The sequence below is a fragment of the Pseudomonas sp. B707 genome (assembly GCF_022496685.1).
GTDB classification, from domain to species: domain Bacteria; phylum Pseudomonadota; class Gammaproteobacteria; order Pseudomonadales; family Pseudomonadaceae; genus Aquipseudomonas; species Aquipseudomonas paraglycinae.
The window spans coordinates 1-111,751 of sequence record NZ_WTVE01000032.1 but is presented as its reverse complement, the minus strand read 5'-3'; the positions used below and the strand labels follow the sequence as shown (position 1 = coordinate 111,751).

Below are 111,751 nucleotides of genomic sequence, written 5' to 3'. Positions count from 1 at the left end.
GGGTGCGAACGCGCAGAATGTATTGCTGACGCGCAGTCACCGAGATCGCCCGGCGCGCATCCAGCAGGTTGAAGGTGTGCGAGGCCTTCAGAACCATTTCGTAGCTTGGCAACGGCAGCGGCTGGTCGAGTTCGATCAGGCGCTTGGCTTCGCTTTCATAGAAATCGAACAGTTCGAACAGCTTGTCGACGTTGGCGTGTTCGAAGTTGTAGGTGGACTGCTCCACTTCGTTCTGGTGGAACACGTCGCCGTAGGTCACTTTGCCGAACGGACCGTCAGCCCAGACCAGGTCGTAGACCGAGTCCACGCCCTGCAGGTACATGGCCAGACGCTCCAGACCGTAGGTGATCTCGCCGGTCACCGGGTAGCACTCGATGCCGCCCGCCTGCTGGAAGTAAGTGAACTGGGTCACTTCCATACCGTTCAGCCAGACTTCCCAGCCCAGACCCCAGGCGCCGAGGGTCGGCGATTCCCAGTTGTCTTCGACGAAGCGGATGTCGTGGACCAGCGGGTCCAGGCCGACATGCTTGAGGGAGCCCAGGTACAGCTCCTGGAAGTTGTCCGGGTTCGGCTTCAGGACGACCTGGAACTGGTAGTAGTGCTGCAGACGGTTCGGGTTTTCGCCGTAACGGCCGTCAGTCGGACGGCGGCTTGGCTGCACGTAGGCGGCGTTCCAGGTTTCCGGGCCGATGGCGCGTAGGAATGTCGCGGTGTGGAAAGTGCCGGCGCCTACTTCCATATCGTAGGGCTGAAGTACCACACAACCTTGCTCGGCCCAGTATTGCTGGAGCGCGAGGATCAAGTCTTGGAAGGTACGCACGGCTGGCGTAGGCTGGCTCACGAAATTCACCTGTTTCTTGGGCTGCGATTTAAAGAGCGGGAGTATACCCGATTCAGTCGCACCTCCACCCCTGGAGCCTTATGCCACGCTGCTTTTGGTGCAACGAAGATCCGCTGTACATGGCTTACCACGATCAGGAGTGGGGCACGCCGCTACGCGATGCGCAGGGTTTGTTCGAGTTGCTTTTGCTCGAAGGGTTCCAGGCCGGGCTTTCGTGGATCACCGTGCTGCGCAAGCGCGAGCGGTATCGCGAGGTGTTGTTCGGCTTCGACGTACAGCGCGTGGCGCAGATGAGCGACGCGGAAATCGATCAATTGATGCTCGATCCGGGGATCATCCGCAACCGCCTCAAGCTCAACGCCGCCCGACGCAACGCCCAGGCCTGGCTGGCGCTGGAAGATCCGGTGGCCTTCCTCTGGTCGTTTGTGGATAACCGCCCGGTGATCAATCATTTCAAGGATCGCAGCGAAGTCCCGGCGATCACCCCGCAGGCCGTGGCCATGAGCAAAGGCCTGAAAAAGGCCGGTTTCACCTTTGTCGGTCCGACCATCTGCTACGCGCTGATGCAGGCCTCGGGCATGGTCATGGATCACACCCAAGACTGCGACCGCTACGCGCAGCTCGTCAACGCCGGTTAGAATGGCCGCCTCGCGCACAGCACAAGATCAGGAGTGACCTGTGGAAAAGTTTAAAGGCGCCATGCTGGTTGGCGCTCTGCGGCTGTTTGCCCTGCTTCCGTGGCGGGCCGTGCAGGCCGTGGGTTCGGCGATCGGCTGGATCATGTGGAAAACCCCCAACCGTTCCCGCGATGTGGTGCGGATCAACCTCGCCAAATGTTTTCCACAGATGGACCCGGCCGAACGCGAGCGTCTGGTCGGCCAGACCCTGAAAGACATCGGCAAGTCCCTGACCGAAAGCGCCTGCGCCTGGATCTGGCCGGCCCAGCGCTCCATCGATCTGGTGCGCGAAGTCGAAGGCCTCGAAGTGCTGAAAGAAGCGCTGGCCTCGGGCAAGGGCGTGGTCGGCATCACCAGCCACCTGGGCAACTGGGAAGTGCTCAACCACTTCTATTGCAGCCAGTGCAAACCGATCATTTTCTACCGGCCGCCGAAGCTCAAGGCGGTGGATGAATTGCTGCGTAAACAACGCGTGCAACTGGGCAACAAAGTCGCCGCGTCGACCAAGGAAGGCATCCTCAGTGTCATCAAGGAAGTGCGCAAGGGTGGTCAGGTGGGGATTCCCGCAGACCCGGAACCGGCCGAATCCGCCGGGATCTTCGTGCCGTTCTTCGCCACCCAGGCCCTGACCAGCAAGTTCGTGCCGAACATGCTGGCCGGTGGCAAAGCGGTTGGGGTGTTCCTGCATGCCCTGCGGTTGCCGGACGGTTCCGGCTATAAGGTGATCCTCGAAGCGGCGCCGGAAGCCATGTACAGCACCGACACTGAAACCTCCTGCGCGGCGATGAGTAAAGTCGTCGAGCGTTATGTGGCGGCTTATCCGAGCCAGTACATGTGGAGCATGAAACGCTTCAAAAAGCGTCCGCCGGGCGAGGCGCGCTGGTACTGATCGGCAATGTGCGTTTGTGGATAACCTGACCAAACGGGTTATCCACAGCCGTCACGGCTTCTGCCGTTCGAGCTTCTTCAGAAACACCGTCATTTCCTTCTCGGCCTGCTTGTCGCCATGGGCCCGGGCCGCTTCCAGCCCCTGCTCCCACGCATGACGCGCAGCCGCCATGTCACCCAGCGCCACTTGCGCTTTGCCCAACAATTTCCACGCCGCCGAGTATTTCGGATCGAAGCCGACGCAACGCTGGAAATGCTCGGCCGCTTTCGCATTCTCCCCCAGATCCAGATAACCCTTGCCTAGGCCGAAGCGCAGCAGCGAGTTATCCACACCCTTGGCGAGCATTTTTTCCAGGGATTCGATCATCGGTCTCGCCTCTTGGTCGGTCAGAAGAAACTCAGTCCTACGTGGAACAGCTTCTCCACATCGCGAATATGCTTTTTATCCACAAGGAACAGGATCACATGGTCGCCCGCTGCGATCACCGTATCGTCATGAGCGATGATCACTTCTTCATCGCGGATGATCGCGCCGATGGTGGTTCCTGGCGGCAGCGCGATGTTTTCGATGGCCTTGCCGATGACCTTGCTCGACTTCGAATCGCCATGGGCCACCGCTTCGATGGCCTCTGCCGCGCCCCGACGCAATGAGTGCACGCTGACGATATCGCCGCGCCGCACGTGGGCCAGCAAGGTGCCGATAGTCGCCAGTTGCGGGCTGATGGCGATGTCGATGTCACCGCCCTGGATCAGGTCGACGTAGGCCGGGTTGTTGATGATCGTCATCACCTTCTTCGCGCCCAGGCGCTTGGCCAGCAGCGAGGACATGATGTTGGCTTCGTCATCGTTGGTCAGCGCGAGGAAGATGTCCGCGTCGGCGATGTTCTCTTCCAGCAGCAAGTCGCGATCCGACGCGCTGCCCTGCAGCACCACGGTACTGTCGAGGGTGTCGGAGAGATAGCGACAGCGCGCCGGGTTCATCTCGATGATCTTCACCTGGTAGCGGCTTTCGATGGCCTCGGCCAGGCGCTCGCCGATCTGCCCGCCGCCGGCGATGACGATGCGCTTGTAGCTTTCATCGAGCCGGCGCATTTCGCTCATCACTGCGCGAATGTTCGCACGGGCGGCGATGAAGAAGACTTCGTCGTCGGCCTCGATCACCGTGTCGCCTTGGGGAAGGATCGGTCGGTCGCGGCGGAAAATCGCAGCCACTCGGGTTTCCACATTCGGCATGTGTTCGCGCAACTGGCGCAGTTGCTGACCCACCAGTGGTCCGCCGTAGTAGGCGCGCACCGCGACGAGTTGTGCCTGGCCCTCGGCGAAATCGATCACCTGCAAGGCGCCGGGATGCTGGATCAGACGCTTGATGTAGTTGGTGACGACCTGCTCGGGACTGATCAGCACGTCGACCGGAATCGCCTCGTTCTGGAACAGTTGCTCCTCGCGGGTCAGGTACGACGCTTCGCGCACCCGGGCAATCTTGGTCGGGGTGTGGAACAGGGTGTGAGCGACCTGGCAGGCGACCATGTTGGTCTCGTCGCTGTTGGTCACCGCGACTAGCATGTCGGCGTCGTCGGCACCGGCCTGACGCAGAATGTTCGGCAACGAGCCACGGCCCTGTACTGTGCGGATGTCGAGGCGATCGCCAAGATCGCGCAGACGGTCGCCGTCAGTGTCGACCACCGTGATGTCGTTGGCCTCGCTGGCCAGATGTTCAGCCAGCGAACCGCCGACCTGTCCCGCACCGAGGATGATGATTTTCATCCAGTCACTCCATTGAATCCGTTTAGCCGCGCGCGGCAGCGATCTTGATCAGCTTGGCGTAGTAGAACCCGTCATGCCCGCCCTGCTGGGCCAGCAATTGGCGACCATGGGGCTGCTTGATCCCGGCGGCGGTGGCCAGATCCAGCTCCCGGGCACCCGGTGTGCGCTCAAGGAACGCGGCGATCACTTCGGTGTTCTCGGTCGGCAAGGTCGAGCAGGTGGCGTAGAGCAGAATGCCGCCCACTTCGAGGGTTTTCCACATCGCGTCGAGCAACTCGCCTTGCAGTTGCGCGAGGGCGGCGATGTCGTCGGCCTGACGGGTCAGCTTGATGTCCGGGTGACGGCGGATTACTCCGGTGGCCGAGCATGGCGCGTCGAGCAGGATGCGCTGGAACGGTTTGCCGTCCCACCAGGCTGCGGTGTCGCGACCGTCAGCGGCGATCAGTTCGGCGTTCAGACCGAGGCGTTCGAGGTTTTCCTTCACTCGCACCAGACGCTTGGCTTCCAGATCCACCGCCACCACGCCGGCCAGTGCCGGTTCGGCTTCGAGGATGTGGCACGTCTTGCCGCCCGGTGCACAGCAGGCGTCCAGCACTCGCTGGCCCGGCGCGAGGTCGAGCAGGTCGGCGGCCAGCTGCGCGGCCTCGTCCTGCACGCTGATCCAGCCTTCGGCGAAGCCAGGCAGGCTGCGCACGTCGGCAGCGGCCTCCAGCACGATGCCGTCGCGGCTGAAGGTGCACGGCTGCGCGGCGATACCCGCTTCAGTCAGCAGACCCAGGTACGCGTCACGGCTGTGATGACGGCGGTTGACCCGCAGGATCATCGGCGGATGCGCGTTGTTGGCCTCGCAAATTGCTTCCCATTGCTCAGGCCAGAAGGCCTTCAGGGATTTTTGTAGCCAGCGCGGGTGGGCGGTGCGCACCACCGGATCGCGCTCCAGTTCGGCGAAGATCGCCTCATGTTCGCGCTGGGCATTGCGCAGCACGGCGTTGAGCAAGCCTTTGGCCCACGGCTTTTTCAGCTTGTCGGCGCAACCGACAGTTTCGCCGATCGCGGCGTGCGGCGGGACGCGGGTGTAGAGCAGTTGATAGAGACCGACCAGCAACAAAGCCTCGACATCGGCGTCCGCTGCCTTGAACGGCTTCTGCAGCAGTTTTTCCGCCAGCGCCGACAAGCGTGGCTGCCAACGGGCGGTGCCGAACGCCAGGTCCTGGGTGAAACCGCGATCGCGGTCCTCGACCTTGTCCAGTTGCGTCGGCAGGGAGCTGTTGAGCGAAGCCTTGCCGCTGAGGACAGCAGCGAGTGCCTTGGCGGCGGCCAGACGCGGGTTCATTGCGCGTCCACCGCTGTACCCAGCACGGTGCCGGTGGCGAATTTCTCACGACGGCTGTTGAACAGATCGCTGAAGTTCAGCGCCTTGCCGCCGGGCAATTGCAGGCGGGTCAGACACAGCGCCTGTTCGCCACAGGCGACTAGCAGACCGTCCTTGCTGGCGCCGAGAATCGTGCCCGGTGCGCCTTTGCCTTCGGCCAGGGTCGCCGCCAGCACTTTCAGCGCTTCGCCGTTGAGCGTGCTGTGGGTGATCGGCCATGGATTGAAGGCGCGGACCAGACGCTCCAGCTCAACGGCCGGGCGGCTCCAGTCGATGCGCGCTTCGTCCTTGTTCAGTTTGTGCGCGTAGGTGGCGAGCTCGTCGTTCTGCACTTCGCCTTTCAGGGTGCCAGCGGCCAGACCGGAAATCGCTTGTACGACGGCTGGCGGGCCCATCTCGGCGAGGCGGTCGTGAAGGCTGCCGCCAGTGTCTTCGGCGCTGATCGGGGTCACGACTTTGAGCAGCATCGGCCCGGTATCGAGGCCGGCTTCCATGCGCATCACGGTCACGCCGCTCTCGGCATCGCCCGCTTCCACGGCGCGCTGGATCGGCGCCGCACCGCGCCAGCGTGGCAGCAGCGAGGCGTGACTGTTGATGCAGCCCAGACGCGGAATATCCAGCACCGCTTGCGGCAGGATCAGGCCGTAGGCCACCACCACCATCAAATCCGGTTTCAGCGCAGCGAGCTCGGCCTGAGCGTCAGCGTTGCGCAGGGTCGGCGGCTGCAACACCTGGATATTGTTTTCCAGGGCGAGCTGTTTGACCGGGCTCGGCATCAGTTTTTGCCCACGACCGGCCGGGCGATCCGGTTGGGTGTAGACCGCAACGATCTCGTAAGGGCTGTCCAGCAGGGCCTTGAGGTGTTCGGCGGCGAATTCCGGGGTGCCGGCAAAAACGATGCGCAGTGGCTCAGTCATGGGGGAGTCTCATAAAAAGAAAAAGGCTTGCCGCAGCAAGCCTTTGGAGAGGGGCATCAAGCGTTCTGGCGGTGCTGCTTTTCCAGTTTCTTCTTGATCCGGTCGCGTTTGAGCGTGGACAGGTAATCGACGAACAACTTGCCGTTGAGGTGGTCGCATTCGTGCTGGATGCACACCGCGAGCAGGCCTTCGGCGATCAGTTCGTAAGGCTTGCCGTCGCGGTCCAGAGCCTTGATCTTGACCTTCTGCGGGCGGTCGACGTTTTCGTAGAAACCCGGCACCGAGAGGCAGCCTTCCTGGTATTGCTCCATTTCTTCGGTCAGCGATTCGAACTCGGGGTTGATGAACACCCGCGGTTCTGTGCGGTCTTCGGAAAGGTCCATCACGACGATACGTTTGTGCACGTTGACCTGGGTCGCGGCAAGGCCGATGCCCGGCGCTTCATACATTGTTTCAAACATGTCATCGACCAGCTGACGCACTTCGTCGTCCACTACAGCCACAGGTTTGGCGATAGTGCGCAGACGCGGGTCCGGAAATTCGAGGATGTTCAAAATGGCCATAAGCTTGATTGCTGCACGTGTGAGGTAAAGTCGGGCGATGGCCTGGCGGGTCCGAAGATGCAGGCTACCGTTGTGAAACGTAGCTCCTTGATTTTCAGCATAGAGCAGGGAGCGAGCCACGGGGGCTCTGGCGTTTCACGCGAACGCACATAATAAAGGGATTCACCGCATGAGGAAATCACTACTCGCCCTGCTGTTTCTGGCCTCGGCCAGCGCCGCGCACGGGCAGGTGCAACTCAAGGAAGGTTTTCCACAGCAATACACGGTGGTTTCGGGGGATACGCTCTGGGACATCTCCGGTAAATATTTGCGCGAACCCTGGCAGTGGCCACAGCTGTGGCGGGCCAATCCGCAGATCGAAAACCCCAACCTGATCTATCCCGGCGACACGCTGACGCTCAGTTACGTCAACGGCCAGCCGCGCCTGACCGTCAATCGCGGCGAGTCACGCGGCACCATCAAGCTGTCGCCGCGCATCCGCACCAGTCCGGTGGCCGAGGCGATTCCGAGCATTCCGCTCAAATCCATCAACAGCTTTCTGCTGAGCAACCGCATCGTCGACAACGTCGAGGACTTCGACAAGGCGCCGTACATCGTCGCCGGCGATGCCGAACGGGTGCTCAGCGGCACCGGTGACCGGATCTTCGCCCGTGGCCATTTCGACCCGAACCAGCCGGTCTACGGCATCTTCCGCCAGGGCAAGGTCTACACCGATCCGCAGAGCAAGGAGTTTCTGGGGATCAACGCCGACGACATCGGCGGCGGTGAGATTGTCGCCACCGAAGGTGACGTCGCCACCCTCGCCCTGCAACGCACGACTCAGGAAGTGCGCCTGGGCGACCGCTTGTTCAGCGGCGAAGAGCGTTCGATCAACTCGACCTTCATGCCCAGCGCTCCCACCACCGACATCAACGGCCTGATCATCGATGTGCCGCGCGGCGTCACACAGATCGGCGCGATGGACGTGGTGACTCTGAACAAGGGCAAACGCGACGGCCTGGCCGAGGGCAACGTGCTTGTGGTGATGAAAACCGGGGAAACCGTGCGTGACCGAATCACTGGCCAGCCACTGAAAATTCCCGATGAACGCGCCGGATTGCTGATGGTGTTCCGCACCTACGACAAACTCAGTTACGGCCTCGTGCTGAACGCATCGCGCTCGCTCGCGGTGCTGGACAAGGTGCGAAATCCTTAGCTGGCTTCACAAGTTACCAACAGAGTTATCCACAGCTTGTTCCGAAAGGTTCGGGCCTTATAACGATCAAGGATGATCCATGATGATGCCTGTCTCTCCATCGGTTTCCCCGGCGGAACTGGAAGCGCGCCTGCGCCTGCACCGCTTGCCGGAAATCGGTCCCAAGCGTTTCACCAAACTGCTCGAAGCCTTCGGCTGCGCCTCGAAGGCAATCAGCGCTCCCGCCAGCGCCTGGCGATCTCTGGGTTTGCCAGCGGCCTGCGCCGAGGCCAGACGCTGCCCTGAAGTTCGCGACGGCGCCAGCCACGCATTGCGCTGGCTAGAGCGTCCGGATCAACATTTGTTGATGTGGGATCACCCGGATTACCCGGCCTTGTTGGGGCAGATTCCCGATCCACCGCCTCTGCTGTTTGTCGCTGGCGACCCACGGATTCTGGAAAAACCGCAACTGGCGATGGTCGGCAGTCGCCGCGCTTCCCGCCCGGGCATGGACACTGCTGCTGCATTTTCCCGCAGCCTCGCGGGGGCCGGATTCGTCATCACCAGCGGCCTGGCGCTGGGCATCGATGCGGCGGCGCATCAAGCCGCTGTCGACGTCGGCGGGCAAACCGTCGGGGTGCTCGGTACCGGTTTGGAAAACTTTTATCCACAGCGCAACCGACGGCTGGCGGACGCGATGATTGCGTCTGGCAGTGCGGTGCTTTCGGAGTTTCCTCTGGACACCGGGCCGACGGCGAGCAACTTCCCCAGGCGCAACCGGATCATCAGCGGTTTGTCCCTTGGCGTGCTGGTTGTCGAGGCCAGCGTTGCGAGCGGTTCGTTGATCACTGCGCGGCTGGCGGCAGAACAGGGTCGCGAGGTTTACGCCATTCCGGGTTCGATCCATCACCCCGGCGCCCGGGGCTGTCATCAACTGATCCGTGACGGCGCCGTACTGGTGGAAACCATAGAGCACATTCTCGAAGCGCTGCGCGGCTGGCAGCACCTGCCGGTATCCACAGCTGCAGCGAATCCGGAGAACCCGTTGTTGAGCCTGCTGCTCGCGGCGCCGCACACCAGCGAGGGGCTGGCCGACAGCAGTGGCTGGGCGCTGCCCAAAGTGCTGGCGGCGCTGACCGAACTGGAGATGGATGGCCGCGCGGTGTGCGAAAACGGCCGCTGGTTTGCGCGCGTAAGCTAGGTTTTACATTGAAGATCGGTAAACTGCGCGAAACCTGTTTGCGGAGAGTTTTTCATGGTCAACAGTTGGCGTGTGCAACAAGCCGCACGAGAGATTCGCGCCGGGGCGGTGATTGCCTATCCAACCGAAGCCGTCTGGGGGCTGGGGTGCGATCCTTGGAATGAAGAAGCGGTGGATCGCCTGCTGGCGATCAAGAACCGTTCGGTGGACAAGGGCTTGATCCTGGTCGCCGACAATATTCGTCAGTTCGATTTTCTGTTCGAGGATTTCCCCCAGGACTGGATCGACCGCATGGCCAGCACCTGGCCGGGCCCGAACACCTGGCTGGTGCCGCATCAGAACCTGTTGCCGGAGTGGGTGACCGGGGTGCATGACACCGTGGCGCTGCGGGTCAGCGATCATCCGCAGGTGCGGGATCTGTGCTCGCTGGTCGGGCCGTTGATTTCGACGTCGGCCAATCCACAGGGGCGACCGGCGGCGAAGAGTCGCTTGCGGGTCGAGCAATATTTCCGAGGTCAGGTCGATCTGGTGCTCGGCGGAGCACTTGGCGGTCGCAAGAACCCGAGCCTGATTCGGGATCTGGCCACCGGCAATATCGTGCGCCCGGCCTGATACCGCCCTTGGTTAATTTCGTGAGTACTCCTCGGCTTTTATGGCGCGGAGTACTACGCGTGCCTGCGATTTTTCCTTCATTTAGCTGAAGTTATAGCCCCGCGTTTTGTTTGAATTTTTCCTTTCTACGTCAGATGAATCTTTAAGTATTCAATTGTTGTAATTTTTCCGACGTTATTCTCAGAAGCCACACAGTGGCGATTTTTCTAAAACCATTCATTATTTCAATGCGCTCAGAAAACTTCGAAAAGTTAACGGCTGCGGAGAGGAAATGGATATCAGGGATTCGCAATTAACGGATTATCTGCAGGAGATTCAGACGACCTTTAAAAGGCGTCATGAAAACTATCGCATCGTTATTCTTGAAGCAGGATCAGACACACGAGAGTTTGAACGATTTGTTTCCCGTCATTTTCGATTGCGATTGCAACACTACATGTTGACACCCAGAGCCAGGTCACTTGAAACACGCCTGGCGATTATTTCGCGCAGTACCCACTTTCTGTTGTATCAGCACGACAGGCCCACGGCCGTATTGAGAGTGACCCCTGCGCCGTTCGAATGGGCCTCACTGGCGCAGCAGCAACTGTCTCCCGCCACGACGCTGTCGCGCCATGTCGAGTTCAGTCGCTTGATCAGTCACTCGCAAACTCAGTTCCCCATGTCGATCAACGGTCTGCTGGCCGCTGCCACGGAATGGGCGGTCACGCGGGGTTATGAGGGCGTTACCGCGCTGTGCCGATCACCGCAGCGGCGACTGTTCCAGCGCTTCGGCCTGACGCCCATCACCACCGACGCCCTTCGCATCGAACAGCGCCAACGCGGCGATTACTGGCTGCTCTCGGCTCAATGGCAGCAAATCCTCACAGCACTTCAACAGTCCGCCCACCTGCTCGCCAACCCATTGGAGACCCCCGTTGATGAATACGCCTCTCAGTTTTGAACAACAATTAAGCCTGCTCGATGAGCGAATCGAAAAATCATGGGCCGATATTCTGGAAAGTTCGCGGCTGGTGAATGCCATTCGCGAAGGTAGCGTTTCAAAAGCCTTGTATGCGATCTACATGATCCAGACTTTTCACTACACGGCGCACAATGCGCGAAATCAAGGACTGGTGGGTGTTAGACATGCGGATAATCCGGTGTATGCCAAGTTCTGCTTTGAACATGCGGCACAGGAAGTCGGTCATGAAAAAATGGCTCTGCATGATCTCATGAGTCTAGGTTTGAAGAATGAAATTTTCGATATTCCGCCAGCACTTCCGGCCACCGATGTGCTGATCGCTTATTTATATTGGATTTCCTTTACCGGTAACCCGTTACAACGGCTTGGTTATAGTTATTGGGCAGAAAATGCCTATCAGTTCATCACTCCGCTCATTAATAGCCTGAGTGAAACGCTGGCGCTCAAACCCGCGCAACTGACTTTCTTCATTGCGCATTCCGACATTGATATCGAGCACTTCAATGAAATCAAACTCATGCTGCAGCGCACCTGCAAGCGTCAGGAAGACTGGGATGCGATTAGCACTGTCATGGAAACCAGTCTGCGTCTGACCGGCAACATGCTCGAGGCGGTTTATGAGCAGTTCGAGGCCTGGCAAAACGGGCTGGCGCCCCGTTATGACTTCCTCCATGCGCTGGACAACCAATGACAGCCTCACACCCATGTTCAGATCAGAAGGCTGGGGGCAGACATGGCTGATTATTTCGACCGGCTCAACTACACGCTCGGCGATGAGGACACCGCGCTTGAGTACGCGATCCTGCCCAGACATGCCGGGCACGTGCTGGGTATCGCCGGATGCGGCGGCCGGCTCTTGCCGTTATTGGCCGCCGCCCCGGCACGCATGACCTGTACCGATATCAGCGCGCCGCAACTGGCGTTTACCCGATTGCGTTTTGCCCTGCTGGAACAGACTGATCACGAGTCGTTCATGGCGTTCATGGGCTATCGAATGGAAAGTATGAGGGCGCGACGCCGCTCCATCTTCCAGCAACTGGTTTTACCGCCGGCGGATCGTCGCTGGCTGTCCGTGTTTTTTCAGTCCCGACGTTGGGAAGCGCCGATCTACATGGGCGCATTCGAGCAGACCCTGAAGCGCTTGGCGAAGATCACCGGACTGTTCATCGGCAAGGCCGGCCGGGGCATTTTTCAGTTCAGCCAGCTCGAGGAGCAAACGGAGTATTACCGAAACCGCTTTCCCCTCAAGCGCTGGAAAGCCGTGATCGCTTTGCTGGGAAACGCAGCAGTCCTCAATTCGCTGCTGTACAAGGGCGCGTTTCCACCCAACAACCTGGGGATCAGTTCCCGCGCGGCGTATCTGGAAATTTTCCATACGTTGTTCACCACTCAGGTGGTCCGCGAGAGCTTTTTCCTGCAAATGCTGTTCTTCGGTGAGCTGCGTTATCCACAAGGCTTTCCGCTGGAGTGCGATCCGCAGATTTTCCAGCGGGCCCGCGAGGGGCTTCAGCAGTGCGAGTTACGCGTGGTGCAGACCGACATCCTTGACTGTGTTGCCGGGGAAACAGCCATCGATTTCGTATCGCTGTCGGACGTGCCTTCCTTTATGCCCGAAGCGGCCGGCAAGAACGTTTTGCAGCGCCTGGCACCGGCCCTGTCGGAAAATGCACAGGTGGTCATGCGCGGGCATTTGCATGTGGTGCGACCCGATTGGGCAGGTTTCTGCGATATCACCCAGCAGTACCAGGCAGACATTGCGCGAGAAAAAACCCAGCTCTGGCATGTCCAGATCTATCGCCGCACACCCTCTTTGCAGGTATCCCGATGAACACTTTTCAACCGACCGTCAATTGGGTCAAAAACCGTGTCCGGCAAGCGCGTGACGATCAGCAACAGCTATTCGATGCCGGGCTCAATGGTCTGAAACTGGCTAAACGTGAAGGCAAAGAGATCGAGCTCGACAGCGGTGAACGGCTGACCGAGTTTCTCTCGTGTTCTTATCTGGGGCTGGAGTGTGATCCTCGCTTGATTCAGGAGGCGATGCACTCCGTCGAGTCCTTCGGCGTGCAGTTCGCCGCCGCACGAACCCGGGCGCTGTTGCCACCCATGCGTGAGCTGGATGAACTGCTGAACCGGATATTTCAGGGGCATTCGGTCACCTTCAACTCGGTGGGCAGTGCGCACCTTGGCTGTCTGCCGCTGCTCGGCTCCGGCGAGATGCCCTCATATTCCATGCGTCGTGGCCCCTGCTGGATTGTCGACCGTTCCGCTCATGCTTCGATGCAAGTGCTGCAAGGCATTCTCTGGCAATTCGGGCCGATACAGCGCCGCGATTGCAGCGATGTAGAGCAGGTGGAGGAAGCGTGCTCAACGGCGGTCGCGGCGGGTAATACGCCCATTATCCTGACCGACAGCATTGGCTCGATGCGCGGTGTTTACCCGATCAACCGGCTGCTGCAACTGGCGGAGCGTTTCGACGGTTATCTCTATGCGGATGACGCCCACGGCACCTCGATCCATGGCGTGGCTGGAGGTGGTTACGCACTGGACGCGGCGGATGAACGACAACGCGGCCGGCTGATCCTGGTGTCGTCGCTGTCGAAGGCGTTCGGTGCAACCGGTGGGGCAATCACTGTGCGCACCGAAGCGGATGCCGAAATGATCCGGCGTCATGCGTCGACCTACACGTTTGGCGGACCATTGTCAGTTGGCGGGGTGGGCGCGGCAGTTGCTTCGGGGAAAATTCATTTGTCGCCGGAATTGGGTCAGTTGCAGGTGGCGCTGTGGAGAAATATCGCCACGATCGACCGTTTGCTGGGGCCAGTGCTGGGTAATCATCACGTCGCATCCCCCATTCGTTTCGTCCGCGTCGGTGCCGAGAAAGATGCGATCAGCCTGGCGCAGCATTTGCGCCGGCAGGGTATGGCGGTCACCACCGCGCTGTTTCCGGTGGTGGCCAAGGGCGAGGCGATTCTGCGTCTGGCCATCAGCGCGAGTCACAGTCAGCGCCAGCTGGAATGTCTGGCGAACGCCGTCCGTAGCGGATTCGATGAGCTGGGTATTCGTCAGGGAGGGCGCGGCCATGAGCAATGAACTCGTCACGGATGTATCGGCCGAGGCTCTGACACACAAATTGGCTTACGCACGCTCACTGCCATGGTTTCGTGCGCTGTATCCGAGAATCCTGGAAGTACAGGGATTGGCCGATCTGCATCGACTGCCGGTTCTGGCGGTGGAAGACGAGTCCGGCGGCGGGCTGTTTTCCGCGCTCGGTGAAGCTTCATATCGAGCACTGGGTGGCGGGCTGATCCTGACCTCGGGAGGCAGCACCGGCAATCGCAAACAGATCACCCATTCCTGGGCGTTCAACGCTGCAATCGTACCCTTGGGGGCACGGATGTTCGGCGAGACGGACGAACGCCCTGAGGTGGTCATCAACTGCCTGACGGCCGGGGAAATGCAGGGCGCCTTTCAATACGCGTCGGCCATCGTCCAGCACATTGGCGCACGCCTGCTGCCTGCCGGTTCACAGATGGGCGTGCAGCGCGTTGCCGAGCTGATTCAGGCACACAAGGTGGATACGTTGATATGCACACCCTCCTTCGCCGCCGCGTTGTTCAATCATGAAACAGTCGGCGCTGTGCAATTGTGCAGCCTGAAGTGGCTTTACTACATTGGAGAATCCTGCAGTAAAACGCTGCAGGACCAGTTGGCCCGGGATTGGCCGACGTTGAAGATCCGCTCGCTGGGTTACAGCTCGACTGAGACCGGTCCCATCGGTTTTCAGTGTGCCCATCTGGACCACGGTTCTTATCATCTGCATGCCGATGCCATGTTGCTCGAAGTGGTTGATCCGCTGACCCTGCAAGCTGTGGCTGAAGAAGAAACCGGTGAGTTTTTACTGACGCCGCTGCTGCCCGATCATGTGCCGTTGCTGCGCTACCGGATCGGGGATCGTGGGCGAATCCTGCGCACAGTGACGAAGTGTGCCTGTGGCAGTCCCATGCCGGTGCTGGCGCTTGAGGGGCGGGTCGAGACATCGATCAAACTGGGTGGCGCGCTCATCACCCAGTCACAGGTATTGCACGTACTCCGGCAGCTTTTGCCGCAGTTGCAGGCCACCGATGTCCAGGTGCAGATTGATCGACGGCCCGAGGGGGCACGCATGCGTCTGGTCCTCGCCGAAGACTCACTGACAGCCGACACACGAAGCGTCATTGAAGATGCGTTGCAGGTTGAAGGACAAGCCAGCGCACTGCTCAGGTTGCCCGGTGTGCTGGGGCTGGAGGTGAAGCGTCTTGCTCGTCAGGAGTTCGAAACCACCCTGGCCGGCAAGACGCCGTTTTTTGTGACGTCTGAACAGACCCCGGCACCGTCATGAAGATGGGACGAGGTCATCGGTGGTCAGGGCAGCAGGACAGTCGAGCCCGTGGTGCGCCGCGCCGACAGTTCGGTCTGGGCTTTGGCCGCGTCAGCCAGCGGATAACGCTGGCTGATATCCACTTTCAGCTTGCCGCTGGTGATCATCCCGAACAGCTCGTCGGCCATGCGCTGCAGGTTTTCGGCGTTGTTGGCGTAGGTCGCCAGAGTTGGCCGGGTGACGTACAGCGAGCCTTTCGCCGCCAGAATCCCCAGATTCACGCCGTCAACCGCGCCCGACGCATTGCCGAAGCTCACCAGCAGGCCACGGGGCGCCACGCTGTCCAGCGAAGCCGGCCAGGTGTCCTTGCCGACGCCGTCGTAGACCACCGGGACTTTTTTCCCGTCGGTCAATTCCAACACGCGCTGGGCGACGTTTTCGTGGCTGTAGTCGATGGTTTCCCAGGCGCCATGGGCCTTGGCGAGATCGGCTTTGGCTTTCGAGCTGACGGTGCCGATCAGCTTCACGCCCAGGGCTCTGGCCCATTGGCAGGCGAGTAAACCGACGCCCCCGGCCGCTGCGTGGAACAGAATGGTTTCACCACCCTTGAGTTCGTAGGTCTGGCGCAGCAGGTACTGCACGGTCAGGCCCTTGAGCATCACGCCGGCGGCGGTTTCGAAGCTGATGGCGTCCGGCAGGTGCACCAGATTCGCTTCCGGCAAGACGTGGACGTCGCTGTACGCGCCCAACGGGCCGCTGCCGTACGCCACACGGTCACCGACCTTGAACCGGGTGACCTCGCTGCCCACGGCCTCGACGATACCGGCGCCTTCCGCACCCACACCCGACGGCAAGGTCGGTGGCGAGTAAAGACCGCTGCGGTAGTAGGTGTCGATGAAGTTCAGGCCGATGGCCTTGTTGCTCACGCGAACCTGCTGCGGACCGGGTTCGGCGGGTTGATAGTCAACGTACTCGAGCACTTCGGGGCCGCCGTGGGCGCGGAACTGGATTCGCTTGGCCATCTGCCTACTCCTTGGGTCATTTGGGAAGGTCCCTATCGAACGCTCATGCTTGATCTTCGTCAACTGCGGCGTGCCGGTTTGCGATGGTATGCTACGCGCCCATTTGCGCGGGGCGCCGCGCAGTTCCGCCCGATCCAAGGTGAAGCCATGACGACCCGCACCGATGCCGTAAAGGCCTATCTGCTCGACCTGCAAGACCGCATCTGCGCCGCGCTGGAAATTGAAGACGGCGGCACGCGCTTCGTCGAAGACGCCTGGACCCGTCCGGCCGGCGGTGGCGGTCGGACCCGGGTGATCGAGAACGGCACGGTGATCGAAAAGGGCGGCGTCAACTTTTCCCACGTCTTCGGCAGTGGCCTGCCACCGTCTGCCAGCGCCCATCGGCCGGAACTGGCCGGGCGTGGTTTCGAAGCCCTTGGCGTGTCGCTGGTGATCCATCCGCACAACCCGCATGTGCCGACGTCCCACGCCAACGTACGTTTTTTCATCGCCGAGAAGGAAGGTGAAGAACCGGTCTGGTGGTTCGGCGGTGGCTTCGACCTGACCCCGTACTACGGCAACGAAGAAGACTGCATCCACTGGCACCGCGTCGCCGAACAGGCCTGCGCGCCGTTCGGCCCGGACGTCTACCCGCGCTACAAGGCCTGGTGCGACACCTACTTCCACATCAAGCATCGCCACGAGCCGCGCGGCATCGGTGGCCTGTTCTTCGATGACCTGAACGAGTGGGACTTCGACACCAGTTTCGCCTTCATGCGCGCCATCGGCGATGCGTACATCGACGCTTATCTGCCGATCGTGCAGCGACGCAAGAACGATGCGTTCACCGCCAAGCAGCGCGAGTTCCAGGAATTCCGTCGCGGCCGTTATGTCGAGTTCAACCTGGTTTACGACCGTGGCACCCTGTTCGGCCTGCAATCGGGCGGGCGCACCGAGTCGATCCTGATGTCGCTGCCGCCGCAAGTGCGCTGGGCCTACGACTGGAAAGCCGAGCCGGGCAGCGAAGAAGCGCGCCTGACCGAGTACTTCCTGCAAGATCGCGACTGGCTGGCCCAGGCCTGAGGATTTCCGATGGATCGTTACGTCGTTTTCGGTAACCCGATCGGCCACAGCAAGTCGCCGATGATTCACAAACTGTTCGCCGAACAAACCGGGCAAAGCCTCGACTACAGCACCCTGCTGGCGCCGCTCGACGATTTTTCCGGCTGCGCAACGGCGTTTTTCCAGGAAGGTCGCGGCGCCAACGTGACCGTACCGTTCAAGGAAGATGCTTATCGCCTGGCCAACAGCCTGACCGCCCGCGCCGAACGCGCGGGTGCGGTGAACACCCTGAGCAAACTGGCCGACGGCAGCCTGCTCGGCGATAACACCGACGGCGCCGGTCTGGTGCGGGATCTGACGGTCAACGCCGGGTTCAGCCTCACCGGCAAACGCATTCTGCTGCTCGGCGCCGGTGGCGCAGTGCGCGGTGCGCTGGAGCCGTTGCTGGCGGAGAAACCGGCCTCGGTGATCATCGCCAACCGCACGGTGGACAAGGCCGAGCTGCTGGCCGAACTGTTCTGTGATTTGGGACCGGTGTCGGCCAGTGGTTACGACTGGTTGCGCGAGCCGGTGGACGTGATCATCAACGCCACCTCCGCCAGCCTCACCGGCGACGTGCCGCCGATTGCCCCAAGCCTGATCGAGCCCGGCAAGACGCTGTGCTACGACATGATGTACGGCAAGGAACCGACCGCGTTCTGCCGCTGGGCCAGCGAGCATGGCGCAGGCGTGGTGATGGACGGCTTGGGCATGCTGGCCGAACAGGCTGCCGAAGCGTTCTTCCTGTGGCGCGGTGTGCGTCCGGACACTGCGCCGGTTCTGGCGGAATTGCGTCGGCAGTTGGCGCTGTAAGGCGCCCTCAGTCCTCGAACCGGATCGGGCATTTCTCCGGCCCTTCGAGTTTGCGCAACTCCTCCACCACCTGCGGTCGCGCCTGACGCAAGGTCAGGCTGCGATCCTGGCGCAGAAGCCGCCGGGCTTCCTGATGGAGCATTTCCACGCCTGAATAGTCGATGAAGTTGATCTGCTGCGCCTCGATCACCACCCGCGCGCCATGCATCCGTTGCAGGCGTACTTGCAGGTAGTGGCTCGCGCCGAAAAAGATTGACCCGCCGACCCGCAACACATCGTCTTCACCATCGCGCCAATGCTGTACCCTCGGCTGCGAAGTGCGCTTGAGGTAGAAAAACAACGAGGCCAGCACGCCGGCATAGATCGCCGTCTGCAATTCCAGCAGCAACGTGGCGACGCAGGTCAGGCTCATCACCACAAATTCCGCCCGGCTGACCCGCAGCAACGCGCGAATGCCGCGATGATCCACCAGTCCCCAGGCGATCAGCAGAATGCTGCCGGCCATGGCCGGAATCGGAATGTGCGCGATCAGCCCGGCACCGAAGATCGCGAACAACGCCACCCACAACGCCGAAAACACCCCGGCCAGCGGCGAGCAGGCCCCGGCCTCATAACTCAGCCCGGAACGGGTGAACGAGCCGGCGGACAACGATCCCGAAAAGAACGCCCCGACAATGTTCGAAAGACCCTGGGCGCGGACTTCCTGGTTGGCGTCGAGCAGCTGTTGCGAGCGTGCGGAAATTGAACGGGCAATCGACAGGCTGGTGACCAGCCCGAGCATGCCCACCGCCACGGCGCTGGGCAGCAGGCGCAGGATCAGGTCCATATCCAGCGGCAATCCACTGAACGGCGGCAAGCGCCCGACAAACGCGCTGACCAGTTGAACATGGCCGAACATCGCCGGCCACAGCCACACCACCAGACTGCCGAGGACCAAGGTCATCAACAGCGTCGGCCAGCGCGGCAGCCATTGTTTGAGCAACGCACCGACCACCACCGTCGCCACACCAAGAACCAGCGACGGTTGATCCACCGCCCCGAGATGGCGCAGCAGATCCATCAGGCTGGCCAGCGCCGTGGCCTTGGCCGGCAGATCCAGCCCCAGCAGGTTCGGCAATTGACCGATGGCAATCACCACCGCAGCGCCTAGGGTGAAACCCAGCACTACGGAATGGGAGACGAAATTCACCAGCGCGCCGAAGCGCAACAGGCCGAGCAGCCACTGGAAAATCCCGGCAAGGAAGGTCAGCAGCAGGATCAGGGTGATGTAGTCCTGTGACGCAGGCACGGCCAACGGACTGACACTGGCGAACAGCACAATCGAAATCGCTGCCGTCGGCCCGCAGATCAGATGCCACGACGAGCCCCACAGGCAGGCGATCAACACCGGGACGATGGCGGCATAGAGCCCGTATTCCGGTGGGAGACCGGCGATCAAGGCGTAGGCAATCGACTGGGGCAACGCGAGAATCGCCCCGCTGAGGCCGACGACCAGGTCCCGCCCGACACTGGCGCGAGTCTGCCGAGGCAGCCAGGTCAGGAAGGGGAAAAGTGAGCGACGGCTGGGGAGGGCCATGGATCCTCTCGGTTTTTGGGAATGGTGCAAGGGTAACAGGGTGGTTTCGGATGTCGTTGTGTGTCAGTTGAATCCTTCCCCCTCACCCTAGCCCTCTCCCGGAGGGAGAGGGGACTGACCGAGGAGGATGGTCCATCTACGCTGACCTGAAAAATCAGAGTCGTGCTCTGGATTTGAAAAGCTTGAAGATCGGCTCCCTTTCCTCCCTCGCCCCCTTGGGGGAGAGGGCTGGGGTGAGGGGGAAAAGATCTTGAGCGAACACCAATCGTCAGCACACCGCAATCAAAGCTTGGCTTTTACGGCCGGCAAAGCATCCTTCCCATCCACCGTCTTCACCCCATCAAGCCACTTGTCCAACACCGCCGGATTCGCCTTGATCCACGCCTTCACCGCCTCCGCATTGCTGACCTTCTTGTTCACCACCTCGGCCATGATGCTGTTCTCCATCTCCTGAGTGAACGAAAGATTGGTCAGCAATTTACCCACATTCGGACAGGCCTCGGCGTAGCCCTTGCGGGTCAGGGTGTAGACGCTGCCCGTGTCGCCAAAGTACTTCTCGCCACCCTTGAGGTAATGCATTTTCAGCTGCACGTTCATCGGGTGCGGAGTCCAGCCGAGGAAGGTGACGAACTTCTGCTTCTTCACCGCCCGCGAGACTTCGGCCAGCATCGCCTGTTCGCTGGACTCGATCAGCTTCCACTGGCCCAGGTCGAAGTCGTTCTTCTTGATGATCTCCTGCAGCGAGATATTCGCCGGCGCACCGGAGCCAATGCCGTAGATCTTCTTCTCGAATTTATCGGCGTACTTATTCAGGTCGGCAAAGTTATGCACACCCGCATCCCACACGTAATCCGGCACGGCCAGGGTGAATTCGGTGCCGTCGAGATTCTTCGCCAGTTGGGTGACGTCACCGGTGGCCACGAACTTGTCGTAGAAGCCCTGCTGCGCCGGCATCCAGTTGCCGAGGAACACGTCAACCTGGCCATCCTTCAAGCCGCCAAAGGTGATCGGCACCGCGAGGGTGTCGACCTTGGCCTTGTAGCCCATGCCATCCAGCAGAAACCCGGTGATGGCGTTGGTCGCGGCGATGTCGCTCCAGCCGGGGTCGGCCATTTTCACCGTGTCGCAGCTCTCGGCGAACGCGGATGCGCTGCCCAGTGCCAGCAGACTGACCGTCACGACTGTGGATAACTTGACCATGGACTTCCCCTTAACGTTATTGGTTTTGGCAGGGTTGTGGATAACGGGCCTTGCGCTCCAGGTCATCGAGGTCGATGTGGTTGCGCATGTATTGCTGACTGGCGTCCACCAGCGGCTGGTGATCCCAGCTCTTCAGTTTGCCGATCGTCAGCGCCTCGGCGACGAAACGCCGGCGGCGCTGGCTTTCGAGGACGTCGCGGTGGATGGCCGGGATGTCCCACTTGGCCCGCGCTTCGGCGAGAAAATCGTCGAACAGTTGGCAATGTTGTGGCGATTGGCTGAGTTCTTCCTGCTCGCGTGGATCGTTATCCACGTCGAAGAGTAGGCAAGGGTCGGTTTCGCTGTAGATAAATTTGTAGGCGCCACGCCGGATCATCATCAGCGGGCTGACAGTGCCTTCGGCCATGTATTCGCCGAACACTTCGTCGTGACCGCCCTGCCCGTTCAGGTGCGGAACCAACGAGCGGCCGTCCAGCGGCAGGTTCGGCTCCAGGCTGCCGCCGGCCAGTTCGACGAAGGTCGGCAACAGGTCGGCGGTGGAGACGGCAGCGCTGACACGGCCCGATTTGAACTGACCAGGTGCACTTATCAACAGGGGCACCCGCGCGGCCATTTCATACCAGTGCATTTTGTACCAGAGGCCCTTCTCTCCCAGCATGTCGCCATGGTCACCGGAGAACACGATGACTGTGTCGTCCATCAGTCCACAATCTTCGAGGGTTTGCAGGAGTTTGCCGACGTTGGCGTCGATATAGCTGCAAGCACCGAAGTAGGCACGGCGCGCGTCGCGAATTTTATCCACAGGCAGTGGCTTGTCCCACAGGTCGTAGACCTTGAGCAAACGCTGGGAGTGCGGATCGAGTGAATGCTGATCCGGCGTCGTCGGAAGCGGGATATCCGCATCGTCGTACAAATCCCAGAACGCCTTGGGAATCGTGTACGGATCGTGAGGGTGAGTCATCGACACGGTCAGGCAGAACGGCTGGTTGCCGTCCTCGCGAATATGGTCGAACAGGTATTGCTGAGCCTTGAACACCACCTCTTCATCGAAATCGAGTTGGTTGGTGCGCACGCACGGTCCGGCCTGCAACACCGAAGACATGTTGTGATACCAGCTCGGCCGCACGTCGGGCTCGTCCCAATTCACCGCCCAGCCGTAGTCGGCTGGATAGATGTCGCTGGTCAGGCGCTCTTCGTAACCGTGCAGTTGATCGGGGCCGCAGAAATGCATCTTGCCCGACAGCGCGGTGCGATAACCGAGGCGGCGCAGGTAATGCGCGTAAGTGGGAATGTCGGCGGGGAAATCGGCGGCGTTGTCGTAGGCGCCGATCTTGCTCGGCAACTGGCCGCTGACCAGGGTGAAGCGCGAAGGCGCGCACAGCGGGCTGTTGCAGTAGGCGGCATCGAACACCACGCCTTGTTCGGCGAGGCGGCTGAGATTCGGCAGTTTGATCGGCGATGGGCCGTAGAACGGCAACATTGGCGCGGCCATTTGATCGGCCATGATGAAAAGAATGTTCTTGCGCTTCATGTGATCGCGGCATTCCATAGTGAATATTTATGCGACATTGCTGCGATCGAGCATGGATTCCCCGCAATATCCGGTAAAGCCCGCGCCGGACAATGACTAGGATAAGCACAGCTTATGTATGAAGCCCTCGGTGTTTTGTCGCTGGACCTGTTGCGCGCCTTCGAGGCGGCGGCCCGTCATCGCAGTTTTACCGCTGCGGCGGTTGAGCTCGGCACGACGCAACCGGCGATCAGTCAGCAGATCAAACGGCTGGAGGAACAGCTCGGAACGCGACTGTTCGATCGCATCTACCGGGGCATCGAACTGACCGAGGTCGGCTCGATCCTGTTCGAGCAGGTTACCCTCGGTTTGCAGAATATCGACGCAGGATTGAGCGCGATCAGCACGCAACAGCAACATGAAGTGCTGCAGGTCGCCACCGATTTCGCTTTCGCCGCGTATTGGCTGATGCCGCGCCTGCACCGCTTTCATGAAGCTTATCCACAGGTGGACGTGAGCCTGGTCACCAGCGAACGCAATCACAACATGCTGCGTCCGGATATCGACGTTGCCGTTCTGTTCGGCGACGGTCGCTTCAAACAGGGCGAAAGTCACTGGTTGTTCAGCGAAGAAGTGTTTCCGGTGTGCAGCCCGCAACTGCTCAAGGATCGCCCCCTGCCCTTGCCGGCCCAGGCATTGATGGAGTTTCCGCTGCTGCACCTGCGCGGGGAAAACAGCAGTAACTGGTTCGATTGGAGCGGTCTCTTCCGCGCACTGAACATCAGCACGCCGCCAGCCCCGGGCCAGCTGCGCTTCGACAATTACACCTTGTTGATTCAAGCCGCGATTGGCGGTCAGGGTGTGGCGATCGGCTGGCGGCACCTTGTGGATAACTTGCTTACCCAGGGTCTGCTGTGCCGGCCGATCGCCGAAACCACCCTGTCGCGCCTCGGTTATTACGTGGTGCTGCCGCAGCGCAAACGCCGGGGCGCGTTGATCCAGACGTTCGTGGATTGGCTGATGGCTGAACAGGCGAGCAGCGCCGAATCCCTGGCCGGGCTGGCGCTGCCGTCGATTGCGGTGTAACGGATCAAGAGGCGGCGACAAAATCCACGTGCTGGCGCAGATGCAAATTCAGCCGCAGCTCATCGGCAATGCCCACCGCCACCCGGTTCAGGCGCTCCAGCGGTTCGGCCAGACCCGGTTCGAGCGTGCGGCCGACCTGATTGAAATGCTCGATCGTCAGCCCGGCGACGCTGCGCGGTGCGTTTACCAGCGTCCAGTGCAGCGGGCTGCTTTGCAGGGCTTCGCGCACTTCTTCGGCGGCGTGGCGTTGCAATGGGTCTGCGTTTTCCGGGTCGTCCAGGGCTTCGAATTCGCCGATGACAAACAGCCGCGAGACGTTCGCCGCCTGCAGTCCGTCGATCAGCGCATCCACCGCCAGCACCTGTTCCACCGGCCCCAGCACCACGGATTTCTCGACATGATCGCTGCTCAGCGGCAAGCCCGGCGCATTCAGCAGGCAGATCACTACCGAGCTGCCGGCGACACTCTGGTTGACCCGCTCGGCATCGAGCAGATCGCCGCTTTTGGTGCGCAGCCCCGGCCGTGGCGCGAGCGCCGTCAGATCGTCGAGGATCGCGATGACTTCGTGCTGGCGACGCAGCAGTTCAGCCATCAACGCACTGCCCAGGCTACTCATGGCACCATAGAGCACCACTTTCACCGCCGGGGTTTCGGCATTTTTCATGGCTGAGGTCCCTTTTGTTTTCCCTTGTATGGCGTGTGACATACGGGCAACGCCGAGGGTTCGAACCGATTCAGAGGGTTTGCGATGCAGACGATCAAGGGTTATCACGCCCACGTTTATTACGACGCCAGCACGATCGAACAGGCGCGGGCGCTGTGTGAGCAGGCCGCGCAATTGTTCCCACTGAAGATGGGCCGCGTGCATGAACGTCCGGTCGGCCCGCACCCGGACTGGAGCTGCCAGCTGGCCTTCGGCCCGGAGTTGATCGGCGATGTGCTGCCGTGGCTGGCGCTCAATCGCAAGGGTTTGGTGGTGTTCCTGCACCCGGACACCGGCGATGACTTGCTCGATCACACCGAACACGCGATCTGGATGGGCGCGATGCGGCCGCTGGATCTGTCTGTTTTTTAATCAGATGGTTTCTTCGGGCTCGCCCGGCAAATGCTCGTCCAGGTGCAGCCACGGCAACTGGCTGTCGGTCCAGATATGCCGCTCGGCGGCGGCCTGCTCCGGGTGATCCAGTGTGGCAATCGTCAGATCGATGCTCTCGGGACTGAGCAACGTTACCAGCGCCAGTTGTGCGCCGCAGTTCGGACAGAAGAACCGGGCGCAACTGGTCGATGAGTCATAGCGCGAAGGCGTCCCCGCCAGCCACTGGAAGTTCGCCGCCGGCAGCGTGATCCAGGTAGTGACGATGCCACCGCTGACCTTTCGACAGATCGAACAATGACAGTGGGCGATGTCCTGCAACGCGCCGCTGAACTGATAGCGGATATGTCCGCAATGGCAGCCACCGCCGTGCAACTCAGTCATCGCCCTGCCCTCCGCTTCCCGTGTTCATTGACTCTAGCCCGCATCCGACGGCCGGTTGGCCGTTCGCCCAAAGCTTTCTTGCGCGAAAGGTAGCTGAAAGGTTCCCCGATTAGGATCGCCCCCACTGCCGGCAACAGACCGGTTGGCCAACGCGTGTGATTGCTCGCACGACAGGCCCAATTAACAACAACAATGGTGATTCTGATGTCCTCTGTAACCCGCCTCCTCGCTGCAACTCCGCCCGTACGCCTCGTGCTTCCCGTTCTGCGCTGATCCCGCCGATCCGCTCACTTACCTAGCCGCGCTACGCCTGGAGTATTCCCATGCTGACTTTCCTTGGCTTCGCCATGGTCATCACGTTCATGTTCCTGATCATGACCAAGCGCCTGTCTGCGCTGATCGCTCTGATCATCATCCCGATCCTGTTCGCTTTGTTCGGTGGCTTTGCGCCGAAGATCGGCCCGATGATGCTCGAAGGTATTACCAAGCTTGCGCCGACCGGCGTGATGCTGATGTTCGCGATTCTGTATTTCGCCCTGATGATCGACTCCGGCCTGTTCGACCCGGCCGTGCGCAAGATCCTCAAACTGGTCAAGGGCGACCCGCTGAAAGTTTCGGTCGGCACCGCCGTACTGGCGCTCGTCGTTTCCCTCGATGGTGACGGCGCGACCACTTACATGATCTGCGTGGCCGCCATGCTGCCGCTGTACAGCCGCATCGGCATGAGCCCGCGGATCATGGCCGGTCTGATCATCCTCGCCGGCGGCGTGATGAACATGACCCCATGGGGTGGCCCGACCGCCCGTGCCGCCAGTGCGCTGCACGTGGACCCGTCGGACATTTTCGTACCGATGATCCCGGCGATGGCTGCCGGTGTGGTGGCGATCCTGATCATTGCCTACTTCTACGGCAAACGTGAGCGTGCGCGTCTGGGTGAGCTGCACCTGATCGGCGACGAAATCGATCACAGCGAAATCAGCGTTTCGCAATTCCCGGATGCCCGCCGTCCGAAACTGATCTGGTTCAACGGCCTGCTGACCCTGGCCCTGATGTGCACCCTGATCGCCGGCCTGCTGCCGCTGCCGGTGCTGTTCATGGTGGCGTTCAGTATTGCCATGATCGTCAACTACCCTTGCCTGCAAATGCAGAAGGATCGCGTCGCCGCCCACGCCGGCAGCGTGCTGTCGGTGGTCAGTCTGATCTTCGCGGCAGGCATTTTCACCGGTATCCTGTCGGGCACCGGCATGGTCGATGCGATGTCGAAAAGCCTGCTGGCGGTAATCCCTGATTTCCTCGGCCCGTACCTGGCGGTGATCACGGCGCTGGTGAGCATGCCGTTCACGTTCTTTATGTCGAACGATGCGTTCTACTACGGCGTGTTGCCGGTGTTGTCCGAAGCGGCCAGCCATTACGGCATCACCGCGGTGGAAATGGCCCGTGCCTCGATCGTCGGTCAGCCGGTTCACCTGCTGAGCCCACTGGTGCCGTCGACATACCTGCTGGTCGCACTGGCGGGGATCGAGTTCGGCGATCATCAGCGTTTCACCCTGAAGTGGGCAGTGCTGGTCTGCCTGTGCATACTGGTCGCAGCCTTGCTGTTGGGGACTTTCCCGCTGTTCAGCACGTTGTAACGGCACCAAACTCACCAGGACGCCAGCTGATTGCTGGCGTCCTGGTTTAACACTCGCTCAAAGGAATACACATGGAATGGCTGACCAACCCTGAGATCTGGGTTGCCTTCTTCACCCTGACCGCCCTGGAAATCGTTCTGGGCATCGATAACATCATCATGATTTCGATCCTGGTCAGCCGCATGCCCAAACACATGCAGCAGCGCACCCGGATCTTCGGTCTTGGCCTGGCCATGATCACGCGGATCCTGTTGCTGCTGTCGATCACCTGGGTCATGCGCCTCACCGCCGACCTGTTCGAAGTGTTCGGCCAGGGCATTTCCGGTCGCGACCTGATCCTGTTCTTCGGTGGCCTGTTCCTGCTGTGGAAAAGCTCCCAGGAGATGTACCACGCGCTGGAAGGTGAAGACGAAAGCGACGAGACGCCCGGCGGCAAGGGCGGCAATTTCCTCTACACCATCATCCAGATCGCGATCATCGACATCGTGTTCTCGCTGGACTCGGTGATCACCGCCGTCGGCATGGTGTCCCACGTTCCGGTCATGGTTGCGGCGATCATCGTGGCCGTGCTGGTGATGATGCTGGCCTCGGGCAAGATCAGCGAGTTCATCGACAAGCACCCGTCGCTGAAAATGCTCGCGCTGTCGTTCCTGCTGGTGGTCGGTACCGTGCTGATTGCCGAGTCGTTCGACGTGCACGTACCGAAAGGCTACGTCTACTTCGCCATGGCGTTCTCGCTGGCGGTCGAAGCGATCAACATCAAGATGCGCACCGCCATTGCGAAAAAACGCAAACAGCAGGATCCGGTGAAACTGCGTAAGGATATTCCGGGTCAGTAACCCGAACGCTGCGCAACAGATCAAAGGGCCTTCGGGCCCTTTTTTCATGGCTGCATGAACCTGTTTTCATGACACTTTTGTTTCAATCCCCGCTTTAGCTGTGCAATGCTGGCGCCCAGACCGTTAGCCAACTACAGCTTAAGTATCAGAACGTAGAAATTGCGCGGTACCGTCCACTTGCCCCTCTGGGGCGCTGCCATTACAGGGGGTCTGCATGCTCACCCTGCTCAATCTGCTTTCTGCCGTGGCCCTGCTGATCTGGGGCACGCACATCGTCCGAACCGGCATCCTGCGGGTGTACGGCACCAATCTGCGCCACGTGATCGGCCAGAACATGTCCAAACGCTGGCTGGCCTTTGTCGCCGGCATCGTCGTCACCGCGATGGTGCAGAGCAGCAACGCCACCGCCATGCTCGTGACGTCCTTTGTCGGTCAGGGCCTGATGGCGTTGACCCCGGCCCTGGCGACCATGCTGGGTGCCGACGTCGGTACGGCACTGATGGCGCGGGTGCTGACGTTCGACCTGTCGTGGCTGTCGCCGCTGCTGATTTTTATCGGGGTGATTTTCTTTCTGTCGCGCAAACAGACGCGGCTCGGGCAGATGGGCCGTGTGGCCATCGGGTTGGGGCTGATCATTCTGGCGCTGCAACTGATCGTCGAGGCCGCTGCGCCGATCACCCATGCCCAAGGGGTGAAGGTGATTTTTGCGTCGCTGACCGGCGATATCCTGCTCGACGCCCTGGTCGGCGCGTTGTTCGCGATGATTTCCTATTCCAGCCTCGCCGCCGTGCTGCTGACTGCCACGCTCGCTGGCGCTGCGGTGATCAGTCTGCCGGTGGCTATCGGTCTGGTGATCGGCGCCAATATCGGCAGCGGCGTGCTGGCGTTCATGAGCACCAGCATGCAGAACGCCGCCGGCCGGCAAGTTGCGCTGGGCAGCCTGCTGTACAAACTGATCGGGCTGCTGCTGATCATTCCGGTGCTCGACCCGCTGGTGCACTGGATCGACAGCCTGGATTTCAGCCCGCAGGAAATGGTCATCGGCTTCCACCTGCTCTACAACACTGCGCGTTGCCTGATCCTGCTGCCGAGCGTCGGGCCGATGGCGCGGCTGTGCGCCTGGCTGCTGCCGGAGCGGCCGGAGGTCAACGGCACCGCAAAGCCGCGTCACCTCGACGCCACCGCGCTGGTCACGCCGAGTCTGGCGCTGGCCAACGCCGCTCGGGAAACCCTGCGCATGGGCGACCTGATCGACAACATGCTCGACGCGACCCTCGACGTGCTGCGCGGCAAGCAGACCGCCATCACTCAGGAAATGCGCAAGCTGACCGATGACGTCGAAGCGCTGTACAGCGCGATCAAGCTGTACCTGGCGCAGATGCCCCGCGAAGATCTCGGCGAGCAGGACAGTCGGCGCTGGGCGGAGATCATCGAGCTGGCGATCAACCTCAAACTGGCCAGCGACCTGATCGAACGCATGCTGCGCAAAGTGCAGCAGCAGAAGACTTCTCAACGCCGGTCGTTCTCCGAAGACGGGCTGGAAGAACTGGCCGGGCTGCACCAGCAACTGATCGCCAACCTGCGGCTGGGGCTGTCGGTGTTCCTCAGCGGCGACAAGGAAAGCGCCCGCCAGTTGCTGCGCGAGAAACGTCGCTTTCGCGCACAGGAACGACGTCTGGCCCACGCCCATGTCAGCCGATTGCAACGCAAGATCGTGCAGAGTATCGAGACCAGTTCGTTGCACCTGGAGTTGATTGCCGACATGAAACGCCTGAACTCGCTGTTCTGCAGCAGCGCCTATGTGGTGCTGGAAACTTCCGATACCGGCGCGCTGGCGGCGGACGATATGGCGGACATCACGCATTCGCCTTGAACGTCTGGGGTTGTGGTCAGTCAGTAACTCAAGGTTCGGCCTCGCGGCCGGACTGACGACACGGATCTCCAATTCAGCCGTATGGAAGCTCGTTATGCGTTGCCTGTTGTTCGCCTGTCTGTTGCTCGGTTCCCTGCCCGCTTTCGCCCTGGATCGTTTTCAGGTCGAAGGCTATGCGCTGCCCAACGGTCTGCAATTGCTGCTCAAGCCCGGCACCGAGCGTGGGCACGTGGCGATCCGCTTGGTGATCGGCGTTGGTCTGGACGATTTCGACTGCAATGAAAAAGAGCTGCCGCACCTGCTCGAACACTTGCTGTTCAGCGGCATCGACGCCACCGGCGAAGGCGGTCTCGAAGAGCGCATGCAGGCCCTCGGTGGTGACTGGAACGCCTTCACCAGCAACGCCGACACCACCTTCGTCATCGAAGCCCCGGCGAAAAACCAGCGCAAGGTCCTCGACCTGCTGCTGGACCTGCTGACCCAGACCCGCTTCGACGACAACGCGATCAACGCTGCCAAGCGAGTGGTCGAGCGTGAGGACGGCGGTCATTACACCCGGCTGCAACGCTTTCTTGACCGGCAGGACCTGGGCCACACCGCGAGCAATCAGCTGGCGGTCGAACTGGGCCTCAAATGCCCGCAGCGGGCCGAGGTCGATGGCCTGACCCGCGAACAGTTGGAGAAGGTGCGCAAGGCCTGGTACGCGCCGAACAACATGACCCTGATTGTCGTTGGTGACCTCGATAAATTGCTGCCGGCCTATCTGGAACGGGCATGGGGCGCGCTGGAAGCGGTCGACCCGAGCGAACACCGTCCGCTGCCGGACATCCGCGCCAGCGCCGCTCACGAACGCACGATCACTCGCGGTTTCATCGGCAACAGCGCCAAGCTGCACTGGCTGGTGCCGGAGCCGGTGCTGGACGATCAGTACGACGAAACCTTCGACCTGCTCAAGGAATATCTGGAGTGGGCGCTGTATCGCCAATTGCGCCTGAACCACGGTTTGTCCTACGGGCCGTGGGCCGAGCGCGAGGTGTTCGGCGGCGTCGGTTTCATGAGCCTCAACGCCGACCTGGATCGCGGCGACATTGCCGAAGCCGAACAAGTGCTGGAAGACCTCAAGGCCGACCTGCTGAAAAACGGCCTCGATGCCGACACGTTCAATCGCTTGAAGCAAGCTGCCATCGCCCACCAAGCCTGGGCCGTGCAGGGCACCAGCGCCATGGCCGACTATTACTGGAGCGCGTTGGGCGACTACGAAGATGGGCGCTTCGCTGATCCTGCACGGGAGCTGCAAGGCGTGACGCTGGAGGCGGCGAACAAGGCCATGCGCGAGTTGTTGCTGCAACCGGGTTATCTGCGGATCGAGAAACCGCTGCTCAGCGACGATCAGGTGTTGTGGCTGCTGGCGGGCGGATTGGGCGTGCTGGTGCTGATTCTGCTCGGCTGGCGCCTGCATCGGCGCAAGCCCGTGGATCCAGACTGACCGGCAGCCTCGCCACGGGGCCCGGCGGGCGGTACTCTGTCGAGGTTTTTTTCCTATCCAGTCGTGAACCGCCCCCATGTCTAAATTGACCCTCCTGATCCAGCGCATTCTCGAACTGATGAAGCGCTACCCCGGGGTCATTGCGCTCGGCGGTTTCATCTCCGGGGTCGGCAGTTTCATTCTGGTCGACCGGCAACAGGGGCTGGCGAGCTGGATCACCACGATCATGCTGCTGAGCTGGATCTGGCTGATGCTGGAAAACAGCCTGACCAAACTGTTCACGCGGATCTTTAAACGGGAAATCCCCCAGCCGCTGCTGCGTTATGCGACGCAGATGATCCACCAGGAAAGCCTGTTTTTCGTCCTGCCGTTCTTCTTCATCACCACCACCTGGAACAGTGGCCAGCTGTTTTTCACCGGGCTGTTGTGCATCGCGGCGCTGATCACGATCGTCGACCCGCTCTACTACAAGTGGCTGGCGCCACGGCGCTGGGCGTTCCTCGCGCTGCACACCCTGACCCTGTTCGCCGCCCTGCTCACAGCGCTGCCGGTGATCATGCACCTGACCACCTCGCAGAGCTTCAAATGGGCGCTGGGGATTGCGGTGGTGTTGTCGTTCCCGAGCCTGGCGTCGATCTTCCCGATCCGCACCGTGCGCAACGCGCTGGCGATCCTGTGTATCACGGTCGGCATCGGTGGCGTCGGTTGGGTCCTGCGTTCGTGGGTGCCGCCGGCGACGCTGTGGATGACCGACGTGGCGATCAGCACTCAGGTGCAGGACCGGGTTCCGGGCGCCAGCCTCAAGGAAGTCAGCGCCGAACAGATCCGTGGCGGCGGGCTCTATGCCTACACCGCGATCAACGCGCCGCGCGGGCTTGATGAGCGGATTTATCACGTCTGGCAATTCAACGGCAAAGAGGTCGACCGCATCGCCCTCGACATCCACGGCGGGCGCAAGGAGGGCTACCGGGCCTGGACTCACAAACAGAATTTCCCCGGCAACCCGGCAGGCAAGTGGCAGGTGCGGGTGTTGACCGAGGACGGTCAGGTGATTGGCGTGCTGCGCTTCGAAGTCACGGACAGCACACCGACCAAAGAAAAGTAACCGTGTTCGTGCTATTACGTAGGTTCGTCTCAAAAGCCGAACAAGCACGGAGCTTATGACCAGCAGCCCAATGACCGGCAGTGCCCGCCTGGACACCTCGATCACCCCTGCCCGCCTGCGGGTCACCGGGGACTGGACGCTTGCCCATTACGCCGACCTCAAGCAACTGAGCGAAACGCTCCACGGCCAGTACGACGCCAACACCCCCATCGACCTCAACGGCCTCGGCGCCCTCGACACCGCCGGTGCGTCGCTGCTGGTGGAACTGCTCGGCTCCGAGCGGCTGAGCAAGTCCGCCGAACACCCCGACTGCACGATTTCCAGCGCCGACCGCGCCTTGCTGCAAACCGTGTATCGCTCGCTGACCGACTTCTGCGTGCCGATCAAGGAACCGGAAATCAGCGTCAGCGTGCAATTGCTGACGCGCATCGGCCGGGCCGTTGATACGGTCTGGCAGGACACTTTGCAGCTGCTCGGTTTCGTCGGCCTGATCCTCGAAACCATCGCCCGCAGCCTGTTCCGGCCCAAGCGCTGGCGGATCACGCCGATGATTGCGCACATCGAACAGACCGGCCTCGACGCTGCGCCCATCGTGGCGTTATTGACCTTTCTGGTGGGTGCGGTGGTGGCGTTCCTCGGGGCGACGGTTCTGGCCAGTTTCGGTGCCAGCGTGTTCACCGTGGATCTGGTGGGCTTCGCCTTTCTGCGTGAGTTCGGCGTGCTGCTCACGGCGATTCTGATGGCCGGCCGCACCGCCAGTGCCTTTACCGCGCAGATCGGCTCGATGAAGGCCAACGAGGAAATCGACGCCATTCGCACCCTCGGCCTCGATCCCATGGAATTGCTGGTTGTGCCCCGGGTACTGGCGCTGCTGGTAGCGCTGCCGATGCTGACCTTTCTGGCGATGATCTGCGGGATCGTCGGCGGCGCGGTGGTCTGCGCGGTGTCGCTGGATATCTCGCCGGCGATGTTCCTGTCGCTGCTACAAAGCGACATAGGGATTCAACATTTCCTGGTGGGCCTGGTCAAAGCCCCGATCTTCGCGTTCCTGATTGCCGCCATCGGCTGTCTGGAAGGCTTCAAGGTCAGCGGCAGCGCCGAATCGGTCGGCGCCCACACCACCTCTAGCGTGGTGCAATCGATTTTCGTGGTGATCGTGCTCGACGCGGTCGCTGCGCTGTTTTTCATGGAGATGGGCTGGTGAGTCGTCTACCCCGCGCGCCCTCCGAGGCGGTGATCGAAGTCCGTGGCCTATGCAATCGCTTCGGCCGCCAGAGCGTGCACGAGAACCTCGACCTGGACTTGTACAAAGGCGAGATCCTGGCCGTGGTCGGCGGCTCCGGCAGCGGCAAATCGGTGTTGCTGCGCAGCATCGTCGGCTTGCGCCGGCCCAGCGAAGGCATGGTCAAGGTGTTCGGTCAGAATCTGCCGAGCCTGCCGGAGCATGAGCGTTCGCTGATCGAGCGGCGCTTTGGCGTGCTGTTTCAGAAAGGCGCGCTGTTCTCGTCGCTGACCGTCACCGAGAATGTCGCCCTGCCCCTGATCGAACACGCCGGCCTGAGCCGCGACGATGCCGAACATCTGGCGGCGGTGAAGCTGGCGCTGGCCGGGCTGCCGTTGTCGGCGGCGGACAAGTACCCGGCCTCGCTGTCCGGCGGCATGATCAAGCGCGCGGCACTGGCCCGGGCGCTGGCGCTGGACCCGGACATTCTGTTTCTCGACGAACCCACTGCCGGCCTCGATCCGATTGGCGCCGCGCAGTTCGACCAATTGATCCTGACCCTGCGCGACGCGCTGGGCCTGAGCGTGTTTCTGGTGACTCACGACCTCGACACGCTCTACACCATCACCGACCGCGTCGCGGTACTGGCACAGAAGAAGGTGCTGGTGGCCGGTCCCATCGACGTGGTCTCGGAAACCGACGACGCGTGGATTCACGAATACTTCCACGGCCCTCGCGGCCGCTCGGCGCTGGACGCCGCCAAACAGCTCAACGAGGTCTGACATGGAAACCCGAGCCCATCATGTATTGATCGGCCTGTTCACGGTGATTGTGGTGGCGGGCGCCCTGCTCTTCGGTCTGTGGCTGGCCAAGTCCAGCGTCGACACCGAGTTCAAGGATTACGAAATCGTCTTCAACGAGGCGGTCAGCGGCCTGTCCCGGGGCAGCCCGGTGCAGTACAGCGGGATCAAGGTCGGCGATGTGGTCAGCCTGCGCCTTGATCCGAAGGACCCGCGTCGAGTGCTGGCACGCATTCGCCTGGCCGGCGACACGCCGGTCAAGGAAGACACCGAGGCCAAACTGGCCTTGGCCGGGATCACCGGCACGTCGATCATCCAGCTCAGCGGAGGCACGCCGCAAAGCCCGAAACTCAAGGGCCATGACGGCAATCTGCCGACGATTGTCGCCTCTCCCTCGCCCATCTCGCGGCTGCTCAATGACAGCAACGACCTGATGAGCGGTGTCAGCACGCTGCTGAACAATGCCAATCAGATGTTCTCCGCCGACAACATCGAGCGCGTGAGCAAAACTCTCGCGCATCTGGAGCAGACCACCGGCTCGATCAACGATCAGCGCGGCGACCTGCGCCAGGCCATGCAGCAACTGGCGACGGTCGGCAAACAGGCCGGCAACATGCTCGAACAGACATCGGCGCTGATGCGCAACGCCAACGGCCTGCTCAACGATCAGGGCAAGCAGGCCTTGGGCAGCGCCGAGCAGGCGATGAAGTCCCTGGAGCAAAGCAGCGCCACCATCAACGGCCTGCTCAGCAAGAACCAGAACTCCCTCGACAGCGGCATGCAGGGCCTCAACGGCCTGGCCCCGGCGATCCGCGAACTGCGTGAAACCCTGAACTCGCTGCGCGCCATTTCCCAACGCCTGGAGGCCAACCCCAGCGGTTACCTGCTGGGCAGTGACAAGAACAAGGAGTTCACGCCATGAAGCTGATTCGCCTCGCCCTCCTCGCCGGCTTCACGCTGATCAGCGCGTGCTCGATCCTGCCCAAGTCCGAACCGTCGGATGTCTATCGCCTGCCGACGGCACAGGCGCCCGCCTCGGCCAGTTCGGCATCTACCCAGCACTGGTCGCTGCGCCTGAACAAACTGCAGGCCAGTGAAGCGCTGAACCGGCCGAGCATCGCGGTGATTCCTCAGGGCGATGTGATCAGCAGTTACAAGGCCTCGCGCTGGAGCGATCCGGCGCCGGTGCTGGTGCGTAACCGCTTGCTCGATGGCTTCCAGCGCGATGGCCGGGTGTCGCTGTTGAGCACCGACGACAGCAATTTCCAGGCGGACCTGGAACTGGGTGGCAGCCTGCAGGCGTTTCAGACCGAGTATCAGGGCACGCAGGCCAGCGTGGTGGTGCGGGTCGATGCGTTGCTGGTGCGCGGTTACGACCAGCGGATTCTCGCCAGTCGCCGCTTCGAAGAACGTCAGCCGCTCAGTGATGTGAAGGTCCCGGCGGTGGTGGCCGGATTCGGTCAGGCCAGTGATCGCCTCACCGCGAAGGTGGTGGCGTGGGCGGTGGAGCAAGGGCAGAAAGTTGCCCCACCTGCCCGGCCTTGATCCTTAACCGAAGAACCAGTAGCAGACGCCGATAGCGCCGAGCACACCCGCCAGCTCGGCCAGCAACGCGCAACCGACGGCATGCCGGGCGCGCTGGATGCCCACCGCGCCGAAGTACACCGCCAGCACGTAGAACGTGGTTTCGGTGCTGCCCTGGATCGTCGCCGCCACCAGCGCCGGGAAGCTGTCCACGCCCGAGGTCTTCATCGTTTCGATCAGCATCGCCCGGGCGGCGCTGCCGGAGAACGGTTTGACCATGGCGGTCGGCAACGCATCGACGAAGCGCGTGTCCCACCCTGCCCACTCCACCAGATGACGGATGCCGTCGAGGCCGAAATCCAGTGCGCCCGATGCACGCAATACGCCGATCGCGCAAAGCATCGCCACCAGATACGGCAGCAGGTTCTTGGCGACGTCGAAACCTTCCTTGGCGCCTTCGACGAAGGCCTCGTAAACCTTCACTTTGCGCAACGCGCCGATCACCAGGAACAGCATGATCAGGCCGAACAGCGTCAGGTTGCCGAGGATCGACGACAGCCCCGCCAGTGCCGTGGCCGACATCGTCGCGAGCAACGCCATGAAGCCGCCGAGGATCAGCGCGCCGGGAATCAGGTAAGCCAGCACCACCGGGTCCCACACGCGCAGGCGCTGCATGAACGCCACCGACAGGAAGCCGACGATGGTCGAGCAACTGGTGGCCAGCAGGATCGGCAGGAACACCAGCGTCGGGTCCGGCGCGCCTTGCTGGGCGCGATACATCAAGATCGTCACCGGCAACAGAGTCAGGGACGACGCGTTGAGCACCAGGAACAGGATTTGCGCGTTGCTGGCGATGGTCGAGCTGGGGTTGAGCTCTTGCAGCGCCTTCATGGCTTTAAGGCCGATCGGCGTGGCGGCGTTGTCCAGGCCCAGACCGTTGGCGGCGAAGTTCAGGGTGATCAGGCCCAGCGCGGGATGTCCGGCTGGAACTTCCGGCATCAGCCGCAGGAACAGTGGCCCGAGCACTTTGGCCAGCCATTCAACGATGCCGGCCTTTTCGGCAATGCGCAGGAAGCCCAGCCACAGGGTCAGCGTGCCGAACAGCAGCACCATGACTTCGACCGACAGCTTGGCCATGGCAAAAATGCTTTCCACCATCGCCGCGAAGATCCCGGCGTTGCCGCCGATCAGCCATTGCCCCAGCGCCGAAACGGCTGCCACGACGAAGAAGCCAAGCCACAGGCCATTAAGCATCAGTCAAATCCCCCGGAAGATGCGGCGAATGATAGCGGGGTCGCCAGAAACGACAAACCCCGGATTTCTCCGGGGTTTGTTGGTAAGGCTTGCATCAACCACTGTGGGAGCGGGCTTGCCCGCGATGGCGGTGTTCATTCAGCGAATATGTTGAATGTGCGCACCTCATCGCTGGCAAGCCAGCTCCCACAGGGTTTTGCATCAGTTTTTGGAGATTTCACCGGCCGGCAGTTTTTCCTTGCTGCGCCAGTGCGGCAGCGAGTTCCAGTAGCGCTGGCCCTTGGCGTCGTCGTACATGCCTTCCCAGCGGGCGATGACCAGTACGGCGAGGGCGTTGCCGATCACGTTCAGGGCGGTACGCGCCATGTCCATCACACGGTCGACACCGGCGATGAAGGCCAGGCCTTCCAGCGGGATACCCACGCTGCCCAGAGTGGCCAGCAGTACCACGAAGGACACGCCCGGCACGCCGGCGATACCTTTGGAGGTAACCATCAGGGTCAGGACCAGCAGCAGTTGCTGGCTGATCGACAGGTCAATGCCGTACAGCTGGGCAATGAAGATCGCCGCGATGGACTGGTACAGGGTCGAACCGTCGAGGTTGAACGAGTAGCCGGTCGGTACCACGAAGCTGCAGATGGCTTTCGGTGCGCCGTAGGCTTCCATCTTCTCGATCACGCGTGGCAGTACGGTTTCCGAGGAGGCGGTGGAGTAAGCCAGCACCAGCTCATCCTTGAAGATGCGCATCAGCTTGATCACCGAGAAGCCGAACATCTTGGCGATCAGGCCCAGAATCACGAAGGCGAAGAAGGCGATGGCGACGTAAACCAGGATCACCAGCTTGGCCAGCGGCAGCAGCGAGGCGAAACCGAAGTTGGCCACGGTCACCGCGATCAGTGCGAATACGCCGATAGGGGCGTAGTTCATGATCATGTGGGTGACTTTGAACATGCTTTCCGAGACGCCCTGGAACATCTTCACCAGCGGCTCGCGCAGGTCCGACTGCAGGCTCGACAGACCGAGACCGAACAGCACGGAGAAGAAGATGATCGGCAGCATTTCGCCGCGGGCCATGGCCGCGAAGATGTTCGACGGGATCAGGTTGAGGATGGTCTCGATGAACGCGTGTTCATGCTGCACTTCGGCGGCGGTCGCCTGGTACTTGGAGATGTCCACAGTGCCCAGGGTGCTCATGTCGATGCCGGCACCCGGATGGAACAGGTTGGCCAGCAGCAGGCCGACGACGATGGCGATGGTAGTGACGATTTCGAAGTAGATGATGGTCTTCAGGCCGATGCGCCCGAGCTTCTTGGCGTCGCCCACGCCGGCGATGCCGACGATCAGGGAAGAGATGACGATCGGGATCACGATCATCTTGATCAGACGGATAAAGATATCGCCTGCCGGTTGCAGGACGTTGCTGATCCACCAGGCCTTCTCGGCACTGAAATGGTTGAGCAACGCACCGATTGCAATCCCCAATACCAGACCGATGAGGATCTGCCAGGCGAGGCTAAGCTTTGCCTTCTTCATTATCTTTACCCTTACTTGCGTTTGACTCAGGCACATGCAGGAACTGGAACGCTCATCAGCGGAAAAGTCTGTGCATCTGCCTCCGTATAAGGTGCCCCGAAGCGCGTGTTTACGGCTCTCCGGCAGGCGAAAAAAGGCGCAACTATTCCGATGCAAGGTTGCGCCGTCTAATGCCGTAAACGCCTACCCTATGCCGAATCGGCATGAGCTTTTTTAAATGAAACTGGCGTCCCAACCGGTTCGAATACGACATTTCGGCAGGCATAAGTGCCGTGAACCGGCCATTACAGCGTAGGTTGGTTATTTTTTGAACGAGTGATTTCGACGAAAAATTTGGGAAAAAGCCTACGTTCGGAAACTAAATGTCCGACTTGGTGGATCGACTCTTTCTCGATATACGGTCGCGACGAAACACCGCGAAATGCTTTAGCACGCAGTGTGGGCGATAAAAATGAAGAGCAGGACGCTCTGGATCAACATTTTGTCGTGTTGAAAGCTCAGCGCAAGTCCGTCAAACCGCTTCGGTTGGCGAACTTGCGTCGCAGCTTTTACCCTGACCCGGCCCTCATCGCAGGCACTCCCTGTACCCGTAGGTCACTCCGACCCTGCAACAGTCAGAACATCCCGGCCCCTTGGTCATGCACCGGCCTTCCTCGGGCCGACGCAATGGAGGACAGCCTTTCGGCTGCCCTCGTGTTCAATACCAGTTCGGATCTTTCTTCAGCGTTTCCATCAGAAGATCCTGCATGCCCTGATCGGGTTTGCCGAGGAAGCGGTAAGTGGCATGTCGCGTGGGCGACTTGTCTGCCGGCAGCCCTTCAGGCACATCCACAAGCATGGCGTAAGCGTCTTTCTTGTCGAAACTGAACGCGACGATCAAGCGATGGTTCATGCACTTGTCTGCGGATTCGCAGAGCGGGCCGACCAGATACTTGTCGCCATCTTCGGTTACGGCATTCATCTGCTGGTCAGGCGTACCGGACAGGTTCATCACCCATTCCGGCAGGCGTTCTTCCTTCTTCACCACACCTTCCCAGGTTTCCCTGTATTGCGGGTCGGAACTCAACAGTTCGTTGACCCGCGCCTGGCCGTCATTGGCCGCCATCGCCATGGCACTACCGCCCAGGAGCAGGGCGGCTGCCAGTGTCTTTAAACCCTTCATGTTCAACCTCGACCGCGACGGCCAAAGAAGAAGGAAGCGATGAACATCACCAGGAACACGACAAAGAGAATCTTGGCGATACCCGTGGCGGTGCCCGCGATACCACCGAAGCCCAGTACTGCAGCGATGATGGCAATGATCAGGAATGTGATTGCCCAGCTCAACATGGTGATTCTCCTTGCTTCTATTTAGGGATGTTGCCGGTCTCGGCGCGGGGACGCCCAGATTCGTTGATCAGAAAACCCAGCGTTCTTCACGGGGCATGTCGCCCAGTGGCTGTGGCTGGTCGACGTCCATCATGCGCATCGCGCCGTTGTCGGCCTGGCTGCTGCTGACGGCGCTGAAGTGCGTCTGCGTCGCGTGTTGCATCGAGATCAAAGGCTCAGGTTGCTGACTGTGCTCCCAGCGCAGGTATTGCTGGCAGGCGATCAAAGTGATCAGCAGCGCAAGTGCGCCAAACAGGGCCTGCTGCAAGTGCAGTGGCGAGATACGCATTTGGGCGGCACGTGGGCGAGTCATCCTGGGTTCCTCACTCTTGTTCGATTGGGGCAGTGCATATCTGCCCGGGCTGAAAGAGGTATTGCAGCCTGCGTGCCAGCTTTTTTGTTTGAAAAAAACCAATAAAATCAGCTAGTTACAAACGGTGTGAAAATTCCTGACGACGCATCCTGCACGATGGTCCGCATAGGGTCGTGCGTAATGCACGATTATTTCGTAGGAGAAATCATTATTTTTGAATTGAGGACAGGGTACGGATGTCAGAAAAGTAGGCAGGAAACCGACCTGAAACTGTGCGATGTTTAAAAAACCAATGAAATCAGTGGATTAGCCGTTAGGGCAGGAGAGAGCTACCCTGCTATGACTGGAATCGATCAGAATCAACCATGCAACTTGCCCGATTTTTCCGGGACTAACCCAAGACATTCACTTATGGAGCGTAGGAAAAATGGAATCAGCCACTGAGCACCAAGGCCGCATTCTGCTGGTGGACGATGAATCCGCCATCCTGCGAACCTTTCGTTATTGCCTCGAAGACGAAGGTTATACCGTCGCCACCGCCAACAGCGCGGCTCAGGCTGACGCGCTGCTGCAACGCCAGGTGTTCGACCTGTGCTTCCTTGATTTGCGCCTGGGTGAAGACAACGGCCTGGATGTATTGGCGCAGATGCGCATTCAGGCGCCGTGGATGCGGGTGGTGATCGTCACCGCGCATTCGGCTGTCGATACCGCGGTAGACGCGATTCAGGCCGGCGCTGCCGATTATCTGGTCAAACCGTGCAGCCCGGATCAATTGCGCCTTGCGACCGCCAAGCAGCTTGAAGTGCGCCAGCTGTCGGCGCGTCTGGAAGCCCTCGAAGGCGAGATCCGCAAACCCAAGGACGGTCTCGATTCCCACAGCCCGGCGATGAAGGTCGTACTGGAAACCGCGCGGCAAGTGGCGGGCACCGACGCCAATATTCTGATCCTCGGCGAGTCCGGCACCGGTAAAGGTGAACTGGCCCGAGCCATTCACGGCTGGAGCAAGCGCGAGAAGAAATCCTGCGTCACCATCAATTGCCCGTCGCTGACCGCCGAACTGATGGAAAGCGAGCTGTTCGGTCACAGTCGTGGCGCGTTCACCGGGGCCAGCGAAAGCACGCTGGGTCGGGTTAACCAAGCCGATGGCGGCACGCTGTTTCTCGACGAGATCGGCGATTTTCCGCTGACGTTGCAACCCAAGTTGCTGCGTTTCATCCAAGACAAGGAATACGAGCGGGTAGGGGATCCGGTCACCCGCCGCGCCGATGTGCGTATTCTCGCCGCCACCAACCTCAATCTTGAAGACATGGTGCGCGACGGGCGTTTCCGTGAGGACCTGCTCTATCGCCTGAACGTCATCACCCTGCATCTGCCGCCGCTGCGCGAGCGGGCCGAAGACATCCTGACCCTGGCCGACCGTTTCCTCGCTCGCTTTGTGAAGGAATACGCGCGCCCGGCCCGGGGTTTCAGCGACGAGGCTCGCGAAGCACTGTTGGGTTATCGCTGGCCCGGCAACATCCGTGAGCTGCGCAACGTGGTCGAGCGGGCGAGCATCATCTGCCCGCAGGAGCGTGTGGAAATCAGCCACCTCGGCATGGCCGAACAACCGGCGAACAACGCGCCACGGGTTGGCGCCGCGCTGAGCCTCGATGAGCTGGAGAAAGCCCACATCGGCGCAGTACTGGCGACTGCCGGCACTCTCGATCAGGCCGCCAAGACTCTGGGGATCGACGCCTCGACCCTGTATCGCAAGCGCAAGCAGTACAACCTGTGAGCATCCGCCGATGAAACTGGCGATGAAGTTGCGGACTCGCTTGTTCCTGAGCATTTCCGCGCTGATCACCGTGGCCTTGCTCGGGCTGATGCTCGGGCTGGTCAGCGTGATGCAGATGGCCGGGACTCAGGAGGCGCTGATCCGCAACAACTTCGTCACCCTCGATCTGGGGCTCAAGCTGCGGCAGACGCTTGGCGATCAACTGATCATGATGCTTGCCGAGAAACCCGATCCCGTGGCGTTCGAAGCATCCAAACAACGCTATTTCGAATTGCTCGACGAGGGTATCGCCCAAGAGCAGAAAAACGACAATCGCCAATATGGATTCAGTCAGGCGAAGAGCGATTACCTGACCTTCCTTGAGGCGTTCGATATCTCCCGCGATCCGGGCGCCGCCCTGAGTGGTAGTGGCGACTTGCGCGAACGATTCAACACCCTGCGTAACGGTTTGATCACCGAGCACAAGCACGCGCTGGATAACATCAACGCTGTCCAGCACGCTGCCCGTGACCGGGCGCTGCTGATTTCCGGCCTGCTCGGGCTGGTGGGGCTGGCAGTGCTGATCATTGGTTTCGTTACCGCCCAGGGCATTGCGCGGCGTTTTGGTGCGCCGATCGAAGCGTTGGCCAAAGCGGCGGACAATATCGGCCAGGGCAATTTCGAAGTGACCCTGCCGGTGTCCTCGGCGATGGAGATCAATCTGTTGACGCGCCGCTTCGGGCTGATGGCCGAAGCCCTGCGCGAGCATCAGGCGACCAATGTCGACGAACTGCTCGCTGGCCAGCAGCGCCTGCAAGCGGTACTCGACAGCATCGATGATGGTTTGCTGATGATCGACCGTCAGGGTCGTCTGGAACACTTGAACCCGGTGGCCCAGCGACAATTGGGCTGGGAAAGCGACCGTTTCGGCGAGGGCCTGGGCACAGCGCTTCAACGTCCGGAGCTGGATGCACAACTTCAATTGGTATTGCGCGGCGGCACCCTCGAGCGGGCGCCGGAAGACTTGAGCATCGAGGTCGATGGCGAGTCGCGCCTGCTGACCTACAGCCTTACGCCGGTCAGCCATACCCAGGGGCATATCCTAGGCGCCGTGATGGTTTTGCATGACGTCACCGAGCAGCGCGCCTTCGAACGGGTGCGCAGCGAGTTCGTGCTGCGCGCGTCTCACGAATTGCGCACACCGGTCACGGGCATGCACATGGCTTTCGGGCTGTTCCGCGAGCGGGCTAAGTTTCCTCCGGAGTCGCGCGAGTCCGACCTGCTCGACACGGTCAATGAAGAAATGCAGCGCCTGATGCAGTTGATCAACGATCTGCTCAACTTTTCGCGTTATCAGAGCGGTTTGCAGAAGCTCACGCTGGCGCCGTGCTCCATCGAGGATCTGCTGGAGCAGGCGCGTTTGCGTTTCGCCGATTCGGCGGCGCAGAAGGGCGTTGCCTTGAAGGTCGAAGCCCAAGGCCCGCTGCCACGCTTGCAGGCGGATCAGGCGCAGCTCGATCGAGTCCTCGACAACCTGATCGACAACGCCTTGCGCCACACGGCGCGCGACGGTCTGATCCGCTTGCAGGCCCGGCGCCATGGCGAACGGGTGATCATCAGCGTCGAAGACAACGGCGAAGGGATTGCCTACGGTCAACAAGGGCGGATCTTCGAACCGTTCGTTCAAGTCGGGCGCAAGAAGGGCGGAGCCGGGCTGGGTCTGGCGCTGTGCAAGGAAATTGTGCAGTTGCACGGTGGGCGGATGGGCGTTTACTCGCGGCCGGGGCAGGGCACGCAGTTCTACATGGCGCTGGCGGTCTAGGCTTCGTCGTCGATCCGGCGGCCGGCGAGCCGCCGTCCACGAGTGATCAGTTCAATGAACTGCACCGCGCTCAAGGCGTGGGCGAACAGCCAGCCTTGACCGAACTTCACACCTTCGCTGCTCAGCAGCTCGGCCTGGGATTCATATTCGATCCCTTCGGCGATCACCTTCAGGTCCAGCGCCTGGGCCATGTGAATGATGTGCGGCGCGACGCCGCTGCTGGCGGCGTCATGGCCGAGGGCGTCGATGAAGGCCTTGTCGATCTTCAGGCAATCCACCGGCAGGGTTTGCAAATAGGCCAGGCTGCAATAGCCGGTGCCGAAATCGTCGATCAGCACCTGATGCCCGACATCGCGCAGCGCCTGCAGGTTTTCCCGGGCTACCACCACATCGATCAGGCCGCGCTCGGTCACCTCGAAAGCAATCTGCCGCGCCGCCACCCGATGCAGGGTCAGCAGCCGCGCCATGACCTGGCCGATGCGCGGCACCATCACGTCGCAGGCGGCCAGGTTCACCGAGATGTACAGCTGCGGATTGGCCCGCAGCAACTGACCCAACTGCTCGAGCAGGCGTTGCAGGACGAAGTCGGTCATCTGGCGAATCTGTCCGGTGTTCTCGGCCATCGGGATGAACAGGTCGGGGCTGGTCAGCGTGCCGTCCGGCCGGCGCCAGCGCAGCAAGGCTTCGGCACCGACGCAGTTGCGGCTGTCGAGATCGAAGATCGGCTGATAAAGCACCTGCAACTCGCCACGGCGGATGGCGCCGTGCAGCTCGGCGTCGAGCGACTGGCGCTGGCGCACGACCCAGAACACCAGAACGCCCACCAGCGCACCGAGCACCAGACAGAAAGGCACCATCCACCACCAGAGCTCCGGAATGTGCATGCCCGTGCGCGGGCTGATCAGCACCAGTTGGTATTCCGGGTTGTCAGTGGGCATGCGGTAGATCAGGTGTGACTGGGTGACTTGCAGTGCGTTCGGGGTTTTCGGCGGCCAGGGCTCGGTGGGCGGCCAGACCTGTGGAACGCCGAGCACCGGAATCGCCCGGGTCCCGTGATCCAGCACTACCAACAGGCTGCTGCCGGGCAACAGGTCGACCATGTCGGTGAGATGTCCGCGCGAGGTGGCTACGCGAAAGTTGCCGCGCCCGAGCATCAGCGCTGCGCGGTTTTCATCGGGTTCGGTGGTGGTGTTCAGCCAGTAGCTGTAGGTCGGGCCCTTGATGTCCGGAGGACGGACCACCGACAGGCCTTCCTGGCGCGGACGGTTGGAGCAGATCCGCGTGGCGTCCATGTAGGCCGCTTCATAGACGAAGCGGTAGTTGAACGTCACTTGCTGCAACGTCGCGATCATTTCGTCGTCGCAGCTGCGCAAGGGCTGGGCTTCGAGGTCGTCGAGGCTTTCGCGCAACTGGCCGAACAGTTGCTCCAGACGCGCCAGGAAGCGCTCGCCCTGGGCGTTCATTTCCTGGCTTTCGCTTTGTTCGACCTGGCGCATGGCCACGAACAGACCGCCGGTAATCAGCAGGCTCGCACTGAGGACAGCCGCGATCATCGCCAGAAACCAGGGGCGATAAAACCAGCTACGCAGCGTCTCTCGGGTAGCAACCATCATGGATATCCGAAGAATTACCAATGAGTTATAGCTGCTGATTGCGTTTTCGCCCTGACCGTCGGGCGGGCGTCATTATTTTGTCTGATTAAGCACCAGCAGCAACGCTGCTGTTTGCGCATCCGGCGTGCCGTCAAAGCGTGTAGGGCGGTAGTGCATCTGGAAGGCCGCGAGCACATGCCGGGTCGCCACATCCAGCTCGCCGGTCTGTGGCGTCGAGTAGCCCAGGCGAGCCAGTTGGCTCTGGAACCAGGTGATGCTCGGCAGTTCGGCGTCGAACTGCGCCTGTTGGCGTGCCACGGCTTGTTCGTTGGGCCAGAGCCCCAGCCCTTCGGCTGCCAGGCGCTTCCAGGGGAACAGCGGCCCCGGGTCGAGCTTGCGCAGCGGGGCGATGTCGCTATGGCCGATGATGTGGCGCGGGCTGATGCCCTGGCGTTTGCTGATGTCCTTGAGCAGAACGATCAGCGACTGCACCTGGGCTTCGCTGTAGGGATACCAGAGGCGACCGGTCGGTGTGTCCTTGAAGCCCGGATTGACGATCTCGATGCCGATCGAGCTGGAGTTGAGCCAGGTACGACCTTGCCATTCGCTTTCGCCGGCGTGCCAGGCACGCAGGTTTTCGTCCATCAGTTTGTAGATGGTGGCGTTTTTGTCGTCGCCGATCAGGTAATGGCTGCTGACCTCGCCGTGGGTCAGCAATTGCAGCGAGCGTTCCAGCGATGCGGAGGTGTAGTGCACGATCACAAACTGTACGCGACTGTCGTGATTGACCGAAGGATGGCTAGTGTCAAAACGCGGGCCGCTGGCACAACCGGCCAGGAGGATCAGCGACGCGAGCAGGGTAAAAAATTTCATGGCAGAGGGCGGTACACGCAAGACGATAATGCAACAGTGTAACGTATCGCCTTGGGCTACGACGCTTGAATGGCTGATTTAAACAATATGGAACAATTGCCTCAGCCCAGCTCCACCCGGTTTCGCCCTGCGTTTTTCGCCCGATAAAGCGCCTGATCGGCTCTTTTGAGTACCAGATCGCTGTGCTCACCCGCCCGGAACGTCGTCAGACCCATGGAAACGGTGATCGTGACGCGCTCACCCTTGAAGTGAAATGGGCAGGCTTCGATGGCCGCACGCAGGGTTTCCAAAAACTTGGCACCGACGGCGGGCGGTGTTGCCGGCAGCAGTAATACAAATTCCTCTCCGCCAAACCGGGCAATGAAATCGTTGCCACGCATACGCTTGCGCAGCACCGTGGCGATGATCTTCAACACCTTGTCGCCCGCCAGGTGGCCGTAGTTGTCGTTGATCCGTTTGAAGTGATCGAGGTCGAGCATGGCGAGGCTCAAAGTGTTGCCGTGCTGCTGCCATTGGGCAATCTCATGTTCGAGCCGTTCGGTCCAGGCGGCGCGGTTGGGCAAGCCGGTGAGCGGATCGATCAGGGCTTTCTGGCGCTGCTCTTCAAGGTGTTCGCGATAGCCCAGCGCTTCCTGCTCCATGTGCGCGACGCGCTCGGCCAGGCTTTTCAGGCGCACAGCCACTTCCTGCTCCCGGGCGTCACGCTGTTTCTGATGCTGATCCATCGTGCCGAGCAGGCCTTCGAGGTGGTTTTCCAGCACCTGCTTCAAATCGTCCAGATCGGCCGCTTCCTGCACGCTGTTCTGCAAGCCGTCGACCTGCTCGCGGATCTGCGTGTCCATCGCCCGCGCTGCAGAACTGTTGTCGGCGTGGCCTTCGCTGGCGGCCTGCAGATTGCTCTGAAACGCTTCGAGCCGCTCGTTGAGTTGCTGCAAATAAGCTTCGAATTCGTGCTGGCCGCTGTCGGTAATCGCCAGCATCAAAGTCGCCAGATCGTCGAGGATCGGCAACAGTTCGTACCAGTTCAGCCCATTCTTCAGCCGGTCGCGCATCGCCTCTGCTTGCGGGCGGTGGCGCTCCGGCAAGGTCAGGTCGTCCAGCAACCCGATCAGCGTGTCTTCGATGTGTTTGGCGACCGAACTGTAGGACGGTTCCGGCGAGTCCGGCAGGGCGTAAAGGATATCGTGCTCGGATTGCTCCGGATCGATTGCGGCCAATGCCTGGGCGATGGGCTCGGGGATGGGCAGGCTGTCGAGGATCACGGGCGGCGGGGTATCGCCGGGGTGGATCAGTTCGTCCGGGTTGATGGCTGTTGGCACTGCCGGCGCGAAAACCGGAGGAGGCGTAAAGGCCTGCGGCTCCGGTTCAGGCTCGGCGGGTTCTGGTTCGCTGGGGGCGGAGGGGGATTCGGTGAGGATTCTGGCCGGCTCGAAGGCCACCACCTCCGGCTCCGCATGATATTCGGGGGTTGGCGCTGGAGTTTTCGCGGGTTCGGCCACGGGGGCGGCGACCGGTGCTTGGCTGACGGGCGCAGGGGCGACCGGTTCGGCGGTGGTGACAGGCGCTTCCTGCAAGGGCGCGGTTTCATGCGTGACGGGCGGTTGTTCTGTTTGTGCCGGTAGTACGACCGCCGCGGGCTGCATCACTGGAACAGGCGCTTCCTCGTTGTCGCGGCTGCCGAACAGACGCTGCAACAACCCCGGTCGTCCCGGTTCCGCCGGCGTCTCCAGCTGGCTCAAGGCCTTGCCTTGCAAGCCGCTGAGCTCGCTGAGCAACAGCGGCATTTCCCTTGCCTGACTTACCCGGCCGTCCAGCTGCTTGGCGAATTTCTTCAGCGGCTGGGCCACATCTCGGGGCAGCGGGAGAGATTGCAACTGAGTAACCAGCGCAGTCAGTGCGGTGCTGACCTGTTCGATCCGGGTTTCCCGGCGCTGCTCGGAATCGAGCACGGCTTTTTCCAGGCGAGGGAGCAGGGCGGCGAGGCCGGCGTCCATGTCATCGGTGCGCACCACGTCGCGCATCTCTTTCATGCATTGATCGACCACGCGGTCGGTGCCCTCCGCCGCCAGGGTGCTGCGCACCAGACCACGGCGCAGCAGGTCGAGCCGGGCGTCCCATCGACGTTCAAGCTTTTCCTGTTGTTCGATGCTTTTGAGGTATTTCTCTTTCCAGCGCTGGGCTTCGTCGCTCATTCAGGGGTTCCGCGAAGGGCAGTGCTCAACGCGGGCAATGCATCGGCCGTGAGCGAACCCGGCAGACGAATCTCTACCGCGACCGGCAGGTGATCGGAAATCGGTTGTGCCAGCACTTCGACCTTTTCCAGGGTCAGGGTCGGGCTGAGCAGAATATGGTCCAGGCAGCGCTGCGGGCGCCAGCTGGGGAATGTCGCTTCGAGTTGCGGGGCCAGCAGGCCGAGGTCGCGCAACGGCGAGTGTTGTAGCAGATCGCTGGCGTGGGTGTTCATGTCGCCCATCAGCACCTGATGCTTGTAGCCGCCGATCAGTTCGCGGATGTAGGCCAGTTGCATGCTGCGCACCCGGGCGCCGAGCGCCAGGTGCATCATCACCACCACCAGCGCTTCCGGGCCTTCGCCGAAGCGCACCAGAATCGCACCGCGTCCCTTCGGACCCGGCAGCGGATGGTCTTCGATCGCCCACGGCCGCAGGCGACTGAGCACGCCATTGCTGTGCTGGGCCAGTCGGCCAAGGTTGCGATTGAGTTGTTGATACCAGTAGGGGAAGGCGCCGAGCTGGGCCAGGTGTTCGACCTGATTGACGTAGCCTGAACGCAGGCTGCCGCCATCGGCTTCCTGCAGAGCGACCAGATCGAAGTCGCCAAGCAGATTGCCGATCTTTTGCAGATTGCTCGAACGCCCGGGGTGCGGCAGCAGATGCTGCCAGCTGCGGGTCAGGTAGTGCCGATAGCGCTCGGTGCTGATGCCGACCTGAATATTGAAGCTGAGCAAGCGCAGACGGCTGTCTGCGGGCAGGCCCGTCGATTCCAGGTGATGCTCGTTGACCTGCGGTTCATGCAGGCCAACGACGCGTTCGGTTCCCCAGCGGCGCATGGCGATTGCCGCGCTTAGTTGGCGGCTGCCTTGTTGGCCGCTCGCTCTTTGGCCACCAGTTGATCAGCCAGTTTCAGTGCCTGTTCGGCGCCGCCGGCGGAGCCGATATCGAAGCGGTACTTACCGTTGACGATCATGGTTGGAACGCCGGTGATTTCATATTTCTTGGCCAGTTCGCGGGCTTTCACGATCTGCCCTTTGATCGCGAACGAGTCGAAGGTCGCCAGGAACTTGTCCTTGTCCACGCCTTGAGTGGCGAGGAAGTCGGCCATGTCGTTCTTGTCGGTCAGCTTCTTGTGTTCTTTCTGGATGGCGTTGAATACGGCAGCGTGCACGTTGTGCTCGACGCCCATGGCTTCCAGGGTCAGGAACATCTGGCCGTGAGCGTCCCACGGGCCACCGAACATCGCAGGAATGCGTACGAAGTTGACGTCGGACGGCAGTTTTTCAACCCACGGATTGATCACCGGCTCGAACGCGTAGCAATGCGGGCAGCCATACCAGAACAGCTCGACCACTTCGATCTTGCCAGGCACGGCGACCGGCACCGGGTTGCTCAGTTCGACATAAGGGGCAGCAGGGGCTTCGGCGGCCTGGGCGGTCACGCCGAACAGGCTGGCAGCGACGAGGGCGGCGCTGATGATCAGATTACGCATGCTTTACTCCTGGACAATTTTGGTCGCCTCGCGCGACCTGTTTTCAGACAGATCCTGGCGGGCATGAGTTCTGTAGTGTAACGGCAGCGGCCACAAAAAAGGGCGGCCAAAGCCACCCTTTTTATACTTGCTGCAACGGATTAATCGAGCGTTAACGTGGCAGGCGTTGGCCATCGCACGCGACGCTTGAATCGCGCGTCTTAGTGCAGGCCCTGAATGTAGCTGGAGACTGCCGCGATGTCTTCGTCGCTCAGCTTGCGGGCGATGGTGCGCATGGTCATCGCGTCGCCGTCGTTGTTGCGGCCGGCTTCTTCCTTGCGGAAATCGGTCAGCTGCTTGGCGATGTACTGAGCGTGTTGGCCACCCAGGTGCGGGAAGCCGGCGGCTGCGTTGCCGGCGCCGTTCGGCGAGTGGCAACCGGTGCAGGCTGGCAGGCCTTTCTCGAGGTTGCCGCCACGGAACAGGGCTTCACCGCGAGCGACGATCTTCGGATCGGCGGCGCCGACGCTGCCTTTCTGGCTGGCGAAGTAGGCGGCGATATCGGCCAGGTCCTGATCGCTCAGGTTGGTCAGCAGGCCGGTCATTTCCAGAACGGTGCGCTTGCCCGACTTGATGTCGTGCAGTTGCTTGGTCAGGTAGCGTTCACCCTGTCCGGCCAGTTTTGGAAAGTTTGGCGCCATGCTGTTGCCATCCGGGCCATGGCAGGCGCCGCATACGGCGGCTTTGGCCTGGCCTGCGGCTGCATCACCGGCAGCATGGGCGAAGCCTGAGATTCCCACGGTCAACAGCAGACTCACGATCAGTTTGTTCATCAGCTAATCCAACTACGGCTAAGGGTTAAGAGTTATGGACCGGGCTTACTCTCGCTCATCCAGAGGATGAGGGCCTGGTAATCCTCGGCACTGCAGTCCATGCACAAACCACGCGGCGGCATCGCCTTGAAACCCTGGGTCACGTGTTGCACCAGCGTCTCCATACCTTTCGCCAACCTCGGCGTCCAAGCTTCCTGATCGCCTCTTTTGGGCGCCATGGGTAGTTGGCCGGAATGACAGGCTCCACAAACACGGTTGTACACGGCTTCCGGATCCTGTGTAGCCTGTGCGCTGTAAAGCGGCATCAAGACTCCGGCAGCCAGCAGCCATTTCGTCATAAAACGACCTTTTCAGGGTTGAGAGCGTTCTGCGTTCTAATGCGCAATCAAGGTCTGTCGCTCTCGTGAACTTCATCCTTCGCTGGGACAAAGCACACACAAAATCTGCGGCATTATATACTGGCGTCACTGAAACGGAAGCGACACCGCGTTCCGCGCCTAATCCCGGCGCCGCCCACATCGGAAATCCCATGCAACTCAAGAATCCCATCCTCGGCCTGTGCCAACAGTCCACGTTCATGCTCAGTGCCGCCAAAGTCGATCAGTGCCCCGACGACGAAGGCTTCGAAGTGGCGTTCGCCGGTCGTTCCAACGCCGGTAAATCCAGCGCACTGAACACTTTGACTCACGCCAGCCTGGCGCGCACCTCGAAAACCCCGGGTCGCACACAGCTGTTGAACTTCTTCAAGCTAGACGATGAACGGCGTCTGGTCGACCTCCCGGGCTACGGTTATGCAAAAGTACCGATCCCGCTGAAGCAACACTGGCAGCGTCACCTGGAGGCTTACCTCGGTGGCCGCGAGAGTTTGAAGGGTTTGATTCTGATGATGGACATCCGTCATCCAATGACCGACTTCGACCTGCTGATGCTCGACTGGGCCGTTGCGGCCGGCATGCCGATGCACATCCTGCTGACCAAGGCCGACAAACTGACCTACGGCGCAGCCAAGAACACGCTGCTCAAGGTGCAGTCGGAAATCCGTAAGGGGTGGGGCGATCAAGTGACGATCCAGCTGTTCTCCGCCCCGAAACGCATGGGTCTGGAAGAGGCCTACACTGTGTTGGCAGGCTGGATGGAACTGGCAGATAAAGGCGTGGAAGCGGCGGCAGAGTAAGGGATTTCAAAACTGTCTGTGGTGCTGTCAGGCAAGGCAAAAGCACTGCTAAAAAGCGGAGTTTAGGGGACCTAAATGAGCATTTTTAGCAGTGCTTTTAACGCAGTATGACGGCGCCACAGGCAGTTTTGAGGCAAAAAAAAGCCCCGGACTTCATATGGGGAGGGAGAAGTTCCGGGGTTTAAGTTCCGAACCGCTAGGGCGGGGTTCAGATATCTGCCAACACTTAACACAACATAGGAGCATCGAAGGGCTTCACCAGCCATTCAGTATCTCTGAGTGCCTTGGCGCAAGATTAGTTCAGATTCTTTTCAAAAAACTTTGGAATAAGCTCAAGAACGATCAGGCCTAAGCGCTTTTCAATGCCTTTGCCGCGACGCTCGGTCGCGGCAAAGTCCCGTTCCAGAGGCCTCAGTGCGCCTCGTCCCAGTTGTTGCCAATCCCCACTTCCACCAGCAACGGCACGTCCAGTTTTGCCGCTTCGCTCATGTGCACACGAATTTCTTCGCGAACCCGATCGACCAGATCCTCGCGAACCTCCAGCACCAGTTCGTCGTGCACCTGCAGGATGACTTTGGCGTCCAGCCCGGAAGCGCTCAGCCAGTTATCCACTGCCACCATGGCTTTCTTGATGATGTCCGCCGCGGTGCCCTGCATCGGCGCATTGATTGCCGTACGTTCGGCGGCCGCGCGTTCCTGCGGCTTGTTGGAGTTGATGTCCGGCAGATACAGGCGACGACCGAAAATTGTTTCCACAAAACCTTGATCCGCAGCCTGGGCGCGGGTGCGATCCATGTACTCGCGCACGCCCGGGTAACGCGCGAAGTAGGTGTCGATGTAGGCCTTGGCGGTCTTGGTGTCGACGCCGATGTCCTTGCCGAGCTTCTGCGCGCCCATGCCATAGATCAGGCCGAAGTTGATCGCCTTGGCGCCACGGCGCTGGTCGGACGTCACTTCGTTCAGCTCGACCTTGAACACTTCGGCCGCCGTGGCGGTGTGTACGTCCAGATTGTTGCGGAAGGCATTCATCAGGCCTTCGTCGCGGGACAGGTGGGCCATGATCCGCAGTTCGATCTGCGAATAGTCCGCCGCCAGCAGTTTGTAGCCTTTCGGCGCAACGAACGCCTGACGGATGCGTCGGCCTTCAGCAGTACGCACAGGAATGTTCTGCAGGTTCGGATCGCTCGACGACAGGCGACCGGTCGACGCAACGGCTTGATGGTATGAAGTGTGGATACGCCCTGTACGCGGGTTGATCTGCTCCGGCAGGCGATCGGTGTAGGTGCTTTTCAGCTTGCTCATGGAGCGGTGTTCCATCAGCACTTTTGGCAAGCGGTGATCGTCTTCGGCCAGTTTCGCCAGCACTTCTTCGGCGGTGGACGGCTGGCCCTTGGCGGTCTTCTTCAGCACCGGGAGGCCGAGTTTCTCGTAGAGGATCACGCCCAGTTGCTTCGGCGAGCCGAGGTTGAACTCTTCACCGGCGATCTCGAACGCTTCGCGCTCCAGCGCGACCATCTTGTTGCCCAGCTCGATGCTCTGGATGCCAAGCAGTTCAGCGTCGACGAACGCGCCCTGGCGCTCGATGCGAGCGAGCACCGGCACCAGCGGGATCTCGATATCGGTCAGCACGCTTGCCAGGCTCGGTATGGCGCTGAGTTTTTCGAACAGCGTCTGGTGCAGGCGCAGGGTCACGTCGGCATCTTCGGCGGCGTAAGGCCCGGCCTGTTCCAGGGCGATCTGGTCGAAGGTCAGCTGCTTGGCGCCTTTGCCGGCGATGTCCTGGAAGCTCACGGTGGTGTGATCCAGGTACTTCTGCGCTAGGCTGTCCATGTCGTGACGGGTGGCGGTGGAGTTGAGTACGTAGGACTCAAGCATCGTGTCGAAGGCAATCCCGCGTACGGTAATGCCTTCATTCTGATCACCGCCGATGGCGCAATTGGCCAGGATGTTCATGTCGAACTTGGCGTGCTGGCCGATCTTGAGCTTGTTCGGGTCTTCGAGGATCGGCTTGAGCGCGCGCAGCACGGTGTCGCGATCCAGCTGCTCCGGTACGCCGATGTAGGAGTGGGTCAGCGGGATGTAGGCCGCTTCGTTGGCCTGTACCGCGAAGGACAGACCGACCAGTTGTGCCTGCTGGGCGTCGATCCCGGTGGTTTCGGTGTCGAAGGCGAACAGCTTGGCGCTTTTCAGCTTTTCCAGCCAGACGTCGAATCGCGCCTGATCGAGGATGGTTTCGTACGCGGCTTCAGCCGGAGCGGCGGGCGCTTCCTCTTCGGCAGGCGCGCTGAATAGATCACCGGCCGGCGCAGGCTCGGCGGCCGCGCTCAGTTCCTGGCGCTTGGCATCGCGATCCAGGTCATTCAGCCAACTCTTGAATTCCAGCAGGGTATACAACTCGTAAAGTTTGGCCGGATCTTCCGGACCCATTTGCAGGTCGTCGAGGCCGATATCCAGCGGCACGTCGACCTTGATGGTCGCCAGTTGATAGGAGAGGAACGCCATCTCCTTGTGCTCTTCGAGCTTGGCCGGCAGGGTCTTGGCGCCACGGATCGGCAGGGTCGGCACGATGTCGAGCTGCGCATACAGCTCGGTCAGGCCGCCGTTGACGCCTACCAGCAGGCCGGAAGCGGTCTTCGGACCGATGCCGGGAACGCCGGGGATGTTGTCGGAAGAATCGCCCATCAGGGCCAGATAATCGATGATCTGCTCCGGAGCGACGCCGAATTTCTCCTTCACGCCCTCCACGTCCATCGAACTACCGGACATAGTGTTGACCAAGGTAATGTGGCCGTCGACCAGTTGCGCCATGTCCTTGTCGCCGGTAGAGATGATCACCGGACGATCGGCGGCCGCGCTGCTGCGGGCCAGGGTGCCGATCACGTCATCGGCCTCGACGCCTTCGACGCACAGCAGCGGGAAACCGAGGGCGATCACGCTCTGGTGCAGCGGCTCGATCTGTACGCGCATGTCGTCGGGCATGCTTGGGCGGTTGGCCTTGTATTCGGCGTACATTTCATCTCGAAATGTCCCACCCTTGGCGTCGAACACCACAGCGAACGGGCTGTCCGGATACTGCTTGCGCAGGCTCTTGAGCATGTTCAGCACGCCTTTGACCGCACCGGTCGGCAGGCCTTTGGAGGTGGTCAGCGGTGGCAGCGCGTGAAAGGCGCGGTACAGGTAAGACGAACCGTCCACCAGGACGAGGGGGGCTTGGCTCATGAGCAGAATCAACCTTTTCGGCGGGCCCGGCGCTAGAATAGCGGGACCGTTGACGACAAAGGGACAAGGTTATCATGCGTACGTTAAATCGCTTGCTGCTGGTCAGTCTGATTGCTGTCTCACCGCTGGCCGCGATCGCGGCGGATGATGCGCCATCGTCGGAGCCGGAAGTTACCATCAGCACGCACACGGAAGGCGACAAGGTCATTCAGGAATACAGCCGCAGTGGATTCGTCTACGCGATCAAGGTCACACCGAAGGGCGGTAAACCCTATTTCCTGGTGCGCGCCGATGGTACGGACGCGAACTACATCCGGTCCGACCAGCCGGATATGCTGATTCCGTCGTGGGAAATCTTTACCTGGAAGTAAGTTTCCTGACTTTTAATCGGCGCCGTTTGATGGCGGCGCCAGAACTGAGCAGTTTTTAACCATGTCTGTGTTCACCCCCCTGGCTCGGCCCGAGCTGGAAACCTTTCTCGCCCCGTACGGGCTCGGCCGTCTGCTCGATTTCCAGGGGATCGCCGCCGGCAGTGAAAACACCAACTTCTTCATCAGCATGGAAAAGGGCGAGTTCGTCCTGACCCTGGTCGAGCGCGGCCCGGTGCAGGAAATGCCGTTTTTCATCGACCTGCTCGATGTCCTGCACGAAGCCGATCTGCCCGTGCCCTACGCACTGCGCACCACCGACGGCGTGGCCCTGCGCGAGCTGAAAGGCAAACCGGCGCTGCTGCAACCGCGTCTGGCCGGCAAGCACATCAAGCAGGCCAACGCCCAGCATTGTGCGCAGGTCGGTGAGTTGCAGGCGCACCTGCACCTGGCGACCCAGGGCGACAACATGATCAAGCGCAAGACCGATCGTGGCCTGGACTGGATGCTGGAAGAGGGCACGCAGTTTCTTTCGCACCTGAGCGATGAACCTCGTGCGCTGCTGCAAACCGCGCTGGACGAAATCACCCGACAGAAAGAGAAAATTCTCGCGCTGCCACGGGCGAACATCCACGCCGACCTGTTCCGCGACAACGCGATGTTCGAAGGCACGCATCTGACCGGGCTGATCGACTTCTACAACGCCTGCTCTGGTCCGATGCTTTATGACGTGGCGATTGCCCTGAACGACTGGTGTTCGGACGATGACGGCCTGATCGACGGCCCGCGTGCGCGTGCGTTCCTGGGTGCCTACGCGGCACTGCGACCGTTCACGGCGGCCGAGGCCGAGTTGTGGCCGACCATGCTGCGAGTGGCATGCGTGCGGTTCTGGCTGTCGCGCCTGATCGCGGCGGAATCGTTCGCCGGGCAGGACGTGCTGATCCACGATCCGAAAGAGTTCGAGCAGCGTCTGGCACAGCGTCAGACGGTCAGTACGCCGCTACCTTTCGCCCTGTAAAAGAAAAAACCGCAGCCTGTGCAGGCTGCGGTTTTTTTGTATCAGAGCGATTCGAGACAACCCGCCAGATCATTCCCCAGCTTCTCCAGCACTTGCTCATAACCCTGAGCCGTCGCTGGTGTGTACCCGCCCAACGCATCCAGTTCCGCCAGTTTCACCGGCAGGCCAGCCACCAGGGTTTCGGCCAGACGTGGACGCAGCGGCGGCTCACTGAACACGCAGGTCTTGCCGACTTCCTGCAAACGCGTGCGCATTGCCGCCACATGCTGGGCGCCCGGCTGCACTTCCGCCGCGACGCTGAACACACCGGTGTGTTTCAGGCCGTAGGCGTCTTCGAAGTAGTCGAAGGCTTCGTGGAAGACGAAGTAGGGTTTGCCTTCAATACCGGCCAGACGTTTCTTCAAGCGCTGATCCAGTGCATCCAGACGCTCGTCGAACGCTTTGGCGTTGCTCTGATAGCGCTCGGCATTGGCCGGGTCTGCAGCGCTCAGGTCAGCGGCCATTTTGTCGGCAATAACTCGCGCGTTCACCGGCGATAGCCACAGATGCGCATCGAGGCTGCCCGGACGATGATCGTGGTCGTGTTCGTCGGCTTCTTCGGCATGGGAATGACTGTCTGCGGCGAAGCGGCGCAGTTTCATGCCCGGCAGGTCCTGTACCGCGACGCTCGGCAACGTACGACCGTTCAGCACGCGAGGCAGGAAACCTTCCATGTCCGGGCCGATCCAGTATAGCAGGTCCACCGATTGCACCTTGCGTACATCGGATGGGCGCAAGGCGTAGCTATGCGGCGAAGCGCCCGGTGGCAGCAGCACTTCCGGAATCGCCACGCCGTCCTGCACCGCGGCGGCAATCAGTTGCAGGGGCTTGATGCTGGTGAGGACTCTGACCTCGGCCTGAGCCGGACCGATCAGCAGAAAACCGGTGATGAATACGACAAAAACAGAAAAAAGTCGGGACACGATGACCACTCAATGAGGCGAGAACGGGTAACATAATAACGTCTCTAACCAAACTCGTCGCCACTCATGCCTATTACACCGATTGCCAGCCGTCCCCACGACCACTCGCACTGCGTTCACAGCGCGCTGTCCGAGGCCGATGCCCTGTGTGCACAGAAAGGCCTGCGCCTGACCGCGCTGCGCCGGCGGGTGCTGGAACTGGTCTGGCAGAGCCACAAGCCGCTGGGTGCCTACGACATTCTGGCGGTGCTCAGCGAGCAGGACGGCCGCCGCGCCGCGCCGCCGACCGTGTACCGGGCGCTGGATTTCCTGCTGGAAAACGGTCTGGTGCACCGCATCTCCTCGCTCAACGCCTTCGTCGGCTGCGTTCACCCGAAACATTCGCACCAGGGCCAGTTTCTGATCTGCCGTGAATGCCACGCCGCCATCGAACTTGAGCAAAAAACCATCAGCGACGCCATCGTCCACAGCGCCAAGGATGTCGGCTTCATCGTCGAGGCCCAGACCGTCGAAGTGGTCGGCCTCTGCTCCGGTTGCCGGGGGGCTTGATGAGCGATGCGCTGATCCGTCTGGAGCAGGTGGCTGTCCGGTTTGCCGGGCAGAACGTGCTGGACAACATTCACCTGAGCGTCGAACCGGGGCAGATCGTCACCCTGATCGGCCCCAACGGCGCCGGCAAGACCACGCTGGTGCGCGCCGTGCTCGGGCTGCTGAAACCCGACAGCGGCAGCGTCTGGCGCAAGCCGAAACTGCGCGTCGGTTACATGCCGCAAAAACTTCACGTCGATCCGACCTTGCCGTTGTCGGTGCTGCGCTTCCTGCGTCTGGTGCCGGGCGTCGATCGCCCGCGTGCGCTGGCGGCACTCAAGGAAGTCGGTGCCGAGCACGTCATCGACAGCCCGGTGCAAAGCGTTTCCGGCGGTGAAATGCAGCGCGTGCTGCTGGCCCGGGCGCTGTTGCGCGAGCCGGAACTGCTGGTGCTCGACGAGCCGGTGCAAGGCGTCGATGTCGCCGGGCAAGCCGAGCTGTATAGCCTGATCACCCGTCTGCGCGACCGTCATGGCTGCGGCGTGCTGATGGTGTCCCACGATCTGCATCTGGTGATGAGCACCACGGACCAGGTGGTGTGCCTCAACCGTCACGTCTGCTGCTCCGGGCATCCCGAGCAGGTCAGTGGCGATCCGGCCTTCGTCGAGCTGTTCGGCAACAATGCGCCGAGCCTGGCGATCTATCACCACCATCATGACCACGCCCACGACCTGCACGGTTCGGTGGTCAAGGGGCCTTTGACAGGCCAACCTCACGTTCACGGAGATAGCTGCAAGCATGGCTGATTTTCTGTTCTACGCCCTGCTTGCAGGTCTGGCGCTGGCGGTGGTCGCGGGGCCGCTCGGCTCGTTCGTGGTCTGGCGGCGCATGGCCTATTTCGGCGACACCCTGTCCCACGCCGCTCTGCTCGGCGTGGCGCTGGGCTTTCTGCTGGATGTCAGCCCGACTGTCGCGGTCACCGTCGGCTGCCTGCTGCTGGCGGTGTTGCTGGTGACTTTGCAACAGCGCCAGCCGCTGGCGTCCGACACGCTTTTGGGAATTCTCGCACCGAGCACGCTCTCCCTCGGGCTGGTGGTACTAAGCTTCATGCATGAAGTGCGGATCGACCTGATGGCCTATCTGTTCGGCGACCTGCTGGCGATCAGCCCGACCGATCTGGCGTGGATCCTCGGCGGCAGCGCGGCGGTGCTGGTGTTGCTGGTGACGCTGTGGCGGCCGCTGCTGGCGATCACCGTGCACGAAGAGCTGGCCAAAGTCGAAGGCCTGCCGGTGGCCGGTTTGCGCATGGCGCTGATGCTGCTGATCGCAGTGGTGATCGCCGTAGCGATGAAAATAGTCGGTGTATTGCTGATTACTTCGCTGTTGATCATCCCGGCGGCTGCGGCACAACGTCACGCCCGTTCGCCGGAGCAGATGGCACTGGGCGCGAGCGTGCTGGGCATGCTCGCCGTGTGTGGCGGGCTGGCGCTGTCCTGGTTCAAGGACACCCCGGCTGGCCCGTCAATCGTTGTGACGGCGGCCGCACTGTTTCTGCTGAGTTTTGTTCTGCCCCGTCGAGGGGTGTAGACTTGCTCGTTTTTTGCGCAAATAGAGAGTCGCAGGAATGAAGCCGTTCGCCTCCCGTTATCTGCTCCTTGTGGCCTTTTCAGTGCTGCTGGGCGCCTGCCAAAGCACGCCGCCGGTGGCCGAAGTCCCCGATGCGCGGGCCACGGCCATCGCACAGCTGGAGCAAAGCCTGGCCAGCAGCGAACTGGCCACTGCCGAAGACCAACTGGCAGCCTTGCAAGCCGAAACACCCAACGATCAATCCCTTGAGCAATACCAGCGCCAGTTGGCCGAAGCCTATCTGCGTCGCAGCCAGATCGTCCTGCAGAAGGGCGATGTGAATGCGGCCGCGACCGCGCTGGCCCGTGCCCGCGTGCTGATGCCCAAGGCCCCGGCACTGACCGGTGGCGTCAACGGTGCCATCACCGAAGCGCGCAAGGCCGAGCTGGAGAAAGCCGAAGCAGCGCTGCAAGCCGCCGAAGCCAAGCCGAAAGCCAAGGTGATCGATCCCACCGCCGAGAGCACCACGGTTGCGCTGAATATCACCGATAGCCGCAAACTTCGCCGCCAACTGGATGCGATCGCCGCCGATGTGGTGAATTACGACTGTGCGGTGAGCATTCAGGCCCCGCGCACCAATGATTACCCTTGGCTGGCGACGTTGATCACCAAGCGCGTGAAGAAGCTCGATCCGGAGTTCGATCTGCAGATCAAAAAGCAGATCCTGCGCAGCGTTCCTGCTCAAGTAGTCTTGAGTCCTCGCAAGCCATAAGAAATCGCGAGCAGGCTCGCTCCCACAGGTACAACATGATTCCTGTGGGAGCGAGCTTGCTCGCGATGACTATTTCAGGCATTACAAAACTATCAGGCCGGAATCGCCTTGGCCTTGGCTTCCCTATCCCAAACCCGATGCTGCCCGATTGCGGCAAAAAACGGCTTGGTTAGCGCCGACACATCTTTGCCCTCCAGTAATCCCGCATCCGCCTCCAGCTTCAGCACGTCCAGCAACTGCTTGGCCTCGCCATGCAGCGCAATCGCCTTCAGGTGTTTGTACGCCTCCAGCAGGTAATGCAACGCCACGCCGTCACCGCTCAACGCCTTGACCGACGCCGCGCCACCCGGCACAAACACCGCATCGAACGCCACCGAAGGCAAACCTTCCATCGACGCATCCACCGCCAGGCTTTTGCCATCGGCGGTTTTCACCGGCGCCGAGGTCGGGCCGAGCAGTTTGGCGTGCGCACCTTCTGCCGCCAGCGCCTTCTTCATCGCATCAATCGCTGCGCCATCGACGCCGTTGGCCGCAAGGATCGCGACTTTCCGCGTCTTGATGTTTTCCGGCAACAAGTTGGCCTGACTCAGCGATGGCGAGTGATCCAGTGATGTTTTCGGTACGTCGACGGTGCCTTTGCCTGGCGCTGGCAGACCCAGGTTGGCCGCCACGCGTTTGGCCAGCTCCAGATCGATGTTGGCGAGAATCTCGTTCACTTGCCGCGCCCGGATGAACTCACGCTCAACCTTGCCGAGTTCGAAACTGTAGGCGGCGATGATGTGCTCTTTCTCGTGCGGGCTCATGCTGTTGAAGAACAGCCGCGCCTGGGAGAAGTGGTCGCTGAACGACTCGCTGCGCTGACGGATCTTGTTGGCGTCGATACGCTCCGGATAACTCTCGAAACCGCCGTCCTGCGCGGCCGGCGGGGTTTCTTTCGGCCAGCCGCCATCGATGGAGTTCGGTTCGTAAGACGCGCGGCCCTTGTCGATCACCGTGCGGTGCTGGGCATCGCGCTGGCCGTTGTGGAACGGCGCGACCGGGCGATTGATCGGCAGCTCATGAAAGTTCGGCCCACCGAGTCGGCTGATCTGCGTGTCGGTGTAGGAAAACAGCCGACCTTGCAGCAGCGGGTCATTGGAGAAGTCGATCCCCGGCACGATATGGCCGGGGCAGAACGCGACCTGCTCGGTCTCGGCGAAGAAATTGTCCGGGTTGCGATTGAGGGTCATCTTGCCCAGCGGCGTAATCGGAACGATTTCCTCGGGAATCAGTTTGGTCGGGTCGAGGATGTCGAAGTCGAAGTCGTGCTCGTTTTCCTCCTCGATGATCTGTACACCGAGTTCCCACTCCGGGTAATCGCCCATCTCGATGGCTTCCCACAGATCGCGCCGATGGTAGTCGGTGTCTTTACCCGCGAGTTTTTGCGCCTCGTCCCATACCAGCGAACAAGTGCCGGCAGTAGGGCGCCAGTGGAATTTGACGAAGCGCGATTTGCCCTCGGCATTGATCAGCCGGAAGGTGTGCACGCCGAAGCCCTGCATGCTGCGCAGGCTTTTCGGGATGGCCCGGTCGGACATGGCCCAGATCACCATGTGCGCCGATTCCGGTACCAGCGACACAAAATCCCAGAACGTGTCGTGAGCCGAGCCGCCGGTAGGGATCTCGTTATGCGGTTCGGGTTTCACCGCGTGGACGAAGTCGGGAAACTTGATCGCGTCCTGAATGAAGAACACCGGCATGTTGTTACCGACCAGATCGAAGTTGCCTTCGTCGGTGAAGAATTTCACGGCAAAACCACGCACGTCACGCACGGTGTCGCCGGAACCACGCGGCCCCTGCACCGTGGAAAAACGCACGAACACTGGGGTTTTCTTCCCCGGATCCTGCAGGAAGCCAGCCTTGGTCAGCGTCGAATGGTTCTCGTAGCTCTGAAAGAAACCATGGGCGCCGGTGCCGCGGGCGTGGACGATGCGCTCGGGAATCCGTTCATGGTCAAAGTGCGTGATCTTTTCACGCATGATGAAGTCTTCCAAAAGCGACGGCCCGCGAGCTCCGGCCTTGAGGGTGTTCTGATTATCAGCAATTTTCACGCCCTGGTTGGTGCGCAGGGCCTGACCGGTAGCGTCGGAGCGAAACTTCTCCAGGCTGTCGAGTTTGGCATTGGTGTTGGCGCGATCCGGGGTATCGGTGCCGGCCAGTTGGCTTTTGTCATTGGCAGGTTTCTTGGTACTCATCAGTCATGAACTCCTGTTTGTCCCGGGATTGCTCCGGAACGCTTGAGTGTTTCCCAGGCACGGCACCCAGGGTTTTCAAGTCGCTTAAGTAGTGACTGACGAGGGTTTCGGGCGTTCCTTTTTTATGACCTTTGATCCTGTTATTGCCAAATCGAAGGTTATTCGCGAAATAAATGCTAAGAACCTCTATACGGACAGGCTAAAATGCGCGCCCGGCTAACCGCTGATCCTTTTCCAACGCGCCCCACAAGGTTCGCTACGTGATCGAGTTTCAAAACGTCCATAAGACTTACCGCGTCGCCGGTAAGGACATCACCGCGCTGCACCCGACCAGCTTCTCCATCGAGAACGGTCAGGTGTTCGGCCTGATTGGCCATTCCGGCGCGGGAAAAAGTACCCTGCTGCGTCTGATCAATCGCCTGGAGCAATCCAGTGGCGGCAAGATCATCGTCGACGGCGAAGAAGTCACCGCGCTGGACGCCAACGGCCTGCGCCGTTTCCGTCAGCAGGTCGGGATGATCTTCCAGCACTTCAACCTGCTGGCATCCAAGACCGTGGCCGACAACGTCGCGCTGCCACTGACCCTGGCCGGTGAACTGTCCCGCGCCGAGATCGACCAGCGTGTGGCCGAGTTGCTGGCGCGGGTCGGTCTGTCCGATCACGCCAAAAAGTACCCGGCGCAGCTGTCCGGCGGTCAGAAGCAGCGCGTCGGCATCGCCCGCGCCCTGGCGACCAAGCCGAAGATCCTGCTGTGCGACGAAGCCACCAGCGCCCTCGACCCGCAGACCACGGCGTCGGTCCTGCAACTGCTGGCCGAGATCAACCGCGAGCTGAAACTGACCATCGTCCTGATCACCCACGAGATGGATGTGATCCGCCGCGTGTGCGATCAGGTCGGCGTGATGGATGCCGGCGTGATCGTCGAGCAAGGTTCGGTGGCCGATGTGTTCCTGCATCCGAAACACCCGACCACCAAGCGCTTTGTTCAGGAAAGCGAGCAGATCGACGAAAGCGAGCAGCGCGATGACTTTGCTCACGTGCCGGGCCGCATCGTGCGTCTGACCTTCCAGGGCGAAGCGACCTACGCGCCGTTGCTCGGTACCGTCGCCCGGGAAACCGGTGTGGACTACAGCATCCTGGCCGGTCGTATCGACCGCATCAAAGACATTCCTTACGGGCAATTGACCCTCGCCGTCACCGGTGGCGACATGGAAGCAGCCTTCGCCCGCTTCACCGCCGCTGACGTTCACATGGAGGTGTTGCGCTAATGGAAGACCTGATGAGTTTCTTCACCAATATCGACTGGTACGAAATCTGGCTCGCCACCGGCGACACCCTGATGATGCTCGGCGGTTCGCTGCTGTTCACCGTGCTGCTCGGCCTGCCGCTGGGCGTGCTGCTGTTCCTGTGCAGCCCACGCCAGTTGCTCGAAGCCAAAGGCGTGTACGCCTTGCTGTCGCTGGTGGTGAACATCCTGCGTTCGCTGCCGTTCATCATTCTGTTGATCGTGATGATCCCGTTCACCGTGCTGATCACCGGCACCTCGCTGGGCGTGGCCGGTGCGATTCCGCCGCTGGTAGTGGGCGCGACGCCGTTCTTCGCGCGGCTGGTGGAAACCGCCCTGCGTGAAGTCGATCGCGGCATCATCGAAGCGACCCAGTCGATGGGCGCGACCACTCGCCAGATCATCATGAACGCCTTGCTGCCGGAGGCCCGTCCGGGCATCTTCGCAGCGATTACGGTGACGGCGATTACACTGGTTTCCTACACGGCGATGGCCGGTGTGGTCGGCGCCGGTGGCCTGGGTGACCTGGCGATCCGTTTCGGCTATCAGCGGTTCCAGACCGACGTGATGATCGTCACCGTGGTGTTGCTGCTGATTCTGGTGCAAGTGCTGCAAATGGTAGGCGACCGACTGGTCGTGCACTTCTCGCGCAAATAACCGGTTTTGTAATGACATGAGCCGGCCATTCGCTGGCAGGCGCCAGACGGGCGCCGTAAAAAGGAGTTAGCTGAATGAAAAAACTGATCGTTGCCCTGGCTGCCGTTGCAGCGTTCTCGGCCCACGCCGACGAAACCCTGACCGTTGCTGCCACCCCGGTGCCGCACGCGGAAATCCTCGAATTCGTGAAGCCTGCGCTGGCCAAAGAAGGTGTGGATCTGAAGGTCAAGGTCTTCACCGACTACGTTCAGCCGAACGTCCAGGTGGCCGAGAAGCGTCTGGACGCCAACTTCTTCCAGCACCAGCCGTACCTCGATGAGTTCAACAAGGCCAAGGGCACCAGCCTGGTGTCCGTGACCGGCGTGCACCTGGAACCCCTGGGCGCCTACTCCAGCAAATTCAAGAAAATCGAAGAGCTGCCAAGCGGCGCCAACGTGGTGATCCCGAACGACGCCACCAACGGCGGCCGTGCGCTGTTGCTGCTGGCCAAGGCCGGCGTGATCACCCTGAAGGATCCGACCAACATCCTGTCGACCGTCAAGGACATCGCCCAGAACCCGAAAGACCTGAAGATCCGTGAACTGGAAGCCGCGACCATCCCGCGCGTGCTGACCCAGGTCGACCTGGCGCTGATCAACACCAACTACGCGCTGGAAGCCAAGCTCGATCCGTCCAAGGACGCGCTGGTCATCGAAGGCAGCGACTCGCCTTACGTGAACATCCTCGTGTCCCGCGCGGACAACAAGGACAGCGACGCCATGAAGAAACTGGCCGCCGCCCTGCACAGCCCGGAAGTGAAGAAATTCATTACCGAGAAGTACAAAGGCGCGGTGTTGCCGGCGTTCTGATTCGGACGCCGCAACGAAAAAGGGGACGCCAGTGGCGTCCCCTTTTTTGTGGCCGGGTGTTCAGCTTTGGACCCACTGTGTATTCGTCCCTCACCCCAGCCCTCTCCCGAAGGGAGAGGGGGCCGACCGAGGTGTCCTGCGTCCTGCATCGACCTGAAAGATCTTGGCGATTATGGATTCGAAGCAGTACGTTCAATTCGGTGTAGCTCGCCAATATTCCCCATTCAGTCCCCTCTCCCTCCGGGCGGTCCGACGTTTCGGGAGGGTTAGGGTGAGGGCTAGCTTTTGATCTTCTTACTTGCGGTTCAACATCACCGGCAACTGCGCAACCAGCTTGGCGTTGTTCAGCGGCGCCCGAATAAACCCGCGCTGCGTACCATCAGGCCCGATCACCGCCAGGTTCCCACTGTGATCCACCGTGTAGTTCGGCTTGCTGGTATCCGCCGGAATGAACGGAATGCTCACCGCGTTCGCCACCTTCTGCAGTTCTTCGATCGACTTCGGCGTGAGGCCGATGAACTGTGGATCGAAGTAACCCAGGTACTGCTTCAACTGCGCGGGGTTGTCGCGGTTCGGGTCGACGCTGACCAGCACGATCTGCAATTTATCCACCGCATCCTTCGGCAGTTCGCTCTTGATCTGGCGCAACTTGGCGAGGGTGGTCGGGCAGATGTCCGGGCAGAAGGTGTAGCCGAAGAACAGCAGGCTCCACTTGCCCTTGAGCTCGTTGACCGTGACCGGTTGGCCGTCCTGATTGGTCATCGTCACGTCCGGCAGGTTACGGCTCTGCGGCAGCAGGATGATGCCGGCGTCGATCAGTGCGGTCGGGTCGCCCTGGCCCTTGCCGCTCAGCACTTTGTTGACGGTCAGGCCGAGGATCAGCGCGATCACGGCGACGAGGATGAAGACGGTTTTCTGGGTTCGAGTCATAGGTTCAACAGTAAGTAGTGGTCTACGAGCAGGGCGATGAACAGCAGAAACAAGTACCAGATAGAGTACTTGAAGGTGTTGATCGCCGCGTGCGGTCGAGTGCCACGGTACAGCACCACGGCCCATTGCAGAAACCTGGCGCCCAGACCGAGCGCGCAGATCAGGTACAGCAGGCCGCTCATGTGGATCACGTACGGCAACAGGCTGACCGCCAGCAGGGCGAAGGTGTACAGCAGAATGTGCACCTTGGTGTAGTGCTCGCCGTGGGTGACCGGCAGCATCGGAATGTCGGCCTTGGCGTACTCCTCCTTGCGGTGGATGGCGAGCGCCCAGAAGTGCGGCGGGGTCCAGGCGAAGATGATCAGCACCAGCAGCAACGGTTCGGCGCTGACGTGGCCGGTCGCGGCGGTCCAGCCGAGCAGCGGCGGTGCGGCGCCGGCAAGGCCGCCGATGACGATGTTCTGTGGCGTCGCGCGTTTGAGAAAACCGGTGTAGATCACCGCGTAGCCGAGTAGCGAGGCCAGGGTCAGCCAGGCGGTCAGCGGATTGGTGAAAGTCAGCAGCAAGGCCTGGCCGAGCAGCGCCAGCACCAGCGCAAAGGTCAGTGCGCCTGTGGGCGAAACCCGGCCCTCGGCCAGCGGCCTTTTATGGGTGCGGGCCATGACCGCATCGATGCGTCGGTCCACCACATGATTGACCGCCGCCGCGCCACCGGCACACAGCGCGATCCCGAGGTTGCCGAACACCAGCACCGTCCACGGCACTCCGGCGCGGGTCGCGAGGAACATGCCCACCAGCGAGGTGATGAGCATCAGCACCACGACCTTCGGTTTGGTCAGCTCCAGGTAATCACGCCACAGCGCCTGCGCCGGACGTTCGCCGATCAGAATCGCCATGGCGTCTCTCCTTTAATAGTGATGGGCGCCGCCGAGTGTTTGCGCGGGCTCAGGCGCCAGCGCGCGATCATCGGTTGCTTGACCCGAACCAAGCTGGTCCGCGCGTGATAGTTGACCAGCACCATCGTCAGCAGCAGCGCCGCACCGCCAGCGTTATGCGCCACGGCCACCGGCAGCGGCAGATGAAACAGCACGTTGCTGATGCCGAGGGTGATCTGCGCGCCGAGGGCGATCAGCACCAGTCCGGCCAGTCGGGTCATGCCCACCACTTTCAGTTGCCAGGCCAGACCGAGCAGGACGACCGTCACCAGCAACGCGCCAATGCGATGGGTCAGGTGAATCGCCGTGCGTGCATCGCTGTCGAGTTGCCCGCCGAGGTAATTGGGGCCGATGTGTTGGGTCAGGTGAAAGCCGTTGGCGAAATCCGCCGGCGGCAGCCATTGGCCGTGGCAGGTCGGGAAGTCGATGCAGGCCACCGCCGCATAGTTGGAGCTGACCCAGCCACCCAGTGCGATCTGGCCGATCACCAGCAGCAATCCAGCAGTGGCCCAATATTGCAGGCGCTTGGGCACGGTCAGCGCCGGCAGCACGCCGGACAGTCGCAAGGTCAGCAGAAACAGCAGGCTCAAGGTCGCGAAGCCACCGAGCAAATGCCCGGTCACCACTTGCGGCCAGAGCTTGAGTGTCACCGTCCACATGCCGAACGCCGCCTGGGCGAACACCACCGCCAGCAGAAACAGCGGCAGTTTCAGCGGTTGCCCGGGATGACGACGATTGACCCACGCGCGCCCGGCCAGTACCGAGATCAGCATGCCGAGGGTGCCGGCGAAGTAGCGGTGGATCATCTCGTTCCAGCCTTTATGCGCCTCCACCGGCGAGTCGGGGTAATGCAGTTCGGCATGGGCCAGTTGGGCTTCGCTTTTCGGCACGCTGATGAACCCGTAGCAGCCCGGCCAGTCCGGACAGCCGAGGCCGGCGTGGGTCAGGCGGGTGTAGGCGCCGAGCAGCACCACGATCAGTGCCAGCAGGGTGGCAAACAGCGCGAGGCGAAATCCAGGTTTGGCCATGACGATGCCCTTATCCGATGTTCGACAGTTTCAGCAGGTGGCGCAGGTCGTTGAGCAGATCCTTGCCCTTGACGCTCGGGTCGTAGCGCAGCACGAGGTTGCCGTGGGGATCGATGATCCACAGCTGCGGTGTGGCCTTGTCGCCCGTGGCCTTGCTGAAGGTGGCTGCGTCCAGCGGGTAGCGTTGCAGCTGCGGGTATTCGCGGGTCAGCTTGGCTTCGTAGTCGGCGCCCAGTGGTTGCGCGGCGGCCAGGGCGTGGCTGGCGCGCCCGGCTTCGCGGCCCAGGCCGATCTGGATCTGCCGCGCCAGGTACACCAGCTGCTGGCAGTCCACCGCGCAGTCCTTCGGTGCGGTGACCAGCATCTGCCAGCGCGTTTCGTCAGCCTGGATGCCGAGGTCGGCGCGGGTCTGGCCGTTGCCGATCAGTTCGCCGTGGTAGCTGCGACCTTCCGGCACCCAGAACTGCAACTTGTACATGCCGGTGGCGAGGATCATCGGCCCGACCACGCCGAGCACGATCAGCAGCAGCTGGATACGTCCGCGACGGCGACTGGCCGGGGCTTTTGCTTCAGACATGCTGGGTGGATTCATGGCCGCTCCCATGGTGTTTCTCCTTTGCGTTGTGCCAGCCGAGATAGAGGTAGAGACCGAACAGGGCGGTGGCCATGGCGAACCACTGCACGGCGTAACCGAGGTGTTTTTCCGGGCCCATCGCGACCACCGGCCAGTCGGCCTGATAGCTGGCGGGGCCGGGTTCGGCGCGTAATTCGTAGGCGAAGCCGTCGCGTTCGAGGGTTTTCCACAATTTCGCGGGTTCGACGGCGGTGACGGTTTGCGGCCAGCGGCTGCTGACCGGATCGGCATGCAGCTGGAAGGTGGCGCCGGGGGCGACGTACACCCAGGCATCGACATTCACGGCGTCGGTCGGTGTGTTGAATTGCGGGGCCGTGCGCCGATCCGGCCACGGCAGCCAGCCGCGATTGACCAGCAGCCACTGGCCGCTGCGCTGATCCTGAAACGGTTGCAGCAATTCGACGCCGACCTTGCCGTTGCGCTGACGGTTATCCAGCAACAGGCTGTGGGCGGCGTCGAACTGGCCGTGCAGATGCACCCGGCGAAAGGCCGGATCGGCGCTGTGCAGCAACTCGGTGCTGGCCATCGGTTCGGCGGCGCGGCGTTCGGCGTAGCTGGCGAGCAGGGCGGTTTTCTCCGCGCCCCGGCCCAGTTGCCAGAAGCCCAGCGAAATCAGCAACGGCAGCAGCAGGCCGACCACCAGTGTCGGCACCACACCCGGCCGGAAGCGCTTCATGGTCGCGCCAGAAAATCAGTGAACGCGATCGCTATACTCAACTGCATCGCTTGTTCCCCCGGAGTTCTTCCCATGCTCAAAGCAGCCATCGTCCTGATGCTGATTGCCACGGTGGTCAGCCTGTTCAGCGGCCTGTTTTTCCTGGTCAAGGACGACAGCAGCTCGAATCGGCTGGTGATCGCCTTGAGTGTTCGGGTGGCGTTGGCCGCTTGCACCGTCGGCTTGATTGCCTGGGGTTTCTACAGCGGCCAACTGGTGTCCCACGTGCCGTGGTAGCTGCAAGCGCCAAGCTACAAGCTACAAGCTACAAGCCTTACCGTTTTGACTTGAAGCTCGCAGCTCGCGGCTCGCAGCTGCTGTTAAAGCACATAAACGAAGATGAACAAGCCGATCCACACCACATCGACGAAGTGCCAATACCAGCTCGCCGCTTCAAAACCGAACTGATGTTCGTTGTCGAAGTGGCCCTTCATGATGCGCAGCAGCATCACGAACAGAATGATCGTGCCGATGGTCACGTGGGCGCCGTGGAAACCGGTGAGCATGAAGAACGTCGCGCCGTAGATGCCCGAGCCGAGGGTCAGCCCCAGTTCGTGGTAGGCGTGGATGTATTCTTCGGCCTGGAAGCCGAGGAACGCGCAACCCAGCAGCACGGTGATCGCCAGCCACAGTTTCAGCGCGCCGCGATGACCTTTCTTCAGCGCGTGGTGGGCGATGGTGATGGTCACGCTGGAACTCACCAGCAGGATGGTGTTGATCAGCGGCAGGCCCCAGGGGCTGATGACTTCCTTGGGCGGCGGGAACAGTTTCGGATCCGGCGTGTGCAACAGCGGCCAGGTGAACTCGAAATTCGGCCAGAGCATGTGGGCGATGCCTTTGGTGCCTTCGCCGCCCAGCGCCGGGCCGGAGATGTGTCGCACGTAGAACAGCGCGCCGAAGAAGGCGATGAAGAACATCACCTCGGAGAAGATGAACCAGCTCATGCCCCAGCGGAACGAGCGGTCCAGCTGCGGGCTGTACAACCCCGCGCGGCTTTCCTTGATCACTGTGCCGAACCAGCCGAACAGCATGTACGCCAGCAACAGGCCGCCGACGAAAAAGATCAGCGGGCCGTGGGATTCCGGACGCGCTGCCTTCAGATCGTTGAACCAGGTCGCCAAACCGTACACGGTGACGAACATCCCCACCGTGGCGACGATCGGCCACTTGCTCTGGGCCGGGACGTAATAGTGCTCATGAGTTGCCATTTATTGTTCTCCTTATCGGGCACGCTTAACCGCCAGTGTTTGCAGCCACCGGAGGATGTCGGGCGGTGATATCGAACAGCGTGTAGGACAGCGTCAGGTGCTTCACGTCCTTGGGCATGTCGCGGTCAACGATGAAACGCACCGGCATCTCGATCTGCTGACCGGGCTGCAGCACCTGCTGGGTAAAACAAAAGCATTCGGTCTTGTGGAAATACGCCGCCGCATTGCTCGGCGCGATGCTCGGTACGGCTTGAGCGCTCATCGGTTTGTCGGTGGGGTTGCGGGCGATGAAGATCATCTCGTTCACCGCGCCGGGGTTGGCCGTCAGCTCGTCATGCTTGGGATAGAAATCCCATGGCATGTCGGCGGTGTTGGTCGACAGAAATTGCACCCGCACCTGCCGCGTAGCATCGACGGTCTGCTCGCCCTCGTACTGCCCGGCGGTCTTGCCGTTGATACCGAACGCCTTGCACATCACGTCGTAGATCGGCACCAGGGCAAAGCCGAAGACGAACATCGCCACCACCACGCCGAGCAGTCGGGTGACCAGCTTCTTCATCGAAATCGAGTCAGCCATGGTGGCGGCCCTCAACGGCTACAGGGTTCATTTCACTTCCGGCGGCGTGGTGAAGGTGTGATACGGCGCCGGTGACGGCACGCTCCATTCCAGACCTTCGGCGCCATCCCACGGTTTGGCCGGAGCCGGCTCGCCGCCACGGATGGTCTTGATCACGATGAACAGGAAGAAGATCTGCGTGGCGCCGAACATGAACGCGCCGATCGACGAGACCATGTTGAAGTCGGCGAACTGCAGGTTGTAGTCCGGAATCCGCCGGGGCATGCCCGCCAGTCCCACGAAGTGCATCGGGAAGAACGTCAGGTTCATGCCGACGAAGGACAGCCAGAAGTGCAGCTTGCCCAGGGTTTCGTCGTACATGTGGCCGGTCCATTTCGGCAGCCAGTAATAGGCCGACGCGAAGATCCCGAAGATCGCCCCCGGCACCAGCACGTAGTGGAAGTGCGCCACCACGAAGTAGGTGTCCTGGTACTGGAAGTCCGCCGGGGCGATGGCCAGCATCAGTCCGGAGAAACCGCCGATCGAGAACAGGATCACGAACGCCACGGCAAACAGCATCGGCGTCTCGAAGGTCATTGAGCCTTGCCACATGGTGCTGGCCCAGTTGAATACCTTCACCCCGGTCGGCACCGCGATCAGCATCGTCGCGTACATGAAGAACAACTCGCCCACCAGCGGGATGCCCACCACGAACATGTGGTGCGCCCAGACGATGAACGACAGGAACGCGATGCTCGCCGTGGCGTAGACCATCGAGGTGTAGCCGAACAGCGGCTTGCGCGAGAAGGTCGGGATGATCTGGCTGACGGCACCGAAGGCCGGCAGGATCATGATGTACACCTCGGGGTGGCCGAAGAACCAGAACACATGCTGGAACAGCACCGGGTCACCGCCACCGGCGGCACTGAAGAAGCTGGTGCCGAAGTGGATGTCCATCAGCATCATCGTCACGCACCCGGCCAGCACCGGCATCACCGCGATCAGCAGGAACGCGGTGATCAGCCAGGTCCAGACGAACAGCGGCATTTTCATCAGGGTCATGCCGGGGGCGCGCAGGTTGAGGATGGTGGCGATCACGTTGATCGCGCCCATGATCGAACTGATCCCCATCAGGTGGATGGCGAAGATGAAGAACGTCACGCTTTCCGGGGCATAGGTGGTGGACAGCGGTGCGTAGAACGTCCAGCCGAAGTTCGGCCCGCCACCGGGGGTGAACAGGGTCGAGACCAGCAGCAGGAACGCCGCCGGCAGCAGCCAGAAGCTGAAGTTGTTCATCCGCGGCAGGGCCATGTCCGGTGCGCCGACCATCAACGGGATCATCCAGTTGGCGAGGCCGACGAACGCCGGCATCACCGCACCGAACACCATCACCAGACCATGCATGGTGGTCATCTGGTTGAAGAACGCAGGCTCCACGATCTGCAGGCCGGGCTGGAACAGCTCGGCGCGGATCACCATGGCGAACGAGCCGCCGAGCAGGAACATGCAGAACGCAAACCACAGGTACAGCGTGCCGATGTCCTTGTGGTTGGTGGTCAGTACCCAGCGCATCAGGCCTTTGGCGGGGCCGTGGGCGTGGTCGTGGTCGGCATGACCGTGGTCATCGATGACAGCGCTCATGGCCGGTCTCCTTCAAGTGAGTGGACTGGGCAGGTCGGAGCGCATTGCCCCGACCGGTTCACGAAGTACGCAATAGACCGGCTCATTTGCTTTCCGCCTGTTTCAGCTCCAGCACTTCTTTTGGCGTGACCATGTCGCCCTTGTTGTTGCCCCAGGCGTTACGTTCGTAGGTCACGACCGCTGCGATATCGACTTCCGACAGCTGCTTGCCGAACGCCGCCATGGCGGTGCCGGGCTTGCCGTGGAAGACAATGCTCAAGTGGCCTTCTTTCGGGCCGGTGGCGATTTTCGAGCCCTTGAGGGCCGGGAACATCGGCGGCAGGCCCTGGCCTTCGGCCTGGTGACAGGCGACGCAGGTGGTGTGGTAGATCTTGTCGCCACGTTCCTTGAGCTCGTCGAGGGTCCATTCCTTGCTGGTCAGTTCCTTGAGCTGCAACGCTTCGGCCTTGCGCTCGGCGAGCCATTTTTCGTAGTCGGCCTTCTCCTTGACGTCGACCACGATCGGCATGAAGCCGTGGTCCTTGCCGCACAGCTCGGCGCACTGACCACGGTAGAGGCCGGGCTTGTCGATGCGGGTCCAGGCTTCGTTGACGAACCCGGGGATCGCATCGCGCTTGACCGCGAAGGCCGGCACCCACCAGGAGTGGATCACGTCGGCGGAGGTCACGAGGAAGCGCACCTTGGCGCCGGTCGGCAGCACCAGTGGCTTGTCGACCTCGAGCAGGTAATGCTCGCCCTTGGCTTCCTTGTTGTGGATCTGCTCGGCGGGCGTGGCCAGGTTGCTGAAGAACTCGACGTCCTGGCCCAGGTATTTGTAGTGCCACTTCCACTGATAACCGGTGATCTGGATATCGATATCCGGCTCACTGGTGTCGTACATCTTGATCAGGGTCGCGGTCGCCGGAACGGCCATCGCCACCAGGATCAGCAGCGGGACGACGGTCCAGAGAATTTCGACGGTGGTGCTTTCGTGGAATTTTGCGGCGACCTGCCCGGTAGAACGGCGGTGCACCATCATCGACCAGAACATGGCGCCGAAGACGATGATCCCGATCACCACACAGATCCAGAAAATGGTCATGTGCAGGTCGAATACTGCGTGACTGATTTCAGTCGCTCCAGGCGCCATATTCACAGTCCAGGCAGCGTGCGCCGGGCTGAAAATCGACCACAACAGGAGGCCCATCCAGACGTGTGGATGTCGCATCATTGCGGGTTCCCCTTATCGTTCTTGTTATCCCGCCGGCTTTCACCAGAGGCAAGGGAGCGGCTGCATCAGACTACGAACTTGAATCGCCGGGCCTTGCTGCGTGGGCAGTCGGGCGTCATCAGCTAACTCCATTCAATGGCGAGTATAGACAGCCACCGAGAAATGCAATGTGCGGACGTAAATCGTATGAAACAGCTGGCACTTGCGTTCCAGGGCACGAATGGAGAAGGATGCAGACGAGTGGTGGCAAACCGATATAACGCCGTTGCATCAAGGATGAAATAATTATGACAAATGCGTCTTAGCATTTTTCGTAAGCCAGCTAAGTTATGTCTTCCCTATTTCATTGCCTTGTTTCCTGGAGTTTTCATGAACACCGCCGCATTGCGCGAGCAGATCCACATAGCCCGACAACACGAGATTGAAACCGGAAAGCTGACCCGTCAGCTGGAAGCCCAACTGCAACACCTGCACCCGGCCATCCAGTTGCCGGAAACCGACGCCAACGGCGTGCTGACGCGTTTTGTCGCCGCCTACATCGACGAAGTGCCAGACCTGCTGGATGCAGCCAATGAAGTCGCCAGGGAAGCGGGAATCGAGTCGCAGATCAAACCGGTGCTGAAAATCGCCGAGCAGTACTTCCTCCAGCCACCCGTGGGCCTGGACAGTCTGCTGGACGAAGCCTATCTGGCGCACCGTTTTGTCGAAGAGGTCAACGACCTGTACATCAAGCATTTCGGCCAGCCACTGATCCCCTTGGACATGACGGTCGCCAATCTGATTGCTCACCAGTTGATCGGTGAGGAGTTTGCCAACCAACTCGACGAAGTGGTGCATCACGCGGTGGACAGCATGCTCGACGACGACAGCTTTGCGCTGGAGTCGGTGGAAGCCTACCGCGAGAAACTCAGCAGCCCGGACACCGGTGCGGCGTGGAAACGCTGGCCGTGCATGAGCCGCCGTCTGGGCGTGGGCCTGGAGCTGGATCAGCCTGCGGCTTGATCCCGGCGCAAACGATTGGGGGAACAGATTGCTCTGTTCCCCCAAATGTTTTCAGCCCGCCGCTCCGATCCCGGTGGTGGTGCGGATCCGCCCTTCGAGCCGCCGTTTCAACCCGCGCGACTCGATCAACAGCTTCGCCCCCTTGGCCGCATTCGCCCGGCCCCACTCTTCGAGCAGTTCCAGACACGAATGGTCGATGTAGCTCAGGTTATTGAGCGGCACATGCACCGTTGTGCCCGGCGGAATGCTGCCCAGTACCTGAGTCAGCGCCGGCACCTTGAGGAACGTCGCGGCGCCCACCAGGCGCAACTCCATTTCCCCGTCCTGCGGCAGATCGATCAGGCTGATTTTCAGGCGTGAGGCCTTGAACGCCAGTTTCACCAGGGTCAGACCGAAACCGATCAGCACGCCGGTCAACAGGTCGGTGAAGATGATCGCCAGTGCTGTGGCGGCGTAGGTGAACATTGGCATCCGGCCATATCGGGCCAGACCACGGAATGCCTTGAGGTCCACCAGTTTGAAGCCGGTGTAGACCAGAACGCCCGCCAGACTCGCCACCGGAATGCTCTGCAACACGCTCGACAGCAACAGCACGAACGCCAGCAGCCACAGGCCATGGAAAATCGTCGAGTAGCGTGTGGTGGCGCCGGCCTGGACGTTGGCCGAACTGCGCACGATCACCCCCGTCATCGGCAGCGCGCCGACCAGACCGCAAAGCATGTTGCCGACGCCTTGCGCGGACAGCTCCCGGTCGAAATCCGAACGCGGGCCGCTGTGCATGCGATCCACCGCAGCGGCGGACAGCAGGGTTTCGGCGCTGGCGATGAAGGCGACGGCGAATGCGGCGATCAGCAGCGTTGGATCGGCGAGACTGAGCAGATCCGCCGGTTTCAGCCAGTCGATGGCTTCGGCGAGATTCTCTGGCACTTCAACCCGTTTCACTTGCAACGCCAACAGCAGGCTGGCGCCTGTCGCCAGCCCGACCCCGAGCAGCGCGCCCGGAATAAAGCGCAGCGAATGCGGGCGGAATTTCTCCCACAACCACATCACGGCTATGGTCGACAGCCCGAGCAACCCGGCCTGCCAGCCTAAGGACGGCAAGGCCTGCGCCACTGCGCCGGGGAATGCCGTGAGGTTGTCGAGGCCGGAGGGTTTCGGTGACGCATCGAGCATCACATGCACTTGCGACAGCACAATCAGCACGCCAATCCCCGCGAGCATGCCGTACACCACCGCTGGCGCCGTGACCCGAAACCAGCAACCGAGCTTCAGCCGTCCGGCCACCAGTTGCAGAAAACCGGCGAGCAGCAGGATCGGCCCGAGCATTTCGATGCCGTGCTGGCGCACCAGCTCGAACACCAGCACCGCCAGACCCGCCGCCGGCCCGCTGACCTGCAACGGCGACCCCGCCAGCCAGCCCACCACCAGACCGCCGATGATCCCGGTGATCAGGCCTTTGGCCGGCGGCAGCCCTGACGCAATGGCAATGCCCATGCACAGCGGCAACGCGACCAGAAACACAACCACTGAAGCGAGCAGCTCCCGTGGCAACACAGCTTTCAATTGAGCCGCACGCATGGCGATACTCCCGAAGTTTTCTTCAGGCGTGGCAAGGCCTGGCCGCTGAAACAGCGGCCGGCGTCAAACCACACGGATTTTTAGGAGGATTTAGAAGCGCGCTTTGGGCGTCGCCACCGGGATCGGATGGCTGCCGTCGAGCGGCAGGAAGCATCCCTGATCCGCGTCGTAAGCTTTGATTTCGCTGGTTTCGATGTTGTAGACCCAGCCATGGATGAACAGATGACCGTTCGCCATGCGCGAGGCTACCGAAGGATGGGTACGCAAGTGCTGCAGTTGGGCGATGACGTTTTCCTCGGTGAGGATCGGCATGCTTTCTTTTTCGTCGGCGCAGTTGCAGTTGTCATGCACCATGGTTTTCGCGACTTCGGCGTGGCGCAGCCAGGCTTTGACCGTCGGCATCTTTTCCAGGCTGTCCGGGTTGAGCACCGCGCGCATGGCGCCGCAGTCGGAGTGGCCGCAGATGATGATGTGCTGCACGCCAAGTGCCAGAACCGCATATTCGATGGCGGTGGAAACGCCGCCGTTCATCTGGCCGTAGGGTGGCACCACGTTGCCGACGTTCCGCGTCACGAACAGATCGCCGGGCGAACTCTGGGTGATCAGTTCGGGCACGATGCGCGAATCGGCGCAGGTGATGAACATGGCCCGTGGCGACTGGGCCGTGGCGAGTTTCTTGAAGAGTTCTTCCTGCTGCGGAAAGACCTCATGATGAAAATGCAAAAAGCCGTCAACGATACGATTCAACGCTGCATCGGCGGATTCCGCCACAGGGGCGGCTTGCGCCGACGCAGCCAACGGCTGTTTATCCTTGTCACTCATGATTCATCCTCATTGGCGGATTCGGGGAGTCGTTCCCGTGTATTCCGGTGTGAAGCCAGTGGCTGTTTAGAACATCCGGGTCATCCCGACCCGTCAGTCACTCGATGAACAAGGTAACCGCCGAAACTTAACTCAAACTGAATCAAGCGCTCTAGAACGTGTGTTCCAGGTCACAAAAAACGTGACCGGCGTAAACCGGGCCCAGCATCCCTTCCTCTCAACCACAGGCCAATTGACCCTAAATCAGCGCCATCTGGCGACCCGGTGGACAGAAGGCCGTGCAATCGAGGTTGAAGCCTTCGCGGTGATTGAGGCCCAGGCGTTTCAGCGCTTTGGCGAAGCGCTGGGCGAGCAGGTCGGCGAACGGCCCCTCGCCGCGCATCCGGGCACCGAAACGGCTGTCGTAAAGCTCACCGCCACGGCTCTGGCGGATCAGGCTTAGCACATGCGCCGCACGTTGCGGGTAGTGTGCCTCAAGCCATTCCTCGAACAGCGGCGCCACCTCCAGCGGCAGGCGCAGCATCATGTAGGCCGCGCTCTGGGCACCGGCGGCGTGGGCTTCGGTCAGCAGGCTTTCGATTTCTCTGTCGTTGATCATCGGAATCATCGGCGAACACAGCACACCGACCGGAATCCCCGCCTCGCGCATCACCCGGATTGCCCGCAACCGGGCCTTGGGCGCGGCGGCGCGGGGCTCGAGAATGCGTTTAAGTTCGTCGTCCAGGGTGGTCAGGCTGATCATCACCGCCACCAGCCGTTGTTGCGCCAGTTCGGTGAGCAGGTCGAGGTCGCGCAGGATCAGCGAGCCCTTGGTGACGATGGTCACCGGATGCCGGTAGCGCAGCAGCACTTCGAGGGTCTGGCGTGTGATCCGGTGTTCGCGTTCGATCGGCTGATAGGGATCGGTATTGGAGCCGAGGTTGATCGGCGCGCATTGATAGCCTTTTTTCCCCAGCTGTTCTTCCAGCACCTGGGCGGCGTTGGTTTTGGCGATCAGTTTGGTTTCGAAATCCAGCCCCGGCGACATGTCCCAATAGGCGTGGCTGGGTCGTGCATAGCAATAAATGCAGCCGTGCTCGCAGCCGCGATAGGGATTGATCGAGCGGTCGAAGGGCAGGTCCGGCGAGGTGTTGCGGGTGATGATGGTCTTCGCGGTTTCGAAGCTGACTTCGGTGCCCTGGGTCAAAGGCACTTCCTGAAACCAGCCGTCATCCTCGGCCACCGAACGACTCGGCGCGAAGCGGTTGTGCGGGTTGGTCGCGGTGCCGCGACCGCGCGGAGGCAATGGGCTGGTCATCACGGATTTCCTTTATCTGTACATGCATACAGTATCCGCAAGGTGGCGGATGATCCACTACCGTTCAGCCGTCGATCAATAAATCGAGCGGTTAGTTGCAAGTTTGTCTAGAGCTAAAGTTGTAGTTGTGCAAATTGAAGAAACATAAGTTGGCTGTTCGTTTACTGTTCAAGTTCGTAGTATCCACTTCGCTTCACACCACTTGACTATATAAAAGACAAAAGGATTTGATGATGTCGTTTTTTAATTCGCGCGGTATTTTTCTGCAACTGATGCAGCCCGGTCCATCGGAACCCAATACACTGGTTTCCATGCAACTGGCGCGTAAGGAACTGGGCTGGGATGCCGAGGCTGGCGTGCAGACCGAAATGCTGGTTGATCCGATTTTTGTCACCGCGACCTCCCGGGATGGCGGCCATACCTTCAGCATCGGCCGTCTGGAGCACGATGTGGATCGTGACGGTGAAATCGGTGAGCAGGATCGAGCCAAACTGGTTGCTCTGGCCAAAGCCTATGCCAGTATTACCAATCCGTAACAGCCATTAAATAAATAACCCCTGCATGACTGATCATGCAGGGGTTACTGCGTTTAGTTGTGGTTTGTTACTTGTCCAAGATCACCGGCTGATGTTGTAGTCATATCGTCGGTACGTAACTTGGCAACATCTTTTGCGGTGACGGTGGAGCCCTTGTTACCCCAACTTCCACGAATAAAGCTCACGACATCCGCCACTTCCTGATCCGACAGACGCCAGGCGAAACCCGGCATGGTGAAGGTCGATGGCGCTGCGTGCGTCGCAGGCAAGGTGCCGCCCTTGAGCACAATGTGGATAAGCGAGGTCGGGTCGTCCGATTGCAGCACCGGATTGCCTGCCAGCGCCGGGAACACCCGGGTGTAGCCGTGGCCGTCCGTGCGGTGGCACGCCGCGCAGTTGTCGATGTACACAGACGCGCCACGTTGACTGTCATCACCGTTCCAGAGTGCCTTGGCGGCTTTCTCGTCGTACTGGTGCGGCTGGTCGGCAGGATCATTGGCCGGCAGCGATTTCAGGTAGCGGGCAATCGCGGTCAGGTCGGCGTCGGTCATGTACTGCATGCTGTGGGTGACCACGTCGCTCATGCCACCGAACACCGCGCTGCGGTCGCTGCGACCGGTTTTGAGGAACTGCACCAGTTGTTCTTCGCTCCAGCTGCCGAGACCGTCCTTGTGGTCGCCGCGCAGGCTCTTGGCGATCCAGCCTTCCAGCGGCGCACTGCCTGACAGAAAACTGCTGCCTTCGGCCGCGCTCAGGGATTTTTCCTGCATGGTCAGGGCCCGTGGCGTATGGCAGGCGCCGCAATGTCCGAGGCCTTCCACCAGATACGCCCCACGGCTGACGACGGCATCGTCCGACGCGGCTTTGTAATCCTCGACCTTCGGTGCGAACAGCCAGCGCCAGCCCATCAGCGGCCAGCGCATGCTCAGTGGCCACGGGATGTCGCTGGCCTTGTTCTCTTGCGCCACCGGTTCCACGCCGTGCATGAAGTAGGCGTAAAGCGCCTGCATGTCGGTTTCGCTGACACGGGCGTAGGACGGGTACGGCATCGCCGGGTACAAGGTACTGCCGTTTTTGGCCACGCCATGGCGCACGGCCTGGTCGAAATCCTCGAAGCTGTAGTCACCGACGCCGGTTTTATCCGGGGTGATGTTGGTCGAGTAGATCGTGCCGATCGGGGTTTCCATCGGCAGGCCACCGGCGAACGGCTTGCCATCCTTGGCCGTGTGGCAGGCCACGCAGTCGCCGGCACGGGCGAGGTATTCGCCTTGCTTGATCAAGGATTGATCAACTTCGGCGCCATGAACGGCCGTGCTGCCGAGCAGCGCGAGGGTCGCGATAACGAGAGTCTTCATGGTCATCGCTCCTTAAGCCTGAACCAGCGGGCCGGGGTTTTTCAGGTATTGCTCGCGGATCGCTTTCGCCGACCAGTAGGTCAGCGCGGCAACCAGGCCGGTCGGGTTGTAGCCCAGGCCTTGCGGGAATGCCGAGGCGCCCGGGACGAATACGTTGTGCACGTCCCAGCTCTGCAGGTAGCGGTTCAGCGCGCTGGTCTTCGGATCGGTGCCCATGATCGCGCCACCGTTGAGGTGGGTGGTCTGGTACGACGCGGTGTTGAAGTGGTCGCCGACTTTCTTGCCGATCACTGCGATGGCTTTCGGGCCCATGGCCTCGGCGATCTTGCCCATTTTCTCGACCATGAAGCGGTTCATCTTGATGTCGTTTTCCTGCCAGTCGAACGTCATCCGCAGCAGCGGCATGCCGTAGGCATCGCGGTACACCGGGTCCAGATCGAGGTAGTTGCCACGGTAGGACTGATGCGCGCCGTGGGCGTCCATCGACACCTGATGGGTGTAGTAATCGGCGGTCGCGCGTTTCCACGCACTGCCCCAGGCCGGGGTGCCCGGCGGGTTGGAGGTGCCGGCGATCGGTCGGCTGCCGGCCTGGTTGACCCACATCGGCGAGCCACCGACGAAGCCATGCGGCCCGTGATCGAAGTTGTCGGCGTTGAAGTCATCCACCGCCACACCGTTGCCGCCGGCACCGATGAAGTTGTTGGTGTGGGTGTCCTTGTCGAAGAACGCCTTGATGGTGGCCATGTTCTGGTAGGCGAAGTTGCGCCCGACCACGCCTTCACCGCTGACCGGGTCGTAGGGTTTGCCGATGCCGGAAAGCAGCATCAGGCGTACGTTGTGCAACTGGAACGCGCCGAGGATCACCAGATCCGCCGGTTGTTCGATCTCGCGACCCTGGCCGTCGATGTAGGTGACGCCGGTGGCTTTGGTTTTGGTGCTGTCGAGGTTGACCCGCAGAACGTGGGCGTTCGGCCGCAGTTCGAAATTCGGCAGCGGCTTCAGCGCCGGCAGAATGTTCACGTTCGGCGACGCTTTGGAATACATGTAGCAAACGTAACCGCTGCAGAAACCGCAGAAGTTGCACGGGCCCATCTGCGCGCCGTAGGGATTGGTGTACGGCCCCGACGTATTGGCGGAAGGCAGGTTGTAGGGTTTGTAACCGACTTCGGTAGCCGCTTTGCCGAACAGCTGTGCGGAAACCGTGTTTTTCTGCGCTTCCAGCGGGAACGGGTTCGAGCGATCCGGTGCGTACGGGTTGCCGCCCTTGCCCTGACCGACCAGTTGGCCATTCACGGTCCAGGCCTGGCCGGAGGTGCCGAAGACTTTTTCGGCGAAATCGAAGAACGGTTCCAGCTCTTCATAGCTGACGCCGAAGTCCTGGATGGTCATGTCCTTGGGGATGAAGCTTTTGCCGTAGCGCTCTTCGTAGTGGCTGCGCATGCGCAACTCGATCGGGTCGACCCGAAAGTGCACGCCCGACCAGTGCAAACCGGCGCCGCCCACGCCATTGCCCGGCAGGAACGCGCCCAGTTGGCGGTTCGGCAGGGCGATGTCGTTGACGCTGTGACGGATGGTGACGGTTTCCTTGGAAACGTCCTGGAAGAGTTTTTTCCGCACGCTGTAGGTGAGTTCGTCGATCACCTGGGGATAGTTGCCGTCCGGGTAGGTGTCCTGCATCGGTCCGCGTTCCAGCGCCAGCACGTTGAGTCCGGCTTCGGTCAGCTCCTTGGCCATGATCGCGCCTGTCCAGCCGAAACCGACGATCACTGCGTCGACCTTCTTCATTACCGTTGCCATGCTCACGCCCTCTCGCCGCGAATCGAAACTGCCGGGAAGGGGTACTGCTCGTTGCGTTCCACCCAATCCATGAAATCGGCGCGGGCGCCGGGGAAGCCGATCATGGTCCAGCCGACCATGCCTTTATTGCCGCCGTGGATCGGGTCGCAGAAGAACCCTTCCTTGGTGTTTTGCAGCAGCAGACTGAAGAAAATCTTCGCCGGAACCGCGTCGAATTGCGGTTTTCCGGCTTCAAGCTGCTTGAGCAGATCGTCTCGGGTAGCGCTGTCTTGCTCGGCAAATGTTTTACCGTTGATGGATTTTGCCCACTGATCCGTGGCGGCAATGCCGAGGCGATAGATCTCTTTTGGCACCAGTTTGCTCTGCCAGCCCATCTCTGGCGCGGCGTCGGCATTGAACGGGCCCTGCATGTACCAAAGAGCACCGGCGGCGTACGGGGTGTTCATCTGACGGTCGATGTATTCCGGCACGCCAGCTTCGAGTGCACCTGGGCCTTGCGCATCGTTGGGGATCAACTGCGCGACGGCGGCATTGATGAACGCCCACTCTTCGGCGGTGAAGTAGCTTGGCTGATAAGTGCTGGCTTCAACCGCGACCGATTTTGCCGGGGCGGGGGCAGGCGCGCTTTCGGGCGCTGCTTGCAGCACCGTGCTGCCGAGACCGCTGCCGGCCAGAGTCACGACCGGAATCAGGGTCAGGGATTTGCGCAAAAACTCACGCCGCGGGTTGTCTCGATCTTCATCTGACATGGGGATGCACCTCATCAGGCATTGATGGTTGTCAGCCGTTTCTGCGAACGGCTCAAGAATTTTCTGGCTGCGACGTGGCCGGAATGACCGGGAGAAAGGGGACGCGTCTGCAACATGATGTGACAAATGGTAGCAGGCTAAGCAACCGGATGAACCGATTCAGCCAAAAAAGACCGCTTTTCGACCAAGGGAACCGGTGTCTTCACGATTCTTTTACAAGCGCCTCACAGGGATTTGACTGCGAGGCTCGCAAGCTGTGGCCTTCACTGACGAAACCCACACGGTCGCCGTAAAGCATGTTCCTGACGCGTTTTTCCTCCGTACTCTATTTGTCGCTGCTTGCGCTGTTTAGCTGGATTCCCGCTCAGGCCGCGGAAACTCCGGTTTCCCGTCCCGTCGAGTGGGCGCAACCGGTAGAAGTGCAATACAACCTGTTCCAGATGTCGCCCACGCTGTACCGCAGTGCGCTCCCCGATGACGGCGCGGTGCCGTTGCTGAACAACCTGAAGGTGGCCACGGTCATCAACTTCCTGCCGGAAGCGGATTCCAACTGGCTGAAAGCCCCCGGTATCCATCAGGTGCAATTGCCCTATCGCACCAATCACGTGGACGACAGCGATGTGCTCAAGACCCTGCGTGCCATCCAGTCCGCCGAAGCCGACGGCCCGGTGCTGATGCACTGCAAGCACGGCTCCGATCGCACCGGCCTGATGGCGGCGATGTACCGGATCGTCGTGCAGGGCTGGAGCAAGGAAGACGCCCTGAACGAAATGACCCAGGGCGGGTTTGGGGAGAGTGGGCACTTCCGGGACAGCGTGCGCTACGTGATGCAGGCCGATGTGGATAAATTGCGCACCGCGCTGGCCAATGGCGATTGCAGCACCAGCGCGTTTGCCACGTGCTCGATGAAGAGCTGGTTTCAGACGGTCAATCTGAAGTAACCCCTCCGTCAACGAGGCCGGCGACCGGCCGGCCGATGAACGCTTCCACTGCGTCCAGCAACGGACGCCCGGCACCCGGCGCAAAGAACGTTGCACGAAACTCACGGCCGGTTTGCGTGTTGAACACCCAGTCCCGGTTGAAGCGCTTGTACGCTTCCTGAGCCAGCACGCCCGACCAGACGTAGGCGTAAACCGAAGCGTCGTACTGGGTCACCATGTAATCGAATCCATTGGCAAACCGGTGATCGCCCGGCAGTTGCAGAGGACTCAGGCTGCGCTGCACGTCGGTGCAGACCTCCTCGACCGAGCGCCCATCGCCGTGGCTCAGGTGCAGCTCGAAATCAATCATCGCCCCCATCAGCAACAAGGCCTGCTGCCGGCTGGAGTGGGCCTGAGCAGCTGACAGTGCCGCGTCGACCCGTACGGCGCTCAAGCGTTCGCCGGTCTGAAAATGCGCGCCGAGCCACCGCACAAACTCTCGCGACAGACACCACTGCTCGAACAATTGCCCGGAAAACTCCGCCGCTTCATGCCCCAGTTGCAGGATGCCGGACAGGCTGTGATGGGGCGAGCGAGTCAGCACGTGCTGGAGGCAATGGCCAAATTCATGAAACAGCACCCGCAGATCGTCGATTTCGAGCCGGCACGGATGGGTGTCGGTGGCCGGTGTGAAATTGCTGTAGAGCAGGGCAATCGGCAGCGCCGGGCGACCTTCGGCGTTGATCCGGCGGTTGCGTAGCGTAGAGGTGCCGGGGAAGTCCACCGCGTTGTCGCGATGAAACGGATCGAGGTAGATGTAGCCGATGACCTGTTCATGCTCGCTGATTTCCAGCAGGCGCACATCGTCATGCCAGTGGCCGCCACCGGACCGCTCGACGATGCGGATCCCGAACATCCGTTCGCAGAACAGAAAGAGCCTGCGCAGGGTGCCCTCGAGCGGAAAGTAATCACGCAGGTTTTCCAGCGCACCGGGAAACTGCTGTTGGCGCCATTGTTCGGCCAGGAAGTCTTCATCCCACGGCTGGACCCGGTCGATCCCGCGTTGCTGCGCGAAGGCTGCCAGTTGCGCTGCATCCTGCGCGAGGGTAGGTGCCAGTTGCGACGCCTGACGCTGTAGAAAACTACTAACCCATGCCGTTGTCCCGGCGCTGTTTTTGGCCAGACTCAGTAGTGCGGCGTTTTCGTGGCCGAGTAAACGGGCTTTCTGCTGGCGCAAGGCGAGCAGCGTCTTCAGCACCGGGCCGTTATCGAAGCGGCCGGCCAGTGGGCCCCGATCGGAGGCGCGGGTCATGTAGGCAACGTAGCACTCCTCCCGCAAGGCGCGGTTCTCGGCGTACTTGAGGATGTGCTGGCAGGTGTTCTGGTCCAGCCGAATCAGCCAGCCGTCATGGCCGGCCTGACGTGCGGCAAGTGCCAGCCGATTCTTCATCGCCGGCGACAGGCCCGCAAGCAACGCAATGTCGTCTACACGTTTGCTCCACGCCTCGGTCCAGCGATCGAGGTTTTCCAGAAACACGTATTCCAGCCCGCCGATCTCGCGGTTCAACCGTGCCAGTTCCTGTTGCTGTTCAGCAGGAAGCTCGATGCCCGACTGCTTGAAACGACGCAGAATCCGCGACAGTGCGATGTTGCGCGACTCATCGAAACTGCCGGCTATCGAGCTCTGCGCCAGACGCTGGTAAGCCTCGTACAACGGGCGATTGCGGGCTTTATCGGAGCGATACTGATTGATCGCCAGATGCGCCTTGGCGCTTTCAACGAGCCAGACCGCATCGTCGGATCTGACCATCGATAACGTTTCAAGAATCGAGCGGACTTCACCGAGGCGCGCGTCGGCCTCGTCGATGCTCAGTACCAGATCATCCCAGCCGGGATGTTCGGTCTGACTGGCGATCACCTGGGCGATGATTCTTTGGTTGTCCGCAATGATGCTGGTGACCGCCGGCAGCAGGTGCTCGGTGCTAATCGCTGGCCACGGTGGCAGCGTCCAGTGTTGCAGGAGGGGATTGGTGTCGGGCATGGCAGCTTCCTTCGAGGCGTGGCGTAGAGGGCCAGCCTACGAAGCAAGTGCGGGGGAAAGGTGTTAAGCCAATACCACCTTCCACCGACGAATCGGGGAAGGTGATTGAGGATCAGTGCTGCTCGTCGGGCTTTTTCTTCAACTTCGGATTCGGGAAGAACTGCACCGCCTGAACCGTTTTGTCCGGGGCAGGCTTGAGCGCGCTGGTGTTGACCCGCGTGCCCAGCTCTTTCGGCACCGACAGCCCTTGGGCATTCAGCGTATCGCTGTAGCCGCACGCCACACATTCGCGGTGCGGGACATCGTCCTCGCTCCACATCATCAGTTTGTCCGGCTCGCTGCACGCCGGGCAGACCGCCCCGGCGATAAAGCGTTTTTTGGTCTTCACGGGTGCCTCACTCATGCTGCCGCGTCCTCACTCAGGCCGCTGTGGCGCAAGAGTGCGTCAATCGACGGCTCACGGCCACGGAAGTCGACGAACAGCACCATCGGCGCCTGCGAACCACCGCGGGCCAGGATCGCTTCGCGGAAGGCGCGACCGGTGTCGGCATTCAGCACGCCGTCCTCTTCGAACTTCGAGAAGGCATCTGCCGACAGTACTTCCGCCCACTTGTAGCTGTAGTAACCCGCCGCGTAACCGCCGGCGAAGATGTGGGCGAAGCTGTTCGGGAAGCGGTTGTAGGCCGGCGGACGCATCACCGACACCTCGTCACGCACGCCTTCGAGCACCTGCGCGACGCTGCGGCCGTCACCGTGGGTGGCGTGCAGTTCGAAGTCGAACAGCGAGAATTCCAGTTGGCGCACCATCATCAGGCCGGACTGGAAGTTCTTCGCCGCGAGCATTTTTTCCAGCAGATCCTGTGGCAGCGGCTCGCCGGTTTCGTAGTGGCCGGAAATCAGCGCGAGGCCTTCCGGCTCCCAGCACCAGTTTTCCATGAACTGGCTCGGCAGCTCGACCGCATCCCACGCCACGCCGTTGATGCCGGACACGCCGGCATGCTCGACGCGGGTCAGCAGGTGATGCAGGCCGTGGCCGAATTCGTGGAACAGGGTGGTCACTTCATCGTGGGTCAGCAGCGCAGGCTTGCCGCTGTCGGCCGGGGTGAAGTTGCACACCAGGTTGGCCACCGGGCTTTGCAGCACGCCGTCGACGGTGCGGCGACGGTCGCGGGCGCCGTCCATCCAGGCACCGCCGCGCTTGTTGGCGCGAGCGTAGAGGTCGAAGAAGAAGCGACCGACGTGCTGGCCGTTTTCCTTGATTTCGAACAGGCGAACGTCCGGGTGCCAGGTGTCGAAGCCTTTCAGTTCGGCGATTTCGATGCCGTACAGACGCTGAACGATGGCGAACAGGCCGCCGAGCACTTTGTCGATCGGGAAGTAGGCGCGCAGGGTTTCCTGGGCGACGCTGTAGCGTTGTTCACGGAGTTTTTCACCGTAGAAACCGCTGTCCCAGCTTTGCAGATCGGCGCAGCCTTGCTCGGCGGCGTAAGCCTTGAGCTGTTGCAGATCCTGGGCGGCAAACGGTTTGCTGCGCTTGGCCAGATCGCGCAGGAAGCTCAGCACCTGATCGCTGGACTCGGCCATTTTGGTGGCCAGGCTCAGCTCGGAGAAGCTGGAGAAACCGAGCAGCTTGGCCAGCTCCTGACGCAGGTCGAGGATTTCGCCCATCACCGGGCCGTTGTCGTTCTGGCCGGCGTTCGGGCCTTGATCCGACGCACGGGTGCAGTAGGCGGCGTAGACTTCTTCACGCAGCGCACGGTCCTGGGCGTAGGTCATCACCGCGTAGTAGCTCGGGAATTCCAGGGTGATCAGCCAGCCGTCGAGGCCTTTGGCCTGTGCCGCAGCGGCCATTTGCGCCTTGGCCGAATCGGTCAGGCCGGCGAGGGCGGCTTCGTCGGTCAAGTGCTTGGTCCAGGCCTGAGTGGCGTCGAGCAACTGGTTGGAGAAGCGGCTGCCCAGCTCGGACAGCTTGCTCTGCACTTCGGCATAGCGCTTCTGCTCGGCTTCCGGCAGGTCGATGCCCGACAGACGGAAATCGCGCAGGGCGTGTTCCAGAATGGTTTTTTGCGCCACGTCGAAACCGGCGGCTTCCGGGCTGTTGGCCAGGGCTTCATAAGCCTGGAACAGTTCGCGGTTCTGGCCCATTTCGGTGGAATAGGCGCTCAACGCCGGCAGGCACGACTCGTAGGCTTCACGCAGTTCGGCGCTGTTGCACACGGCATTGAGGTGGCCGACCGGACTCCAGGCTGCGCCCAGGCGATCATTGAGTTCGTCCATCGCCAGCACCAGCCCGGCCCAGGTCGGGTTCTGGCCCTGGGTCTTGAGGACTTCGGCGATGGCGGCGCGGTTGTCGGCCAGGATGGTTTCGATGGCCGGCTGCACGTGTTCGGCACGGATCGCGGAGAACGGCGGCAGGTCGTAGGACTGCAGAAGAGGGTTGTTCACGCTCACGGTTGGCACCTTGGCTGGAAGAAACATGCGCCCATCTTAATTACAATCGACACCCACCGCAGCTATCGGCGACAGAGAGAGAACTAATCGTGTCCCTTCGCAAGTACCAGAATCACACCCCACGCTTGAGCCCAGGCGCTTTTGTCGACGGCTCCGCGGTGGTGATCGGCGACGTCGAAATCGGCGAAGACAGCTCCGTGTGGCCGCTGACCGTGATCCGCGGCGACATGCACCGCATCCGCATCGGCGCGCGCACCAGCGTGCAGGATGGTTGTGTGTTGCACATCACTCACGCTGGCCCGTTCAACCCGGACGGTTTTCCGCTGCTGATTGGCGATGACGTGACCATCGCCCACAAGGTCATGCTGCATGGCTGTACGGTCGGCAGCCGCGTACTTATCGGCATGGGCAGCATCGTCATGGACGGCGCGGTGGTCGAGGACGATGTGATCATCGGCGCCGGCAGTCTCGTGCCACCGGGCAAACGCCTGGAAAGCGGTTTCCTGTACGTGGGCAGTCCGGTGAAACAGGTCCGTCCGCTGACCGACAAGGAAAACGCCTTTTTCACCTACAGCGCGGCGAACTACGTGAAGCTCAAGGACCTGCATCTGGCCGAAGGCTACGACCAGCTCTGATTTTTCTCTCTATTGCCCGGGATTTTTCATGCATTACCAGACCGTACTGTTCGACCTCGATGGCACCCTTACCGATCCGCGTGAGGGCATCACCCGTTCCATTCAGTTCGCCTTGAGCAAGCTCGGCATCGATGAGCCGGACCTGACCAAGCTGGAACACTTCATCGGCCCGCCGCTGTTGCAGGCGTTCATGCAGTTTTATGGTTTTGATGAAGCGAAAGCCTGGGAGGCGGTGAATTTCTATCGCGAGCGCTTCAAGGTCACCGGCCTGTACGAGAATCGGGTGTTCGAGGGCGTCACGCCGTTGCTGGAAACCCTGAGCGGCCAGGGCCGTCAGCTGTATATCGCGACGTCGAAGCCGTGGGTGTTCGCCCGGGAAATCGCCCGGCACTTTGATTTCGCCAGACACTTCAAGGTGATCTACGGCAGCGAACTGGACGGCACCCGTACCAACAAGGTCGAGCTGATTGCGCACCTGATGGCCGAGGAAGGGCTGGATCCGGCCAATACGCTGATGATCGGTGACCGCAAGCACGACCTGATCGGTGCTCGCAGCAACGGGCTGGATGCGGCGGCTGTTGGTTATGGGTTTGGCAGTTTTGAAGAGTTGAATGCCGAGGCGCCGGCTTATCACTTCGAGACTTTGGATCAGTTGCATCAGGCATTTTTGCGGCGCTGATGAATCAGCCATCGCGAGCAGGCTCGCTCCCACAGTGACCGCGTTTCAGTACCGGAACTCGGTTTCCTGTGGGAGCGAGCCTGCTCGCGATGGGCCTGAAAGCCGCTGTAGGTTTATGAGCCTGCCAGCACTTTCAAAGCCGACTTACGCTCAACGACCGGCAAGCCACCCAACTTTTCGACCTCTGCGTAAAACCTGACCCAATCCCCACCAACCTGCCTGAACAACGCCGCAAACGCCGGCACCCACTGGTCATACAGCCCGAACGGCAATAGCCGTGCGTTGTTCAACGGCGCATTGACCCAGGCGTCATAGCGTTTGTCGCCGGCCCACTGGTCATCGCGCATCGCTCGGTAATCCTGTCGAAACCGTTCGAACTCCGCCGCCTTGCGCTCGCGCATCTGCGCTGTCGCCAATGGTTGTGCATAGAGTTTTTCGAGGCGTGAACGGGTGTCGAGGATCAGCTGAATGAATTGATCCCGCTGCTTCAGTTTCGAGTCGTTTTCCGGGGGCAAGCCCCGAAACGCTCGCCACTGCCGCGTACCTTCCTGCTCGACGAAGGTCGCGAAGGACTCGTTGAACTCGGTGTCGTCTTTCACATAGAAGCGCTGGTGGGCCAGCTCATGGAAGATCAGCGTCGCCAGACGCTCGTCGCCCCAGCCCATCATCGAATTGAGGATCGGGTCGTTGAACCAGCCGAGGGTCGAGTAGGCCTCGACGCCGCCGATCGACACGTCCATGCCTTGCAGGCGCTGAATCGCAGCTTCGCCCCGCGCCGCGCTCTGGCTGTAATAGCCGCGGTAGGCCACGCAACCGGCAATCGGGAAGCAATGGTTCTGCGGGCTCAGGGAAAACTCCGGGGTGGCGAACACATTCCACACGACAAACGGCCGACCGATGTCGGCGTAGAGGCGATAGCTTTGGTTGTCCGGCAGGTGCAGGTGTTCACTGGCGAAGGCCCGGGCTTTTTGTGACTGGGCGAGATGAGTGCGCAGTTTGGCATCGCGAGTCGGGTCGGCGATCACCTTGGCCACCGGCTCCCGCGCCCGCAAAAGCTGCAGCTGACCGCTGGCCAGCTGGCTGTAATAGCTCAGGCTTGAGCAACCGCTGAGCAACAAAATCATCACACCCGGAAACAAAACCCGCAAAACGCGATCAAGTAACCCATGGCTTGGAAGCGGCCTGATCAAAATAAGAAATCCCCCCGGAAAGTCTGCTCAAGACTATCCCGCCCATTGGAGCTCCGCTATGCGCATGTTGATACTGACAGGAAGCGTGCTGACGCTGGCCGGTTGTGCCGGATTCGGAATGCCGACCCCTGACCCCTCGCAAGCCTGGATCGATCTGGATGCCCGGCAACAGGACACGGCGTTGCAGGCGCTGGAAGTCGACAACAAGGCTTCCGTCGATCATCGTTACTTCGAAGTGCAGCCCGGCAGCCATGAACTGACGGTTCGTTATCAATTCCCGGTCGAGGCGACCAACATCGGCCCGGATGCCGAGCCGCTGTGGCGCGATTGTCAGTTGAACGTGAAATTCAAGGATTTCAACGCTGGCCAGCGGTATCAGTTGCAGGCGGGTAGCATCGGTTTCCGTCCGTGGGCCAAGCTCTATGACCAACAACGCAACGTGGTGGGCCAGGGCACGCCAGCGGGCTGCCAGCGAACCTGATCGGCGTTATGCTGGATGTCCGAACTCACGGACATCCATCATGCGCACGTTGATGCTGTTGCTGGCCGCAGGCGTACTCGCCGGGTGCCAGACATCGTTGCCCCCCGTCGATCCGAACATGGCCTGGGTCGAATTCTCCACGCCAACCCCCGGCGGAAAACTGCTGATGGCCGAGCGTCTCGACAACAGGCGGCTGACTGACGGGCGTTTCTTCCAAGTCACGCCCGGCAGCCACGAGCTACGGGTACGCTTCGACTTTGAAGTGTTCGGCGGAGGCGGCAGCCTGATGACCGGCCCCGTTGAGCGGCTGTGCTATCTGACCATCCGCTACGATCATTTCGAGGCAGGCCAGCGTTACTTGCTCGAAGGCCGTTCGCTGGCGTTTACCCCGAGTGCCCGCCTGTACAACGACAAGCGGGAAATCGTCGCCGAGGACCGCGAAGTCAACTGCATCATCTGATGCGTATCAGCGGTCGTTCTTCTGATAGATGATGGCTTTGGTGCCGTTGTCGCAGGTGCCGACGATCATGGCGATGTCGTGTTTTTCAGCCTCTTCCTTGGAGACTATCTCCAGGGTGTAGGAGGGCACGGCGTTCGCCTGAATCTTGATTTCGATCTCTTGCTTGAGTTCTTCGCAGTCTTTGGGCGCTGCGAAGGCCGACGTTGCCAGCACGCCACAGATAACCGCCAAGGCAAAACGTTTCATGGTTGAAGCTCCATCGAAGCAGCGCGCACGAAGATGCGCGAAAGCTGCTGTCATTTATTCGACCACATTTTTGCCTGGCGGGTTCTGATTAGGCTCAAAGCAGTCAGCTGACCAGCGATGCGTCGAGACTGATCTTCGCATTCAGCACCTTGGACACCGGGCAACCTTCCTTGGCCTTGTTGCTCAGCTCTTCGAACTGCGCCTGGGTCGCTCCCGGAATTTTTGCCTTGAGGATCAGTTTCACTGCGGTGATCGCAAAGCCGCCATCCACCTGATCCAGCGTGACCTCGGCCTGGGTGTCGATGCTGTCGGCCTTGAGCCCGGCGTCACCGAGAATCATCGAAAACGCCATGGAGAAACAGCCCGCATGGGCGGCGCCGATCAGTTCTTCCGGATTGGTGCCCTTGCCGCCCTCGAAGCGGGCCTTGAAGCCGTAGGGTGCTTCGCGCAGGACGCCGGTTTCGGTGGAAATCGAGCCGATGCCGGTTTTCAGGTCACCTTCCCAATGCGCGGATGCCTTCTTCACGATAGCCATGTGTGCCTCCTTCAAATCGGGCGCGAGACGCCGCGCCGTCGTGGTTTTTGCCTGCAAGGCTTCTGAGGATAGACGCCGGAACAAAGTTCAGCCCAAGTGAATCGTTGACTTTTTTAGTAGGAAATTTCGGATCGGCTATTGAAACTCGGGTATATGCCCTCATTGCACAGAACACGCTTATGAATTGGGCAGGTTTGCGTTCGCCAAGAACACACCTGCGCCCTCAATCGGAGATGCAGGTTTATGAAGCAACTGTCCGACGTAAAATTTTCCACCCTCGATCTGGTGCCGGTGCGCGAGAACGGCAGCCCGGCCCAGTCGCTGCACAACTCGCTGGACCTGGCGCAGCATGTCGAGAAATTTGGCTACACGCGGTTCTGGGTCGCCGAGCACCACAATATGGACGGCATCGCCAGTTCTGCCACCTCGGTGTTGCTGGGCTATCTGGCCGGCGGCACGTCGACCATCCGGGTCGGCTCCGGCGGCGTGATGCTGCCCAACCACGCACCATTGGTGATCGCCGAGCAGTTCGGCACCCTCGAAAGCCTGTATCCGGGACGGATCGACCTCGGTCTGGGGCGTGCGCCGGGTTCCGACCAGATGACCGCCCGCGCCTTGCGCCGTGAGCGCTCCGGCAGTGCCGATGATTTCCCGGAAGACGTGGCTGAGCTGGCGCGCTTCCTCGGTCCGCGCACCCCGGATCAGCGCGTGATCGCGATGCCGGGCACCGGCACCAACGTGCCGATCTGGCTGCTCGGTTCCAGTCTGTTCAGTGCACAACTGGCCGGCGAGCGCGGTTTGCCCTACGCCTTCGCCTCGCATTTCGCACCGCGCTTCATGCATGAGGCGATTCGCGTCTACCGCAATCACTTCAAGCCATCGGCGGTACTCGACAAACCGTACGTGATGCTCGGCGTGCCGCTGGTGGCGGCCGATACCGATGAACAGGCTGATTACCTGGCGACCTCGGTGTACCAGCGAATTCTCGCGCTGATGCGTGGGCAAAGTCTGGTGCAGCGCCCACCGGTGAAAACCATGGACGGCCTGTGGCTGCCCCACGAGCGTGAGGCGGTGGGTGATTTCCTCGGTCTGGCGATGGTCGGCAGTCCGCAGAAAATCCGCGCGAAACTCGAAGTGCTGATCGAACAGACTCAGGCTGATGAGCTGATCTTCACCTGCGACCTGTATGAACACGCCGATCGCCTGCATTCCTACGAGCTGCTGGCGCAAGTCATGAAGGGCTGAGCCCGATCGCCGCGAACAAAAAAGCCGACGCATTGCGTCGGCTTTCGTTTTTCCGGCGTGATCAGCCGCGGGTGTAGACGATCTCTTTGGCGCCGCCTTCGCAGGTGCCGACGACTTTGCCGCCACTGGCCGCACCCTTGTCGACAATCTCCAGCGAATACCCGGAAACGCCCTTGGCATCCAGCTTGGCCGCGATTTCAGCCTTCAGTTCTTCACAAGGCTTGCCGGCAGCAAACGCACCACCCGCAAGGCTCAACAAACCTACTGCCAACATGAACTTCTTCATCGGTCGCACTCCCTGGTCGGATTAAAAAAGGCAGGCATCGAGCCGTTCGCTCGATGCACTCACCTCGTAGCGCATTGCCATTCCTATGGCACTCGGCCAGCGCGCAAGTTCAGAAGCGTAGACCAAACTCAGCTGCTGGCAATCCGGAACCCTACTTTCAGGGTCACTTGAAAGTGCGCCGCTTTGCCGTCCTTGATGTGGCCTCGGGTTTCGGTCACTTCGAACCATTCCAGATGCTTGATGCTCTTGGCGGCTTCCGCCAATGCGTTGTTGATAGCGTCTTCGATGCTGCTGGTGGACGAGCCGACCAGCTCGACTTTCTTGTAGGTGTGATGGTCACTCATGGTGTTCTCCTTGAAGTGTGCAATTGAGCCTAGCAGCGATTTGCCGTGTTGATTTCGGCGACTTGGGCGAAGGGAAGTTCAGATTTTCTGCACTTTCCAGAACCCGTGAAGTCCCAAACAACACACGCCACTCATCACCAATGCAGGAGAGCCACCATGGCCAACACCTCGTTACGCAAAGCCTCGTTGCAAAGCATGGAAGCGGAGATCGAGAGTCTGCTCAAGTCGTTGGAAAGCCTGAAGGACGACGCTTCTGACGAGTCGCGCAAGACCCTCAAGGCGCTGAAAAGCAATGCCGAAAGTGCGCTGAAACATTCGCGCAGCCTGCTCAGCGATGCCTACGAAGAAGTCAAAGTCAAAACCCGCGAGACCGGTATCGCCACCCGCGATTACGCGCAGGAACACCCGTGGACGACTGCCGGTGTGGCGGTCGGTGCGCTGGGTCTGCTGGCCGCTTACTTGCTGTTCAAGCGCGGCGAGTGATCTGCCTGGCGCAGCTCGTTCCTGAGCCACTGCGCCAATTGCCGGGCGCGCCCGTCTGCGGCGCGCTTGGGTAGCCACAACGCCAGTTGCGCCGGGGTTTCACTGAAGCCCCATGGCGCGACCAGGCGTCCGGCCTTCAAGTCTTCGGTCACCAGCGGTTCCGGCGCGATCGCCACGCCCAACCCGGCGACGGCCGCTTCCAGCAAGTAATACAAGTGCTCGAAACCTTGCCCCAGTTTCAACGCCTTGGCGTCGAGGCCGCTTTGCTGCGCCCAGCTTGGCCAGGCTTGCGGGCGAGAAGTCGTGTGCAGCAAGGGTTCGTCGAGCAGGGCGATGGGCGGTGCCGATTGCAGCCGCTGGTAGCCGCTGAACAGCGGACTCATGACCGGGCCGATTCGCTCGCTGGCCAGCTCGTACACCTGCATGTCCGCCGGCCATGGCGGTTCGGCGAACAGCAGCAATGCATCCAGTCCCGGGCGACGCGGGTCGAGATCGCCTTCACCGGCGGACAGGTGCAGACGCAAGTCCGGCAGATCGGCATTCAGCCTTCCCAGTCGGGGAATGAACCAGCGAGCCAGCAAGCTACCGGAGCAACCGAGTACGAACGGCGCATCGGCGGTGCTTTGGGTCAGTTCGGCGCAAACGCTGCGCAAGCGGTCGAACGCCTCGCCGCTGGCATCGCGCAGACGGATGCCGGCATCTGTGAGTTTCAGGCCACGACCGTCCTTGACGAAAAGACTGACGCCGAGATGCTCTTCCAGCACCTTGAGCTGGCGGCTGACCGCACCGTGAGTCACGTGCAGTTGCTCCGCAGCCTGGCTGACACTGTTCAGGCGGGCGGTGGCTTCGAAGGCGCGCAGGGCGTTCAGCGGGGGGAGGTCATGGCTCATGATATCTGTGAGTTTTCCTGACAGGTTGTGGCGATCTTATCGGTTTTCAGTCTGGAAGGTCAGGGGTAGAGTGAACGCCATTGTCTTCTCGTGAAATCCGCTGGAGCGAACCATGACCCAGACTTCGAACACCTCCGATCTGCGTAACGGCCCTGACGCCAACGGCCTGTTTGGCTCGTTCGGCGGCCGTTACGTTGCCGAAACCCTGATGCCGTTGATCCTCGACCTGGCTCGTGAATACGAAGCGGCCAAGGAAGATCCGGCGTTCAAAGAGGAATTGGCCTACTTCCAGCGCGACTACGTCGGACGTCCGAGCCCGCTGTATTTCGCCGAGCGCCTGACCGAGTTCTGCGGTGGCGCCAAGATCTACCTCAAGCGCGAAGAGCTGAACCACACCGGCGCGCACAAGATCAACAACTGCATCGGCCAGATCCTGCTGGCGCGGCGCATGGGCAAGAAACGCATCATCGCCGAGACCGGCGCCGGCATGCACGGCGTGGCCACCGCCACCGTGGCTGCGCGTTTCGGTCTGGACTGCGTGATCTACATGGGCACCACTGACATCGAACGTCAGCAGGCCAATGTGTTCCGCATGAAGCTGCTGGGCGCCGAGGTGATCCCGGTGGTCGCCGGCACCGGCACCCTGAAAGACGCAATGAACGAAGCGCTGCGTGACTGGGTGACCAACGTCGACAGCACCTTCTACCTGATCGGCACCGTGGCCGGTCCGCACCCTTATCCAGCCATGGTTCGCGACTTCCAGGCCGTGATCGGCAAGGAAACCCGCGATCAGCTGCAAGCTCAGGAAGGTCGTCTGCCGGACAGCCTGGTGGCGTGCATCGGTGGCGGTTCCAACGCCATGGGCCTGTTCCACCCGTTCCTTGATGACAAGAGCGTCGAGATCATCGGCGTCGAAGCCGCCGGTTACGGCATCGAGACCGGCAAACACGCGGCCAGCCTCAACGGCGGCGTACCGGGTGTGCTGCACGGCAACCGTACCTTCCTGCTGCAGGACGACGATGGCCAGATCATCGACGCCCACTCGATTTCCGCCGGCCTCGACTATCCGGGCATCGGCCCTGAGCACGCGTGGTTGCATGACATCGGCCGCGTCCAGTACACCTCGGTGACCGACGACGAAGCCCTTGATGCGTTCCACAAATGCTGCCGCCTCGAGGGGATCATCCCTGCATTGGAAAGCGCTCATGCGTTGGCCGAAGTATTCAAACGCGCACCGAAACTGCCGAAGGATCACCTGATGGTGGTCAACCTGTCCGGCCGCGGCGACAAAGACATGCAGACCGTCATGCACCACATGGAACACTCTCAACAAGAGCAATCGAAGCAGGAGAAACACTGATGAGCCGCCTGCAAACCCGTTTTGCCGAACTCAAGGAACAGAATCGCGCCGCCCTGGTGACCTTCGTCACTGCTGGCGACCCGGACTACGACACCTCGCTGGCAATCCTCAAAGGCCTGCCGAAAGCCGGTGCCGACGTGATCGAACTGGGCATGCCGTTCACCGACCCGATGGCCGACGGCCCGGCGATTCAGCTGGCGAACATCCGTGCTTTGGGCGCCAAGCAGAACCTGATCAAAACCCTGCAAATGGTTCGCGAGTTCCGCAAGGACAACAGCGACACGCCGCTGGTGCTGATGGGTTACTTCAACCCGATCCACAAGTTCGGCGTCGAGCGCTTCATCGCCGAAGCCAAAGAGGCCGGCGTTGATGGCCTGATCGTGGTCGACATGCCACCGGAGCACAACTCGGAGCTGTGCGACCCGGCCCAGGCAGCGGGCATCGACTTCATCCGCCTGACCACCCCGACCACCGATGATGCGCGTCTGCCGAAAGTGTTGAACGGCAGCTCCGGCTTCGTTTACTACGTGTCGGTTGCCGGTGTGACCGGTGCCGGTGCGGCGACTCTGGAACACGTCGAGGAAGCGGTGGCGCGTCTGCGTCGTCATACCGATCTGCCGATCAGCATCGGTTTCGGTATCCGCACGCCGGAGCAGGCCGCGTCCATCGCGCGTCTGGCCGATGGTGTGGTGGTGGGCTCGGCGCTGATCGATCACATCGCCAACGCGACCACGCCGGACCAGGCCATCGACGGCGTGCTGAGCCTGTGTTCGGCGCTGTCCGAAGGCGTGCGTAAGGCTCGCGTCAGCTGAAGGTAAAGTTCCTGATACAGAGGAATTAGGGCCTCGCGGCACAGACTAATTGAGCAAGACCGAGGGATTCAGAACCACGTTCTGAATCCCTTTTTGCTGTCAGTGCAGTGAGGAAAGACCCGATGAAAATGCCGAAACGTCTGATTGCCAGTCTGGGCGTGCTGATGATCAGCGCGACGCCGCTGCTGGCCAGCGCCGATCCGCGCGACGATCACGACCACGGCGGCCCGCAGCAGGGCCACTACGACAATCGAGGTGGCGAACACCATGATTGGCAAAGCAACCATCGCGGCGGCCCGCCGCCTCGGGATTTCGGCCCGGTGCGTCAGGTGATCCGTGACAATCATGGCTATTTCGTTCGCGGTGCGCCGCCTCCTCCAGGCATCCATCTGGTCCGTGGCCGACCGCTGCCCCATGGCTATTACGGCGAGCGGCTGGATAACCGGGCGTTGAGTCGTCTGCCGTATTACCCGGGTTATGAATGGCGTCGTGCTGGCGGTGACATCGTGCTGATCGCGGTGGGCAGCGGGGTCGTTTACGAAGTACTGGATGGCGTTCTGTACTGATCGTCAGGCAATAAAAAAGACCGCAGCCTTTACCGGCTGCGGTCTTTTGTTTTCAGGGCCTGTGTTTTTTTCAGGGCAGTTCCAGTCCGCCCGAGGCTTTGTGCAGTTTGCGCAGATGCTCGCCGATCTGTTTCACGTTGGCCTCGCTGGCCGCAATTTCGGCTGCTCGTTTGGGCTCGAGCAATGCGCGTACTTCCTTATCGAGATCGCCGGTCAGGGCCAGCAATTGTTTCTGGCGCTGGCTGCTTTCTGCTTCCAGTCGGCTGAATTCGCTTGGTTGCGGCAGGCCATAACCTCGGGAGTCGAGCAATTCTGCCGGTCGGCTGAGAAAGCCGCTGTTGGCGAGAATCTGCTGCAACGTCGCGTTGGCCTTGTCCATGCCACCGTTTTCCAGCTCACGGGCGCCGAGGTAGCGTTGCTTGACCTCATCCTGAGCCAACAGCAATTGGCGGCGGAAACTGGCTTGCTCCAGCAACAACAGCGCGGCGCTGGTGCGCAGGTCAGCCCGTTCGAACCATGGGCGACGTTCTTCGGCGGACAGCGAAAGCCATTCTTCAACGGTTGTCTGCTTGATCGGCAATTGCTTCTTCAACACATCGAACATCGCCTGATAACGATCACGGAACGAGTCGAAGCGATAACCCAGGCGCAACGCCTCTTTCGGATCATCGAGCACGCTGGTGTCGGCCAGGCCTCGCCCCTTCAGCACCTCCAGCAAGCCGTTGGGCATGATGCTGTCCAGGCCGGTGAGCCTGGCGTTGTTGCTGCCGCTGCGCAGCAGTTTCAGGCCTTCCACCGCACAGTTGTTGGAGAGGAAGAAGTAATTGCCGTCGTAGCTCCAGTGCATTTCGGCGGCGTGTTCGACCACGCCCTCGATTTCGCTGCGCGAGAGATTCAGCGGGACCGAAGCGAGGCTGCGCAGTTCGGTCTTGGTGTATTCGTCGATCACCTGCGCCAGCGGCAGTACGAACAGGCGCGACGGGTACTTGCCGACCAGCCCGTCCCAGCTCGACAGCTGTACGTCACCGACGAAGGCGCGGTACGACAGCACCAGATGTTGATCAAGATCCAGTCGGCAGTCCGGACCGCGTGGCCGGCCCGGTGCACAGATCACCAGACGCAACATGCTGTGGCCCCAACGACTGACCCAGTTCTGGTTGGCTTCGGCCAACAGGTAATCCACCGCGTACACGCGTTCCGGATCGACCTGGCCCAGGGGCTGTTTGGCAAAGTCGTTGCCGGCATTGAGGAAGGCGAAGGTTTTGGCGCACTCATCTTTCGCGGGCGGTGCCCAGCCGAAGTGCTCCTGGTAATAGCGATACAGCGCCGGGCGCCGGCAGGCGTAGCTCGGGTCGAGGAGGAAATACTCCATGTTGACCGCGACAAACTCCTTCGGGCTGGAGATTTCGTAAAGGTCGGGGCTGCGAGCGATCTGCCGGTTGTGCTGTTCACGTTCGCCACGACGGCCGACGTATTGCTGCCAGCCGGCGAGGTCGAGCAGGCGTGGATCATCGCTGAGGGTGAAGCGCCGACCGTTCTGGCCGCGGCACTCATCGGGAATGCCGATCAGCCCGGCGCTGTTGTTGCGGCGGGTACAGCGCTGGATCAGCGTGCGTTCGGCCGCCGGCCACAAGCGCGCGCGATCGTAAATGTGGGTGATTTCGTGCAGCACCGTGGCCAGCAGTTCTCGGCGAACGGTGCCGTGGGGGCGATTGGTTTTTTCTTTGGCCGCACTGCCGTCGGTGAGGCTGGCGAGCAGTTTGCGGTTCAGGTCCAGTTCGGAGACGAGCGTCGCCTGGCCGTAGGCGTTGCCGGGCATGTCGTCGGTCCAGCCGACATCGATACGCCGGTCCAGGCGTTCGATGAAGCTCGGCGGCAACGCCTGCATGGCTTCATCGAGCAGTGCCTGGCTGGCCTGCTGTTGGGCGGGGCTCAGGCCGTCGGTCTTGAGCCGCAATTGCAGGCCGGCGTGGGCGCTGTTGCCAAGCAGCAACAACGCCCCGGCCAGCAGCCAGGCGCCGAGTGACTTCACAGTGCGAGGATGGCTTCGGCGAGTACCTGATCACTGGCGTCGCGAGCTTCCGGCACGCGGGTGCGCAAGGTGTTGAAGGCGGCTTCCAGGTTGGCACCACGGATATCACCGTCGCTGGCCACGAAACTGGCGGCGTCGTCGTGGGCTTCGCGGATGATTTTCGAATCGCGAATCGACGTAGTGGTGTCGGAGGTGAAATCGATGGTGCGCTGGGAGGCGCGGACGATGATGTTACTGGTGGCTACCAGGGTGTGTGCCTGGGCCATATCGGCCAACAACAGCAGGCCAAGGGCGGCAGCAATCAGCGGGCTACGCATGGAACGACTCCGAAAAGACAGGGATGACTATTGGACGAGAATTGACTGTGCCAGTTCAAGGTCGCTGACATGAAGTTTTGGCCGGCTCTTGCGCAGGTAATGCAGGGCGGATTCGAGCTGTGCGCCGCGCATCTGGCCGTCACTGGCAACGAACGCTGCGGCATCGTCGTGCGCGGCGACGATCAGTTTACGGTCGAACGGCGCGGAAGACACCATGCCGGTGGCCCAGACGCTGACAACGGTGTTCTGCGTGGACACATCGAAAGCGTCTGCCAGAGGAACCCAGCAGGCGGTGATCAGTACAGAAGGGATAAGCAGATTTGTAAGAAAACGCATGGGACTCGGCAGTTGTTGGCGAGTCCCAAGGCTAGCGCAATGCCCGGACTAGAGCCAGCGCCGAAACATCGGGACACGACCGGCGTGCCCCGCGATGTTTCTGTCGCTTAGATCGTCAGGATGGCCTGGGCCAACTGTGCGTCGGTCGCGTTCAGTTGCGGAGCCTGATGACGGATGTGATCGAGTGCGCTCTCCAGTTTCACGCCACGGATCTCGCCTTCGCTGGCCACGAAGCTGGCAGCGTCGTCACGGGCGGCGAGCACGATCTTGTCGTCACGGAAGGACGAGGTGACGTCGGAGGTGGCATCGGAAGAGGACTTGAGTGCGCCAACCACGGCGTCGGTGGTCACGATGAAGCTGGTGGCGCTGGCGTTGGCAGCGACGGCCAGCAGTGCGGCGGCGCTGAGCAGACGAAGACGGGACATGGGAGAACTCCTGTGGATAAACCGTATTGAGAGGTGGCTCGGTGTCTGAAGGTCAGACGCCAGTCGCACAGCATTCGCCACGTTCTGCATGGATATTAGGCCTCCGTGGAGAATCCGCACAGTGGTCAGGATGCTGGCCTGAACACATTTTGCTTAACTGTACTTGTCATTAATCTATTTTTATAAAACTGTACCTATGCGGTGTTTCGGGTTGGATATTCAGGTTTTTCTCCCCTGAAACGACAAGACCCGTCGCGGTTTCCCGCGACGGGTCTTGTGTGTTCAATTCGGGTTGCTGGCGGTGGGTCTGACCAGAGCCAGCGACGCTGCTTAGCGCCAGAACGGCTTGCTCAGCTCTTCGTAGCGTTGTGCTTCGCTAATCCCGGCGTCAGCCAGCAGGCGCGAATCCAGACGAGCCAGTTGATGGCGGCTGGAGATGCGGCGCTGCCACAGCATCAGGTTGGCGATAACGCGCAGAGGCAGGGAAGCCTGGGTGTTTACAGCTTTGTCTTCGAAGAACAGTTCGGAACTGAGTGTACGTTCCATGGTTGACATCCTTCCGCTTGTGGCGGGATTAGGTAGTGGTTTAACTGGTGCCCATGATCCTCTCGTTTGGCCAGACTCTCTAGATACAGTTCACCTGTATTGTGAGTGACCAGTTAACTGTTTATAGGGGGTGTACGGGTCAAAATTGCGCAAACTGTACCTGTCTGCGCTTATTTGGTGCATTTTTACCCAATTCGATGATTCGAGTAGGCAAAAGCCGTAGGAAAAGACCGGTACAGCAGTACAGTTTTTGACGGCTGCGGTGGATTTCAGAATCCCGCTGGCGAAACTGTGTTTGCGCCAGCGGAAAATCTGTGCGGATTACACCGCCAGCATGCGTCCGGTTTCTTCCAGATTGATGTGCCAGCTCAGGGCGTCACGCAGGATATGCGGGGTGTGGCCGCCAATGGCGCAGGCTTTGTCGAAGTAGTCGTTCAGCGCCTGGCGGAAATCCGGGTGCACACAGTTATCGATGATGACCCGGGCGCGTTCCCGTGGCGCCAGGCCGCGCAGGTCTGCCAGGCCCACCTCGGTCACCAGGATGTCGACGTCATGCTCGGTATGGTCGACGTGGCTGACCATTGGCACCACGCTGGAAATCGCGCCGCCCTTGGCGATCGACTTGGTCACGAACACCGCCAGGTGTGCGTTGCGCGCGAAGTCGCCCGAGCCGCCGATGCCGTTCATCATCCGCGTGCCGCAGACGTGGGTGGAGTTGACGTTGCCATAGATGTCGAACTCAAGGGCCGTGTTGATGCCGATGATGCCCAGACGCCGCACCACTTCCGGGTGGTTGGAGATTTCCTGCGGGCGCAACACCAGCTTGTCTTTGTACTTCTCCAGATTGCCGAACACGTCGCTGTTGCGCCGCTCCGACAGGGTGATCGAGCTGCCCGAGGCGAAGCTCAGCTTGCCCGCATCAATCAGGTCGAAGGTGGAGTCCTGCAGCACTTCGGAGTACATGGTCAGGTCTTCGAACGGCGAATCGATCAGCCCGCACATCACCGCGTTGGCAATGTTGCCGATCCCGGCCTGCAGCGGTCCGAGCTTGTTGGTCATGCGCCCGGCATCGACTTCCTGCTTGAGGAAGGTGATCAGGTGATCGGCGATGGCTTTGGTATCGACATCCGGCGACGACACGGTGGACGGCGAGTCCGACTGCTGGGTGATGACGATGGCGACAATCTTCTCCGGCGGGATCGGGATCGCGGTGCTGCCGATGCGGTCGTCGACCTTTACCAGCGGAATCGGCGTGCGGGTCGGGCGATAGGTCGGGATATAGATGTCGTGCAGACCTTCGAGGTTGGCGTTGTGTGCCAGATTGATCTCGACGATCACGTGTTTGGCGAAGATCGCGAAGCTCGCCGAGTTACCCACCGAAGTGGTCGGCACGATGTGGCCCTGTTCGGTGATGGCCACGGCTTCGATCACGGCGATGTCCGGCAGCTTCAGTTGCTGGTTGCGCAATTGCTCGACAGTTTCCGACAGGTGCTGGTCGATGAACATCACTTCGCCGGCGTTGATTGCCTTGCGCAACGTGCTGTCGACCTGAAACGGCATGCGCCGCGACAGCACGCCAGCCTCGGTCAGTTGCTTGTCGAGGTCGTTGCCCAGGCTGGCGCCGGTCATCAGGCTGATCTTCAGCGGCGTGACCTTGGCTCGCTCGGCCAGCGCATGGGGCACGGCCTTGGCTTCGCCGGCGCGGGTGAAGCCGCTCATGCCGACGGTCATGCCGTCCTCAATCAGCGCAGCGGCGTCGGCGGCGCTCATCACTTTATCCAACAACGAAGGCAGGCGAATACGGTCACGGTACATGGATTATTTTCTCGGGCAGCGAGTAGCAGGATGCGCAGTCTAGTGAATTTCGCGAGCGCCTGTCCCGCTACCAAGGTCGCAAACGAGGCGTCTATTTAGCGGGTTTCAAGTAAAACACCGTTACTGGATCTGCAACAACGCGGCAAATTGTCCGACGTTTTGCGTAAACAAAAACGCCCCGACAAGTCGGGGCGTCCGGTGAAGCAGCGAGCGAGTTATTCGACCGCTTTGACCATGTCTTCGATGACTTTTTTCGCGTCGCCGAAGACCATCATGGTCTTGTCCAGGTAGAACAGTTCGTTGTCCAGACCGGCATAGCCGCTGGCCATCGAGCGCTTGTTGACGATGATGGTCTTGGCCTTGAACGCTTCGAGGATCGGCATGCCGGCAATCGGCGATTTCGGATCGTTCTTGGCGGCCGGGTTGACCACGTCGTTGGCGCCGAGCACCAGCACCACGTCGGCCTGGCCGAACTCGGAGTTGATGTCTTCCATCTCGAACACTTGGTCGTACGGCACTTCGGCCTCGGCCAGCAGTACGTTCATGTGGCCAGGCATCCGACCGGCCACCGGGTGGATCGCATACTTCACGGTCACGCCATGGTGGGTCAGCTTCTCGGTCAGCTCTTTCAAGGCGTGCTGTGCGCGAGCCACCGCCAAGCCGTAACCCGGAACAATGATCACGGTGTCGGCGTTGGTCAGCAGGAAAGTCGCGTCGTCAGCCGAACCGGATTTCACCGGACGGGCTTCCTTCTCACCGGCAGGACCGGCATCTGCTGTATTGCCGAAACCGCCGAGCAGTACATTAAAGAAGGAACGGTTCATCGCCTTGCACATGATGTACGAGAGGATCGCACCGCTCGAACCCACCAGCGAGCCGGCAATGATCAGCATCGAGTTGTTCAGCGAGAAGCCGATACCTGCCGCCGCCCAGCCGGAATAGCTGTTGAGCATCGACACCACCACCGGCATGTCGGCGCCGCCGATCGGGATGATGATCAGCACGCCCATGACGAACGCCAGGGCCAGCATCAGTGCGAACGCGGCGAGGTTGCCGGTCAGCATGAAGGTGACGCCGAGGATCAGCGTTGCCAGACCCAGTACCGCGTTCAGCTTGTGCTGACCGCTGAACTGTACCGGTGCACCCTGGAACAGACGGAACTTGTACTTGCCCGACAGCTTGCCGAACGCAATCACCGAACCGGAGAAGGTGATTGCACCGATGGCTGCGCCGAGGAACAGCTCCAGACGGTTACCCGCCGGGATCGAGTCGCCCAGTTGCTTGACGATGCCCAGCGACTGCGGCTCGACCACGGCGGCGATGGCGATGAACACCGCTGCCAGACCGATCATGCTGTGCATGAACGCAACCAGTTCCGGCATCTTGGCCATTTCAACGCGCTTGGCCATGATCGAACCGGCGGTGCCGCCGATCAGCAGGCCGACGATCACATAGCCAATACCGGCGGTGGCCAGCTCAGCGCCCAGCTTATAGATGAGGCCGACAGTGGTGATGATTGCCAGCGCCATGCCGAGCATGCCGAACAGGTTGCCGCGGCGCGACGTGGTCGGGTGCGACAGCCCCTTGAGGGCCTGGATGAAGCAGATCGACGCGATCAGGTAGAGCGTCGTGACGAGGTTCATGCTCATTACTTAGGCGCCTCTTCTTTTGCTTTCGGGGCTTTCTTCTTGAACATCTCAAGCATGCGGCGGGTGACCAGGAAGCCACCGAAGACGTTGACCGCGGCCAGTGCCACGGCGAGGGTGCCCATGGTCTTGCCCAGCGGGGTGACGGTCAGTGCGGCCGCGAGCATGGCGCCGACGATCACGATCGCCGAAATGGCGTTGGTCACTGCCATCAAGGGCGTGTGCAGCGCGGGTGTAACGTTCCAGACCACGTGGTAACCGACATAAATCGCCAGCACGAAGATGATCAGGTTGTAGATACCGGGGGAGATAAGCTCTTCCATCGTCTGAATCCCTGCTTAGGCGTTTTTGCGGATGACTTGGCCGTCGCGGCACATCAGGCACGCGGCGACGATGTCGTCTTCGAGGTTCACTTCGAACTGGCCTTCTTTGGTGAAGACCAGCTTCAGGAAGTCCAGCAGGTTGCGTGCGTACAGCGCCGAGGCATCTGCGGCGACTTCACCGGCAAGGTTGGTCGGGCCGACGATGGTCACGCCGTTCTCGATCACGACCTGATCGGCCACGGTCAGCGGGCAGTTGCCACCCTGAGCGGCCGCGAGGTCGATGACCACCGAGCCGGGTTTCATCTGCGCCACGGTGTCTGCGCTCAGCAGCGTCGGTGCCTTGCGGCCCGGAATCAGTGCGGTGGTGATGACGATGTCAGCCTGCTTGGCGCGCTCGTGCACGGCCTGGGCCTGACGCTGCATCCAGCTCGCCGGCATCGGGCGTGCGTAACCGCCGACGCCGACCGCGCATTCGCGTTCTTCATCGGTCTCGTAAGGCACGTCGACGAACTTGGCGCCGAGGGACTCGATCTGTTCCTTCACGGCCGGACGTACGTCGGACGCTTCGATGACGGCACCCAGACGTTTCGCCGTGGCAATCGCCTGCAACCCGGCCACACCGGCCCCCAGAATCAGCACGCGCGCCGCTTTCACGGTGCCCGCAGCGGTCATCAGCATCGGCATGAAGCGCGGATAGTAGTGAGCGGCCAGCAGCACGGCCTTATAGCCGGCAATATTCGCCTGGGACGACAGCACGTCGAGACTCTGGGCCCGGGAGGTACGTGGTGCCGCTTCCAGGGCGAACGCGGTAATCCCGCACTCGGCCATCTTCGCGATGGTGTCGTTGTTGAACGGGTTGAGCATGCCCACCAGCACCGTTCCGCGCTTGATCAGCGTCAGTTCGGCATCGCTTGGCGCGACCACTTTGAGAATCAGCTCGGCGCCAAACGCGTCATTGGCACTGCCAATGGTTGCGCCTGCCGCTTCATAGGCACTGTCGACAACGCTGGCTTTAACGCCGGCGCCGGTTTGCACAGTGACCTTATGACCTTGGCTGATCAGCTTTTTAATGGTTTCCGGGGTTGCAGCAACCCGTGTTTCACCGGTCTGGGTTTCGAGAGGAACACCAATGTGCACGTCAAATCTCCTGCGTGATCTTATTGAGTAAACCCATGCACTACGGATGGTGCGACTGGGGCGGCCGATCAGCACGATCCCGCCAAATCAGGGCGGGGCGCGGCATTTTGCAGGCGAAGTTTATGCCCTTCAAGGGATTATGACGGGTGACGGAAAATTAACTACAAGTCATCCCGTGACCGAATGTCGCAGATGGCCAGTTGAATCCCTTGCAGGCCGTGCCTTTCAAGGATTCTGGATGAATTTGAAGATTTTTCTCATCGGTGACGTGAATAGGCCGCAATGAGTCGTGAATGGGGGCTCAAAGCCACGTCGTCAGGCGCTTGTGGGACGTCTGTACGACTTTCGGATACAGTCTGTCGATTTGCGACAAATAGTTATATCTGTAGGGCTTTAATTTTCCTGACTACGGGGTTAGCAATCGCTGAAACCCTTTAGCCTTCTAGGTTGTAGCTGTGTGCCTGGTTCACCAGCCAGTCGCGAAAAGCCTTGAGTGACGCGGATTCGACCTTTCGCTCCGGAATCATCAGGTAATACGCCTTGATGCTGGAGAGCGCGTTCGGGTTGGCAATCACCAAGCGTTTCTCGGCCAGTTCGCGCTGAATGAGGAATGGTGGGATCAGCGCGATGCCCATGTCGTGCATGGCGGCCTGGGCCAGCATGGAGAATAGCTCGTAGCGCGGACCTGTCATGTCGCGGGGGATGTTCAGGTGTTGCGAGTTGAACCACTGTCGCCAGGCGTAGGGGCGGGTGGTTTGCTGGAGCAGCGGCAGATCGGCGATTTCATCGGGTGTCAGATGCGTCTTGTTGCCGAGCAGGACGGGACTGCATACCGGCATCGGATTCTCGCCCATCAGCCTGTGGGATTCGGTACCGGACCAGTCGGCATCGCCAAAGTAGATGGCGGCATCGAATTCGGTGTCGGCAAACAGGAACGGGCGGGTGCGGTTGGTCAGGTTGACCGTCACTTCCGGATGTTTGAGCTGGAAGTCCTTCAGCCTTGGCAACAGCCATTGCGTGCCGAAGGTGGGCACCACGGCGAGCTCAATCACATTGGTGCCTTGCTGACCCATCACCGACAGGGTGTCGCGCTCAACGGCGTCGAGTTGGGTGGCGACCCGACGACTGTAGGAAAGGCCCGCTTCTGTCAGCTTCACCCCGCGACGCGAGCGTCGGAAGAGTTCGACGCTGAGGAAGTCCTCCAGGCTGGCGATCTGTCGGCAAATGGCGCCCTGGGTGAGGGAAAGTTCTTCAGCGGCCTTGGTAAAGCTCTCGTGACGGGCAGCAGCCTCGAAGCTGATCAGGGCGGTGGTGCTGGGTATCTTGCGGCGCATGTACGTCAACCTCACTAATACATCGCTTAATCGGCATCTGGCGACGTTTCGGAGTGAGAAATTAGCACAACAGGATGCGAAATCCTCGTTTGCCGGGATGGCGAAGCGCGCCTAGGATCAATGCCACGTTAATTCACCCGATTTGCGAGGACTCACTCATGGGCGGTAAAGCTAGCTTCAACTGGATCGATCCACTGCTGCTGGATCAACAGCTGACTGAAGAAGAACGCATGATCCGCGACACTGCCGAGCAATTCGCCCAGCAGAGCCTCGCGCCGCGCGTTCTCGAAGCCTTCCGCCATGAGAAGACCGATCCGGCGATCTTCCGTGAAATGGGTGAGGTCGGCCTGTTGGGCGCGACCATCCCCGAGCAGTACGGTGGCAGCGGCCTCAACTACGTCAGCTATGGCCTGATCGCTCGTGAAGTCGAGCGTGTCGACTCTGGCTACCGTTCGATGATGAGCGTGCAGTCTTCGCTGGTGATGGTGCCGATCAACGAATTCGGTACCGAAGCACAGAAACAGAAGTACCTGCCGAAGCTGGCTTCCGGCGAGTGGATCGGCTGCTTCGGTCTGACCGAGCCGAACCACGGTTCCGATCCAGGCGCGATGATTACACGTGCACGCAAAGTGGAAGGCGGCTACAGCCTGACTGGTGCCAAGATGTGGATCACCAACAGCCCGATCGCCGATGTGTTCGTGGTCTGGGCCAAGGACGATGCTGGCGATATTCGCGGTTTCGTTCTGGAGAAGGGCTGGAAAGGCCTGAGCGCTCCGGCGATTCACGGCAAGGTCGGCCTGCGGGCTTCGATCACCGGCGAAATTGTCATGGACAATGTGTTCGTGCCGGAAGAGAACATCTTCCCGGATGTGCGTGGACTGAAAGGTCCGTTCACCTGCCTCAACTCCGCACGTTATGGCATCTCTTGGGGCGCGTTGGGTGCTGCCGAGTTCTGCTGGCACACCGCTCGCCAGTACACCCTGGATCGTCAACAGTTCGGTCGTCCGCTGGCCGCCACTCAGTTGATCCAGAAGAAGCTGGCTGACATGCAGACCGAGATCACTTTGGCACTGCAAGGCTGTCTGCGTCTGGGCCGCATGAAGGATGAAGGCACTGCTGCGGTTGAAATCACTTCGATCATGAAGCGCAACTCTTGCGGCAAGTCTCTCGAGATCGCCCGCATGGCGCGTGACATGTTGGGCGGCAACGGGATATCCGATGAATTCGGCGTGGCCCGTCACCTGGTCAACCTGGAAGTGGTGAATACCTATGAAGGCACTCACGACGTTCACGCGCTGATCCTCGGTCGTGCGCAGACCGGCCTGCAGGCGTTCTATTAATAGGAGAGCGACCATGGGCGCGCTGTCGCATCTGCGGGTACTGGATTTATCGCGAGTGCTGGCCGGCCCATGGGCCGGGCAAATTCTTGCTGACCTTGGGGCGGAAGTGATCAAGGTCGAGCGCCCGGGCAATGGTGACGACACTCGCGCCTGGGGGCCGCCCTTCCTGAAGGACGCTTATGGCGAGAACACTAGCGAGGCGGCTTATTACCTGTCGGCCAATCGCAACAAGCAATCGGTGACGATCGACTTTACGCGTCCCGAGGGCCAGAAGCTCGTTCGGGAGCTGGCAGCCAAGTCCGACATCCTGATCGAAAACTTCAAGGTGGGTGGTCTGGCGGCGTATGGCTTGGATTACGAGTCGCTGAAGGCGATCAATCCGGATCTGATCTATTGCTCGATCACCGGTTTTGGTCAGACCGGACCGTATGCCAAGCGTGCGGGTTATGACTTCATGATCCAGGGGCTTGGCGGGCTGATGAGTCTGACCGGGCGACCTGAGGGTGATGAAGGTGCCGGGCCGGTGAAGGTGGGTGTGGCGCTTACGGATATCCTGACGGGGTTGTATTCGACCGTGGCGATTCTGGCGGCATTGGCTCACCGTGATCACGATGGCGGCGGGCAGCATATCGATATGGCGTTGCTGGATGTGCAGGTGGCTTGTCTGGCTAACCAGGCGATGAATTACCTGACGACTGGCAATGCGCCAAAGCGGCTAGGGAATGCGCACCCGAATATCGTGCCGTACCAGGATTTTCCTACGGCCGATGGCGACTTCATTCTTACCGTGGGCAATGACGGGCAGTTCCGCAAATTTGCCGAAGTGGCGGGGCAGCCCCAGTGGGCGGACGATCCGCGTTTCGCGACTAATAAGCTGCGGGTGGCGAACCGTGCGGTGCTGATTCCGCTGATTCGTCAGGCTACTGTATTCAAGACAACTGCAGAGTGGGTGGCTCAGTTGGAGCAGGCAGGTGTGCCGTGTGGGCCGATCAATGATCTGTCACAGGTATTCGAGGATCCGCAGGTGAAGTCTCGCGGGTTGGCGATTGAGCTGCCTCACGCGCTGGCGGGGATGGTGCCGCAGGTGGCCAGCCCGATCCGGTTGTCGCGGACGCCTGTCGAGTATCGCCTTGCGCCTCCTTTGTTGGGCGAACACACCTTGGACGTTTTGCAGCGGGTGCTGGGTCTTGGGGCTGGAGCAGTGGCTGCGATGAAAGAGGATGGAGTGCTCTGATGGTTCTCTCTCTATATAGAAGGGGTGCTGAATCCTTTTCTATATAGAGGGAATTGGATGTTTTTTGGCCTATCCGCAAGTTATTGAAAGAAAAGCGAAATTAAGGGTTGACGGCAGATCCTGAGTCTCTATAATTCGCCCCACTTCCGGCGCAGACGAAACGGAAAACTCCTTGAGATTCAATGAGTTAAGTAGGTTTCGAAGGCGGGTCGCTTCAGTTCATCGAAGCCTGGAAGGAGTTGGAAATGTCGACTTGTTCGGCGCTTTTAACGGTTCGATCTTCTCGGTCGAAAGCGGAGAAAAAGAGGTGTTGACAGCGGCGTGTAACGCTGTATAATTCGCCTCCCGCTAACGAGAGATCGGAAGCGCAAGTGGTTGAAGTTGTTGAAGAAATCTTC

111 protein-coding genes and 1 pseudogene (1 of these 112 cut by a window edge) are annotated in these 111,751 nt (G+C 61.0%); 50 read left to right on the top strand and 62 right to left on the bottom strand.

The window, feature by feature from the left end:
• On the bottom strand, window positions 1-841 hold the 5' portion of the coding sequence (gene glyQ / locus GQX66_RS21665; RefSeq protein ID WP_003187265.1) for a glycine--tRNA ligase subunit alpha. It extends 113 nt beyond the left edge of the window; 841 of the gene's 954 nt are visible here — the first part of the coding sequence; its start codon is at window positions 839-841; its stop codon lies beyond the left edge, outside the window.
• A gap of 80 nt (window positions 842-921) precedes the next feature.
• Between glyQ and tag the strand changes: the two genes are divergently transcribed.
• Window positions 922-1,479 (top strand): DNA-3-methyladenine glycosylase I, encoded by a 558-nt coding sequence (tag, locus tag GQX66_RS21660; RefSeq protein ID WP_085748011.1) that lies wholly within the window; start codon window positions 922-924, stop codon window positions 1,477-1,479.
• A gap of 40 nt (window positions 1,480-1,519) precedes the next feature.
• Entirely contained in the window at window positions 1,520-2,407 is an 888-nt protein-coding gene (locus GQX66_RS21655) for a lysophospholipid acyltransferase (RefSeq protein ID WP_085748012.1), read from the top strand.
• A gap of 51 nt (window positions 2,408-2,458) precedes the next feature.
• On the opposite strand, the gene GQX66_RS21650 is transcribed toward GQX66_RS21655, so the two are convergent.
• The 5 genes from GQX66_RS21650 to def are packed head-to-tail and all read right to left on the bottom strand — an operon-like array spanning window position 2,459 to window position 7,022.
• A complete protein-coding gene (locus GQX66_RS21650; RefSeq protein ID WP_085748013.1) occupies window positions 2,459-2,773 on the bottom strand; it encodes a tetratricopeptide repeat protein in 315 nt (104 codons plus the stop codon).
• Between the two features lie 20 nt (window positions 2,774-2,793).
• Complete coding sequence (gene trkA / locus GQX66_RS21645) at window positions 2,794-4,170, bottom strand: Trk system potassium transporter TrkA (RefSeq protein ID WP_085606334.1); 1,377 nt, start codon at window positions 4,168-4,170, stop codon at window positions 2,794-2,796.
• A gap of 22 nt (window positions 4,171-4,192) precedes the next feature.
• Complete coding sequence (gene rsmB, locus GQX66_RS21640; protein WP_134021487.1) at window positions 4,193-5,503, bottom strand: 16S rRNA (cytosine(967)-C(5))-methyltransferase RsmB; 1,311 nt, start codon at window positions 5,501-5,503, stop codon at window positions 4,193-4,195.
• Window positions 5,500-6,459: a methionyl-tRNA formyltransferase gene (fmt, locus tag GQX66_RS21635; protein ID WP_102687902.1), complete on the bottom strand. Its 960-nt coding sequence runs from the start codon at window positions 6,457-6,459 to the stop codon at window positions 5,500-5,502. The genes rsmB and fmt overlap by 4 nt, the downstream gene beginning before the upstream one ends.
• A 56-nt stretch (window positions 6,460-6,515) precedes the next feature.
• A complete protein-coding gene (gene def / locus GQX66_RS21630) occupies window positions 6,516-7,022 on the bottom strand; it encodes a peptide deformylase (protein ID WP_064116564.1) in 507 nt (168 codons plus the stop codon).
• Window positions 7,023-7,191: 169 nt separating this feature from the next.
• Here def and GQX66_RS21625 point away from each other — a divergent pair, with 169 nt between their 5' ends.
• The 8 genes from GQX66_RS21625 (at window position 7,192) to GQX66_RS21590 (ending at window position 15,354) form a co-directional block, all read left to right on the top strand.
• Entirely contained in the window at window positions 7,192-8,217 is a 1,026-nt protein-coding gene (locus GQX66_RS21625) for a LysM domain-containing protein (RefSeq protein ID WP_240871285.1), read from the top strand.
• 79 nt (window positions 8,218-8,296) lie between these two features.
• Window positions 8,297-9,397: a DNA-processing protein DprA gene (gene dprA, locus GQX66_RS21620; RefSeq protein ID WP_129972474.1), complete on the top strand. Its 1,101-nt coding sequence runs from the start codon at window positions 8,297-8,299 to the stop codon at window positions 9,395-9,397.
• 54 nt (window positions 9,398-9,451) lie between these two features.
• The gene (locus tag GQX66_RS21615; RefSeq protein ID WP_007954101.1) at window positions 9,452-10,009 is read left to right on the top strand and encodes an L-threonylcarbamoyladenylate synthase; all 558 of its coding nucleotides are present in this window, start codon (window positions 9,452-9,454) and stop codon (window positions 10,007-10,009) included.
• Window positions 10,010-10,280: 271 nt separating this feature from the next.
• Window positions 10,281-10,952 carry a hypothetical protein gene (locus GQX66_RS21610; RefSeq protein WP_240871283.1) on the top strand — a complete coding sequence of 224 codons (672 nt, stop codon included), beginning with the start codon at window positions 10,281-10,283 and terminating at the stop codon, window positions 10,950-10,952.
• Window positions 10,930-11,664, top strand: a complete 735-nt coding sequence (locus GQX66_RS21605; RefSeq protein WP_240871276.1) for an iron-containing redox enzyme family protein — start codon at window positions 10,930-10,932, stop codon at window positions 11,662-11,664. Before GQX66_RS21610 ends, GQX66_RS21605 begins: the two co-directional genes overlap by 23 nt.
• A gap of 42 nt (window positions 11,665-11,706) precedes the next feature.
• Window positions 11,707-12,801, top strand: a complete 1,095-nt coding sequence (locus tag GQX66_RS21600) for a DUF3419 family protein (protein ID WP_134021502.1) — start codon at window positions 11,707-11,709, stop codon at window positions 12,799-12,801.
• Entirely contained in the window at window positions 12,798-14,066 is a 1,269-nt protein-coding gene (locus GQX66_RS21595; protein ID WP_102687899.1) for an aminotransferase class I/II-fold pyridoxal phosphate-dependent enzyme, read from the top strand. Before GQX66_RS21600 ends, GQX66_RS21595 begins: the two co-directional genes overlap by 4 nt.
• On the top strand, window positions 14,056-15,354 hold the full coding sequence (locus GQX66_RS21590) for an AMP-binding protein (protein WP_240871265.1): 1,299 nt from the start codon (window positions 14,056-14,058) through the stop codon (window positions 15,352-15,354). Before GQX66_RS21595 ends, GQX66_RS21590 begins: the two co-directional genes overlap by 11 nt.
• Window positions 15,355-15,377: 23 nt before the next feature.
• Here the strand turns inward: GQX66_RS21590 and GQX66_RS21585 are convergent, their stop codons facing one another.
• On the bottom strand, window positions 15,378-16,355 hold the full coding sequence (locus GQX66_RS21585) for an NADPH:quinone reductase (protein ID WP_085748023.1): 978 nt from the start codon (window positions 16,353-16,355) through the stop codon (window positions 15,378-15,380).
• 147 nt (window positions 16,356-16,502) lie between these two features.
• Here GQX66_RS21585 and hemF point away from each other — a divergent pair, with 147 nt between their 5' ends.
• Together hemF and aroE are read left to right on the top strand one after the other, a co-directional pair.
• Entirely contained in the window at window positions 16,503-17,417 is a 915-nt protein-coding gene (hemF, locus tag GQX66_RS21580) for an oxygen-dependent coproporphyrinogen oxidase (RefSeq protein WP_102687947.1), read from the top strand.
• A 9-nt stretch (window positions 17,418-17,426) separates the two neighbouring features.
• Entirely contained in the window at window positions 17,427-18,248 is an 822-nt protein-coding gene (gene aroE, locus GQX66_RS21575; protein WP_064379616.1) for a shikimate dehydrogenase, read from the top strand.
• A 7-nt stretch (window positions 18,249-18,255) separates the two neighbouring features.
• On the opposite strand, the gene GQX66_RS21570 is transcribed toward aroE, so the two are convergent.
• The 3 genes from GQX66_RS21570 to betC form a co-directional block, all read right to left on the bottom strand.
• Entirely contained in the window at window positions 18,256-19,824 is a 1,569-nt protein-coding gene (locus tag GQX66_RS21570) for a SulP family inorganic anion transporter (RefSeq protein ID WP_102687896.1), read from the bottom strand.
• 282 nt (window positions 19,825-20,106) lie between these two features.
• On the bottom strand, window positions 20,107-21,024 hold the full coding sequence (gene choX / locus GQX66_RS21565) for a choline ABC transporter substrate-binding protein (RefSeq protein ID WP_240871263.1): 918 nt from the start codon (window positions 21,022-21,024) through the stop codon (window positions 20,107-20,109).
• Window positions 21,025-21,040: 16 nt separating this feature from the next.
• Window positions 21,041-22,555, bottom strand: a complete 1,515-nt coding sequence (gene betC, locus GQX66_RS21560) for a choline-sulfatase (RefSeq protein WP_240871261.1) — start codon at window positions 22,553-22,555, stop codon at window positions 21,041-21,043.
• 114 nt (window positions 22,556-22,669) lie between these two features.
• On the opposite strand from betC, the gene GQX66_RS21555 reads away from it, so the two are divergent.
• Window positions 22,670-23,620 (top strand): LysR family transcriptional regulator, encoded by a 951-nt coding sequence (locus GQX66_RS21555; RefSeq protein ID WP_102688224.1) that lies wholly within the window; start codon window positions 22,670-22,672, stop codon window positions 23,618-23,620.
• 4 nt (window positions 23,621-23,624) lie between these two features.
• On the opposite strand, the gene GQX66_RS21550 is transcribed toward GQX66_RS21555, so the two are convergent.
• Window positions 23,625-24,284, bottom strand: coding sequence for an NAD(P)H-binding protein (locus tag GQX66_RS21550; RefSeq protein ID WP_240871253.1), 660 nt, complete (start codon window positions 24,282-24,284; stop codon window positions 23,625-23,627).
• Between the two features lie 84 nt (window positions 24,285-24,368).
• On the opposite strand from GQX66_RS21550, the gene GQX66_RS21545 reads away from it, so the two are divergent.
• Window positions 24,369-24,695: a DOPA 4,5-dioxygenase family protein gene (locus tag GQX66_RS21545; RefSeq protein WP_114880871.1), complete on the top strand. Its 327-nt coding sequence runs from the start codon at window positions 24,369-24,371 to the stop codon at window positions 24,693-24,695.
• Here the strand turns inward: GQX66_RS21545 and GQX66_RS21540 are convergent, their stop codons facing one another.
• Window positions 24,696-25,097, bottom strand: a complete 402-nt coding sequence (locus GQX66_RS21540; RefSeq protein WP_085748030.1) for a GFA family protein — start codon at window positions 25,095-25,097, stop codon at window positions 24,696-24,698.
• Window positions 25,098-25,420: 323 nt separating this feature from the next.
• On the opposite strand from GQX66_RS21540, the gene GQX66_RS21535 reads away from it, so the two are divergent.
• The 9 genes from GQX66_RS21535 (at window position 25,421) to GQX66_RS21495 (ending at window position 35,598) form a co-directional block, all read left to right on the top strand.
• Entirely contained in the window at window positions 25,421-26,728 is a 1,308-nt protein-coding gene (locus GQX66_RS21535; protein ID WP_007954069.1) for a CitMHS family transporter, read from the top strand.
• Between the two features lie 71 nt (window positions 26,729-26,799).
• Window positions 26,800-27,567, top strand: coding sequence for a TerC family protein (locus tag GQX66_RS21530; protein WP_007954068.1), 768 nt, complete (start codon window positions 26,800-26,802; stop codon window positions 27,565-27,567).
• 214 nt (window positions 27,568-27,781) lie between these two features.
• Window positions 27,782-29,440 carry a Na/Pi cotransporter family protein gene (locus GQX66_RS21525; RefSeq protein ID WP_102688228.1) on the top strand — a complete coding sequence of 553 codons (1,659 nt, stop codon included), beginning with the start codon at window positions 27,782-27,784 and terminating at the stop codon, window positions 29,438-29,440.
• Between the two features lie 94 nt (window positions 29,441-29,534).
• Window positions 29,535-30,926: an insulinase family protein gene (locus GQX66_RS21520; protein ID WP_240871238.1), complete on the top strand. Its 1,392-nt coding sequence runs from the start codon at window positions 29,535-29,537 to the stop codon at window positions 30,924-30,926.
• A 76-nt stretch (window positions 30,927-31,002) separates the two neighbouring features.
• Window positions 31,003-32,031, top strand: a complete 1,029-nt coding sequence (locus GQX66_RS21515) for a DUF5924 family protein (protein ID WP_240871236.1) — start codon at window positions 31,003-31,005, stop codon at window positions 32,029-32,031.
• 55 nt (window positions 32,032-32,086) lie between these two features.
• The gene (locus GQX66_RS21510; RefSeq protein ID WP_102718832.1) at window positions 32,087-33,235 is read left to right on the top strand and encodes an ABC transporter permease; all 1,149 of its coding nucleotides are present in this window, start codon (window positions 32,087-32,089) and stop codon (window positions 33,233-33,235) included.
• On the top strand, window positions 33,232-34,035 hold the full coding sequence (locus GQX66_RS21505) for an ATP-binding cassette domain-containing protein (protein ID WP_102688229.1): 804 nt from the start codon (window positions 33,232-33,234) through the stop codon (window positions 34,033-34,035). Before GQX66_RS21510 ends, GQX66_RS21505 begins: the two co-directional genes overlap by 4 nt.
• 1 nt (window position 34,036) lies before the next feature.
• Complete coding sequence (locus GQX66_RS21500; RefSeq protein ID WP_240871234.1) at window positions 34,037-34,975, top strand: MlaD family protein; 939 nt, start codon at window positions 34,037-34,039, stop codon at window positions 34,973-34,975.
• Window positions 34,972-35,598: an ABC-type transport auxiliary lipoprotein family protein gene (locus tag GQX66_RS21495; protein WP_085748036.1), complete on the top strand. Its 627-nt coding sequence runs from the start codon at window positions 34,972-34,974 to the stop codon at window positions 35,596-35,598. The genes GQX66_RS21500 and GQX66_RS21495 overlap by 4 nt, the downstream gene beginning before the upstream one ends.
• A 3-nt stretch (window positions 35,599-35,601) precedes the next feature.
• On the opposite strand, the gene GQX66_RS21490 is transcribed toward GQX66_RS21495, so the two are convergent.
• The 5 genes from GQX66_RS21490 to GQX66_RS21470 all read right to left on the bottom strand — a co-directional run bounded on the left by GQX66_RS21490 (window position 35,602) and on the right by GQX66_RS21470 (window position 40,045).
• Window positions 35,602-36,831 carry a spore maturation protein gene (locus GQX66_RS21490; protein ID WP_240871231.1) on the bottom strand — a complete coding sequence of 410 codons (1,230 nt, stop codon included), beginning with the start codon at window positions 36,829-36,831 and terminating at the stop codon, window positions 35,602-35,604.
• Between the two features lie 201 nt (window positions 36,832-37,032).
• Window positions 37,033-38,364, bottom strand: a complete 1,332-nt coding sequence (gltP, locus tag GQX66_RS21485) for a glutamate/aspartate:proton symporter GltP (RefSeq protein WP_064379587.1) — start codon at window positions 38,362-38,364, stop codon at window positions 37,033-37,035.
• A gap of 697 nt (window positions 38,365-39,061) precedes the next feature.
• A complete protein-coding gene (locus GQX66_RS21480; RefSeq protein WP_085748037.1) occupies window positions 39,062-39,526 on the bottom strand; it encodes an inhibitor of vertebrate lysozyme family protein in 465 nt (154 codons plus the stop codon).
• Window positions 39,527-39,528: 2 nt separating this feature from the next.
• The gene (locus tag GQX66_RS21475; protein WP_003177151.1) at window positions 39,529-39,693 is read right to left on the bottom strand and encodes a DUF1328 domain-containing protein; all 165 of its coding nucleotides are present in this window, start codon (window positions 39,691-39,693) and stop codon (window positions 39,529-39,531) included.
• Between the two features lie 67 nt (window positions 39,694-39,760).
• On the bottom strand, window positions 39,761-40,045 hold the full coding sequence (locus GQX66_RS21470; protein WP_011331770.1) for a hypothetical protein: 285 nt from the start codon (window positions 40,043-40,045) through the stop codon (window positions 39,761-39,763).
• Between the two features lie 427 nt (window positions 40,046-40,472).
• Between GQX66_RS21470 and algB the strand changes: the two genes are divergently transcribed.
• Both algB and GQX66_RS21460 read left to right on the top strand, forming a co-directional pair.
• The gene (gene algB / locus GQX66_RS21465; protein WP_007954049.1) at window positions 40,473-41,819 is read left to right on the top strand and encodes a sigma-54-dependent response regulator transcription factor AlgB; all 1,347 of its coding nucleotides are present in this window, start codon (window positions 40,473-40,475) and stop codon (window positions 41,817-41,819) included.
• Between the two features lie 10 nt (window positions 41,820-41,829).
• The gene (locus GQX66_RS21460) at window positions 41,830-43,620 is read left to right on the top strand and encodes a KinB sensor domain-containing domain (protein WP_240871228.1); all 1,791 of its coding nucleotides are present in this window, start codon (window positions 41,830-41,832) and stop codon (window positions 43,618-43,620) included.
• Here the strand turns inward: GQX66_RS21460 and GQX66_RS21455 are convergent.
• The 7 genes from GQX66_RS21455 to GQX66_RS21425 all read right to left on the bottom strand — a co-directional run bounded on the left by GQX66_RS21455 (window position 43,617) and on the right by GQX66_RS21425 (window position 50,958).
• Window positions 43,617-45,233 (bottom strand): EAL domain-containing protein, encoded by a 1,617-nt coding sequence (locus GQX66_RS21455; RefSeq protein WP_240871223.1) that lies wholly within the window; start codon window positions 45,231-45,233, stop codon window positions 43,617-43,619. The two genes, GQX66_RS21460 and GQX66_RS21455, sit on opposite strands and share 4 nt — an antisense overlap.
• Window positions 45,234-45,305: 72 nt before the next feature.
• Entirely contained in the window at window positions 45,306-46,085 is a 780-nt protein-coding gene (locus GQX66_RS21450; protein ID WP_115079834.1) for an N-acetylmuramoyl-L-alanine amidase, read from the bottom strand.
• Window positions 46,086-46,186: 101 nt separating this feature from the next.
• Window positions 46,187-48,277 (bottom strand): diguanylate cyclase, encoded by a 2,091-nt coding sequence (locus tag GQX66_RS21445; protein WP_129973329.1) that lies wholly within the window; start codon window positions 48,275-48,277, stop codon window positions 46,187-46,189.
• Window positions 48,274-49,152: an endonuclease/exonuclease/phosphatase family protein gene (locus GQX66_RS21440; protein WP_011331775.1), complete on the bottom strand. Its 879-nt coding sequence runs from the start codon at window positions 49,150-49,152 to the stop codon at window positions 48,274-48,276. Before GQX66_RS21440 ends, GQX66_RS21445 begins: the two co-directional genes overlap by 4 nt.
• A gap of 14 nt (window positions 49,153-49,166) precedes the next feature.
• Window positions 49,167-49,808 carry a thiol:disulfide interchange protein DsbA/DsbL gene (locus tag GQX66_RS21435; RefSeq protein WP_102688236.1) on the bottom strand — a complete coding sequence of 214 codons (642 nt, stop codon included), beginning with the start codon at window positions 49,806-49,808 and terminating at the stop codon, window positions 49,167-49,169.
• Window positions 49,809-50,008: 200 nt separating this feature from the next.
• Window positions 50,009-50,620, bottom strand: a complete 612-nt coding sequence (locus GQX66_RS21430; protein WP_039764863.1) for a c-type cytochrome — start codon at window positions 50,618-50,620, stop codon at window positions 50,009-50,011.
• Window positions 50,621-50,652: 32 nt separating this feature from the next.
• Window positions 50,653-50,958: a c-type cytochrome gene (locus tag GQX66_RS21425; protein WP_085690419.1), complete on the bottom strand. Its 306-nt coding sequence runs from the start codon at window positions 50,956-50,958 to the stop codon at window positions 50,653-50,655.
• A gap of 191 nt (window positions 50,959-51,149) precedes the next feature.
• Between GQX66_RS21425 and yihA the strand changes: the two genes are divergently transcribed.
• On the top strand, window positions 51,150-51,794 hold the full coding sequence (gene yihA, locus GQX66_RS21420; RefSeq protein ID WP_102718519.1) for a ribosome biogenesis GTP-binding protein YihA/YsxC: 645 nt from the start codon (window positions 51,150-51,152) through the stop codon (window positions 51,792-51,794).
• A 411-nt stretch (window positions 51,795-52,205) separates the two neighbouring features.
• Here the strand turns inward: yihA and polA are convergent, their stop codons facing one another.
• Window positions 52,206-55,013 carry a DNA polymerase I gene (polA, locus tag GQX66_RS21415; RefSeq protein ID WP_240871222.1) on the bottom strand — a complete coding sequence of 936 codons (2,808 nt, stop codon included), beginning with the start codon at window positions 55,011-55,013 and terminating at the stop codon, window positions 52,206-52,208.
• Window positions 55,014-55,087: 74 nt separating this feature from the next.
• Here polA and GQX66_RS21410 point away from each other — a divergent pair, with 74 nt between their 5' ends.
• Entirely contained in the window at window positions 55,088-55,384 is a 297-nt protein-coding gene (locus tag GQX66_RS21410; RefSeq protein WP_011331780.1) for a DUF2782 domain-containing protein, read from the top strand.
• A gap of 61 nt (window positions 55,385-55,445) precedes the next feature.
• Window positions 55,446-56,399, top strand: coding sequence for a homoserine kinase (locus tag GQX66_RS21405; protein ID WP_085748044.1), 954 nt, complete (start codon window positions 55,446-55,448; stop codon window positions 56,397-56,399).
• A 41-nt stretch (window positions 56,400-56,440) separates the two neighbouring features.
• Here GQX66_RS21405 and GQX66_RS21400 read toward each other — a convergent pair whose 3' ends face one another.
• Entirely contained in the window at window positions 56,441-57,361 is a 921-nt protein-coding gene (locus GQX66_RS21400) for a zinc ABC transporter substrate-binding protein (RefSeq protein ID WP_240871215.1), read from the bottom strand.
• Window positions 57,362-57,427: 66 nt separating this feature from the next.
• Between GQX66_RS21400 and zur the strand changes: the two genes are divergently transcribed.
• From zur to GQX66_RS21380, 4 genes are read left to right on the top strand one after another with little or no spacing between them, the layout of a single operon-like run.
• Window positions 57,428-57,910: a zinc uptake transcriptional repressor Zur gene (gene zur / locus GQX66_RS21395; RefSeq protein ID WP_011331783.1), complete on the top strand. Its 483-nt coding sequence runs from the start codon at window positions 57,428-57,430 to the stop codon at window positions 57,908-57,910.
• Window positions 57,910-58,695 (top strand): zinc ABC transporter ATP-binding protein ZnuC, encoded by a 786-nt coding sequence (gene znuC, locus GQX66_RS21390; protein ID WP_039764852.1) that lies wholly within the window; start codon window positions 57,910-57,912, stop codon window positions 58,693-58,695. Before zur ends, znuC begins: the two co-directional genes overlap by 1 nt.
• Window positions 58,688-59,476 (top strand): zinc ABC transporter permease subunit ZnuB, encoded by a 789-nt coding sequence (gene znuB / locus GQX66_RS21385; protein WP_007954005.1) that lies wholly within the window; start codon window positions 58,688-58,690, stop codon window positions 59,474-59,476. The genes znuC and znuB overlap by 8 nt, the downstream gene beginning before the upstream one ends.
• 37 nt (window positions 59,477-59,513) lie before the next feature.
• Window positions 59,514-60,227, top strand: a complete 714-nt coding sequence (locus tag GQX66_RS21380; RefSeq protein WP_240871203.1) for a PA5502 family lipoprotein — start codon at window positions 59,514-59,516, stop codon at window positions 60,225-60,227.
• Between the two features lie 92 nt (window positions 60,228-60,319).
• Here the strand turns inward: GQX66_RS21380 and katE are convergent, their stop codons facing one another.
• Complete coding sequence (gene katE / locus GQX66_RS21375) at window positions 60,320-62,461, bottom strand: catalase HPII (protein WP_236190538.1); 2,142 nt, start codon at window positions 62,459-62,461, stop codon at window positions 60,320-60,322.
• Window positions 62,462-62,721: 260 nt separating this feature from the next.
• On the opposite strand from katE, the gene GQX66_RS21370 reads away from it, so the two are divergent.
• The 3 genes from GQX66_RS21370 to GQX66_RS21360 all read left to right on the top strand — a co-directional run bounded on the left by GQX66_RS21370 (window position 62,722) and on the right by GQX66_RS21360 (window position 65,251).
• Entirely contained in the window at window positions 62,722-63,729 is a 1,008-nt protein-coding gene (locus tag GQX66_RS21370; protein WP_007953999.1) for a methionine ABC transporter ATP-binding protein, read from the top strand.
• A complete protein-coding gene (locus GQX66_RS21365) occupies window positions 63,729-64,403 on the top strand; it encodes a methionine ABC transporter permease (RefSeq protein ID WP_011331789.1) in 675 nt (224 codons plus the stop codon). Before GQX66_RS21370 ends, GQX66_RS21365 begins: the two co-directional genes overlap by 1 nt.
• 74 nt (window positions 64,404-64,477) lie before the next feature.
• Window positions 64,478-65,251: a MetQ/NlpA family ABC transporter substrate-binding protein gene (locus GQX66_RS21360; protein ID WP_085647188.1), complete on the top strand. Its 774-nt coding sequence runs from the start codon at window positions 64,478-64,480 to the stop codon at window positions 65,249-65,251.
• Window positions 65,252-65,545: 294 nt separating this feature from the next.
• Here GQX66_RS21360 and GQX66_RS21355 read toward each other — a convergent pair whose 3' ends face one another.
• From GQX66_RS21355 to GQX66_RS21335, 5 genes are read right to left on the bottom strand one after another with little or no spacing between them, the layout of a single operon-like run.
• The gene (locus GQX66_RS21355; RefSeq protein ID WP_240871194.1) at window positions 65,546-66,181 is read right to left on the bottom strand and encodes an SCO family protein; all 636 of its coding nucleotides are present in this window, start codon (window positions 66,179-66,181) and stop codon (window positions 65,546-65,548) included.
• Window positions 66,178-67,077 carry a heme o synthase gene (gene cyoE, locus GQX66_RS21350; protein WP_007953992.1) on the bottom strand — a complete coding sequence of 300 codons (900 nt, stop codon included), beginning with the start codon at window positions 67,075-67,077 and terminating at the stop codon, window positions 66,178-66,180. The genes GQX66_RS21355 and cyoE overlap by 4 nt, the downstream gene beginning before the upstream one ends.
• On the bottom strand, window positions 67,065-68,144 hold the full coding sequence (locus GQX66_RS21345) for a COX15/CtaA family protein (RefSeq protein ID WP_127796509.1): 1,080 nt from the start codon (window positions 68,142-68,144) through the stop codon (window positions 67,065-67,067). The genes cyoE and GQX66_RS21345 overlap by 13 nt, the downstream gene beginning before the upstream one ends.
• A gap of 10 nt (window positions 68,145-68,154) precedes the next feature.
• Window positions 68,155-68,748: a hypothetical protein gene (locus GQX66_RS21340; protein ID WP_007953988.1), complete on the bottom strand. Its 594-nt coding sequence runs from the start codon at window positions 68,746-68,748 to the stop codon at window positions 68,155-68,157.
• A complete protein-coding gene (locus GQX66_RS21335; protein WP_240871190.1) occupies window positions 68,714-69,454 on the bottom strand; it encodes an SURF1 family protein in 741 nt (246 codons plus the stop codon). Before GQX66_RS21335 ends, GQX66_RS21340 begins: the two co-directional genes overlap by 35 nt.
• A gap of 72 nt (window positions 69,455-69,526) precedes the next feature.
• On the opposite strand from GQX66_RS21335, the gene GQX66_RS21330 reads away from it, so the two are divergent.
• Window positions 69,527-69,730, top strand: a complete 204-nt coding sequence (locus GQX66_RS21330) for a twin transmembrane helix small protein (RefSeq protein WP_085748051.1) — start codon at window positions 69,527-69,529, stop codon at window positions 69,728-69,730.
• An 83-nt stretch (window positions 69,731-69,813) separates the two neighbouring features.
• Here GQX66_RS21330 and GQX66_RS21325 read toward each other — a convergent pair whose 3' ends face one another.
• The 4 genes from GQX66_RS21325 to coxB all read right to left on the bottom strand — a co-directional run bounded on the left by GQX66_RS21325 (window position 69,814) and on the right by coxB (window position 74,108).
• Window positions 69,814-70,701, bottom strand: a complete 888-nt coding sequence (locus GQX66_RS21325; RefSeq protein WP_240871188.1) for a cytochrome c oxidase subunit 3 — start codon at window positions 70,699-70,701, stop codon at window positions 69,814-69,816.
• Window positions 70,702-70,726: 25 nt separating this feature from the next.
• Window positions 70,727-71,278, bottom strand: coding sequence for a cytochrome c oxidase assembly protein (locus GQX66_RS21320; RefSeq protein WP_085606414.1), 552 nt, complete (start codon window positions 71,276-71,278; stop codon window positions 70,727-70,729).
• Between the two features lie 27 nt (window positions 71,279-71,305).
• Window positions 71,306-72,898: a cytochrome c oxidase subunit I gene (gene ctaD / locus GQX66_RS21315; protein WP_007953983.1), complete on the bottom strand. Its 1,593-nt coding sequence runs from the start codon at window positions 72,896-72,898 to the stop codon at window positions 71,306-71,308.
• An 82-nt stretch (window positions 72,899-72,980) separates the two neighbouring features.
• Entirely contained in the window at window positions 72,981-74,108 is a 1,128-nt protein-coding gene (gene coxB / locus GQX66_RS21310; protein WP_236197211.1) for a cytochrome c oxidase subunit II, read from the bottom strand.
• A 369-nt stretch (window positions 74,109-74,477) separates the two neighbouring features.
• On the opposite strand from coxB, the gene GQX66_RS21305 reads away from it, so the two are divergent.
• Entirely contained in the window at window positions 74,478-75,110 is a 633-nt protein-coding gene (locus GQX66_RS21305) for a hypothetical protein (protein WP_129973324.1), read from the top strand.
• Window positions 75,111-75,161: 51 nt separating this feature from the next.
• Here the strand turns inward: GQX66_RS21305 and GQX66_RS21300 are convergent, their stop codons facing one another.
• From GQX66_RS21300 to GQX66_RS21290, 3 genes are all read right to left on the bottom strand, one after another.
• The gene (locus GQX66_RS21300; protein ID WP_102688243.1) at window positions 75,162-76,688 is read right to left on the bottom strand and encodes a SulP family inorganic anion transporter; all 1,527 of its coding nucleotides are present in this window, start codon (window positions 76,686-76,688) and stop codon (window positions 75,162-75,164) included.
• 90 nt (window positions 76,689-76,778) lie between these two features.
• Window positions 76,779-77,510 (bottom strand): carbonic anhydrase, encoded by a 732-nt coding sequence (locus GQX66_RS21295; protein ID WP_039764830.1) that lies wholly within the window; start codon window positions 77,508-77,510, stop codon window positions 76,779-76,781.
• Window positions 77,511-77,748: 238 nt separating this feature from the next.
• Entirely contained in the window at window positions 77,749-78,807 is a 1,059-nt protein-coding gene (locus GQX66_RS21290; protein ID WP_240871184.1) for a PA0069 family radical SAM protein, read from the bottom strand.
• Window positions 78,808-79,040: 233 nt separating this feature from the next.
• Between GQX66_RS21290 and GQX66_RS21285 the strand changes: the two genes are divergently transcribed.
• Window positions 79,041-79,343, top strand: coding sequence for a hypothetical protein (locus GQX66_RS21285; protein WP_007953977.1), 303 nt, complete (start codon window positions 79,041-79,043; stop codon window positions 79,341-79,343).
• A 53-nt stretch (window positions 79,344-79,396) separates the two neighbouring features.
• Here the strand turns inward: GQX66_RS21285 and GQX66_RS21280 are convergent, their stop codons facing one another.
• Genes GQX66_RS21280 through GQX66_RS21270 form a run of 3 tightly spaced genes read right to left on the bottom strand, consistent with a single transcriptional unit; the run spans window position 79,397 to window position 83,244 of the window.
• Window positions 79,397-80,698: a cytochrome c gene (locus tag GQX66_RS21280; protein WP_102688244.1), complete on the bottom strand. Its 1,302-nt coding sequence runs from the start codon at window positions 80,696-80,698 to the stop codon at window positions 79,397-79,399.
• A 12-nt stretch (window positions 80,699-80,710) separates the two neighbouring features.
• Entirely contained in the window at window positions 80,711-82,495 is a 1,785-nt protein-coding gene (locus tag GQX66_RS21275) for a GMC family oxidoreductase (RefSeq protein ID WP_240871182.1), read from the bottom strand.
• 2 nt (window positions 82,496-82,497) lie between these two features.
• Window positions 82,498-83,244, bottom strand: coding sequence for a gluconate 2-dehydrogenase subunit 3 family protein (locus GQX66_RS21270; protein ID WP_240871180.1), 747 nt, complete (start codon window positions 83,242-83,244; stop codon window positions 82,498-82,500).
• A gap of 296 nt (window positions 83,245-83,540) precedes the next feature.
• On the opposite strand from GQX66_RS21270, the gene GQX66_RS21265 reads away from it, so the two are divergent.
• Window positions 83,541-84,185, top strand: coding sequence for a dual specificity protein phosphatase family protein (locus GQX66_RS21265; protein WP_240871177.1), 645 nt, complete (start codon window positions 83,541-83,543; stop codon window positions 84,183-84,185).
• On the opposite strand, the gene GQX66_RS21260 is transcribed toward GQX66_RS21265, so the two are convergent.
• The 3 genes from GQX66_RS21260 to prlC all read right to left on the bottom strand — a co-directional run bounded on the left by GQX66_RS21260 (window position 84,172) and on the right by prlC (window position 88,683).
• Window positions 84,172-86,205, bottom strand: a complete 2,034-nt coding sequence (locus GQX66_RS21260) for a M3 family metallopeptidase (protein WP_240871175.1) — start codon at window positions 86,203-86,205, stop codon at window positions 84,172-84,174. The genes GQX66_RS21265 and GQX66_RS21260 overlap by 14 nt on opposite strands.
• Window positions 86,206-86,317: 112 nt before the next feature.
• On the bottom strand, window positions 86,318-86,608 hold the full coding sequence (locus tag GQX66_RS21255) for a YheV family putative zinc ribbon protein (protein WP_007953955.1): 291 nt from the start codon (window positions 86,606-86,608) through the stop codon (window positions 86,318-86,320).
• Window positions 86,605-88,683, bottom strand: a complete 2,079-nt coding sequence (gene prlC / locus GQX66_RS21250) for an oligopeptidase A (protein WP_240871173.1) — start codon at window positions 88,681-88,683, stop codon at window positions 86,605-86,607. The genes GQX66_RS21255 and prlC overlap by 4 nt, the downstream gene beginning before the upstream one ends.
• A 62-nt stretch (window positions 88,684-88,745) precedes the next feature.
• On the opposite strand from prlC, the gene GQX66_RS21245 reads away from it, so the two are divergent.
• Both GQX66_RS21245 and GQX66_RS21240 read left to right on the top strand, forming a co-directional pair.
• A complete protein-coding gene (locus GQX66_RS21245) occupies window positions 88,746-89,291 on the top strand; it encodes a gamma carbonic anhydrase family protein (RefSeq protein WP_074689744.1) in 546 nt (181 codons plus the stop codon).
• 28 nt (window positions 89,292-89,319) lie between these two features.
• The gene (locus GQX66_RS21240) at window positions 89,320-89,970 is read left to right on the top strand and encodes an HAD family hydrolase (protein WP_240871164.1); all 651 of its coding nucleotides are present in this window, start codon (window positions 89,320-89,322) and stop codon (window positions 89,968-89,970) included.
• A 113-nt stretch (window positions 89,971-90,083) separates the two neighbouring features.
• Here the strand turns inward: GQX66_RS21240 and GQX66_RS21235 are convergent, their stop codons facing one another.
• Window positions 90,084-91,160 (bottom strand): aminopeptidase, encoded by a 1,077-nt coding sequence (locus GQX66_RS21235; protein ID WP_085748061.1) that lies wholly within the window; start codon window positions 91,158-91,160, stop codon window positions 90,084-90,086.
• A 58-nt stretch (window positions 91,161-91,218) separates the two neighbouring features.
• On the opposite strand from GQX66_RS21235, the gene GQX66_RS21230 reads away from it, so the two are divergent.
• Both GQX66_RS21230 and GQX66_RS21225 read left to right on the top strand, forming a co-directional pair.
• Window positions 91,219-91,641: a hypothetical protein gene (locus tag GQX66_RS21230; RefSeq protein WP_129973316.1), complete on the top strand. Its 423-nt coding sequence runs from the start codon at window positions 91,219-91,221 to the stop codon at window positions 91,639-91,641.
• A 40-nt stretch (window positions 91,642-91,681) separates the two neighbouring features.
• Window positions 91,682-92,101 carry a hypothetical protein gene (locus tag GQX66_RS21225; protein ID WP_102688251.1) on the top strand — a complete coding sequence of 140 codons (420 nt, stop codon included), beginning with the start codon at window positions 91,682-91,684 and terminating at the stop codon, window positions 92,099-92,101.
• A 6-nt stretch (window positions 92,102-92,107) separates the two neighbouring features.
• Here the strand turns inward: GQX66_RS21225 and GQX66_RS21220 are convergent, their stop codons facing one another.
• Window positions 92,108-92,347, bottom strand: a complete 240-nt coding sequence (locus tag GQX66_RS21220) for a DUF1161 domain-containing protein (protein WP_007953935.1) — start codon at window positions 92,345-92,347, stop codon at window positions 92,108-92,110.
• A gap of 103 nt (window positions 92,348-92,450) precedes the next feature.
• The gene (locus tag GQX66_RS21215) at window positions 92,451-92,882 is read right to left on the bottom strand and encodes an OsmC family protein (protein ID WP_011331817.1); all 432 of its coding nucleotides are present in this window, start codon (window positions 92,880-92,882) and stop codon (window positions 92,451-92,453) included.
• 243 nt (window positions 92,883-93,125) lie between these two features.
• On the opposite strand from GQX66_RS21215, the gene GQX66_RS21210 reads away from it, so the two are divergent.
• Window positions 93,126-94,127 (top strand): LLM class flavin-dependent oxidoreductase, encoded by a 1,002-nt coding sequence (locus GQX66_RS21210; protein ID WP_240871161.1) that lies wholly within the window; start codon window positions 93,126-93,128, stop codon window positions 94,125-94,127.
• Between the two features lie 61 nt (window positions 94,128-94,188).
• Here the strand turns inward: GQX66_RS21210 and GQX66_RS21205 are convergent, their stop codons facing one another.
• A complete protein-coding gene (locus tag GQX66_RS21205; protein WP_085748065.1) occupies window positions 94,189-94,413 on the bottom strand; it encodes a DUF1161 domain-containing protein in 225 nt (74 codons plus the stop codon).
• A 128-nt stretch (window positions 94,414-94,541) separates the two neighbouring features.
• Window positions 94,542-94,757, bottom strand: coding sequence for a dodecin (locus GQX66_RS21200; RefSeq protein ID WP_075947107.1), 216 nt, complete (start codon window positions 94,755-94,757; stop codon window positions 94,542-94,544).
• A 156-nt stretch (window positions 94,758-94,913) separates the two neighbouring features.
• Between GQX66_RS21200 and GQX66_RS21195 the strand changes: the two genes are divergently transcribed.
• A complete protein-coding gene (locus tag GQX66_RS21195; protein WP_011331820.1) occupies window positions 94,914-95,240 on the top strand; it encodes a DUF883 family protein in 327 nt (108 codons plus the stop codon).
• Here GQX66_RS21195 and GQX66_RS21190 read toward each other — a convergent pair.
• Window positions 95,213-96,130 carry a LysR family transcriptional regulator gene (locus GQX66_RS21190; RefSeq protein ID WP_085748066.1) on the bottom strand — a complete coding sequence of 306 codons (918 nt, stop codon included), beginning with the start codon at window positions 96,128-96,130 and terminating at the stop codon, window positions 95,213-95,215. The two genes, GQX66_RS21195 and GQX66_RS21190, sit on opposite strands and share 28 nt — an antisense overlap.
• Before the next feature lie 112 nt (window positions 96,131-96,242).
• Between GQX66_RS21190 and trpB the strand changes: the two genes are divergently transcribed.
• From trpB to GQX66_RS21175, 3 genes are all read left to right on the top strand, one after another.
• Window positions 96,243-97,490, top strand: a complete 1,248-nt coding sequence (gene trpB / locus GQX66_RS21185; RefSeq protein WP_085748067.1) for a tryptophan synthase subunit beta — start codon at window positions 96,243-96,245, stop codon at window positions 97,488-97,490.
• Window positions 97,490-98,302: a tryptophan synthase subunit alpha gene (trpA, locus tag GQX66_RS21180; protein WP_007953915.1), complete on the top strand. Its 813-nt coding sequence runs from the start codon at window positions 97,490-97,492 to the stop codon at window positions 98,300-98,302. The genes trpB and trpA overlap by 1 nt, the downstream gene beginning before the upstream one ends.
• 122 nt (window positions 98,303-98,424) lie before the next feature.
• Window positions 98,425-98,868: an anti-virulence regulator CigR family protein gene (locus tag GQX66_RS21175; protein ID WP_240871159.1), complete on the top strand. Its 444-nt coding sequence runs from the start codon at window positions 98,425-98,427 to the stop codon at window positions 98,866-98,868.
• A gap of 70 nt (window positions 98,869-98,938) precedes the next feature.
• Here the strand turns inward: GQX66_RS21175 and GQX66_RS21170 are convergent, their stop codons facing one another.
• The 10 genes from GQX66_RS21170 to GQX66_RS21125 form a co-directional block, all read right to left on the bottom strand.
• Entirely contained in the window at window positions 98,939-100,900 is a 1,962-nt protein-coding gene (locus tag GQX66_RS21170) for a DUF4105 domain-containing protein (RefSeq protein ID WP_240871151.1), read from the bottom strand.
• Entirely contained in the window at window positions 100,897-101,217 is a 321-nt protein-coding gene (locus GQX66_RS21165; protein ID WP_007953910.1) for a DUF2388 domain-containing protein, read from the bottom strand. The genes GQX66_RS21170 and GQX66_RS21165 overlap by 4 nt, the downstream gene beginning before the upstream one ends.
• Before the next feature lie 27 nt (window positions 101,218-101,244).
• Window positions 101,245-101,553: a DUF2388 domain-containing protein gene (locus GQX66_RS21160; protein WP_240871149.1), complete on the bottom strand. Its 309-nt coding sequence runs from the start codon at window positions 101,551-101,553 to the stop codon at window positions 101,245-101,247.
• Window positions 101,554-101,660: 107 nt separating this feature from the next.
• Window positions 101,661-101,978 carry a DUF2388 domain-containing protein gene (locus GQX66_RS21155; RefSeq protein WP_007953908.1) on the bottom strand — a complete coding sequence of 106 codons (318 nt, stop codon included), beginning with the start codon at window positions 101,976-101,978 and terminating at the stop codon, window positions 101,661-101,663.
• A 330-nt stretch (window positions 101,979-102,308) separates the two neighbouring features.
• Entirely contained in the window at window positions 102,309-102,524 is a 216-nt protein-coding gene (locus GQX66_RS21150; protein WP_007911656.1) for a DUF1127 domain-containing protein, read from the bottom strand.
• Between the two features lie 321 nt (window positions 102,525-102,845).
• Window positions 102,846-104,339: an acetyl-CoA hydrolase/transferase family protein gene (locus GQX66_RS21145; RefSeq protein WP_064592552.1), complete on the bottom strand. Its 1,494-nt coding sequence runs from the start codon at window positions 104,337-104,339 to the stop codon at window positions 102,846-102,848.
• A gap of 215 nt (window positions 104,340-104,554) precedes the next feature.
• The gene (locus GQX66_RS21140; protein WP_240871147.1) at window positions 104,555-105,988 is read right to left on the bottom strand and encodes an NAD(P)(+) transhydrogenase (Re/Si-specific) subunit beta; all 1,434 of its coding nucleotides are present in this window, start codon (window positions 105,986-105,988) and stop codon (window positions 104,555-104,557) included.
• Complete coding sequence (locus tag GQX66_RS21135) at window positions 105,988-106,308, bottom strand: NAD(P) transhydrogenase subunit alpha (protein WP_003220416.1); 321 nt, start codon at window positions 106,306-106,308, stop codon at window positions 105,988-105,990. The genes GQX66_RS21140 and GQX66_RS21135 overlap by 1 nt, the downstream gene beginning before the upstream one ends.
• 15 nt (window positions 106,309-106,323) lie before the next feature.
• Entirely contained in the window at window positions 106,324-107,445 is a 1,122-nt protein-coding gene (locus GQX66_RS21130) for a Re/Si-specific NAD(P)(+) transhydrogenase subunit alpha (protein WP_011331831.1), read from the bottom strand.
• A gap of 434 nt (window positions 107,446-107,879) precedes the next feature.
• Window positions 107,880-108,779, bottom strand: coding sequence for a LysR family transcriptional regulator (locus GQX66_RS21125; protein ID WP_129973313.1), 900 nt, complete (start codon window positions 108,777-108,779; stop codon window positions 107,880-107,882).
• A 158-nt stretch (window positions 108,780-108,937) separates the two neighbouring features.
• On the opposite strand from GQX66_RS21125, the gene GQX66_RS21120 reads away from it, so the two are divergent.
• Window positions 108,938-110,119 (top strand): acyl-CoA dehydrogenase, encoded by a 1,182-nt coding sequence (locus GQX66_RS21120; RefSeq protein ID WP_064379316.1) that lies wholly within the window; start codon window positions 108,938-108,940, stop codon window positions 110,117-110,119.
• Between the two features lie 13 nt (window positions 110,120-110,132).
• Window positions 110,133-111,353, top strand: coding sequence for a CaiB/BaiF CoA-transferase family protein (locus tag GQX66_RS21115; RefSeq protein ID WP_102688256.1), 1,221 nt, complete (start codon window positions 110,133-110,135; stop codon window positions 111,351-111,353).
• 214 nt (window positions 111,354-111,567) lie between these two features.
• Here the strand turns inward: GQX66_RS21115 and GQX66_RS21110 are convergent.
• Window positions 111,568-111,751: pseudogene (locus GQX66_RS21110) on the bottom strand (hypothetical protein); the annotation flags it as partial.

Bases quoted from the DNA above. Each gene is read 5' to 3' on its own strand.
- trpA (WP_007953915.1), top strand. From the start codon at position 97,490: ATGAGCCGCCTGCAAACCCGTTTTGCCGAACTCAAGGAACAGAATCGC.
- GQX66_RS21210 (WP_240871161.1), top strand. From the start codon at position 93,126: ATGAAGCAACTGTCCGACGTAAAATTTTCCACCCTCGATCTGGTGCCG.
- betC (WP_240871261.1), bottom strand. From the start codon at position 22,555: ATGAAGCGCAAGAACATTCTTTTCATCATGGCCGATCAAATGGCCGCG.
- GQX66_RS21515 (WP_240871236.1), top strand. From the start codon at position 31,003: ATGTCTAAATTGACCCTCCTGATCCAGCGCATTCTCGAACTGATGAAG.
- GQX66_RS21520 (WP_240871238.1), top strand. From the start codon at position 29,535: ATGCGTTGCCTGTTGTTCGCCTGTCTGTTGCTCGGTTCCCTGCCCGCT.
- GQX66_RS21550 (WP_240871253.1), bottom strand. From the start codon at position 24,284: ATGAAAAATGCCGAAACCCCGGCGGTGAAAGTGGTGCTCTATGGTGCC.
- GQX66_RS21455 (WP_240871223.1), bottom strand. From the start codon at position 45,233: ATGATGGTTGCTACCCGAGAGACGCTGCGTAGCTGGTTTTATCGCCCC.
- GQX66_RS21125 (WP_129973313.1), bottom strand. From the start codon at position 108,779: ATGCGCCGCAAGATACCCAGCACCACCGCCCTGATCAGCTTCGAGGCT.
- GQX66_RS21610 (WP_240871283.1), top strand. From the start codon at position 10,281: ATGGATATCAGGGATTCGCAATTAACGGATTATCTGCAGGAGATTCAG.
- GQX66_RS21165 (WP_007953910.1), bottom strand. From the start codon at position 101,217: ATGCGTAGCCCGCTGATTGCTGCCGCCCTTGGCCTGCTGTTGTTGGCC.
- GQX66_RS21320 (WP_085606414.1), bottom strand. From the start codon at position 71,278: ATGGCTGACTCGATTTCGATGAAGAAGCTGGTCACCCGACTGCTCGGC.
- GQX66_RS21480 (WP_085748037.1), bottom strand. From the start codon at position 39,526: ATGAAGGGTTTAAAGACACTGGCAGCCGCCCTGCTCCTGGGCGGTAGT.
- GQX66_RS21270 (WP_240871180.1), bottom strand. From the start codon at position 83,244: ATGTCAGATGAAGATCGAGACAACCCGCGGCGTGAGTTTTTGCGCAAA.
- GQX66_RS21195 (WP_011331820.1), top strand. From the start codon at position 94,914: ATGGCCAACACCTCGTTACGCAAAGCCTCGTTGCAAAGCATGGAAGCG.
- GQX66_RS21225 (WP_102688251.1), top strand. From the start codon at position 91,682: ATGCGCACGTTGATGCTGTTGCTGGCCGCAGGCGTACTCGCCGGGTGC.
- def (WP_064116564.1), bottom strand. From the start codon at position 7,022: ATGGCCATTTTGAACATCCTCGAATTTCCGGACCCGCGTCTGCGCACT.
- GQX66_RS21490 (WP_240871231.1), bottom strand. From the start codon at position 36,831: ATGCTTAATGGCCTGTGGCTTGGCTTCTTCGTCGTGGCAGCCGTTTCG.
- GQX66_RS21155 (WP_007953908.1), bottom strand. From the start codon at position 101,978: ATGTCCCGTCTTCGTCTGCTCAGCGCCGCCGCACTGCTGGCCGTCGCT.
- aroE (WP_064379616.1), top strand. From the start codon at position 17,427: ATGGATCGTTACGTCGTTTTCGGTAACCCGATCGGCCACAGCAAGTCG.
- GQX66_RS21450 (WP_115079834.1), bottom strand. From the start codon at position 46,085: ATGAAATTTTTTACCCTGCTCGCGTCGCTGATCCTCCTGGCCGGTTGT.
- prlC (WP_240871173.1), bottom strand. From the start codon at position 88,683: ATGTTTCTTCCAGCCAAGGTGCCAACCGTGAGCGTGAACAACCCTCTT.
- rsmB (WP_134021487.1), bottom strand. From the start codon at position 5,503: ATGAACCCGCGTCTGGCCGCCGCCAAGGCACTCGCTGCTGTCCTCAGC.
- GQX66_RS21205 (WP_085748065.1), bottom strand. From the start codon at position 94,413: ATGAAGAAGTTCATGTTGGCAGTAGGTTTGTTGAGCCTTGCGGGTGGT.
- GQX66_RS21160 (WP_240871149.1), bottom strand. From the start codon at position 101,553: ATGCGTTTTCTTACAAATCTGCTTATCCCTTCTGTACTGATCACCGCC.
- GQX66_RS21275 (WP_240871182.1), bottom strand. From the start codon at position 82,495: ATGGCAACGGTAATGAAGAAGGTCGACGCAGTGATCGTCGGTTTCGGC.
- katE (WP_236190538.1), bottom strand. From the start codon at position 62,461: ATGAGTACCAAGAAACCTGCCAATGACAAAAGCCAACTGGCCGGCACC.
- algB (WP_007954049.1), top strand. From the start codon at position 40,473: ATGGAATCAGCCACTGAGCACCAAGGCCGCATTCTGCTGGTGGACGAT.
- GQX66_RS21325 (WP_240871188.1), bottom strand. From the start codon at position 70,701: ATGGCAACTCATGAGCACTATTACGTCCCGGCCCAGAGCAAGTGGCCG.
- trkA (WP_085606334.1), bottom strand. From the start codon at position 4,170: ATGAAAATCATCATCCTCGGTGCGGGACAGGTCGGCGGTTCGCTGGCT.
- choX (WP_240871263.1), bottom strand. From the start codon at position 21,024: ATGGTCAAGTTATCCACAGTCGTGACGGTCAGTCTGCTGGCACTGGGC.
- GQX66_RS21545 (WP_114880871.1), top strand. From the start codon at position 24,369: ATGCAGACGATCAAGGGTTATCACGCCCACGTTTATTACGACGCCAGC.
- fmt (WP_102687902.1), bottom strand. From the start codon at position 6,459: ATGACTGAGCCACTGCGCATCGTTTTTGCCGGCACCCCGGAATTCGCC.
- yihA (WP_102718519.1), top strand. From the start codon at position 51,150: ATGCAACTCAAGAATCCCATCCTCGGCCTGTGCCAACAGTCCACGTTC.
- GQX66_RS21585 (WP_085748023.1), bottom strand. From the start codon at position 16,355: ATGGCCAAGCGAATCCAGTTCCGCGCCCACGGCGGCCCCGAAGTGCTC.
- GQX66_RS21570 (WP_102687896.1), bottom strand. From the start codon at position 19,824: ATGGCCCTCCCCAGCCGTCGCTCACTTTTCCCCTTCCTGACCTGGCTG.
- GQX66_RS21300 (WP_102688243.1), bottom strand. From the start codon at position 76,688: ATGCGTGCGGCTCAATTGAAAGCTGTGTTGCCACGGGAGCTGCTCGCT.
- cyoE (WP_007953992.1), bottom strand. From the start codon at position 67,077: ATGGCGATTCTGATCGGCGAACGTCCGGCGCAGGCGCTGTGGCGTGAT.
- GQX66_RS21330 (WP_085748051.1), top strand. From the start codon at position 69,527: ATGCTCAAAGCAGCCATCGTCCTGATGCTGATTGCCACGGTGGTCAGC.
- GQX66_RS21625 (WP_240871285.1), top strand. From the start codon at position 7,192: ATGAGGAAATCACTACTCGCCCTGCTGTTTCTGGCCTCGGCCAGCGCC.
- GQX66_RS21140 (WP_240871147.1), bottom strand. From the start codon at position 105,988: ATGAGCATGAACCTCGTCACGACGCTCTACCTGATCGCGTCGATCTGC.
- GQX66_RS21265 (WP_240871177.1), top strand. From the start codon at position 83,541: ATGTTCCTGACGCGTTTTTCCTCCGTACTCTATTTGTCGCTGCTTGCG.
- tag (WP_085748011.1), top strand. From the start codon at position 922: ATGCCACGCTGCTTTTGGTGCAACGAAGATCCGCTGTACATGGCTTAC.
- GQX66_RS21555 (WP_102688224.1), top strand. From the start codon at position 22,670: ATGTATGAAGCCCTCGGTGTTTTGTCGCTGGACCTGTTGCGCGCCTTC.
- GQX66_RS21440 (WP_011331775.1), bottom strand. From the start codon at position 49,152: ATGCGCCGCTGGGGAACCGAACGCGTCGTTGGCCTGCATGAACCGCAG.
- GQX66_RS21285 (WP_007953977.1), top strand. From the start codon at position 79,041: ATGTCGTTTTTTAATTCGCGCGGTATTTTTCTGCAACTGATGCAGCCC.
- GQX66_RS21380 (WP_240871203.1), top strand. From the start codon at position 59,514: ATGAAGCCGTTCGCCTCCCGTTATCTGCTCCTTGTGGCCTTTTCAGTG.
- GQX66_RS21240 (WP_240871164.1), top strand. From the start codon at position 89,320: ATGCATTACCAGACCGTACTGTTCGACCTCGATGGCACCCTTACCGAT.
- hemF (WP_102687947.1), top strand. From the start codon at position 16,503: ATGACGACCCGCACCGATGCCGTAAAGGCCTATCTGCTCGACCTGCAA.
- GQX66_RS21305 (WP_129973324.1), top strand. From the start codon at position 74,478: ATGAACACCGCCGCATTGCGCGAGCAGATCCACATAGCCCGACAACAC.
- GQX66_RS21460 (WP_240871228.1), top strand. From the start codon at position 41,830: ATGAAACTGGCGATGAAGTTGCGGACTCGCTTGTTCCTGAGCATTTCC.
- GQX66_RS21145 (WP_064592552.1), bottom strand. From the start codon at position 104,339: ATGTACCGTGACCGTATTCGCCTGCCTTCGTTGTTGGATAAAGTGATG.
- GQX66_RS21360 (WP_085647188.1), top strand. From the start codon at position 64,478: ATGAAAAAACTGATCGTTGCCCTGGCTGCCGTTGCAGCGTTCTCGGCC.
- GQX66_RS21435 (WP_102688236.1), bottom strand. From the start codon at position 49,808: ATGCGTAATCTGATCATCAGCGCCGCCCTCGTCGCTGCCAGCCTGTTC.
- GQX66_RS21290 (WP_240871184.1), bottom strand. From the start codon at position 78,807: ATGACCAGCCCATTGCCTCCGCGCGGTCGCGGCACCGCGACCAACCCG.
- GQX66_RS21600 (WP_134021502.1), top strand. From the start codon at position 11,707: ATGGCTGATTATTTCGACCGGCTCAACTACACGCTCGGCGATGAGGAC.
- GQX66_RS21540 (WP_085748030.1), bottom strand. From the start codon at position 25,097: ATGACTGAGTTGCACGGCGGTGGCTGCCATTGCGGACATATCCGCTAT.
- znuC (WP_039764852.1), top strand. From the start codon at position 57,910: ATGAGCGATGCGCTGATCCGTCTGGAGCAGGTGGCTGTCCGGTTTGCC.
- GQX66_RS21495 (WP_085748036.1), top strand. From the start codon at position 34,972: ATGAAGCTGATTCGCCTCGCCCTCCTCGCCGGCTTCACGCTGATCAGC.
- coxB (WP_236197211.1), bottom strand. From the start codon at position 74,108: ATGATGCGACATCCACACGTCTGGATGGGCCTCCTGTTGTGGTCGATT.
- znuB (WP_007954005.1), top strand. From the start codon at position 58,688: ATGGCTGATTTTCTGTTCTACGCCCTGCTTGCAGGTCTGGCGCTGGCG.
- GQX66_RS21445 (WP_129973329.1), bottom strand. From the start codon at position 48,277: ATGAGCGACGAAGCCCAGCGCTGGAAAGAGAAATACCTCAAAAGCATC.
- GQX66_RS21115 (WP_102688256.1), top strand. From the start codon at position 110,133: ATGGGCGCGCTGTCGCATCTGCGGGTACTGGATTTATCGCGAGTGCTG.
- GQX66_RS21345 (WP_127796509.1), bottom strand. From the start codon at position 68,144: ATGGCCAAACCTGGATTTCGCCTCGCGCTGTTTGCCACCCTGCTGGCA.
- GQX66_RS21535 (WP_007954069.1), top strand. From the start codon at position 25,421: ATGCTGACTTTCCTTGGCTTCGCCATGGTCATCACGTTCATGTTCCTG.
- GQX66_RS21410 (WP_011331780.1), top strand. From the start codon at position 55,088: ATGCGTACGTTAAATCGCTTGCTGCTGGTCAGTCTGATTGCTGTCTCA.
- trpB (WP_085748067.1), top strand. From the start codon at position 96,243: ATGACCCAGACTTCGAACACCTCCGATCTGCGTAACGGCCCTGACGCC.
- GQX66_RS21425 (WP_085690419.1), bottom strand. From the start codon at position 50,958: ATGACGAAATGGCTGCTGGCTGCCGGAGTCTTGATGCCGCTTTACAGC.
- GQX66_RS21595 (WP_102687899.1), top strand. From the start codon at position 12,798: ATGAACACTTTTCAACCGACCGTCAATTGGGTCAAAAACCGTGTCCGG.
- GQX66_RS21615 (WP_007954101.1), top strand. From the start codon at position 9,452: ATGGTCAACAGTTGGCGTGTGCAACAAGCCGCACGAGAGATTCGCGCC.
- GQX66_RS21355 (WP_240871194.1), bottom strand. From the start codon at position 66,181: ATGACTCGAACCCAGAAAACCGTCTTCATCCTCGTCGCCGTGATCGCG.
- GQX66_RS21650 (WP_085748013.1), bottom strand. From the start codon at position 2,773: ATGATCGAATCCCTGGAAAAAATGCTCGCCAAGGGTGTGGATAACTCG.
- GQX66_RS21120 (WP_064379316.1), top strand. From the start codon at position 108,938: ATGGGCGGTAAAGCTAGCTTCAACTGGATCGATCCACTGCTGCTGGAT.
- dprA (WP_129972474.1), top strand. From the start codon at position 8,297: ATGATGATGCCTGTCTCTCCATCGGTTTCCCCGGCGGAACTGGAAGCG.
- GQX66_RS21500 (WP_240871234.1), top strand. From the start codon at position 34,037: ATGGAAACCCGAGCCCATCATGTATTGATCGGCCTGTTCACGGTGATT.
- GQX66_RS21605 (WP_240871276.1), top strand. From the start codon at position 10,930: ATGAATACGCCTCTCAGTTTTGAACAACAATTAAGCCTGCTCGATGAG.
- GQX66_RS21175 (WP_240871159.1), top strand. From the start codon at position 98,425: ATGAAAATGCCGAAACGTCTGATTGCCAGTCTGGGCGTGCTGATGATC.
- GQX66_RS21530 (WP_007954068.1), top strand. From the start codon at position 26,800: ATGGAATGGCTGACCAACCCTGAGATCTGGGTTGCCTTCTTCACCCTG.
- GQX66_RS21215 (WP_011331817.1), bottom strand. From the start codon at position 92,882: ATGGCTATCGTGAAGAAGGCATCCGCGCATTGGGAAGGTGACCTGAAA.
- GQX66_RS21335 (WP_240871190.1), bottom strand. From the start codon at position 69,454: ATGAAGCGCTTCCGGCCGGGTGTGGTGCCGACACTGGTGGTCGGCCTG.
- GQX66_RS21590 (WP_240871265.1), top strand. From the start codon at position 14,056: ATGAGCAATGAACTCGTCACGGATGTATCGGCCGAGGCTCTGACACAC.
- zur (WP_011331783.1), top strand. From the start codon at position 57,428: ATGCCTATTACACCGATTGCCAGCCGTCCCCACGACCACTCGCACTGC.
- GQX66_RS21260 (WP_240871175.1), bottom strand. From the start codon at position 86,205: ATGCCCGACACCAATCCCCTCCTGCAACACTGGACGCTGCCACCGTGG.
- GQX66_RS21295 (WP_039764830.1), bottom strand. From the start codon at position 77,510: ATGAGTGACAAGGATAAACAGCCGTTGGCTGCGTCGGCGCAAGCCGCC.
- GQX66_RS21190 (WP_085748066.1), bottom strand. From the start codon at position 96,130: ATGAGCCATGACCTCCCCCCGCTGAACGCCCTGCGCGCCTTCGAAGCC.
- GQX66_RS21475 (WP_003177151.1), bottom strand. From the start codon at position 39,693: ATGTTGAGCTGGGCAATCACATTCCTGATCATTGCCATCATCGCTGCA.
- GQX66_RS21430 (WP_039764863.1), bottom strand. From the start codon at position 50,620: ATGAACAAACTGATCGTGAGTCTGCTGTTGACCGTGGGAATCTCAGGC.
- GQX66_RS21470 (WP_011331770.1), bottom strand. From the start codon at position 40,045: ATGACTCGCCCACGTGCCGCCCAAATGCGTATCTCGCCACTGCACTTG.
- GQX66_RS21200 (WP_075947107.1), bottom strand. From the start codon at position 94,757: ATGAGTGACCATCACACCTACAAGAAAGTCGAGCTGGTCGGCTCGTCC.
- ctaD (WP_007953983.1), bottom strand. From the start codon at position 72,898: ATGAGCGCTGTCATCGATGACCACGGTCATGCCGACCACGACCACGCC.
- GQX66_RS21405 (WP_085748044.1), top strand. From the start codon at position 55,446: ATGTCTGTGTTCACCCCCCTGGCTCGGCCCGAGCTGGAAACCTTTCTC.
- GQX66_RS21365 (WP_011331789.1), top strand. From the start codon at position 63,729: ATGGAAGACCTGATGAGTTTCTTCACCAATATCGACTGGTACGAAATC.
- GQX66_RS21150 (WP_007911656.1), bottom strand. From the start codon at position 102,524: ATGGAACGTACACTCAGTTCCGAACTGTTCTTCGAAGACAAAGCTGTA.
- GQX66_RS21280 (WP_102688244.1), bottom strand. From the start codon at position 80,698: ATGAAGACTCTCGTTATCGCGACCCTCGCGCTGCTCGGCAGCACGGCC.
- GQX66_RS21510 (WP_102718832.1), top strand. From the start codon at position 32,087: ATGACCAGCAGCCCAATGACCGGCAGTGCCCGCCTGGACACCTCGATC.
- polA (WP_240871222.1), bottom strand. From the start codon at position 55,013: ATGAGCCAAGCCCCCCTCGTCCTGGTGGACGGTTCGTCTTACCTGTAC.
- GQX66_RS21220 (WP_007953935.1), bottom strand. From the start codon at position 92,347: ATGAAACGTTTTGCCTTGGCGGTTATCTGTGGCGTGCTGGCAACGTCG.
- GQX66_RS21135 (WP_003220416.1), bottom strand. From the start codon at position 106,308: ATGGAAGAGCTTATCTCCCCCGGTATCTACAACCTGATCATCTTCGTG.
- GQX66_RS21255 (WP_007953955.1), bottom strand. From the start codon at position 86,608: ATGAGTGAGGCACCCGTGAAGACCAAAAAACGCTTTATCGCCGGGGCG.
- GQX66_RS21525 (WP_102688228.1), top strand. From the start codon at position 27,782: ATGCTCACCCTGCTCAATCTGCTTTCTGCCGTGGCCCTGCTGATCTGG.
- gltP (WP_064379587.1), bottom strand. From the start codon at position 38,364: ATGAAGAAGGCAAAGCTTAGCCTCGCCTGGCAGATCCTCATCGGTCTG.
- GQX66_RS21230 (WP_129973316.1), top strand. From the start codon at position 91,219: ATGCGCATGTTGATACTGACAGGAAGCGTGCTGACGCTGGCCGGTTGT.
- GQX66_RS21340 (WP_007953988.1), bottom strand. From the start codon at position 68,748: ATGGGAGCGGCCATGAATCCACCCAGCATGTCTGAAGCAAAAGCCCCG.